Raw genomic sequence first — 115,343 nt, 5'->3', positions numbered from 1 at the left:
CATAGTAAGCGTTGTGTCAGTAGCTTTAATTATCATTGTGTGTTCATTAGCAGCTTTTTATATTGCACGTTTTAAATTTTCGTGGACTAATGCCATTTTCTTTATTTTCTTATTAGGGATGATGATACCGATTAAGTTAGGGATCGTACCATTATTTATTTTGATGAGAGATTTAGGATTAATTAATTCACTTTGGTCATTAATTTTTATGAATGTTGCAACAGGGATCCCGCTAACAATGCTTATTTTGACAGGCTTTTTCCGTACAATGCCTGTTGAATTGGAGGAAGCTGCTAGAATGGATGGTGCAGGAAATATACGCATACTCTGGCATGTGCTATTGCCAATTATGCGACCTGCTTTAGGAACTGTAATTATTATTAATTTTATATCTGCATGGAATGATTTTTTCTTCCCATTAATTTTCATTACTGAAAAGGCGAAAATGACAATCCCTATAGGAATGATGTCCTTATTTGGTGAACATTCAGCGGATTGGGGATCGCTATTTGCAGGGTTAACTTTAGCTTCATTACCGATGATTTTACTATTTTTCATTGCTTCAAAGCAGTTTATGGAAGGACTGACGGCAGGTGCAGTTAAATAAACGTTATTTTATTGGGATAGATGGCGGCGGTACTAAAACTCAAGCGGTGATTGGCAATAGCGATGGCGAGATTCTAGCTCTCGTAACTGGTAAAGGCTCGAATATAAAAGCTACTCCAAAAGAAAAGGTTAAAATCCAAATAGGCCTTCTATTAGATGCTTTGTTAGTAAAGTCCTCTATTCAAAAAGCGGAGGTCAAGGCTGTAATTGTATGTGCAGCCGGTGGTGATCGTGAGGAAGATTCAGTCTGCTGGAATGAATGGATACGAGAGTATTTTCAATCGTATCATTGTACAATTCGAGTTGCTAATGATGCCTTAGCTGCCTTAGTAAGTGGAACATTTAAATTGGATGGATTGGTTTTAATAGCGGGTACCGGTTCTATTGTTTATTTAGTACAAGAAGATGGTCGCAAAATTCGTCGAGCAGGGGGATGGGGCTATTTATTTGGCGATGAAGGTAGTGGTTATTATATTGGAACACAAGCATTAAGTCATATCTCAAAACTCTATGATTTAAATGAAGAGCTTGATGAATTTTCAGAAGAGGTTCTCAAATATCTTCAACTGAATAATACCGTGGACATCATCACGAAAATTTATGAACAGGAACAACCACGTTTGATAGTGTCATCTATTGCGAAGATTGTTTTGAAATTGGCAGAGCGAGGTAACGATGTAGCATGTCGAATTGTATTTGATGCTGTAGCTCAACTAGTGCACCTATTGGGAATTATATACTCAAGAGAGGAAAGTGCTAAGTCATTACCAATTGTTGTATGTGGTGGTTTATTTGAAAATGAGTATTTTTTAAATCAATTTGAGCAGTCTCTAAGCTTAGTCATGGGTGACAATGAATTAATTAAACCATTTGTATCACCAGTAGTTGGTGCATTTACTTTAGCACTTCTTGATATGGGCATTCCAATCACAAAGAAAATGCAAGTCGATCTGCTACAGACATGGATGAAAGTAGATCTTGAAAATAAGATTAGGAGGAATTGAAAATCTATGGAGCGAGAGGCTAAACTGCAAACAGAAGCGCATCATAGGGAAACGGGCAATTTAGATTTAATGTCTGTATCTGAAATTATAAAATTAATGAATCAGGATGACCTCAAAATTCCTCTAGCTATTGAAAAGGTACTACCAAAAATAGAAAAAACGATTAAGGTTGTATATCATTCTCTTGAAACAGGGGGGCGATTATTCTATGTGGGTGCTGGAACAAGTGGGAGAATTGGTTTGTTAGATGCAGTGGAATGTCCTCCTACATTTAGTACATCACCAGAAGTAGTACAGGCAATATTAGCAGGTGGAATCGATGCTGTTGTCTTAGCCGTAGAAGGAGCTGAAGACGATGAACAGTGGGGTCAATCAAGCCTAAAAGAACATGGTTTAACAGAACGTGATGTGGTGATTGGTATTGCGGCAAGCGGTAGTACTCCTTTCGTAAAAGGGGCTTTAGTTTATGCTCGTTCTGTCGGTGCTAAAACAATGAGTTTAACAAGTAATCTAAACTCAATTATTAGCGAGTGTGCTGATATTGCGATTGAGGTAGATACTGGTCCAGAAATCTTAACAGGATCTACACGATTAAAGGCGGCTTCAGCACATAAAATGGTATTAAACATGATCTCTACAGCTACTATGGTTCAATTAGGTAAAGTATATAAAAATTTAATGGTTGATGTACACGCGAGTAATAACAAATTAAAAGAACGTGCAAAAAGAATTGTTTGTGAGGCAACAGAAGTTACTTACGAACAAGCAGAGCAAGTGTTAGCTAAAACAGGTTACGAAGTGAAACCAGCGATAGTTATGCTTTTAACACAGTCAACTTTGGATGAATCAAAACAGCTTTTAGCAAATTCAAAAGGTCATGTTCGTGCAGCAATTCAACTTAAAAATATCTAGTTAAGGAAGAGAATATAGAAATCTTTCTTCAATATTAAACAAGGAAGCAGGGGGTTATGAGTATAGAAAAGATGAATTCGGGATTGCTTATACTTGCTGAAATGGAAGCTAGCTTGCCGCCTTCTGAGCGGAAAATTGCTCAATATATTTTAAAACACCCTGCTGAAGCAATTAAAATGACAGCAATCGACATTGGCAAACAAAGCCATACAAGCAGTGCGGCTGTCATTCGCCTTTGTAAATCATTGAATTTAAGTGGCATACAAGAATTGAAACTTAGAATAGCCGGAGATTTACAAAGTGAAAAGATTGATGTACGTGATATCGAACCGAATGAACCGTTAGAGTCAATTATTGATAAGATCACAAATCATAGTATGCAAATTTTACGTGAGACGGCAGATTTAATCGATCAAAAAGAACTAAAGCATGCTGTGGATGCAATCTTAAATGCTAAGAGAATCTTCTTTTTTGGTGTTGGTGCATCAGCAATAGCTGCAATGGATGCTTATCAAAAATTTGTACGCATTAATAAATACTGTATGTTTTTCACGGATACTCATTTAGGTGCCACCGCGGTTGTCAATGCTGAAGAAGGAGATGTAGTTGTTGGTATTTCCTTTTCAGGTGAAACACATGAGGTAGCAAAAGTTTTAGAGATAGCAAATGGCGTAAATGCTACAACGATTAGCCTTACAAGATACGGAAATTCGCTCATTGCCAGTTTGGCGGATATTTGTTTATATACTTCACCTAAAGTAGAGGCTACTTTTAGAAGTGGTGCTACTTCTTCGAGATTAGCACAGCTACATGTGCTAGATATACTATTTATGTGCGTAGCAACTAGTACATATGAAGAGACGATAGAGTATTTGGACAAAACGAGAACAGTAATTAAAACATTACATGAAAAAGTTGGAAAACGAAGAATCACCTATTCTTAAAAAGAAATATCAGCTCTTTATTTAGGGCAGATATTTTTTTTACTTTGTTCTCAGGAAAGTAAAGTAATCTAGAGAGAGAGGCGCAGTTGCGGCCTCTTTTTATTTAAGATAAAATGTATTTAATTATAAAAAAATATAAAATTTTACAAAGTGAGGGATTATTTGAGGGGATTTTTATTTTTAATAGTACTGACCATTGTATTAGCAGCCTGTGGACGGGAGATATCGGTTGAGCAAATACCAATTGATAAAGTGAAATCTGATATCAAAGAATATATCGAAATCAATGCAACTGAAAAGGGAATATATTTATTTCAGCATGAAAAGGATTTTCATATTTACGTGAATGGTGGAAGCGTTAATCCTAAACAGGTTGAAAATGTAGAAATTAAAACAGAAGATAATGTATTGAAGGTATATATTGATGATAAAGTAGCGAAAAAGAGTAATGAAGATAAGGGACTATATTTTATACAAACCGGAGATTTGGAGTATGATACGATGGTTGTCATTCAAAACGGTAAAGAAGTATCAATTAATATGATAGTAGGTATGTAATGAAAATAAAACGTAACCGACATGGCAACATTTTTAAGGTAAAAATATAAAAACCGCAACCATTTTTGGTTGCGGTTTAAACTATTACTTATTCAACTTTTTAATAAACACAACTTTTAAATAGTTGAACTCAGGGAAGTCACGGTTTGCGCGGAAATCCTTTGGTAGAGAAGATTGTTCAACAATTTTGTAGCGTGTGTTTGAATCTTTAAATGCTTTATCAATGAATGTCTTGAACTTTTTCATACCGAAGCTTGCATTGTTTGTAGAAGCAACAATAATACCGTTTTTCTCCGTAATAGCAATTGCGTCCATTAGCAATTTTGGATAATCTTTTGCAGTACTAAATGTCATTTTTTTCGAACGTGCAAAGCTAGGAGGATCAAGTACAACTAGATCATATTTCATGTTATGACGAACGGCATATTTGAAGTAATCAAATACATCCATTACTTTAATATTTTGCGCTTCATAATCGATACCATTGACACTAAATTGTTCAATCGTTTTCGCTAAGCTACGTTTTGCAAGATCTACACTCGTTGTTTCTTTAGCACCGCCAAGAGCAGCAGCAACTGAAAATGCACCAGTGTAAGAGAAAGTATTCAGCATATTCGTATCTTCTGCATAATAGTCACGGATTGTACGACGTACATCGCGTTGATCAAGGAAGATTCCAGTCATTGCACCATCATTTAAGTTAACAGCAAAATTCATACCATTTTCTTTAATAATGATAGGGAAATCACCAGGTTCACCCATTACGAAATCATCTTGCTCGATATATTGGCCTTTCGTATCAAAACGTTTTTTCTCATATATAGCTTTGAATTCAACTAATTCAGCAAGTGCATTATAGATATATTGTTTGAAGCTATATATTCCATCACTATACCAACTAACCATATAATAACCATCAAAATAGTCGATTGTTAGACCGCCAATGCCATCCCCTTCTCCGTTAAATACACGGAATGCCGTTGTCTGGCTATCTTCGAAAAAGTCAGCACGGTGATCTAGTGCATTTTTCAATTTAGTTTTGAAAAATGCCCCATCAATCTCTTCATGTTCTTTTGTCGTAAGGACCCAACCAATTCCTTTATTTTGATTACCATAATATCCAGTTGCTAAATAGCGATTAGCGCGGTCCACAAGACGAATAAGTTCGCCTTCTTCACGTAGCATATCTGTATTAACTACAGCCTCTTTTAAAATTAATGGATAGCCTCTTTTTAAATCTGCAAGAAAGCTTTGATCCACTCTAAGTGTTATCATTTTTGTCATCATGTCATCCTTAATATTCGTTTTCCTCATTATCGCATTTTTCGCCATAAATTGCGAAACTAATGGGGAAGTTTAATGTTGATTCAATAATAAAATAGTCGAATATATGAAACACAGCTATTAAAGGTATCTCTTCCAATATGTAAAGTCGAACAACAAACATGTACATTTCAGCAATATTCTCTATCACTCCCCAATATTCTAAAAATTCATAGTAATATATTTATAATGAGTATCAAGGGGGTAATGAAAATGCATTATGATGTGATAGTTATAGGAGCAGGTTCAATGGGAATGGCTGCAGGCTACTTCCTTTCACAAAGTGGAAAAAAGACTTTACTATTAGATGCCTTTAATCCGCCACATGATAAAGGAAGTCACCATGGTGAGACACGCATAATTCGTTATGCATATGGTGAAGGTGTAGAGTATGTTCCACTTGCATTACGTGCACGTAATTTATGGCAAGAGCTTGCACAACAAACAGGTAAGGAAATTTTCCTTCAAACAGGTGTCATAAATGTTGGGGATAAAAATATTCCATTTATCAAAAATGTGATTAAGAGTGCAGAGGAATTTGATCTACCTTTAGAAGTTATGACGGCATCTGAGGTGAACGAAAAATGGGATGGTATGCAGTTACCTGAAAATTTCCTTGGTTGTTTCGAACCTACTTCAGGCGTGTTAAAAGTAGAATCATGCGTTGAAGCTTATAGAGAATTAGCATTAAATACAGGAGCAACTATTCGTGCAAATAGCCGTGTTACTAAAGTCCATCCACAGTCTGGAAAAGTTACAATTTATACAGAAGATGGTGCAACATTTACAGCAGACTCGATAATTATTTCTGCAGGTGCTTGGTCTGGGGAATTATTAAAACAACTGGATTTAAAACTCCCACTAAATCCAATTCGAAAAACATTCGCTTGGTACGATGTAGACGAAAGATACTACAATCAAAACGATTTTCCGGCTTTCACATTCGAGCTTGCGGATAGTATATACTACGGTTTTCCAAGTATTGATGGCGCTGGATTAAAAGTTGGTCGGCATGATGGAGGAGATACCATTAATCCAGATGAAGTCAAACTTGCATTTGGTGATGTTGCCGGCGATGTAGAAAATCTAAATGGATTCCTAGATGAATTTATGCCACGTGAGCATGAGTTAAAATTGGGCAAAACATGTATGTACACAATGACGCCAGATGAAAATTTCGTAATAGATGTCCATCCAAAATACAATAATATTGCCATAGCTGCTGGTTTCTCAGGACATGGATTCAAGTTTGCTAGCGCTGTTGGAGAAGTACTAAGTGACCTGATTACAAAAGGATCTACTGATTTAGATATCAAACCGTTTTCTATTAAACGTTTTAGTACGGTAGGGGAAATATGATTACAGTAAGAAATGCAGAACAGTTTCTCAAAAACAAAATAGCAGAAAATGTAAGAAATGCTACAATTGTTTAGGAGATATTCAAGGAATCTTGTAGAAAACGGATTAGTTCTATCACTAAATAATAAAACTCCCTTAGCTTTCTTAGTTAAGGGGGTTTTTTACATTTAATATTCATGATTTTAATAAGTAGTTACTATTTTCAGTGAAAATTTCCTAATTAAAAAATGTAATAATGAAAGGTAATATTAAATGGAAAAATAATCGTTTTATATTTCCGTTGTATTAAAAATTGGATATAGTATAAGGATTTTGAGTTATTTGTAATAAAGTGTAATGACATTGTAAATGAAATGCCGTTGTTTCTCCAACTGACTTTCCTTAGTATTAATAGTGGAATTAATAAAAAAACGATATATACACCTATAAACATCGAAATATTATTATCTACTATAAAAGAAAAAATTGGAGGAACATTATTCATATGAACAAGCAAACAGTATTTAAAGCTATCACAGCAACTACTTTGACATTATCACTTGGACTTGGAGCATTAGTTAATAATCAACCTCAACAACCAACACAAACGAATGCAACAAATGTATTACAAGATTCTGCCAACAAAATTACAATGGTTTCAAGTTCAAAAGCAACTAAAATTTCAGGTAAATATAAAACAACAGCAGCATTGAATATGCGTAAAGGTGCATCTACAAGCAGCACGAAAATTACAACACTAAAAAAAGGTACGGTCGTAACAGCTACATATAAAAAGAAAGTAAGTGGTACAACATGGTACAAAGTAAAACACGGTGGAAAAACTGGTTGGGTATCTGGTTCATACTTAAAAAAATATAAATCAACAACATCTACTGCGAAAGCAACAAAAATTAGTGGTAAATATAAAACGAAATCAGTATTAAACATGCGTAAAAGTGCATCACTGAAAAGTGGGAAAATAACAACTCTAAAAAAGGGAGCTGTCGTGACAGCTTCATATAAAAAGACAGTAAGCGGAACAACTTGGTATAAAGTCAAACATAGTAGTAAGACAGGTTGGGTTTCAAGCTCATACTTAAAAAAATACAAAAAAACAACAACCGTTTCTAGCTCAAACTTAGCACTCCGTAACAAAGTAATAAGTGTTGGTAGTCAATATTTAGGTGTTCCTTATGTATGGGGTGGCATGTCGCCATCAGGTTTTGATTGCTCAGGTTTTACAGCTTATGCATATAAAAAAGCTGGATACGGAACATTACCACATAATAGTCGCTCTCAACGTGCTGTTACTAAAAAAGTAAGTAGTCCAGAAGTAGGCGATTTAATCTTCTTCACTGCAACGCCAGGCGGTAGCACGATTACACATGTTGGTTTATATGCAGGAAACAACAAAGTATTACATGCAGCAGGGGATAAAGTACAATATCAAAGTGTTGCAAAAGGAAGTTACTGGGAACCGCGTATCGTAAGCTACGGTTCATTAGATTAATGGTATAAATTTAAAAAGGCTCTAACTGGAGAATGACAACTTCAGTTTAGAGCCTTTCTTATTGAATAAAAGCTTAAGCTTGCGGTGCTTCAATGCGTGAAACAATTTCAGCTATAACGATTTGACTACCAAGCATTGGAGATTCTTTTGGAGCTTCACCTGGTTTTGCTTCTGGACGTTTGTGAGATGCTTTAAATGCATCACTTTCACGCCAAGCTTTGAAGCCATCAAGTGTTTCCCAGTACATATTAACGCTCATTTCATCGTATTCTTCAAAATCTTTGCATACAGCTACTTCAACTTTGACAAAGCCTTCAAATGATTGAAGTGCACCTGGACGAGTGAAATTAGGAGCCATTTTTTCAGCAAAGCCTTTTTTCGTTTTAATACGGTTAGTTACTACGAACATAAACAATCTCTCCTTTTTTTAAAACATTGGCATACTAGAAACTTATGCCTTTTAAGAAATCGTATACCATTTCGAAATGCCAATGCAAATAAGAACCTATATTTTATATGAAATAATTTTCAAAATGCCAATACCGAGCAAGCTAAGTAAAATTTTCTAATTTTACGAGATGTATTACATGTCCAAATGTTAATGTCCTATGGAGATTTTTGAGTAGTAGAGAATATGGATTTAATCTATTAACGTAATATTCACTATTTCAACGTTGATATTGGTAACTAATGGTATAATATAGTGTATATGTACTTATGTTAGGGGAATATTTTATTAATAGAGGTGAATAAAATGGCGAGAGAGAGAAAATTTACACATGATGAACTATTTACAACAACGCATTTACTTTTATTGAGGTATGGATATGAAGGTTTTACGTTTAGCTTACTAGCAGAGACTTTACAAGTTTCGAGGGCAGCAATTTATAAACAATATATGAACAAAGAAGAGCTTATTAGTAATTATATGGTATCGGCTTTGCAGAAGGTGCATGTTGAATTAAAGTCGATTGATCAACAGATACCTTTACTAGGGCAGTTAGATGAATTACTTACAAAAGTATATAAATACAAAAGTTTACAGCAATTTTTCGGGATTGGAAATCAAATTCAAGATAATGGGTCTGAATTGGTGATACTGAAAAAGAAAATTCTGATGCAATTGCAATTAGAGATGAGAGATATCATACAAGAGTTGATTGAACAAGGTAAAAATGAAAATATTTTAAATAAAGAAATACCTAGCGATTTAATACTTGGATTTATGCTTCAAAGTATAGCAACGCCAAATCGTGAGGGATTTGCACAGGAAGAATGGATTCGTTCTATTAAAGAACTAATTTTCTATGGAATTACTAAGGTAAAATAAGGGGATAGCTTGGCTAATATTTATATAACATATTCGACTTTTTATACATAAGTAGGCGCTTTAATGACAGGGGACAAGGAAATGGAATCAACCATACAATTTTATAAACGTAACGCTTTCCGATATAAATCAGTCTATTTCTTAATTGAAGTAGGCTATTTTTCTTTTTTATAGTAATCATTCGAGCAAAATTGAGCGTAGGAGCCTTACAAGGGGAGCCGTTGCTATAAGACTGGACGAAATCAGACAATGCTATTGAATAATTCTAATGCAGCTGAATCATGTTTTTCAGCAAGCTGAATTAGAAGTTCTAATGTAGGCTACACCAATGGAATACCCAGCATCTTTATTGAAAGTTAGCATAACGGGGCGTCTACCGCCACTTGATTCACCAGGACCTGTTTCGATTATAAATTCATAGTCAATTAGTTCGGCCATCAATGATGAAACGGTTGCTTTGATTAGACCGGAAGAGTGGGCAATATCTGCTCGTGAAATTGATGTTGAAAATCTAACTAAGTTTAGTACTAACTGCTTATTTTTCTGTTTCACTATTTGTTGATTCCAAGTATTAATGCGTATCTTAAATCCCTCCTCGTTATAAATCCATTATATAACAAAAACTTTGTTGAATAGACAAACTAAATTTCCTGTGTTAAGATAACATTTAATTTAGAATATTCTGGTAATTAAAAAAGAGGATAATGTACGAAGAAGTTCAGAGGATTACTGTTTTTTGTAGCTTATTTTTAGTAATCATATTTAACATTGGAGTGTGTTATAAATCTCTTAGTGAAAAAGATGGTCAAACAGTGAAATAGCTATGTTCAGAAAGTGAGTGGACCATATGAAACTTACCACAAAATACATAGGTGAAAAAAACGGCCAAATTATTTATGAATATAGTATTCAAAATAATCAAGGTCTAAAATTTTCTTGTACAAACTTTGGATGTATCATTACGAAATTAATTGTGCCAGACCGAGAAGGAAGATTAGAGAATATCGTATTAGGATTTGATACGGTTGAAGAATACGAGGACAATCCACATTTTATCGGTGCAGTTATTGGGCAACATGCTGGAAGAGTTGCAAAGGGGAAAATTTTAATCGATGGAAAAGTCATTCAATTACCATGTAATGAAGGAGGAAATCAATTACATGGTGGTAGAAATGGTTTTGACAAAAGCATTTGGAATACTACTATCATGGAGTCAAAAGATGAAATAGTATTACAATTTGAATATACCAGTGTTAATGGAGATAACGGATTTCCTGGCGCTGTAGCGGCAAAAGTGAAATACATTTTTAATAATGCTGATGAGTTGATTGTTGAATATCGTGGTACATGTGATCAAAAAACAGTATTGAATATGACAAATCATAGTTATTTTAATCTTAGTGGCAATTTAAGAAGAGATATTTCACAACATATTTTGAAAATTAATAGCAGCCACTTTTTGTCTTTAAATGATGAGTTATTGCCGACTGGTAGTTTAGAAGATGTAGAAGGAACAGTATTTGACTTTCGATCTGAACGAGTAATAGCAGATGGTATCCACTCTGCTAATGAACAAGTGATTATTGCTGGTCAAGGCTATGACCATCCTTTTAAATTATTAAAGAGTAGTGAATATGATGTTGTTTTGAAAGATGATAAAAGTGGTAGACAATTAAGCATAATAACTAATAATCCATATATCGTTTTATACACAGGTCAAAAACTAGGTGATGGTTATCTTTTTGGGGATATTGAATCTAAAAATTATTTAGGCCTATGTTTAGAAACGCAGTTACCACCGTATTCGATTGAATATGATGACTTAAGAGAATCTACTTTGGAAAAAGGTGATGAGTATTATAAGTATACAAAGTATATTTTTACGACTAATTAATAATGAAACTGCTTAGTGCCATCAAATACTAAGCGGTTTTTTGATTCCATTTTTTGTTTTAGTGTTTGCATGGAAATAAGTTGAAAAATCCCGAAAAAGGTATAGAAAATCCAAAAGTATTAATAAGAAAGGTAGATTATTGATTATATGTTTGGTGAATTGTGGGTCTTTAGGTACTAAAATAGAATTATATTTTGACGATACTATACAGTGTTATGATGGCGAAGATTCTGTTTTTCCCTATTCTAAAAAAGAGCTGAATAATGATTGAGACGTAGTATAATAGAGATTTTGAAACTTCCTAAAATTATTGATTTAATCGTCTTATATAGGCTGAACATATGTTAGAAATAACGTTTTTTTATATCCAATTATAAATTTAGCCATAAATAGTGTTCTATTTATGGCTGACTTTAAAGGATTATTTTTTTAGAATTAATAGTCTTAATGCGACAGTAATCGAGCATGGTTAGCGTCGTATTAGAATTTTTATCAATTTTAATGTATAATAGTAGTAGGAACGAAAGAAAATCATCGAAATAAGTATAGGAATTTCAAGAATGTCAGTACGAAGATTAAGGGGTTGATCGTATGTTGGACAGGTTATTGAGGTTTTTAGGTATTAAAATAGATGATGTAGATGAAGATTTTGACGATACTATACACTGTTTCGACAATGCAGATTCTATTTTCAACCACTCTAGAGATAAAGAATAGTAGGGTACTGCCTTACAAATAATTAACATTAATAACTAATAAATTTGGATAAATCGCTTTTAAGCTAAATGGCTTATTGGCGATTTTTTATTTTAAAAAGAGAATAAATTACTTAGAAAATAGTTAATTATTGTATTTTAAACAACTATGGTATGTTACTATTTTACTTGATGTATTATATCAAGTTATAGAAGGAAAATAGGTAGGGGTATATGAAGAAAATTAATCTAAAATTACACCATTTAATTATCAGTGTAGCTGTTTTGGCATTTCTTTTAACAATTGCTAGTAGTTTGTGGAGTAGTTATCATACGAATACGCAATCCTTACAAGAAAGTACGCTTGAAACGAATCATGCGTATGCTCAAAAACTAGCAATGACAGCAAATGATTATATGAAAGAGACATTACAAACCCTTAATATAAGTGCTGAAGAAATCACAGCTATTTTTGATGATGAAAATAAATTGTTACATGAAGCAGACCGGGTAAAGAATCAAACAAATACTTTTAATTCTGTGGCTATTGTAGACGCACAGGGAGAAGTACTTGCAACTTCCCCTCAATCTCTAGATTTAAAAGGAAAGACTCTTACTTCTAAAGCTATAAAAGAGGCGATAATACAAAAGAAACCATTAATATCAAAGCCTTATAAAGGAATTACAAATCGTTTGCTTATCTTCATTTCAGTTCCAATTTTTGCTGAAGAGGGCTCATATTTAGGGCTAATAGGTGGAACTATTTATTTGAAAGAAGATAATGTATTGAACGAGGTCCTCGGTGAGCATTTTTATAAAGACGGTTCTTACGTATATGTAGTGGATAACGATGGCCGCATAATTTATCATCAAGATAAATCACGCATTAATGATGTTGTATCTGACAATAAAGTTGTAAGTGAAATGCTTGAAAACCATAGTACAGGTGCAGCTCGTTTGATTAATTCTAAAGGTAAAGACATGCTTGCAGGATACTCGTATATTTCAATTGCCGATTGGGGAGTTGTGGCACAACGCTCAACTGAAATTGCTTTGGAACCTGCAACAAAAATGGTAAAGCAGATGCTGTATTTTGCATTACCACTATTGCTCGTTTCGCTAATTATCATCTTATGGGCTTCACTTAAAATTGCACGTCCATTACAGCAACTAGCGACACTAACGGAAAGTAGCATGAAAGCAAACGAAGAAAAGAATCTTGCTCAAGTACCCGGCTGGTATTATGAAGTTATACAACTAAAAAAAGCATTAATTCAGAGCCTAACTTTTCTCCATGGACAAGTAAGTTTCTTTATGGACCAATCAACGACAGATCCACTTACAGGATTGACGAATAGGCGAACATTAAATGAACGAATGCAAAAATGGACAAGTGGAAATACACCTTACTCAATTATTTTAATAGATATAGATCATTTCAAGTCGGTGAATGATACATACGGACACGGTGTTGGAGATGAAGTATTAAAATTCTTAGCTTTGAAAATGAAAAAAGCAACAAGAGTAAATGATTTATGTTGCCGTTATGGTGGAGAAGAATTTATCATCTTACTGCCAAATACATCTGCAACTGAGGCTAATTTAGTAGCAGAGCAGCTACGTACAGAAATAGAGCGAACTATAAGCCCAACTGGTAAAAACATTACAATTTCAGCGGGGATTGCAGAATATCCTTTAATGGCAAGTGAGCCTGAAACAATGATTAGATTAGCAGATCAATGCTTATATGAGGCGAAAGAACAAGGTAGAAATCGTGTTGTAATGGCAAAAGACATATCAATTGTTCTGTAATTCAACTTTTAATAGAAAATTCCCTTTTTGTATTCAATAGTATAAAATTACACTAAAAGAAACAAATAAGGGTGATAAATATGGATAAAGAAAAAATCATTAGTATCGTTACTGAGAAATTTAAGTTAGTACGTACGGAAAATAACTATACTCAAGATAAAATGGCTGAGGTACTAGGTATTTCAAAAAAAACACTTGTTCAAATCGAAAAACAACGAACACCATGTGGCTGGACAACAACAGTTGCACTATGTGCCCTATTTAGAGAAAGTTCAATTTTGCAAAATGCAATGGGCGGCGATCCAATGGAAGTAGTGGAACTAACAGCGCATGACGTGATTGCGCGTCCAAAAGAAAGAACTATGGGCGGACATGTTTGGTGGCGTACAATTCAAGAGGATAAAGGATATCGTTTGCAGCAAAATATTTTAAGTAACCATTATCGAATTTTAGACTCTGAATCATATCGTTGGTTTAGTACGTTGAATGAAGAAGCGGCATTGGAAGAATTTACTCGTATATTAGAAGAAAATCACTCTATTTAATTATCAGGCATCCATGCAATATGTGGATGTCTCTTTTTATTGATGAGCCACATAATACATATGTGAATATATGCAGTAATTCTTATACAGTTGCTATTAATTGTTAGTTTATTTCTAACATCTCTTAATAGTTCGACTTTAGCTTTAGAATATAATGTTGAACCTGAAGCAGCTGCTCAAACTGTCTTAGTAACAACACTAGCAAGTTGTATTACAGTGACTGTGGTAATATACATATCGGTCTTACTTTATATATAGGTACTACATATAAAATATGAAGTTAAATTATTTATTTGAGTATAAACAGCAACTCTTTTACATGAAGAGTTGTTTTTTTTGTGGATAACTTTTGGTAGGAAAATGATACTATCCACAGGTCAGACAAAGTTATACACTAATTCTGTTAATAAGTGCATAGAATATTCAAAATAATTAAGTAAATTGTGGATAAGTAGTTAAAAAATAAAAAAGCCTCGCTTAGCATGAGTAGCTAAACGAGGCTTCGTAATATTAGCGATATTGAATTTCTTTGTTAACATCAATGTCGTTGATATCGATACCCATTGCTTTGGCAACACCTGTACCATAAGCTGGATCTGCTTTGTAGCAGTGAATGATGTGACGTTCTTTAATGAAGAACTCAACACCTTCCATGTTACGAGCAGTATTTTCGAATAAACGTTGTTGCTCTTCTGGACTCATGATGTTGAACAATTTACCTGGTTGTTCGAAGTAATTGTCATCATCTTCGCGGAAGTCATAGATATCTGCTGGTCCATCAAGTGCTAATGCAGGGTCTTTATATGATGGTTGTTCTTGCCATTGACCATAGCTGTTTGGCTCATAGTGCAATGTACTTCCTAAGTTTCCATCTACACGCATTTGTCCATCGCGGTGGAAGTTGTGTACTGGGCATTTTGGTGCGTTAACAGGGATAGATGTATTGTTTACACCTAAACGGTAACGAGCAGCATCTGCATAAGCGAATAAACGAGCTTGTAACATACGGTCTGGTGAGAAGCTAATACCTGGAACTACGTTAGATGGTGCGAACGAAGCTTGTTCTACATCAGCGAAGTAGTTAGCTGGGTTACGGTTTAATTCGAATTCACCAACAGGAATTAAAGGGAATTCTGACTTGTACCATACTTTTGTTAAATCAAATGGATTGTAACGGTGGTTACGAGCTTGTTCTTCTGTCATCACTTGGATAGACATTTTCCATTTAGGGAAATCGCCTTTTTTGATTGATTCAAATAGGTCACGTTGTGAAGATTCACGGTCTTGTGCAACTACTTCAGCAGCTTCTTGGTCTGTGTAGTTTTTAATACCTTGTTGTGAAGTGAAGTGGAATTTCACATATACACGTTCGTTATCAGCGTTGATCATTGAATACGTATGTGAACCGAAACCGTGCATATGACGGTAATCAGTTGGGATACCACGGTCACCCATAACATAAGTTACTTGGTGTAAAGCTTCAGGTAAGTTTGTCCAAAAGTCCCAGTTGTTGTTAGCTGAGCGCATGTTAGTATGTGGGTCACGTTTAACAGCATGGTTCAAGTCAGGGAAGTGCATTGCATCACGGAAGAAGAATACTGGAGTGTTGTTACCAACTAAATCCCAGTTACCTTGTTCTGTGTAGAATTTTAATGCGAATCCGCGGATATCACGTTCAGCATCTGCAGCACCACGTTCACCAGCTACAGTAGAAAAACGAGCGAACATTTCTGTTTTTTTGCCTACTTCAGAGAAGATTGCGGCTTTTGTATATTTAGTAATATCGTGAGTTACTGTGAAAGTACCAAATGCACCTGAACCTTTAGCGTGCATACGACGTTCTGGAATAACTTCACGGTTAAAATTAGCTAATTTTTCGATCAACCATACATCTTGCAGTAAAAGGGGTCCACGTTTACCTGCAGACATAGAGTTAGTATTGCTAACGACTGGTGCGCCGGCAGCAGTTGTTAACTTTTTATTATTATCATTTGTCATAATGTTGTGCCTCCTATTTTTAACTCAATTGAACTCTTCAAAACTAATATAACAGATTGCTAGATGAAAGTAAATTATAATGATTCTCTTTAAGGAATCTGTATCTCTAAGTATGTTCTATAAATAATAGTGATTAAGTCAGTATATATAGTGTTTCAAAAAGTACAATTCACTTACTAAATAAATTATAAAAGGAACAAAAAGGGTAACGAAATAGCATGAATAGTGCTAAATGTATTAAAAAATCATTGAGAATATGAATTAGATAAAATAAAGATCTTTTAAACAACTTACTCATTAATTAAAGTCGATAATAAATTGTATATAAGAATAATTATTATTATCATTATGATAGTGTAAATAAGATTAATTGATAATATTTTAATGATATTTGAATCTTGTTTTCTACTTTAATGATCAGTAGATTGGCTTTAAGAAAGGCATGTCTGGAGTTTAAACTTTGCACAGCATTTTTACATTTAAATGTAATCTAAAGTGAATATTCTTTGAAATGATTTAACAATTTAAGCATCTTATGGATTATTCATTTACAATAGGTTTATACGAATTGAAAATAGAAATTGATTAATAAAAGAACTTTACATATTTGACCTAGCAAAGAGGTGTGTTATGAAGAGAAAGCTATTCATCGCTGTTTGTATCGGTATTTTTTTGTTCACAATTATAAGTAGTTTTAGCTACTTTAATATTTTCCAACCGAATGGGCCTGATGCAAAAAATGGTGTATTGGATTTGAGTAATTGGGATTTTGAAAGAGATGGAAATGTAAATTTAAATGGTGAATGGAAATTTTATGCGGGTGATTTGATAACGCCTGACAAAAAACCTCATACTTATGAAGAATATACTCAAAAGCTGACAACTATTAATGTTCCAGGAAATTGGAATAACCAATATACGGAACAATATGGTACATATCGGTTGCTTATCAAGTTACCAGATAACGAGAAGTACGGATTCAAAATTGATAAAATCCGATCTTCTAGCCGATTGTTTATAAATGGGGTAGAGGTTGGTGCAAAAGGCTACCCTTCAAAAAACATGGAAATAAATCAGTATAGTGATGAGAAGTATGTGGCGTATGGTACTGGTGAAGGCCTAGAAATAGAGGTCGTTATTCAAGTAGCCAATCTAAATTACCATGTTGCTGGCATTATTTCTCCACTGAAATTTGGGTCTGCAAAGGGCATTGAAATATCAAAAACAGTTGATGTGATGTTAGAAACGGCTCTTTTTGCAGGTTATTTCCTATTATTTATTATGTATTTAGTAACCTACTTGCAACGAAAAAGAAATTTATATGAATTGTACTTTAGCTTATTTTGCTTCTTTCAGGGATTTTATATTACTACGTTAAATGAGCAGTTATTTTTTATTAAATTGTCGAATTTATCTTGGCATGAAAGGTCGTATTTCCAATTTACATTTATTCATCTAGCTATTCTATTCTTTCTGTTATTTATATATGAATTTTTTAAACAATATACAAATAAAAAAGTTGTCATATTTTTATGTAGCTTATTAATTGTTGAGGTGTTTATAGAGGGAATACCAAATCCTATATTGTTGTTATTAGCTCCTCCTATTATTGTCGAGAAAATAGTAATGGTTTTCATTTTAGGGTTAAGCTATGGATACATCGTATATATATTACTGAAGGCTTTAATGAAAAAAGCAGAAGGTTCTGAGTATATATTAATGATAGTTACATCATTTGCGTGTTATGGAATTTTAATTGCATTAAACTTTTTATTTGAAATAAAAGTTAAATATGAGCCCGTTTTTCTGTTTTTAACAATGGTAATTGGCCTATCTTCTTTAATTGGATTCCGTCACCAGCGTGCTTTTATGGAAGTAGATCGTTTATCTAAGGAATTACTTCGTTTTGATGAATTTAAGGATGATTTTTTAGTGAAAAGCTCTCACGAATTACGGACACCATTACATGGTATTATTAATCTCTCTAAATCATTAATGGAAGGTAATAAAGGTGCACTAAAAAAAGAACAACAAGAAATCGCTGTTTTAATTCACACAGTTGGTAAACGGTTAGCGAAGTTAGTAGATGATTTATTATATGCTGGAAAGATTAAGCGTGGGGAAGTAAATATTTCACCAACTCCGGTCAATGTTCATATTGTTGAAGAGATTATAGCTGAGGTATTTTATCTAATACCGACTTCGAATAAGTTAAAATTAGTTAATATGTTTCCATCTAATCTACCATTAATCTATGTAGATGAATACAAGTTAAAACAGATTTTCTTTAATCTTATTTACAATGCTATTAAGTACACGAAATATGGCGAGATTACACTTTCTGCAAAAGTGCAGAATGGAGAAATGTTCATCTCAATTACAGATACAGGCATAGGCATTGAGGAAGATCATATTAATCAAATTTTCGACTCATTATATCAAGTAAAAGGAATTGAATCTGAAGGTCTTGGTCTAGGGTTAAGTATTACTAAGCAACTAGTGGAAGTGTCTGGTGGGCGCATTTGGGTTACTTCAGAAATCGGAAAAGGCTCGTGTTTTACTTTTACGATTCCTTTAGCGAACGAATCACAGCTTAAAGCGGTGGAGAACCCAGCATATTTTCCAGCTAAAAAAAATAGTATGCTTCTGGAAATAAAAGATAAAGAGGTTTCAAAAGCTTTCTTGGATGTACCGGTGAAAATTGAAGGGAAAAAGGGTTATACCATTTTAGTAGTAGATGATGATCATGATAATTTAAAGATATTGGTAAATTCTATACGATCTTTAGACTATACCGTGATTGCAGTTGAGAGCGGTGTAGATGCCCTTGAAATAATGAGGAATGAATCCGTGGATTTAATGTTATTAGATTTAATGATGCCAAATATGTCAGGTTTTGAAGTTTGTAAAATTGTGAGGGAAGAACATGGTTTACTCGAGCTTCCAATTGTCATCTTAACGGCAGCTGGTCAATTATCAGATTTGATAATTTCCTTGCAAGGAGGGGCGAATGACTTTTTACAAAAGCCAATTAATCTTGAAGAATTAAAAGTCCGTATAGAATCATTGTTATCAATGAAAGAATCTTCAAGGGAAGCAGTGAAAAATGAATTAGATTTCTTATCTGCACAAATTACACCACATTTTTTATACAATACATTTAATACGATTATTGGATTGAGTTATAAGGATGAAGAGAAAACGCGGGAGGCGCTACAATATTTGTCTACGTATTTCCGTGCAAAATTAGATTTTAATGGTCAAGATTGCTTAATCCCATTAGAAAATGAAATAGAATTAGTGAAAGCTTATCTATCCATTGAAAAGATGCGTTTTGGTAATAGATTAAATATTGAATATGAGATCGACGAAACGATAGAAGCACTTATCCCCTCAATGACCATTCAGCCACTTGTTGAAAATGCAGTTCAGCACGGCATCGCCAAAAAGTCTAATGGCGGGACAGTAAAAGTAACGATAGAAGAAACTACAGTAGGTGTCAAAATAGTGATTGAAGATGATGGAGTAGGAATCCCTATTCAAAAGCAAAATGAGTTAATGAATGAGCGGAGTACACGATTAGGCTTTTTAAACCCATATAGAAAGCTAAAACTTATCGAAAAATCATCATTCTTATTAGAAAGTAAAGAAAGTGAAGGAACGAAAATAACTATAATTGTACCTGGGGGTGAAAATGATGAGAGTTCTATTAATCGATGATGAAGAAATTGCTTTAGAAGTGCTTGAGATTATGACTAGTAATATAGAAGGAATTGAAATTGTTGGGAAATATACAAATCCGGTTCTTGCCTTGCAAGAATTAGCTAACATACAAGTGGATGTTATTTTTATAGATATGGAAATGCCGGGAATGCACGGAATTGAATTTGCTGAGATAGTAATGGAAAGGTACAGTAATATAGAGGTACTTTTTGTAACGGCGCACCCTCAATTTGCAATAGAGGCATTTGAAGTGAACGCGTCTGATTATTTGTTGAAACCTGTAAGTATGACGCGGTTAAGAAAGGCAATTAAAAAAGTTGAAGAAAGAATTACTTTATATAAATCTAGGGAAGGTCTTTCTGAGCAAACACACAAAGTTTTGTATGCTCGCTTCATGAGTAGCTTTGCACTACAAGATTATCAACAAAATGAAGTGAAATGGCGTACAAGAAAAGTAAAGGAATTATTCATTTTCTTATGGCACAATAGAGAAAATCCGATTCATAAGGCGAATGTTGTTGAGGCATTATGGCCAGAAATGGACGCTACAAAAGCTGTGACATTATTACATACAACTGTCTACCAATTGAGAAAAGCTATAAAAGATATTGGTGTGGAAAATTCCATTACATTAGTAAATGATCATTATAAACTGTCCGTGCCCCTCACAAGTGATGTCCTTGAACTAATGCAAATTGTACAAACAGAGGACATGCATCCTTTAAAAGTAGAAAGGTTACTCGAACTTTATAGTGGAGATTATTTGGAAGGAGACGTTTACCCATGGTCGATTCAATACCAACAATGGATAAAACAGGCCGTTCTACTATATCTCGAAAAATTTATAACGAGTACAGAAAGTAAAATAGATCAAAACGCATTAGTGGAAAAGTGTCTGGAAAAAATGCTGATTTTAGATATGTATAATGAAACGATTATGCACCAGTTGATGAAACATTATCAACAATTAAATAATACGCAAAAGATAAAAGTTCTTTATGAAACAATTACGAATAATCTTGTAGATGAATTAGGCATTAAAATACCTAGAGAAATTGTAGATTTATATAATGAATGTTTTTCTCATTAATAGGGGCTGTCTCACAAGTCATTTTTTGACTTTGAGGCAGCTCTTTTAATATTGCGAAGAATTAGTTGGACTTTATTTTCTGAGTTGTTAGAAATCTGTGGATTCATGATTTATAACTAAATAGATGCCTTTTTTTGCTTAGTTAAATTTGATAAAATATTAAAATTTTTTCGTTTAATCAATAATATATTATATTTAATATTAATTGTAGGATTTTAGTCCCGTTTATCTTTCAAGTTCAGAATTTGTTCAGAACAAGAGGTTATAATGGCATAGACCATTCCTAAATTAGAAAAATTTTACGAATTAGTCCCGAAAAGAAGTAGCTAATAATAAATAGAAAAGGAGAAAGGTGGATTAATCGGGAAATAGATAGTATAAATAGCTTGAAAAATAAGCTAAGTTAAATGCCATTGTATTATCAGGTGTACCCCTGACTCGTTCTTATTTAGTGAAAAAGGAATGTTAAACCCGAACAAAAAGTTAATTGAAACCTTAAGATTATAAGGTGATATCGGGAGAATTGAAATGGTGCAGAAAAATGATGAGGTTAAATAATAGGGAGGTAAGTATGAAAAAGATTGGTTTTATAACAATGATGATTCTATTACTCGTGAATAGTTTTTTAACTCCAATTGCTGCAAATGCAAATAGTAATAACGAGCAATTATTTATTTTAGGAACCCCAGAAATAATCAAAGGTTCGGAAGAAGAATCGACAGCGACGGTTAAGTATAATTGGCACTTTAATGCTGGTGATAAGAAAGAGGAAGCAGTATACGATTTCCAATTACCTGAAGGGGTTAAGATAGGTACATCTCAAACAAATAAATTACTAATTGATGGGACAGAAATCGGCTCGTATACAGTTTCGGGTAACCAAATTCAAGTGAAAATCTTACAGAATCAGACGAAAAGTGGTTCTGGTACGATAGAAATCGTTGGGGAACAGGAAATCACTGTTAACCAACCTGAAGCTGATTCAACAGTTACTGGCGATTCTACAGAAGAGGCAGTAGAGAATACAAAAGTTGAAAATGGAAAAAAGGTAGAATTACTTAAAGAAGTTGACGGAATCACTTCTGATGATGGAAAATCAACAACAGAAGAAAATGGTACAGATGATTCAAAAGGAAAAGAAGAAAATAATAAAACGACAAACAAAGATATAAAAGAGAATATCTTAACGAGTGCAAAATTAACCTTTGAAAATAAGGAAGGCCAGGAAATAGAAAGTGTCAATCGTGAATCCATTATTACGGTAGATTACGAATATGTACTTCCAAATAATCATGGCTACACAGATGGTGCGATATTCAAATTTAATTTGCCAGAAGAACTAATTGTTTATGAAGAAGTGAAAAATGCACCACTTAGGTTCGATGGAGAAGACATTGGGGTCTTTTCAGTTAGTATGGACGGGTTAGCTACTGTTACTTTTAATAAATTCATAGAAAACCATTCAGATATTAAAGGGACACTACAAGTTTTATCAAAAATAAGTGAAAAAGTAGTGATTACTGATGAAAAAATAGTTACAGTAACACCTATTACTGGTAAAGATTCTATTGATATTCCTATTAATTACAATCCAGATGGTACTTCAATTGATAAAAAAGGAACACCAGATAAAAACTACAATGCAAAAACTATTAATTGGACGATTGATTTTAATAAAAACCTTGATTCTATTGAAAATGCTGTGCTTAATGATCCTATTAAAGAAGGACAATTATTGCAAGCTGATTCTGTAAGGATATATAAACTAATAACGCATTTAGATGGAAGTGTTGAGCAAGGGGCAGAAGTTACCACTGAATATAACCTTGGAAAAACAGCGGAAGATAAAGATTTCCAAATAAATTTAGGGGACATCAAATCAGCTTATCGTGTAGTATACACAACGGATATCATAGATTCTGATGGAACGAAGTATCAAAACGAAGCAACATTATCAGGTGACAAGTTTAATGAATCGGCTAGTGCAACAGTAAGTGTTGGACGAGGGAAAACGTTAGAAAAAAAATCAAGAGGGTACGACCCAGCAACACAAACAATTACGTGGGAAATCAAGTACAACTACAATGAAAAAACAATTCCTGCAGAGAAAGCGATTCTAACAGACTTTTTTAACAATACACAGGGGTTTGTAGATGATTCTCTTAAAGTTGAAAAAGTGAAAATTGGTGAAGATGGTAATGAAAATGGATCAGAAGCAGTATCAACTGGTTATACATTCACACCAAAATCAACAGAAGGTAAAAATGGGTTTGAATTAAAGTTTAAACAAGAAATAAATGCTGCATATAAAATTGTCTATAAAACAAAAGCGAATAATCGTGTTTATGATGGCGAGGAAATCATAAATGAAGTGACATCTGGTAATGGTGGACAAGGAACAGGAAAAGAGACCATTTACCAACAAATACTAGAAAAATATTATGTAAGTTCAGATTATAAAAACAAAACAGCAACATGGATGATTTCCATAAACAAAGATAGTCATTCAATGAAAAACGTTAAACTTGTAGACTCATTTACAAATAAAGGGCTAACATTACTTCCGGACACACTTAAAATCACAACAGCTGGAAATGAACTTAAAAAAGGTGAAGATTACACATTAAAAGAAGATACAGATGGTAATGGCTTCACAATTGAATTTACAAAAGAAATTAATACACCACATGTAATTGAATATAAAACAAAATTTAATTATGAAAATCGTGAAAAAGAATCTTTAAATTATTTAGAAAACAACGTAAGTCTTACATGGACTGATAAAGATGGTAAAGATAAATCAAAAGAAGCAACGGCAAAATTTACGCCGGATGAATATACGCAATCTAACGGTTTTAAAAACGGCTCGTACAATGCTGTAGATAAAGAAATAACATGGAATATCGGTGTAAATTACAACCTTAAAACACTATCAAATGCATATGTAGAAGATTTCATTTTAGACAATCAAAAACTTGTTGAGGATTCATTAAAAGTATATAAAATGTCTTTAACGGGTGGAGCAAACGGCACAAATAAAGAAGCGTTAGTAGAAGGTCAGGATTATACAGTTGAGTGGAATCCTGGTGATAAACCAGGTTTTAAAGTGATTTTCAATAATGAAATTAATGAACCATATTTAATTTCATATAAAACAAGTTTGAAAGATTCACTTATTAAAAATAAATATAGTAACACTGCGACACTATATAATGACGGGAAAAAAGTAACTGATCTTTCTGCAAGTGTATCCGTGCAACATGGAGGCGAATATACTAAAAAATCAGGAGTACAGAAAGGTAAGATTATTAATTGGAAGGTTAATATTAACTTCGGGCAATCAAGCGTATCGAATGTGAAATTAACAGATAATCCAAGTGGTAACCAATCTATACTCGAAAACTCCTTCCATCTATACGCTACTACAGTTGATGAAAAAGGGAACGTTGCAAAAGGAAAAGAATTAGAACACGACCAATATAAAATTGAATTTAAAAAGGGAGAGGGCGATAAGGATTTCTTTGAGCTTACCTTTAAGAATTCAATTGACACTCCTTATATTCTAGAATATCAGTCACTTATTTTAGATAAAGTGGGAGCTAAGATTAATAACGATATTACATTGACAGGCGACCAAATTTTAGAGGAAACAACTGAATCTAAAGCCGTTGTTGAAGTTAAAAAAACAACAGGTTCAGGAACAGGGGAAGGTAAAGTTGGTAGTCTAGAAGTAAAGAAATTTGCTGCTGATGATAAAACAAAACCTCTTGAAGGAGCTGTATTCTCACTAATCGATGAGGACAGTGGTGTAGTCATCAAAACGTTGACTACAGGCGAAGATGGTACTGTGAAGTTTGAAAAATTGCTTTACGGAAACTATTTATTAAAAGAGGATCATGCCCCTAAAGGATATGTTGTAGGTATTAATGATACAAAAAAAATAGAGATTAGTGGCGCTAACGAAGAAATTATTTACAATAATAGAATCATTCAAGCTGTTGAGCTAATAAAAGTTGATAAGGAAAATTCCGCTACGACACTGCAAGGCGCGATATTTGACCTTCAACAAAAGCAAGATACTGAATATAAGACAATTAAAACAGCACTAACAACTGATGAAGATGGCAAAATTATTGTAAATAATCTTGAACCTGGTAAGTATCAGTTTGTTGAAACACAAGCACCTAAACATTATTTATTAGACGGAGAACCAGTTGGATTCACAATTGAGAAGGATCAAACTAAAGTAGAAGTAGTGAAAAAAGAAAATGTTAGAGGCAAAGGAAACCTATCAGTCATTAAAGTGGACGCGGCAGATGCTAGTAAAGTTTTAGAAGGTGCAATCTTTGAACTTTACGACAGTAAAAATTCTTTAGTCGATACAAAAATAACAAATGCAAAAGGTAAGATAGTATTTGAAAACTTACCTTATGATAATTACACATTAAAAGAAACCACTGCTCCAAATGGTTACGCAATTGATTCGAAGGATAGTAATGTGGTTGTTACTCTAGACAAATCAGATAAAGAAATAACAATTAAAAACAACAAAATTATCCGAGCATTTAAATTGAAAAAAGTAGATGCAAATAATTCTAAAATCGTATTAAAAGATGCAGAATTCAAATTGATGTATAAAAAGCTAGAGACAGATGAGTATACCGTTGTTAGTGGAAAAGAGAAACTAATAACAGATAAAAATGGTGAAATTTATGAAGAGAATCTTGATGAAGGATTCTATCAACTTATTGAAACAAAAGCTCCAGCTGGTTATATACTAGATAGCAAGCCGATAGAATTTGCTATCCAAAAAGAACAAATTGAAATACTGGACTTAACAAAAACAAATGAATACAAACATCCAGTTGATCCAGGCAAACCAGTTGATCCAGGCAAACCAGTTGATCCAGGCAAACCAGTTGATCCAGGCAAACCAGTTGATCCAGGCAAACCAGTTGATCCAGGCAAACCAGTTGACCCAGGTAAACCAGTTGATCCAGGCAAACCAGTTGACCCAGGTAAACCAGTTGACCCAGGCAAACCAGTTGACCCAGGTGAACCAGGAGAACCAGGCAAACCGAGCAAACCAGGAAATCCAAATAATCCTGGAGGGCCAAACAATTCGGGTAATCCTAACACACCAGGAAAACCGAGTGATACAGGTAAGCCGAATAATTCTGGGTATAATAAAAATGAGGATAAGCCAAATAATCTGGGAAGCGTAAAAGAAAGTAAATTACTTCCACAAACAGGTGTAGATTATCCAGCAGGTACCTTATTTATAGGGATTTTAGCTATCCTGTTTGGTTTATGGGTTTTATATAACAGAAGAAGTACAAAGGCATAGAAAAAGAGGACTATTTAGTGGGGATTTACCACTGATAGTCCTTTTTTTATTTTAGGAAACGAATAGATAATAAGGTAATTTTGTAGGTATTTAGTCTTAAAATTGAACATTTGTATTATCGTTATAGATACATATGTTCACTGCCGAATTACGTCAGATGGAGTCAATATAACTAATGTTGGATACTTATTTAGAACTATATTTAATATAATTAGAGAAAAGAAAAGGTTAGGAATGGTATAGATGAAACAGTTAATGAAGGTGATTCTAGGGATTATTTTAATAGCAAGCATCTTTCCTATGCAAACCTTTGCAAGGAGCACTATCTCAACAAAATCTTTGAGTAACGAAGAACAAAAGACATATAATAATATTCTCAAAAGCTTGCAAAATGTAGAAGCAAGTACATATTTTAATTCTAGCGAAGTAAGGCCTGAAGAAATTGGGTCAATCGTAAATAATGTAGTTGAGGATCATCCGGAAATTTTTTATTATAATGGAGCAACTACATTCTCAACTGGAACAATCAAATTTAAATATGATGGCAGTAAACAAAGTATTCTTAAAAAGAAGAACAAGATTGATGCCGAAGTAAAGCGTATAATAAATGTAAAAATAAAAAAAAATATGAGTGATATAGAAAAGATAAAAGCTATTCATGATTATCTAGTTTTATCGGTAAAATATGATTACAAAAACCATAGAAAAGATAAGGTTTCCAGAGATTCTTATGAAGTTTTTGGTGCTTTAGTGAATAAAGTTGCCGTTTGTGATGGGTATTCAAAGTCAATGCAACTACTTTTAAATAATGTAGGAGTGGAAACAATTGTTGTTACGGGAAGTAGTAAAGGCGAGAGCCACTCTTGGAACATGGTGAAGATTAATGGTGAGTACTATCATATCGATACGACTTGGGATGATCCAATTCCAAACAAAACTGGAGTTGTCAACTATCATTATTTTTTACTAAGTAATGCACAATTGAAAAAAGATCATAGCTGGAAAGAAAAAGAGTTTCCGAACGCAAATAGTGAAAAATACAGATATTTCCACAATATGGGGAACGTGATTGAAAAAAGTGGAACATATTATTTTTCAAATAACAAAAATGATCAATTATTTAAGATGGATAAAAAAAGTAATAAGCAATTAAAAGTTGTCAACGACAGAGTACCTTTCTTAGCCGTATATGGCCAATGGATTTACTATAGTAATTATTCTGATGGTGGTTATTTATATAAAGTGAAGTTAAATGGTCAAAATAAAACTAAAATAAAATCCACCCATGTCGTAGACTTGTATGTAAAAAGTAAAGTACTTTATTATAAAGAAAATGAATCAGGGGAAATTCACCAATTAGCTCTTAATGCTAAATGAAAATGTTAACTGTAAAATGCTGTTAAAAACCCTAACTTCTACAGAAGTTAGGGTTTTTAGTATTTCTGATTTAATATTTGGACAGTTGTTAATTACTAATAATGTAAATAATTGTACACACATCACATTTTGTTCAGAATTTGTTTAGAACTAATGGTTAGTATTACTAAATAAATGATCTAAATTAGTATTAAATCTAAGTAAAGAACTTATTATATAATTTATTAAAAAAAAACCGTTACCATTGACATAATTGTGTGCATCTATCTATGGTTATTTTAGGGGGATTAATACTATGAAACGTGTGTATTGTTAAGTTTAGGACTATGAATTAGGTTCGATCGAAGGTGAAATATTTTATAGCAGTGTTGGAATGTATTGAACAAAATAGGATTTCATAAGGGAATAATGCGAGCCGATTGATGGGAGTGGCCCCGATGAGGAAGGACCAAGACTCTAAACAAGAGCTTGTTTTTCGAAAAGAACGATTGTTGGATAATATGTCACGCATGTTGTTGATAACAAAAGTGTATGTGGTTGTTATTGTTTTGATTGGTATTGTTAATATTGGAATTACGTCTTTTTCAAGTTTTCATCCGAATTTTCCATTTCAATATATGGTGGTATATACGTCATTTTGTTTGTTTAATGTATATTGTTTTTACATTGTTAATAGACAAATGAAGGTATCCAATTGCTCTGTTAAACATATTGATAAATGGGAAAAAATTATTGTTGTCTATATTACCATTTCAATGACTTATGGAGCGATTATTTCTGTAATGGATCAAGTACAATATCAGGATTTTATGGTCTATACATTGTGTATGCTACTTTGTGCAGTACTATTTTATACATCAATAAACCAAATATTGTTGCCTATCATAATTGCAACTACAATTTTAGTGGTAGGAATTCCAATAGCTCATCATGATTTCTATCTATTCTATCTACAACTTTACTTTGTAGCGCTTATTGTTATCATAACTTTTATACTTTCAAGAGTAGTTTACAGAGATTATTTGAAGTCATATAAAACGAAGGAACAGTGGCTTGTAGAATTGAAACGAAATGCGATATTGACAGATCAGCTACAAAAAGCAAATAGGCAATTGTCATTAAAAGCCTATTATGATGAGTTGACGGGTATCTATAATCGACATGGCTTTCAACGAGATATACAAGATATATACAGAAATCGTGCTGGAAAATCTATAGATGTGACAATTATTTTAATTGATATCGATTACTTCAAAAATTATAATGACCATCATGGACACAATCGTGGCGATAATACACTGCGTTCTATCGCACAAGCAATTGCCGATACAGTACAAGAATACGATTGTATCCCAGTAAGGTGGGGTGGGGAAGAATTTGTCGTAGTTGGAAGGGATTTGACGGAAGAACAGGTCCACACACAATGCAAATTGATTGAAATGGCTATATCAAAATTGTTTATTCTTCACGAAAATTCACCTGTATCTAACATTGTGACGGTAAGTATTGGCGCTTGTACATTGCCTTGTTCTAACTCAACTGATGTAGAAACTGTAATCAAAAGCGCCGATAAAGCATTATATAAAGTAAAAAAAAGCGGTCGTAATAATTATTCGATTGTATGATTATTCGGTAATAAGTATATAATCTTGATTATAAGTAATGAATCGTGTTTACTCTCTGTGGAGAGTGGGATATCAATGTCAAAAAAATTTAATAAATAGACTTCTAATGGAATTAGAATATATTTTTCAACTAAATCCTTTCAGGGGCGTTTTTTATTTACACTTTAAGCTGAATTTTAAGAAGATGTTATTATATTGTTTATTCTAAAAATTCATTCAAATTAAATCGGTTTATGCCAAAATTAGAAGTTGCCACAAAATCACCACATTATTTAAGTCTTATGCCTTGTCTCATGGAAATCACTTCTTCTATGATGGTAGATAGGAAGTCGATTGGTGACAGGAGGAACTATGGCGATGTTGAATGAGGCTATTGATTTTATAAAGTTGTATTATTCGGAAACAGAGCGATCTGAAGAGGAATTAGTAAGACGCTTAGCTGAAGTAGAGCATGATATCCAAGAGAATGGATTTTATGAACATACAATAGATGAACTGAAATTTGGTGCACAAGTAGGTTGGCGTAATAGCAATAAATGTATTGGTCGTTTGTTTTGGCAAACGTTGCAAGTGCTTGATCGGCGCGAACTAACAAGTGAGCAAGACATTTTTCAAGGACTTCTAGAGCATATTGATTTTGCAACAAATGGTGGTCGAATCCGTCCGACGATTACAATTTTCTCTCAACGTAATGTACGTATTTGGAATCATCAATTAATCCGATATGCTGGTTATGAAACGGCAGATGGTATTGTGGGAGATCCGGATTCGGTAGAGTTTACGAAGAAATGTGAGCAACTTGGCTGGCAAGGACAAGGTGGGCGTTTCGATGTATTGCCACTTGTTATTCAAGTTCAAGAAAGAGAACCGCAATTATTCGATATTCCAGCAGAGTATATATTGGAAGTTCCAATCCGACACCCTGAGTTTGAGTGGTTTAAGGACCTTGGTCTGAAGTGGTATGCGGTACCGATGATTTCGAATATGAAATTAGAAGTTGGTGGTATTACATATGCAGCTGCTCCTTTTAATGGTTGGTATATGGGAACTGAAATTGGTGCACGTAATTTAGCGGATGACTATCGATATAATATGCTACCGACAATCGCAGAAAAGATGGGTTTAAATACAGTTTCAAATTCTTCTTTATGGAAAGACCGTGCGTTAGTTGAATTGAATGCGGCAGTTTTATATTCGTATAAAGAAGATGAAGTGAGCATTGTTGATCACCATACGGCAGCACAACAATTCAAACGCTTCGAATCTAATGAACAAAATGCAGGGCGTGACGTAACAGGGAATTGGACATGGCTTATTCCACCATTATCACCGGCTACAACGCATATATTCCATAAACCATATGACAATGAACGCAAAACACCAAATTATCTTTATCAGAAAGCGCCGTATTGATTTAGAAAAACGCAGGAAAATTATTGCAATTTTTAATAGATTAGCGTAACATGATTTTAATTACTACTAATTCAATAGGTTTTCTTATCAAGAGAGATGGAGGGACTGGCCCTGTGATATCTCAGCAACCGCTATTAAAGCAAGGTGCTACTTCCAGCAAGTTGATTAAAGACTTGATAGATGAGGATGGACTTACATACCAAGTCGATTTCTCTAAATGAAATAGAGAAATCGACTTTTTTATTATCATGAAATAAATTTGCAAAGCATATAATGAAAAGTTTCCTAAGAAAACAATTTAACTCTAATACAAAGTAAACCGATTTGAATTAAAAATATAAATCGAGGGAGGAATATTGAATGAGTGCGATAACGCAAAAAGAACTTTTAACTACAATTTATGAAGAAATAGATCAAGGTTTTGATGAAATTGTTGCGTGGAGGAGATATTTGCATGAGCATCCAGAGTTATCTTTTGAAGAATATGAAACTGCAAAATTTATTGCAGAAAAACTTGAGAGCTTCGGTTTAGAGGTAAAAAAAGGGATAGGTGGAAATGGTTTAATTGGTATTTTGAAAGGAGATCAAGCAGGTAAAACAATCGCTTTAAGAGCAGATTTTGATGCATTACCTATTACAGATTTAAAAGAAGTTGCATACAAATCTCAAAAAGATGGTGTCATGCATGCATGTGGTCATGATGGACATACGACCGCATTACTTGCGACAGCGAAAACGTTAAGCCATTACAGAGAGCATTTGCACGGTAATATCATTTTTATTTTCCAACATGCGGAGGAAAAACCTCCTGGTGGTGCGAAATTCATGATTGCAGAAGATGTATTAAAGGATGTCGATTATGTATTTGGTGCACATTTAGATTCAGGTTCACCCGTTGGAAAGGTATCTGTTGGGGATGGGTTTAAAATGGCTGCCGTTGATAAATTCGCGATTAAAATTCAAGGATTAGGAGGCCATGGTGCGAAACCACAGCAATCCATCGACTCAATTGTTGTAGGTAGTGAAATCGTTGGAGCGTTGCAGAAAATTGTCAGTCGTCGCTTAAATCCATTTGATGCAGCGGTAGTGACAGTTGGTGTATTCCACGCAGGAAGTGCCTTTAATATCATTGCAGATTCGGCAATAATTGAAGGAACAGTTCGCACAATGACGGATGAAGTTCGTAATAAGGTAAAAGAAGAAATCTACTCAATCGTCAAAGGAGTAACGGAATCAGCACATGCCACATATGAAATTGATTATTTACATGGCTACCCAGCCCTTTACAATCATCCAACTGAAACAGAGCTTGTGAAAGAATTATTTGAAGTGGAATTCGGTACAGAATCTGTAATTGAATTTGAACCGTCAATGGGTGGAGAGGATTTTGCGTATTTTTTAAATGAAAAACCAGGTACTTATTTTAAAGCAGGCTCACGCAATGACGACGAACGCACTCATTTTGCACATCATCATCCGAAATTCGATTTTGATGAAAGAGCGTTATTAACAATAGAGAAGGCATTTGTGAAAATCGTTTCACATTATTTATTTAAATAAGGGGATTTGAACATGACATTATCTTTTGATCACTTAGTACATTTTGTAGATGAACCAAAAGAAGTAATAATATTATTGGAAAATCAAGGAATTCACGCTGTTGAAGGTGGCGTTCATGAAGGGCGCGGAACGTACAATGTACTTAGCTACTTTGATCTAAGTTATATAGAGTACCTTGGTACATACGACAGAGAGCTAGTAACTGGAGTAGAGCATTTACATCACAGCCTTATTGAAACAGTAGTAAATAATGATTTCACAGAAGGTTTCGTAAGATTTGCAGTTCGCACAACGGACATTGAAGGTATAGCAGAGCGTTTGAAAGAGCAAGGTTTATCAGTAAATGGTCCAGTACCAATGAACAGAAAGCGCCCAGATGGCAGTATTATTAGCTGGCAATTACTTTACGCTGGAGAAGAAAATGACTCTCTTCAATTGCCATTTATTATTCAATGGGATGACAATGATGATAAGCGTAGACAGGAGCAAGTTGAAAAAGGAGTCATTGGAAAGCAACCAGAAAAGTTGGACTTTGCAGGAGTTACTTTTGCAGTAATAGATGCTGAAAAAACTGCTGAAAAATGGTCTCGATATTTAGGGTTAGAGGTTGCAGAAGCGTATGTCGATCCGGAGTTGAATTCTATTGTACAGGTTCTTACATTAGCTGGAGGAGACTTATACTTTGCTAGCCCTATTGGAGAGGGAGTTGTTGCAAAAGTATTAGCAGAACTAGGAGAATGTCCATTCCAAGTTAACTTCTCAGGAGCAAAAGAACCAGTTACATTTGAATTGTTTAACGGTCGCTATCATTTTGAAAAGTAATTTATAGAAATGATTGTATTTGTGTGGCTTAAATTGGAGAAAAAATATCAAGCTAGCAAGTATAACGACAATAAAAATTAAAAGCTATTATGTAGTGTTCGAAACTATCTAATAGCTTTTTTTCTATGGCTTGTTTTGTTGAGAGTGTTCAGTTGGGTATGCATAACTTGCTCCTAGTAATACAAAAAAATCCGAGCTATTATAAGCTCGGATTCAACTCTATTTTTCAGGTGTAACATAACCTTCTTTTGCAGCATGCATGCCAGCTGACACTAATAACACTACTGTAATAAGGAATAGGAAGTTAGCTGTTGTCCAACTATTTGAAATATCGTGAATATAACCGAATAGTACAGGGCCGACTGCCGCTAATAAATATCCGAATGATTGAGCAGTACCTGATAATTCGGCTGCTTCATCAGCTGTACGGGTACGAAGTGAGAAAAACATCATCGCTAAACTAAATGATGCACCACCTGCAAGTCCAAGCAAAATCATCCATAATACTGTCAATGAAGTCCATCCAGCTAAAATACCACCAAAACCTACTATATAAAGAGCGCCGTATACTGCAACAAGAGGACGTTGATCTTTTCTACGGCCTGCAATAATAGGAATGATAAATGTTGCAGGCAATTGTGAGAACTGCATAAAGGAGAACATCCATCCAGCTGTATTAGCACTCATACCTTGTGATTGCAACATTTCAGGAATCCAAGCAGCGGTTGTATAGAAGATAAGGGATTGGAGACCCATTGATAATGTTACGGTCCAAGTAAGAGGTGATTTCCAAAGTGGAACGTGTTCTTTCTTAGTTTGAGTGCCGCTGTTCAAATCTGATTTAGGTTTGCGGATTTGTGGTAGCCAAATAATAAAGGCGATAACCGCTAAAATGAACCAAATACCAAGTGCGATTTTCCAGCCAAACTCGCCACTAGCGAGCGGATAACTAATACCAGCAGCTATGCTAGCCGATATATTCATTGAGACTGTGAATAACCCTGTTAATAATCCAACTTGTAAAGGGAATTTCAGTTTAATCAAACTTGGTAATAGAACATTTCCAAAAGCAATTGCCACGCCGATAAGTGATGTACCTAATAATAGCATGGATGTCGTGCCTAATGACCGAGTGAGAATACCTACAGCTAGTAATGCTGTTGAGAATAGTAAAGTACGTTCTATGCCAAAGCGCTTTGAAAATTTTGGAGCTAAAGGTGATATAACAGCAAAAGCAAGTAAAGGAATCGTTGTGATAAATCCTGCTAATACATTTGAAATATGTAGACCATCACGAATAAATGAAATGATTGGACCTACAGATGTTAAAGGAGCACGTAATGTAGAAGAGATGAAAATAATCCCAATTACAAGCAACCAAACATTACGATTCCATTTTATCTTGTTGCCATTTTGAACAGCATGATTTGTTGCCAATTGTAACGCCTCCTATTATATATATTTATGAATCTTATAGTATTTTAAACCCACTAATTGACAAAGGTTAATTATATCAAAGAAAATGGATAATTATAATAAGATGGTTCAAAATAAAATTACCAATTTAATACGGGGGTATTTATGATGAGAACAGCGCAACAAATGATGGATTTAATCCTAGGTGTAGCGGGAAATGATGAACGCGTACGTGCAGTTTGTATGAATGGTTCAAGAACAAACATTAATGTGAAAAAGGATCCCTTTCAAGATTTTGATATCGTTTATATTGTGACGGATATTAAAGCATTTACTAATAATCCTCATTGGATAGATATTTTTGGAGAGAGAATCATTATGCAAACACCAGAAGATATGGTGTTGTTTCCGCCTGAACTTGGTGGGCGCTATACATATTTGATGCAATTTTCGGATGGGAACCGAATTGATTTAATGCTTATCCCGGTCGAAGAACAAGAAGCATATTGTAAAGAAGATAGTTTAACTACAATCTTGTTAGATAAAGATGATTCACTTCCTAAACTCCCTCCACCAACAGACGTCAATTATTGGGTACAATGTCCAACGGAAGAACATTATAAGGATTGTTGCAATGAATTTTGGTGGGTTTCTACATATATTGCGAAAGGTTTATGGAGAAAAGAAATGCTCTATGCACAAGCACATTTTAATAATACGCGTGAAATGCTGATTCAAATGCTTTCTTGGCAAGTCGGAGTGCAAACAGACTTTTCTAGAAGCGTTGGTAAAAATGGTAAGGACCTAGAGTACCTATTATCAAAAGAGGTGTGGGAGAAGTTACTCGCAACATACAACAATGCTAGTTATGATTCAGCATGGCAAGCACTATTTACTATGTGTGAATTATTCCAAAGTACAACAACAAATGTTGCTAGTATGCTTTCATTTCAAGGTTATGGAGAAAGTGCGAAAGTGCTCAATTACTTAAAACATATTCAAAAGCTACCGAGTGATGCAAAAATTATATTTTGAAGTCTTAACAAAAATCAACTTAAATTGTTCTAATATTCGAGAAAATTTACATCTTGAATATAGAACTCTCTTGTATTATAATGGGGACATATTAAATTAATATATTGCAATGCCTCATCCATTCGATGAGGTAGAGGTCGCGGTATTAAAAAGTAAAATGGATGAGACGAAAAGCGTCGGGGATTCTATTTGAAAGGGAATATCGCCGAAGTGATTATAAGCTTTTTCTTATAATCATTGGGGCTGTTGCCGAAAGGTGCAGAACTGTCACGTCTTAGCGGGCGTGTTGAGCTATCTTTATCAAGGTTGATGGGCATGTTTCGATACCATCGCATATTCCTTGTGATGGTATTTTTTATGACATCAAGTTAACCTTCTTGCAATGAAAAATGGAAAGAGGAGATTCTTAATGAGTAATAAAAATAATGGCCAAAGCGTAGAAACGCAAGGTCTTAATAGAGGATTGAAAAGTCGTCACGTGACGATGATTTCACTTGGAGGAACAATCGGTACAGGGCTGTTCTTAGCAAGTGGTGGAGCTATCCACGAAGCGGGTCCAGGTGGAGCGTTATTAGCATATTCTTTAATTGGTATTATGGTGTTCTTCTTAATGACAAGTTTAGGGGAAATGGCAGCATTTATGCCCGTCTCAGGTTCATTTAGTACTTACGCATCTAAATTCGTTGACCCAGCGCTTGGTTTTGCTCTTGGTTGGAACTACTGGTATAACTGGGCAATTACGATTGCAGCAGAAATTGCAGCGGTATCATTAATTATGAAATTTTGGTTCCCAGATGTATCATCATTTGTCTGGACAGCAGGATTTTTAGTAGTCATCTTCACTTTGAATGTCTTATCGATTAAAAGCTTTGGTGAAAGTGAATACTGGTTTTCACTAATTAAAGTCATTACAATTATTGTCTTTATCATCGTTAGTTTCTTGATGGTATTTGGTTTAATGGGTGGACAAGACCCAGTTGGATTCAAAAACTTCTTCATTGAAGATGGTCCATTCCATGGTGGTTTCTTCGCAATGTTCGGTATTTTCTTAGCAGCAGGTTTCTCATTCCAAGGAACAGAGCTACTTGGGATTACTGCGGGTGAAACAGATGATCCAGGAAAAAATATTCCGAAAGCTGTTCGTCAAGTTTTCTGGCGTATCCTTTTATTCTACATTTTAGCAATTTTAGCGATTGGCTTATTAATTCCATTTACTGATGAACGTTTAGCTAGTAGTGATATTACAGTTAGTCCGTTTACATTAGTATTTGAAAATGCAGGTATCGCATTTGCAGCTTCAGTTATGAATGCGATCATTTTAACGGCTATTTTATCTTCAGGTAACTCTGGTTTATACGCATCATCACGTATGCTTTGGGAGCTTGCTAAAGATGGTAAAGCACCAAAAATGTTTAGTAAACTAAACAAACGCGGAATTCCAATGGCTGCATTAGTAGCAACTTGTTTAGTTGCTTGTGTATCGTTTATCGCATCATTCTTTGGTGATGGTGTTGTCTACATTTGGTTGCTAAATGCTTCAGGTATGTGTGGATTTGTAGCTTGGCTAGGGATCGCGGTAAGTCATTACCGATTCCGTAAAGCATATATCATCCAAGGTCGCGATTTAAACGAATTACCTTATAAAGCAAAATGGTTCCCATTCGGTCCAATCTTTGCCTTTGTACTTTGTGCAATTGTTGTTGTTGGTCAAAACTATACGGCATTCACAGGTGACCATATCGATTGGTACGGTATCCTTGTTTCATATATCGGATTACCAATTTTCTTAGCCATTTGGTTTGGTTATAAAATTGTTCATAAAACGAAAATCGTCAAACTAGAAGATTGTGACTTTGATAGCCACCGTTAACTTAAAAAACTACGTAGCCTCTAGGCTGCGTAGTTTTTTTGTTTTATTTCTTCACACCCACCTAAGGGGAGTGAAGAAATAAATTATCTGAATGGCTTTTTATCAATAATAGAATAAGAAGAGTTATTGCAAATTCTTAGGCTCAGTGACGTACAGAGCTTCAATGTATCCACAATCGCTACAATACTCAGCAGATACAGGTGAAGATTTGCCTCTAGTATTGCTTGCTGGAACCATTTGAAGTATTAAAGCACCACTGTGAAGTACCCCTTTTTTCATTTCGTTTGCGTCACATTTAGGACATTTACTCATATCACATCTCCAACTCCTTGAAATTGTATTTTTTGTAAAATAACTTAAGGAGAATTATAGCATAAGTTCTAATTTGCATAGCTTAAATAAATGAGTTATTTAAATATATGGAACTAGTTAAATACCACATAGTTCCTTTTGTTTTAGTGCTTTAAAAACGTGAAAAAGATTGAATAGTCTTTCATTATTTGTAAGGATTGAAATTCAAAATTTCAGTGCTATAATAGGAACATTCTATAACGAAAATCTTAATAGCATTCACTCATATAAAAGCGAGAATAAGGCTCGCAAGTTTCTACCGGTTTGCCGTAAACAAACTGACTATGAGAGGCAATGATATAGAAAGTAAATGTCTAATGACATTATTTTTCTATACCCAACGAACTTTTAGCTCGGGGGACTTTGCTCCACTCATAGTATGAATGGATGCATGGTTTCTGAGTTTTTTTATTATATTCTAGTTAATATAGTACAAAATTTGGAGACTGCTAGGAAAAGAAGGGAGCGCCTAAACTTGAAGGCACTGCAGGACAAAATTGTACAAGATGGTAAAGTATTATCAGAAACAGTATTAAAAGTTGATTCTTTCTTGAATCACCAAATTGATCCGAAACTTATGCAAGAAATCGGTCAAGAGTTTGCGAATCGCTATAAAGATGCAGGTTTAACAAGAATTGTTACAATCGAATCTTCAGGTATTGCACCAGCTACTATGGCGGGTCTTATTTTAGGTATACCCGTAGTATTTGCTCGTAAACGTAAATCTTTAACTCTAGCAGGAAATTTATATTCTTCAAAAGTTCACTCGTTTACAAAGAATGAAACGAATGAAATTTCTGTATCAAAAGATTTCTTAAAATCAGATGATGTTGTACTAATTATTGATGATTTCTTAGCGAATGGAGAAGCTGTGAAAGGCTTACTTGATATCGTTGGACAAGCAGGCGCAACTGCTAGTGGCGTAGGTATTGTCATTGAAAAAGGTTTCCAAGATGGTGGTAAGCTACTTCGTGAAAAAGGTATTCGTATTGATTCTCTAGCAATCATTTCATCTTTGGAAGACGGTAAAGTAACATTTGCCGAAGGAGAATTGGCTCGATGAAAAACCTGAAATTAGTGACACTTGGGATTCAGCATTTATTAGCAATGTATGCAGGGGCTATTCTAGTTCCTTTAATCATTGGTAAATCTTTAGGTTTTGATTCAACGCAATTAACGTATTTAGTTTCCATTGATATTATGATGTGTGGTATTGCAACACTATTACAAGTGGTACGTGGTAAATTCTTTGGTATAGGTTTACCAATCGTTTTAGGCTGTACCTTTACGGCAGTAGCACCAATTATTGCAATTGGTAAAGGATATGGCTTATCCGCAATTTATGGCTCTGTCATTGCTTCAGGTCTAATTGTAGTATTGATTGCAAGCTTTTTTGGAAAGTTAGTACGTTTTTTCCCACCAGTTGTCACTGGTTCAGTTGTAACAATTATAGGAATCACTTTAATACCAGTTGCTATTAACAATATGGGTGGTGGCCAAGGAGCTAAGGATTTTGGTTCTGCTCCTAACATCGCGTTAGCATTTGGAACATTGATTACTATTGTTTTAATTTATCGATTCACCAAGGGATTTGCTCGTGCAATTTCTATTTTAATAGGATTAGTACTCGGAACAATTGCGGCAATCTTCATGGGTAAAGTTGACTTTACTCCAGTGATTGATGCTGACTTTTTGCAAATGGTTCAGCCATTCTATTTTGGTACACCAACATTCCATTGGGAACCAATTGTTACGATGACACTTGTAGCCTTAGTATCTTTAGTAGAGTCGACAGGTTCTTACTTTGCACTTAGTGATATATGCAAGCAACCTGTAACAGAAAAGGATTTAGCTCGTGGTTATCGTTCTGAAGGTTTAGCTTCTATTATCGGCGGTCTTTTCAACTCATTCCCATACACAGCATTTTCTCAAAATGTTGGGTTACTACAAATGACAGGCGTACGTACACGCAATGTTATTTTTGTCACAGGTGGGTTCCTAGTAACACTAGGTTTCTTGCCTAAAGTAGCAGCATTAACGACAATCATTCCAACGCCTGTACTAGGTGGGGCTATGATTGCAATGTTCGGGATGGTTATTGCTCAAGGTATTAAAATGTTAAGTACAACGATCAATCAATCTGAAGGTAATTCAATGATTATCGCTTGTGCAATCGGCATGGGCCTTGGTGTTACAGTTGTTCCAGATATCTTCAAAGTCTTACCTGATAGCGTTCAAATCCTAACAAGTAACGGTATCGTTGCAGGAAGTGTAACTGCTATCGTATTAAATATAATTTTTAATATGATCCCATGGAGAAGAGAAGAATCAAAGGAAGAATTAATAGATTAGAAAGTTTAATATTATTTTAAGGTACATCACTTCTTTATAGTGATGTATCTTTTTTTATTGCCGTAGATTACTAAAATACACCGTTTATAAACTAGACGATAAATTTAGTATGATAAATTAAAACCTCAAGCATATAATCTAATAATATTGTAAAGGAGGTAAGTAACATGCAGACGATTGAAAAGATCGGGAAATTTGTTGGCGATACTTTCGCCATATGGATCTTGGTAATTGCAGGTTTAGCATTATATGCACCAGAGCAATTTACGTGGATTGGGCCTCATATTTCATTATTATTAGGGATTGTTATGTTTGGTATGGGGATGACATTATCTATAGGAGATTTCAAATTGATATTGAAGCAGCCAAAAGGGGTTATAGTCGGTGTTTTATCGCAATTTATAGTCATGCCATTATTAGCATACATACTAGCTAAAGGTTTTAATTTATCCCCAGAAGTCGCAATAGGTGTCATCTTAGTTGGATCTTGCCCAGGTGGTACAGCTTCAAATGTTATGACGTTTTTAGCAAAAGGGAATACAGCATTATCTGTAACAGTCACTTCTATTACGACTTTACTTGCACCACTTTTGACACCAGCTATTGTGTATTTACTAGCAAGTGAGTGGTTAAAGGTATCCGCAAGTGATATGTTTATCTCTGTTGTTAAAATTGTGTTAATCCCGATTCTTTTAGGCATTGTTGTAAAATTAATATTCAAAAATAAAACGGATGCTGCAATTGGCGTTATGCCTTTGATTTCTGTTATTGCGATAGTGATGATTGTTGCTGCAGTTGTAGGTGGTAGCCGCGATAAAATTTTAGAAACAGGGCTATTAATATTCGCTGTTGTTATTTTACACAATGGTTTAGGGTTACTATTTGGATTCTTAATTGCAAAAGCACTGAAATTGAATTATGAAGATCAAAAAGCAATATCTATAGAAGTAGGAATGCAAAATTCCGGTCTAGGAGCAGCATTAGCAGTTGCCCATTTCAGTCCATTAGCTGCAGTTCCAAGTGCGATCTTCAGTGTATGGCACAATATTTCAGGGCCACTACTCGCAACTTATTGGAGCTGGAAGGCTAACAAAAAAACGTTAAAAGTATTAGATGGAAATAAAGAGTAGTAATTCAAGGCTATTCCACAGGTGTTAAACACTTCGTGGAATAGCTTTTTTATTTTGCTATCACTAATAGGAGTATCACGCTAGTTGTAGATTATAAAAACTTATACCTGATTTTTGGGATTAGGATAAGCTCTACGTTAATATCATATTGATTATGAAACTATTAATTACAGAAAATAGCGAATATATCGACAATGATATATGATTTACAAAATGAGCGAAATTTGCATGCAATTCGTTGCTCATTGTAGCCAATTTAGTTTTATTCATATAGGAGGTAGTAAGTAATGCAGAATCTATTGATAAAAAACGCTAAGTTAGAAACCGGTTTTAGCTATATAAATGGCCATATTGTCAATACACAAACTGAGATTTTTGATGTATTAATTATGAATGGACAAGTAACTGAAATCGGGAAAGATATACTGTCTTCAAATATTGAGGTTTTAGATGCTCAAGAATCTTTATTAATGCCTGCCTTTAGAGAAATGCATATTCACGTTGATAAAACATATTTTGGTGGTCCGTGGAAGGCTTGTAAGCCAGCTATGAAAGGTATTTTCACTAGAATAGAAGAGGAGGGGGAATTATTACCTGCTCAACTTCCTGTAGCACTTCAGCGTGCGGAAAATATGATCCAATTCTTACTTTCACAGGGTCATACACACATTAGATCACATTGTAATGTGGATCCACAAATCGGTACAAAGCATATAGAAATTACGAAAGAGGCATTTCAAAAATTTGAAGGACAAGTTACTTATGATATTGTAGCCTTTCCTCAGCACGGATTATTACGTTCGGGTGTTGAACCATTAATACGTGAAGCAATGAAAATGGGTGCCACATTAGTTGGTGGATTGGATCCTTCTGTCATAGATCGTGATATCGATAAATCATTGCATACAACTATGGATATAGCAGTGGAAGCAGGAACTGGTATTGATATGCATATTCATGACCCAAATACACTTGGTGCTTTTGAATTCTATCAATTGGCGAAATTAACGAAAGAAGCTAACAAAGTTGGACAAGTGACAATTAGTCATGCAATGGCTTTAGGTGATCTAGAAGGTAAAGAGTTAGAAGCATTAACGGCGACTTTAGCAGATGCTCAAATCGATGTCACTTCAACGGTACCAATTGGTCGAACAACTATTCCAATTCCATACTTATATGATAATGGGGTAAGAGTTTCGCTTGGACACGATAGTTTAACGGATCACTGGTCACCTTTTGGGACAGGGAATACTGTAGAAAAGCTAAATACATTTGTAGAAAGATTTAAATGCATTGATGAATACTCACTTAATCGTTGCTGGAAATATGCATCAGGTGGAATTACCCCACTAAATGATGTAGGTATGAGAGTTTGGCCTCAAGTGGGAGATTTAGCGAATATAGTATTACTTGATGCAGAGTGTTCAGCACATGCTGTAGCAAGAAGAAGACCAATTACACATGTTATTTCACAAGGTCAACTTATTTTCACAAATGAAGAACTAGTAGGACAGGAGGGGTAATAATGAGTAACGTACAGTGGCTTTCAAATGTGAAATTAGAAGTAGGAGAAAGAGTCTTACCAAATGGCACAGTTGAAACTGAAACAGCATTATTCCATATTCAAATAACTGAGGGTAAAATAACGAAATTAATTTCTACTTCTGAAAATATTCCTTTTAATGAAGATAGTATCGATATGAAAGAAAAACTTGCCGTTCCAACATTTAAAGAGATGCATAATCATCTTGATAAAACATATATGTCTTTAGGGTGGAGAGCTTGTACACCTGTGGCCAACTTAAAAGAACGATTGGCACATGAGGCAAGCGAACTACCTTTACTTGCTGATTCTACACAGCAAAGAGCGACAAAAATGATTGAAACAATTTTAGCAAATGGTGCGACGCATATTCGGACACACGTTAATATTGATCCTTATATCGGACTGAAAAATTTAGAGGGTGTTATTGCAGCACTTGATACATTTAAAGGTAAAGTAACTGCAGACATTATTGCTTTCCCACAACACGGTTTACTTCGAGATCATGTACCTGCTTTAATTAGAGAAGCGATGCGTAGTGGAGCAACAATGGTTGGGGGATTAGACCCAGCAGGAATTGATAATGCAATTGAAAAATCTTTATATGAAACTATGAATATAGCTACAGAATTTGATGCAGATGTTGATATTCACCTTCATGATGGCGGACATGTAGGCTATTATACAGTGGATAAATGGGTAGACATTATTGAGAATGCAAATTATTATGGACGTACAGCTTTAAGCCATTCTTTTTGTTTAGGTGATGTATCTATTCCTGAACAAGAGAAAATTGCAACACGTTTAGCAGAAAATAATGTTGCTATTATGTCCACAGTTCCTATTAACTTAAAGAGAGTTATTCCACCAATCGATTTACTAGATCGATACGGAGTAAAAGTGAATTTTGGTTGTGATGGATTCTTTGATTCTTGGAGTCCATATGGCTCTGGGGACGTTCTAGAAAAAGTTACTCGTTTTTGTGAGTTAACGCGTAAAATTGATGAGAAATCACTTAGAAATGCTTTGAAATGGATTACAGGAGGAATTACAGCTTTAGACCAGGGTGGTCGAAAAGTTTGGCCGAATGTTCAGGATGATGCAGACTTTGTATTCTTTGATGCCGCTTCTTCAGCAGAAGTAGTTGCTCGAAAGCCGCTTAAGCGAACTGTTATGGTGAATGGTCAATTTGTATAAATAATGAGAGGATAACCCGAAAGGAAACGGTGATTGTTGTATTTCCTAGAGGGTATCCTCTTAGCATTTTAGAAAAGCTGGAAAATTGAAGAAAGGTATTTTTATGAAAAATCAATTATTTACGTATTTCATTTTATTTTGTTGTGTTTTTGCTTGGGGTAGTAATTTTATTTTTGGTGCTATATTAGTAAATGTATTTGCTCCAAGTGTTATTGCGTTTATTCGATTAATTTTTATAGTGCTATTTTTATGGAGCATTACTTTTAGAGATGTAAGAAATTATAGGCTATCTAAAAAGGGTTTTCTAATATTAGTTATTGCGGGGCTTATTGGTATTACCCTCAATCAATGGAGTTTTTATGCCAGTTTACAATATTCAGAACCGGTTAAAGCTGCTCTTATTTTAGCGTTATCCCCTATAATGACGGCTATTTTATCTGTAGTCTTTTTTAAGGAGCGAAAGAAAAAAGTATTTTGGTTCGGCTCATTAGCTGCCTTACTTGGTGTTTGGCTAGTCATAACGAATGGTTCGTTTGTGACAATACACTTTGGTAAAGGCGAATTACTAATAACATTAACAATGCTATCCTTTTCTATTTTCCTCATTTTTGTTCAACAACTTTCAAAATCGATGCCACCCGGCGTTATAACTTTTTATAGTAATATTTTTGGTTTAATTGGGTTGCTACCATTTGTGCAGTGGAAGTATATGGAGCAAGCCCTTACAGTTCCATTATCATATTGGTTACTATTAATAGTTACAGCGATTATTATGCACGGTCTATGTACTTATCTTTGGAATAACTCGATTCAGAAAGTAGGAGCATCTAATGCCTCGTTGTTGATGAATTTGGAACCATTTATTGCGATGATTGTTGGTTTAATTGTACTGGGAACGCCAATTGACTTATTTCAATTATTAGGTGGAATTGTGATTGTGTGTGGAGTTACGATTTCATTGAGAACAAAAAAACTCTCCTCTAAAAACTAGTCCCATTCTTTCATCTGTTCTTCTTCAGCAACAACCTGTAAATCATAGGCGTTAATGTTGAGAGTCGTGTAATCATGCTTGTCGGCATACAGCTCGGCAAGCTTTTTTATATATTTAGGAGAGCCGTCGTTTTCTTCATCATAAATAATGAGAATACCATCTGAATTTTTTATGAGAAATTTATTTTTCTCGATAAATTGCCAAGGTGCTTCATATGGTCGCTTCGTTAAACTCGTCACAAAGTTTGCTTTTGCCGCAATCATATCGTATTTTTCTTGTTTTTGTTCATTCCAATTCTTTTGTTGATCCAGAAATGGCGTGATAATCGCATATTTTAACTCTGGATATTCAATTTGCAGTTCTTGTACAACTTCTGCTGCCCAAGTTTCTACACCAAGTTGACCACTTAAAATAACCCATTCTAATCCATCGTTAATTAAGGAAATCAATTGATTATGTAACGCCTTCTTTATAATCGGTATACCGGGGTGTTGATCATTAAAAATGCCTAGCTCATGTGCTTTGTAGCCAGTGATGACTAAACGTTTTAGCATAAAGTGCCTCCTCTGTAGATTTATAATGCTATAAAGTATTTTACATGCTTTGTGAAGGAATGGAAAAGTATATGCAAGTATTAAAATAGAGAAAAAAGAACCTATTTGAAAGTTAACCTCCCAAATAGGTTCCATAATTGTTTAATCGCTTCTAAATGGCATACTTAAATATTATTTAGTCCAAATCTACTGTATTTGTTAATACATTATTTCCAGAACCTAAACGAAGGCGAAGGTTTGCTATAAGCACCTCTACGCCAGCCATTCATGACTTCATTGGAGTCCCAACGATTTAAATTTCTGTCTGCATTGTAGTGGTCAGCGATAAAAAATACACCCCCACCTTGCTCTGCAAATGTAGCAATTGCTTCTTGCTCAGATTTCTTAAAAGGAATTTGAGCTTCTGGAATTACGAATACATCATAACCTTGTAAGTCTTGTAATGTTAAAGGGTTAGCACTACGATGTTCTTTAACATAATAATCTTCGGCAACTAGTGCATTAGCAAAATCTGAGAATGCTCCATTAATGACCCAATCTGCTTGACCGGCAGTTTGTCCATGACTATTATCAAACAATACTTTTTTTCAATTCGGTGTTGATGGAACTAATGCGGGTGCAGGATCAGAAGAATTCTCTGCAAAACTGATGTCCATATTGGCTACTAACGCAAGGAGAGCAATAAATGCAACAATACTTCGTAACAGGAATCTTTTCATTTCAGTTTCCGCCTAATGGTTGATTTTGAAAGAAGAGTTTAAACGATTCTTTTTCGAATCGAGCTAGAAATCATATCAATAATCGTGACCATCACAATAATGCCTAATAAAATAATACCAACTCTACTCCAGTTCCGTGATTGAATAGCGAATATTAACGGTGTTCCAATACCTCCTGCTCCAATAATACCTAACACACTGGCAGAGCGAAGGTTAATCTCAAAACGATACAATGTATAAGATATAAAGCCAGGAATGACTTGTGGTACAACGGCAAACCATAACATTTGGATTGGATTTGCTCCAGTAGCCTTTAATGCTTCAGTTGGTCCAAGGTCTATGTTTTCAATTTCTTCAGCAAATAATTTACCAAGCATCCCAATAGAGTGAAGCCCTAAAGCAAGTACACCTGCAAAAGAACCTGGTCCTACAACTTTGATGAATATTAATGCCATGACCAGCTCAGGAAATGTTCGGACGAAACTCAACATGAATTTTCCAGATTGAGTCAGTATTACGCCTTTGGATAAATTATTTGCAGCCCAAAATGCAAATGGGACACATAAGAATGCAGAGACGAAAGTTCCTAAAATCGCTATCGCTAATGTATCAAGTAACCCGCGTAGTAAATCTTCACCTTCAGGTAAATAAACATAATCCCAATCTGGAGAAAAAAGACCATTAATAATAGCTTTCGAAATTTGTCCAGCTGTTTCTTTAAATCCTTCTAAGGGAACGCCAGATAATGCCCACACATATATCAAGAACAACACAATATAGATTGACCAGAGTTTCCATCTCGAACGTTTTGGTTTTATAGGATAAGCGGCATTCTTCATAATAATTTCTCCCGTAGCTTCATACTTACGTAATCGATTGCCAAAACAACAAGTAATGTACAAATGATAATGGTACTTACTTTATCGTATTCTAAGAAACCGAGCGTTTTATCATAGTATTCTCCAATACCACCTGCACCTACTAGTCCTAAAATGGCTGCTGCTCTTACATTAATCTCAAGAGCATATAGTACAAAGGAAATGTAGTAGGGAGTTACTTGTGGTACTACTGAATAGGCAATCCACTGTATCTTATTCGCTCCAACAGCTGTCATGGCTTCTAGTGGACCGGGATCTATGCCTTCCGTAGCTTCATAAGTAAGTTTTGCAATAATGCCCATCGAGAAAATTCCTAGAGCAAATATTCCTGGTAATGGACCTAATCCAAGAATTGCGACAAAAATTGCTGCGAGTAAAAGTTCTGGGATGGTCCGGATAAGATTCAAGATGAAACGTATAGGATAATAGAGTGCTTTGTTTTTGAATACATTACTTGCTGAAAGCAGAGCGAATGGAATAGCTAGAATTGCCCCAATTGTAGTTCCTAATAAAGCCATGCGAATGGTATCTAGCATTGGTGGTACTACATTATCAAAATAAGCCCAATTCGGTGGTACCATTTGTATTAATAAATCAAACATATTCGAAAAACCATTAATGAAATCCAAAAGAGACGACTCAGTTTGCCATAAACTCCATGCAAATAGCAGTATTAGGAATAGAGCAGTCCATACATGTTTTTTCCTTCGCATACTCATACTTGAAAGTTCAGTGTGAGATGGGTAAGTTAACGCTTTCCTCATTATTCTTCACCTCAAACGGTTGGCCATAAATTTCTTTAAAGCGTTCATCTGTTGCCTGTTCTACAGGACCATCGAAAACTACACGCCCTTCTTGTAGCCCTATAATTCGTGTAGCATATTGTCTTGCTAATTCGATTGAATGTAAATTAACTACTAAAGTGATACCAAGCTCAACATTAATAGTTTTTAAATCTTCTAAAACTTGTACCGTAGTTAATGGATCTAATGAAGCGACAGGTTCGTCCGCTAGAATAATTTTTGCTTCTTGGGCTAGCGCGCGTGCAATAGAGACACGTTGTTGCTGACCTCCGGATAATTGGTCGGATCTTGAATACGCCTTATCGATAATATTGACCCGTTCTAGTGCACGCATTGCTAACTTTTTATCTTCTGGTGGGAATAGACCTAATAGGGTGCGCATTGTAGAATGATAACCGACACGCCCCGCGAGTACATTTCGGATGACAGTAGATCGTTTTACTAAATTGAAACTTTGAAAAATCATTCCTATATCCCGGCGAATTTTAAGGAGTTGTTTACCTTTTGCTTTTGTTATGGAAGTATTGTCTATGATAATCTCACCTGAAGTAATCTCGTGCAGGCGATTGATAGAACGAAGAAAAGTGGACTTACCAGCGCCGGATAAACCAACGATTACGACAAATTCACCCTTTTTAATCGTTAAATTAATATTATCAAGTCCGACAACGCCATTTGGATAAATTTTAGATACTTGTTTAAATTCAATCACGTAATTTCCACAACCTCCTTTATTCAATATCAATTGAATGATGAATAAGGGGGTATATTAAGTGGCTAAATACCATTAATACACCCCTATAATAATTACTCTGTTTTTACTTTCTCTGCATATTCACGAACAATATCAAACTTACTATCATCAGATTTTACATAACCTTCATGTGTGTAGATTTCTTTAATAATTTCATGACCTTTAGGATCTTTACCGATATTGATAAATGCATCGGTAATTTTTTCTGACCATTTTTCATTCATATCTGAACGAACAGCAATCGTATCATTTGGTATCATCTCAGTAAATTCGATTACTTTCGTATCCTTGAAAACAGTTGGATAATCTTTCATAACAGTATTACGTGCATCTTGGAATACAACGGCTGCATCTACATCCCCATTAAGAACAGAAATAATGCCTTGATCATGCCCTTTAACTGTAACGCCTGTAACATCTTTTAGTGGATCAATCCCATTTGCTAATAATGTTGCAGCTGGCCATACGTAACCAGCAGAAGAAGTAACATCTTGGAAGGCAATTTTTTTGCCTTTCAAATCTTTCACATTATTAATTTTAGAATCTGCTTTTACAACGAAAAGAGACTTATAGCCATCGACTAATTGGTCTGTTGGTTGACCTGTTGCATCATCAACTCCGTAACGTTGTGATTGTAAAATGACTTCTGCTGCTCCTTTTTCTTTTGCTAAAACATAAGCACTAGGAGGCAAAAATCCAACATCAACCTTTTTAGAGTCCATTGCTTCAATAATCGTGTTGTAGTTTGTTGAAACACTTACTTTAACTGGAATACCAAGTTCGTCACTTAGCAATTTTTCTAAAGGTTTTGCTTTTGCTTCAAGTGTATCTGCTGTTTGAGAAGGTACAAATTGAACCGATAATTCTTTTGGTACATAGCCGTCCTCTTTACTAGCACTATTTTCATCATCCTCGCTACACCCAACTAAAAGCCCTGTAATTATCGCTAACATAGCGGTAACTATACCTAATTTCTTAAACATAAAATGAAAACCTCCTAATGTAAGTTTATTGAATTAAATTACATTTGAAATATAACATTCTAATGTTAACTATATGTCAATATGATGTAAATATTACCAAAAGAAGACAGGGTAGTTTACAAGTTTTGTTAATATAAGAAGAGATGTAAAAATAGTAATGAAGATTTTTGGAGGAGGGCCCTTATGAAAGAAACAAAGATTCACCTGCTGATAACAAGTGATATTCACGGATATGTATACCCAACATTGTATCGAGATAAAACAGAAGCACCTATGGGATTAGCAAAAATAGCGACCATTATTCAACAAAGAAGAAGGATAGGACAAGTGTTATTGATAGATAATGGAGATTTAATACAAGGTAGTCCGCTAACATATTTCCATTCCAAATTTCACTCGGAAATGGATAATCCAATCATTCAAGTAGCAAATTATTTAAGCTATGATGCTGCTATTTTTGGCAATCACGAATTTAACTTTGGATTAAAAACATTATCAAATGTTGTTGAGAAATCTCAATTTCCGTGGTTAGGCGCGAATATTGTTCATCAAGATAGTGGAAATCCATATTTCGGGAAGCCATATATTATTAAAGAGATAGAAGGTATTAGACTCGCGATTCTCGGGGTTACGACACACTTTGTACCGTTATGGGAAGAGGCAGCTCATATAGAAGGTTTACGATTTGAAGATGCTTTGCAATCAACTGAATATTGGTGCAATCACATACATCAAGAAGAAAATGTAGATGTGTTAATCGTTGCGTATCATGGCGGATTCGAGCGCCATTTAGAAACAGGGGAATTTACAGAACAAGATACTGGGGAAAATCAAGGTTATGCTATTTGTGAAAAGATACCAAGCATTGACGTGCTTATTACAGGCCATCAACATCGCTTACTAGCTGATAAATTGAATGGAGTTTCTATCATACAACCAGGAACACAAGGACAGGCACTTGGAGAAATTATTCTTTCCATTTCTCACGATCTAAGCGGGAAGGTAGTAAGGGTAGAGCATGAATCAAAGCTCATTACAATTGATGAAAGTGTTCCAGCAAATGTGGCCACACTCGAGGCTATTGCGACAATTCAAGAGGAAACGGAGCAATGGCTGGATCAAAAAATTGGTGAGATTCAAGGGGATATGCAAATTGTTGATGCTTTTCAAACACGTTTGGCAGACCATCCTTATGTAGAGTTTATAAATAAACTTCAAATGAAAGTTACAGGAGCAATGATTTCGAATACAGCATTATTTAATAACGAGGCAAACGGATTTAGCAATTCTGTCACAATGCGTGATATTGTTTCAAATTATATTTATCCAAATACATTAAAAGTACTGCAATTGACAGGGCAAGATATAAAAGATGCACTAGAGCAATGTGGGACTTATTTTAGTGAGAATAATGGAGAACTCATTGTAAATCCAATGTTTGCTGAACCTAAAGCTCAGCATTTTAACTACGATATGTGGGAGGGAATTGAATACGAATTGAAGATTTCCAATCCTATTGGTGCACGAGTTACAAAACTTTTATACGAAGATTCACCAATAGATATGGATAGACAATTTACAGTGGTGATGAATAGCTATCGTGCAAGCGGGGCAGGTAATTTTGAAATGTTCAAAGGGAGACCTATTTTAAAAGAAATTCAAACAGATATGACCGAACTTATTGCAAATGAGTTACTAGAAATGAAGGAGATTACAGCGACATGTAATAATAATTGGCGGGTAGTTTTGTAACGTATATTCTCTATTTAATATATTTATAATTTAACAAACGCATGTATATTTACATGCGTTTTATTATTCCTTTTATTTCTTATTTATCTGCAGTTTCATAAAGAAAAATACTCATTATAGAAGTAGGAAATATATTTTAACTAAAAATTTACATTTATCGAAATGTAAAATAAAATAAATATATCGTATACGATATATTTTAATGGAGAGAGTAATGTGAATAAATCATTTAAATTAGACAATCAGCTTTGTTTTGAAGTTTATAAGGCAGCAAATCAATTTGCAAAATTATATCGCCGAATTTTAGAACCTTTTGATTTAACATATCCACAATATTTGGTGCTTTTAGCTCTTTGGGAGAAGGATCAATTATTGGTGAAACAGCTTAGTGAAAAGGTGTGTTTAGGCATAGGCACACTAAATCCCATAATAAATAAGTTGGTTGATAAAGGGTGGGTAACAAAGAAAGTTTCTACTCAAGATAAGCGAGCTATCATTGTGTCGCTTACAGAAAAAGCGCAGCTACAAGAAACTTTAATTACCAAAGAGATTCTCAATAAAGTATCGGAATGTGAAACATTAATAGTGCAAGACGGAGCATTGAAATCACGGTTAAATGAATTAAACGAGTTATTAACACAACTAAATGAAATGGAGGGGAAAGATGAGTATTTATGATATTGAAGTGAGATAGGCTGATAGGCACTATAGTTTTGAAGAGGAAATTCTAAAACGTTTATAGAATATAATATTTACACAATTGGACTATTTAGTAGGATACAGAATCATTACATAATTTTAGATATATAACAGCACTGTCATATTGGAACGAGAATAAAAATTAATTCAAACAAATTAGATACATTTTTATAGAAAAATTTAAGAGAAATACGTTGAGTAATAATGAAATGAATATTCAAATAAGAGGGGTTGGTTAATATGAATGTGTTAGAAAACCAGGTGACAGACGAGCTTGTAGTGAAAGCCATTGAAAAAAATTTAGCTATTATACGATTTGATTTAAATAGAAAAGTAGCATACGTAAATAATCTTTTTGCTCAAACTTTAGGGTATAGTGTGGAAGAAATGTACGGGAAGAATCATAAAGAATTTTGCTTGCCATCCTTCGTAAATAGTGTGTCCTATGACCGATTTTGGAGAAGTTTACTATCAGGGAAGAGCTTTCAAGATAAAATTGAACGAATGGATGCAACGGGAAATCGAATATGGCTAGAAGCCACCTATATGCCTATCTATGCTGAAAATAGTAATAAAATAGTAGGCGTTTCGAAAATAGCTACTAATATAACAGAGCGCCAGAATATGATTATGGAAGTAGCCGACGATTTAAAAGGCATGTCCAAACAGCTACATAATCGTTCCGAAGCCGGAATAATGAGAAGTCAAGAATTGCGTGAGACGATTAATCGTATTGCAAGAGAATCAGAGGAAAATACAGTTAATTTAGTAAGTTTACAAAGTCAAGCTGATTCTATTAAAGGGATCGTGAAAACCATTCGTGAAATTGCTTCCCAAACAAATTTATTAGCATTGAATGCGGCAATTGAAGCTGCTAGGGCAGGAGAGCATGGTCGAGGTTTTGATGTTGTTGCAAAGGAAGTAAGAAAACTGTCTGAAAAGGTAGCCCATTCAATTTCCGAAGTGAGAGATAATGTTGAAGGAATTACTTTGGAAATTGAAAAAGTAACAGGAAGTATAAACCGAGTATCCCAAAGCGTGGAGCAGACGCATGGCCAAATCAATGTAGCAATTCAAGACTTTGCAGAAATATCAACTTCTGCTGAAGCATTGGATGAAAAGGCGCAGAATTTTACGGAAGTTATTTGAAGATAAAGAAAAATGTTTATGAATGTATACACCGTAGACAAATATGATTTTTTGCTTTATAATGAATCTGCATTTTTTCTCTTGAAGAAAAATGATAATATTGAATACAATTAATGGAGGTCATTTAATGACACAAGGTACAGTAAAATGGTTTAATGCAGAAAAAGGTTTTGGTTTTATCGAAGTAGAAGGCGGAAACGATGTATTCGCTCACTTCTCAGCTATCCAAGGTGATGGTTTCAAATCACTTGAAGAAGGTCAAAAAGTTGAATTCTCAATAGAAGAAGGCCAACGTGGACCACAAGCTACAAACATCGTAAAACTTTAATTTTTAATGATGCAACCATAAAAAAAGAGGTATCCTTTCATTAGGATGCCTCTTTTTTATAAAAATTTTAGGCTGTTTTTTAAAAGATGGTTCTATTCAATTAACGGCGTAGCTTGAGTGAAGAAAAGTATTTATGGTTGGCTATCTCTTCGTTGAATTTGTTTAACAACTCTTAAAGTAGTTCCTAAAAAATATCTTCTTCTCTCGCATCTAGTTTTTTGCCAAATAACTGCATCATGCCATACCTCATTGTTCCAAAGTGCTAAATATCCCAGAGAATACGCATGTTCTCGGAAGTTACATCTACTTTACTAATTAAGGTGTTAACCACTCGTTTCTGGTCTTCATACCGCATTTTCGATACCAACTCCACAGATAAGACTTCTTTGAATCGATTTAGAGTTTTATGCCTATCTTATCTTTAAGTTTGAATTCTATAGCTTGTTTGTCTTTTTGCAACGCTTCAACTTTCGCTTTCATGTCCTCAATCGAAATCATGTCATTCATATACAAGTCGCTCAATTTTTCAATTTTCTTAGAGATTGATTGATGTTACTTTTCGAGTGCTGCGAGTGAGTTGCCAGAAGTACTCGAAGAATTAATTCTCGGAGAATAATAACCAAAAAGACGTCAACCAATTACTGGGCGACGTCAATTTTTTTGTTTCATTTAGAAGAATACATATAAGACAAAAATCAAACACCATATTGGCGCAAGCCAACGCAGCAATTCTCGTTATATTTACTTGCGTCATATTCCTACACAGTCGAATTGGTACGGCAAACTGTCTATTTACGCCTAACATTCATTTCACCACCTTAGAAAAGTTCATATTTTATAAGTTACAACCCCGAAAGATACACTTTGTTGTTTTATTCTCATGAAACTCTAATCTTTTTCACCTTACTTTCTAATTTTGGATTGTTAGTATAAAGCCATAAGCAAAACGAAAACAAAACATAATCAAAGCCGTTCAAGGAATATTAAAAATCCAACTAAAGAAGGAGATTTTCATTATGTTACAAAATTTTGAGGTAATTAAACCGTTGTGTGAAGGTCAAGTTAACGAACGTTTTCAATTTAAAATAAACATTGAGGGGAACGACTATCGAGGGATCTTTCATGATAGGGAAGTTCAATGGTTTCACCCACAACCACATAGTAAAATTGAAAAAGATGAGTTTAACTTCGTGGAAGCTAAAGTTCACAATTTGATGATTTACGGTTTACTACATTAACAATTGGATGTTTTGCGACAGGCAATTAATGACATCATACTAACTATACTAGGTGCATTTGGCTTCACAACTAATACTATATGAATTATAAAGAATAATGCCCACCAGATATTATAGGTGGGCATTATATGTTGTTTAATATTTATATTCATATGTAATTAATGATTTCACTTTTTCTTCTTTATTAGTTAGCTAACCAATCCATAATTACTGGGTGATAGAATAAAATGCGTCCTCGAACCCTTTTACAATTAAAAGATAAAGTTTAAACGTTTGTCCTTAGAGCGTTATAAAATAATAAATTTTATCATTGTTTCTTTTCCTTTATATTGTATTCTGCATTTTAGAAACTTCGCTAATCTAGGGATGCTTTGACTTTTTGGAACACTTTTCAAGTGATGGGAATTCATCAATAATGGGGTTATATTCTCCTTTCGTATATTACATAAAAGTAATTTAAAAATTTGCACCATCGGAGAAATATGCACAAAAAAGCACCTACCAAAAGGTAAGTGCTTAAACGTTAAAAAACGTTGATATAATGCAATTTAATAAGCCGCGTATGCCGTAATTTTTTAATATTGAAAGTTTTAAACCACCACTCCTCAAAGTGGGTGTTCGCAGAGGGTTTCATGTTTGTCCGCATTAACAATGGAATGCGGCATGCCAGTCCGTCCTCAATTAAAACTCCCTTTTACAGCTTAAAGGTTAAAACTTAATATGATTACGAACAATGCAGCTTGTATTCATATAATACTGCAAAATTGCTGCGACTGCAAGAACGATGATTGCATAGTATTTACTTTCTTTTTCAAGTACACTAAAGACTGAAAAATGGAATAATAAAGGGAGGTAAATAGATGAATATTGATCATTTAGAAGCCTTTATGTATGTCGTGCATTTGCAGAGCTTTCATAAAGCATCGAAGGCGTTATTCTTATCACAGCCTACAGTTACAGCGCGAATTAAAACATTGGAACGTGAATTGAATACGGAGTTATTTGAAAGGCAAGGAAGAGGAGTAATACTAACTCAGCAAGGGAAGGATTTTATTCCATATGCTCAGCAAATCATTCAAACATTTAATGATGGAAAACAGCAAATGAAACATCGAGAGAATCAGCATGAAATTGTAATTGGGGCAAATATAATAACTTCTCAATACTTTATTCCATTTGCTTTGCCTTTTTGGAAAACGCAAAATCCTGAGTTGCGGTTTAAATTTGTATCAGCTACAAATGATGTGCTATTAGAAAAGTTGTTGAATAAGCAAATTGATATGGCTTTTATGAAACAGTTAACAAGTGAAGGTATTCAACAAGATAGTATACTTGATAATTCCGTGAGATTAATTGTTAGTCCTGGACATTCTTTATTAGGTAAGCAAATGATTGACGCAAAAGTACTTGCAGAGGAACCAATGGTGTTTTTTGAGTGTGGAGCCTTTGATTGGAATTTGATTTATAAATTGTTTGAGGTAGAGAAGGTAGAACCTCGTATTGAATTTAAAGTAGATCATTTAGAAGTAGCAAAATCACTCATAAAAAATAAACACTGCATTGGATTCTTACCTTATTTAAGTGTGAAGGATGAGCTTGCAAGAGGTGAACTAGTAGAAATAGATACTTCTCATTTGTTGTTGATAAAGCAACATGTCTATTTAACATATTTTCAAAGTGAAGCGGTGGAACTACTTCGTAAAGATATAAATCGCTCTATAAATGCATTTCTACAATGAAAAATAGATTGATAGAAATTTTTAATCAATTATTAATTTTTCCTATCATTATTACTCTTGTCAGCCCTATAAGAAAAATGTTAGTATTATCCACAATTAGAAAACGTATAATTCTTATAAGTTAACTTGTAATTAAAAATTATACGGAATTGAAAATGGGAGGTATTAGTATGGCTGGAAAGCGACAAATCAAATTCGGTGCGATTATTCATGGTGTTGGTGGTAATATTTCAGGGTGGCGTCATCCAAAAGTGTTAACAAATTCAAGTGTAAATTTAAATTTTTATACGCAACAGGCACAAAAGGCAGAGGAAGGAAAATTTGATTTAGTATTTATAGCAGATGGTCTATTCATAAATGAGAAATCAATTCCACATTTCTTGAATCGTTTTGAGCCGATAACTATTTTGTCAGCGTTAGCTGCGCTTACTTCAAAAATAGGTCTTGTTGGAACAGTCTCTACTTCTTATAGCGAACCTTTTACAATTGCACGTCAATTTGCCTCACTTGATCATATTAGTAATGGTCGTGCAGGTTGGAATGTCGTAACAACCCCATTAGAAAATACAGCATTAAATTACAATAAAACTGTGGATGAACATCCTGATCATGCAAAACGTTATCGAATTGCGGAAGAGTATTTAGAGGTTGCAACAGGTCTTTGGGATTCTTGGGATGATGATGCATTTGTTGGGGATAAAGAAAATGACCAATTTTTTGACCCGTCTAAGTTACACCAACTTAATCATCAAGGAGAATTCTTCTCTGTGCAAGGACCGCTGAATATTGGTCGCACAAAGCAAGGGCAGCCAGTTATTTTCCAAGCAGGTTCTTCAGAAGCAGGAAAACGCTTAGCAGCTAAAGATGCCGATGCCATTTTCACAATGGCTAAAACTTTGCAGGAAGCACAAGGGTTTTACCAGGATGTTAAAGAACAAGTTAAAACTTTTGGTCGCAATCCTGATGAAGTTGTTATTTTGCCAGGAATATCTCCAATTATTGGTGATACTGAAGAGGAAGCAGAAAGAAAATATGAAGAATTAGCAAATTTAGTGTCTATTGAACGAGCGCTAGCATACTTGGGGCGCTACTTTGATCATCACGACTTTTCTCAATATCCACTAGATGAAGCATTCCCTGATTTAGGAGATATAGGAGCAAATAGCTTCCGTAGTCATACAGATCGTATAAAAAGAGAAGCAATTGAGCAGAAATTAACATTACGTCAAATTGCGTTACGAGAAGCAACACCACGTACACAATTTATCGGTACACCTGACAAAATTGCAGATTTAGTACAGCTATGGTTTGAGGAGCGTGGAGCAGATGGTTTTATTATAGCAGCTACATTGCCAGACGCATTGGATAATTTTGTTGATAAAGTTGTACCAATTTTACAACAGCGTGGTATTTATCGAGAGGACTATGAAGCTGATACTTTAAGAGGGAATTTAGGATTGCCATTCAAACAAAGCCGCTATATAAAGCAAACAGTTTAAATTTATAGATTAAAACCTAGTTATTCAATTTGAATAGTAATGATTTCTAAAAAAAGTATTGAGAGGAGGTATTAGATGATTGATATTAAAGAGTTACGTAAAAGTTTTGGACATAATGAAGTGCTAAAAGGAATTAATATCAAGGTTGATAAGGGCGAGATTATTTCAATTTTAGGACCAAGTGGATCTGGAAAGACAACACTTTTAAGGTGTCTAAATTATTTAGAAAGTCCAGATGGAGGCACTGTAACAATCGGTGATATTTCTATTAATTCCGGTAAGGTAAATAAAAAGGAAATTATAAGTTTGCGAAAAAAATCTGCAATGGTTTTTCAAAGCTATAACTTATTTCAGCATAAAACAGCACTGCAAAATGTAATGGAAGGTTTGCTTGTTGTACAAAAAAGAAATGCAAAGGAATCGAAAGAAATTGCATTAGAAGTGTTACAAAAAGTAGGGCTAAAAAATAAAATAGATTCCTATCCTAGTCAATTATCAGGAGGGCAGCAACAACGTGTAGGGATTGCTAGGGCACTTGCTTTAAATCCCGATGTTATTTTATTTGATGAGCCTACATCGGCCTTAGACCCAGAATTAGTCGGAGAGGTATTAGAAGTAATCGCTAAAATTGCTAAAGAAGGAAAAACGATGATTATCGTAACTCATGAAATGAACTTTGCTAGAGAAATATCTGACAGAATTATTTTTATGGATAACGGTGTTGTAGTAGAAGAAGGGACACCAAAAAATATATTCGTTGAACAGAAAGAAGAACGTACAAGACAATTCTTAAAAAGGATGACTCCTGAGTTGGATTATTCTATTTAAGGAGAAAAGAGGAGAGTTAAAACGATGGCGTATAAAATTGGAATTCTTGATCAAAGTCCAGTCATTGAAGGATCTTCTAATCATGATGTTTTACAACAGTCAGTAAAATTAGCACAGCTTGCAGAAGAGTGGGGATATGAGCGATTTTGGGTATCGGAACATCATAATTCAGTTGATGTTGCAGGTTCATCCCCTGAAGTATTGGTATCTTACTTATTAGCTAAAACAAAAAGAATTAGAATTGGTTCTGGAGGTGTGATGCTTCAACATTATAGTCCTTATAAAGTAGCGGAAAACTTTCATGTGTTGTCTACTCTAGAACCGGGGCGTGTAGACTTAGGGATTGGCAAAGCACCAGGTGGGTTACCATTATCTACGAAAGCTCTACAATATGGAACAGTTAATAATGGTGAAGATTTTGATGAACGTTTAATATTCTTACAGCAATTAATAGATAACAAAGTTCCCGAAACGCACCCTTTAGCAGGAATTCAGGCTACTCCCATACCACCTAGTAAACAGGAATTATATTTGTTAGGTGCTAGTCCAAACAGTGCAAAATTAGCCAGGGAATTAGGAATAACATTTGTATTTGCACGCTTTATCAATAGTGATGATAGCATTATTGCTGAGGCATCGAAAGTGTATAAAGAAAATAATAAGAATGGAAAGTTCATCGTAGCTGTAGCAACAATTGCAGCACCAACTTCACAAGAAGCAATAATTTTAGCTGAGAACCAAAAGATTGTAAAAGTACATTTAGCAAGTGGACGTAGTTTGACTTTAAATTCGCATGAAGCGGCGGACAAATTCGGCCAAGAGTCCGGTGAGGATTATGAGGTGAAGGAATATGCCGCGAATATAATTGCTGGTACAGCTACTGAAGTGAAGAGTACGCTAGACCAACTGCATCAGTTATACAGTATAGATGAGTTTATTTTACATACACCTATACCTAAAAGTGAAGAGCGTTTAAAGTCTTTTGAATTATTAAGTCCAAAATCTTTAGCAACAATGGTACGCAAAGAAGTATCAATATAATAGCTATTAAAAAAATATTATATTCCGGGGGTAGATAGCATGTCAGAAAATATATCTATTATAATTTGGTCAAAAGAAGGCTGTAGCTATTGTGATGATGTAAAAAAATATTTAGTTGAGAAAGAGTTAGCTTATAAAACAGTGGATGTCACTAATAATGATCATTTAAGAGATATTTTAGATGTAAAATACGGTGTACGTCACGTACCTGTTGTAGAAATTGGTCAAGGAAATGTATATCGTGGAGTAACGGAAGTAGGAATAGAGCATTTGCAAGAAGCATTAGATGAAGTATTAGTTTTGGATTAAAACCAAGTAAACAAATAAACATTTAGACATTTAGTTATTTAGGTGGGAGGGAAAATAATGAAGAAACTATGGTTTTGGGGTCTTTTATTTGTAATTGCTTTATTGAGTGCTTGCTCATCAGAGGCAGAGTCAGTGGATGATAAAGAAGGAAGTTCAACAAAGGTTCAGAAAATCATTGTTGGTACGGGAACTCAATTTCCAAATATTTGTTTTATAAATGATGAAGGAAAGTTGACGGGGTACGATATCGAGATTGTAAAAGCGATAGATGAAAAGCTACCGGAATATGAATTCGAATTTAAGACGATGGAGTTTTCAAATTTGTTATTAAGTTTAGAAACTAAAAAAATTGACCTTATTGCGCATCAAATGGAAGTGAATAAAGAAAGAGAAGAAAAGTTTTTATTTAATAAAGAACCGTATAATGTTTTTCCGTTAAAGGTGACCATTCATCAAGGCAATAAGGATATTAAATCGATTAATGATTTAGCAGGGAAAAAAATTAGTGTTACTCCAACTAGTAATTCAGCCGTTTTCATTGAAGAATACAATAAAAAACATAATTTAGGAGCGACGATTAATTACGGAACTAACACAACTGATATTATCAATCAACTTAAAACAAATCGTATAGATGCTATTATTTCAACACCATTTGCAGCTAAATTTTATAATGAGCAAGCAGATGCAGAGCAAGAGGTAGTTGGGGAAACATTACTAAATTCTAAAGTGTATTTCTTACTCAATAAGGATGAAACAACACTTTCAAATAGAGTGGATGAGGCACTTAGAGAGTTAAAGAAGGAGGGAGTTGTTAGCAAATTGAGCGAGAAATGGCTAGGAGCAGATTATTCTGTTGAGTTTTAAATAATAGTTTGGAAGGAAGCGAGTGGATGGGGAAAGTATTTGATCCGGCATTAATTATTGAATTTATTCCTACATTAACAAAATACTTGGGTATTACTCTAGAAATTTTAATTTATTCTACAATACTTGGAATTTTAATTGGTATAGTTGCGGCTATACCAAAGTTGTTTCATATTCCAATATTAAAGCAAATGATTACTTTATATATATCATTTATTAGAGGTACACCTATACTTATTCAGTTATTCCTTGTCTACTATGGGCTACCTGCAGTTTTGATGTTATGGAATATAGATATTACAAGAATGGATGCACTCTACTTCGTTATTATTACTTATTCACTTAGTAATGGAGCAATTTTTGCAGAGATATTTCGTAGTGCCATCTCAGCTATCAATTATGGTCAAACGGAAGCTGCATATTCAATTGGAATGACTCGTTTTCAAAATTTCTACAGAATAATATTTCCACAAGCAATTAGAATCGCATTTCCTAATATCTCAAATTCTATAATCGGTTCATTAAAAGATACTTCTTTAGCTTTCACAATTGGTGTAATGGACATGATGGGAAGGGGCGAGACATTAATTGCTTCAACAGCACATGCTTTAGAAGTGTATATTTCGTTAGCAATCGTTTACTACATTGTTGTAGTAATTTTAGAGAAAGTATTTAAAATTTCCGAGAGATATTTAAATCGTTATCAACCAAATGGAACAGCTACAATCTGAGAAAGGGTGCAAAGTAGTATGACAATTGACTTTCTTTTTATCTGGATTGCTTTCAAGGAACTATTAAAAGCTGCCCCGTTAACTCTAATACTCACATTTATACCAATTATTTTTGGGTTTCTTATCGGAGTCTCTGTTGCAATGATTAGAGCATATAATTTGAAATTGTTAAGCCCAATAGCTAATGCTTATGTTTCTTTTTTTAGGGGCACTCCTGCAATTATGCATATTATGTTAATTTATTTTGGGATACCGTTACTGCTAGATATATTAATTAAATATTTACATTTACCTATTCAATCTAACTCTATTCCTATTGTCTTGTTTGTCATAACCGCTTTATCTTTAACAGCGGGGTCCTACTTATCTGAGATTATTCGATCAGGGATATCTAGTGTATCACAGGGGCAAATAGAGGCAGCGTATGCAATAGGGATGAATACATTTCAAGTACTGGAAAGAATTATTTTACCTCAAGCATTAGCTCAGTCTATACCTAATTTTACAAACCTAATAATCGGCTTTTTACATACCACATCAATTGCTTTTCTAGTATCTCAAAAGGAAATTACAGGTGCTGCAAATATAATCGCTTCCAAAAATCTAAAGTTTTTGGAAGCTTTCATAGCAGCCGGTTTTTTATACTGGATTATTACAGCAATTATAGAATGGGTATCTTATGCCGTAGAGAAAAAGGCGAAATCCTATACAAATAGTGCAATTTAAATGTACCTAGAAAGGGGTCAGGTATGATGGGGAGTATTATCGCGATAGATGTCTTGTTAGAACAAGAAAAGGATGCAACACGTGAAGTTTTAGTGAAAAGCTATGAACAATATAAAGATAGTTATGAAAATGAGGAAGTTTGGAATACGTATATTGGGGAGATTAGAACTTCATTAGACAATCCTAATTTGGACCGCGTTTTAGTAGCGAAAAGCAACGATTCTATTCTGGGAACATTACAAATTTTTTCTTCATCAAAGGAGGCATATGGTTTGCCTGAGTTAGAAATCCATACTCCTATTGTACGTTTGTTGGCAGTACACCCTTCTGCTAGAGGGAAAGGCGTGGCTAAAGAACTGTTAAAAGTAAGTATAGAGTATGCTAAACAAAAAGGAGCAGAGTCTCTTTATTTGCATACTACAGATAAAATGTCAGATGCAATTAGATTGTATGAATGGCTTGGTTTTCAAAGAGATCAAACCAAAGAGTTTTATAAATTTGATACATTAGTGAAATGTTACAGATTTGATATAACAGAGTAGGAGGGAGACTCTTAAAATGTCAGGTGATTTTTATTCAGCGATAGAAGAAAGACGATCCTTTTATAGTATTACAGATGAATTTGTTATTTCTGACGAACGTATTGAGGAGGTTGTCCAATTAGCTGTAGCAAACACTCCAACAGCTTTTAATTCTCAAACAGGTCGACTCGTTGTCCTACTTGGAAATAGTAATAAAGATTTTTGGCAAGTTATATTTGAATCTATAAAAGAAGGATTAGCGGAAGAACACATAGAAAAAAACAAGAGAAAGTTTAATGCATTTGCAAGTGGCTATGGGACAGTATTGTTTTTTGAGGATTATGAAGTAGTTGCATCAATGCAGAATAAGTTCCCATTATTTCATGAACAATTTACTGAATGGTCGCATCAAGCGTCAGGAATATTGCAATACTTAGTATGGACTTCATTGGAGTACGAAGGATTTGGCGCTAGTTTGCAGCACTATACTCCAACGTTTTCATCTGCAATCTGCAAGCAGTGGGGAATTCAAAAAGGATGGAAACTGATTGCGCAATTACCATTTGGAAAGCCAACTGTTGCGCCAAAGGAGAAAGAAATACAATCGCTCGATCAAAGAGTTGTTATTGTAAAATAACTTATAATTAAAGAAATTCTACGTCATACTCTTGACCGAACCCTTTAGTTAAAAATAAACATATGATAGAGATATCATAATAAAAAGGAATTGAAAAATAGGAGTGAATAATATGTCAGAGCAACAGCAAGCGTTTAAAAAAGCTTTAGGTAACTACCCAACAGGAGTTACAGTGGTGACAACATTCAATGAAAACCATGAACCTCTTGGATTAACGGTCAATTCATTTGCATCGGTTTCTCTAGATCCTTTACTCATTTTATGGTCAATCGATAAAAAATCAAAATCATATAATGAATTTATGAAAACGAAAAAATTTGCCGTTAATATTTTAGCAAGCGAACAACAAGAACTGTGTAACCTATTTTCGAGTAAAATTGAAGATCGTTTCAGTCAATGTAAGTGGCAAGAGTCTGAACAAAGATTACCTATTTTGAATGATACATTATCGGTGCTAGAGTGTGAAACAATCCAGCAAATTGATGCAGGTGATCATACTATTTTAATCGGGCATGTCTTCAATATTGAAAATACTGAGAAAGAGCCATTGCTTTATCATCGACGTAATGTTGGGCCAATTCCTGAAGAGTTTTATAAAATAGAAGCAAAGTAAAGGGCAAACTGTGAATTCCTAAGGCGTCTTGGGATTTGCAGTTTTTTTATGAAATTAGGTAAAATAAAAAAGCTCTTCGCCTTTTTATTTCCAAGGCTTAGGCTTTATTGATAATTTCATGGGTTAATGAGTAAATATCGATTTGCGTTTCTTCTGCGATAACGTCTGCTAACATAACTTCTTTGAAGTATGCGACACTCGTTGGCAGTGGGATACGTAACAACTTTTCTAAAGCAGTTTGATACATATATACAAATTCTAAATCAGTATTCCCTCGTTTTAGCTCTGCAAATGCTTCGTAGAATTGGTCGAGTTTGTCTGCGAATTCGAGTAAACGGCCTTCTGTAGTGGCATCTTTACCTTCTTTCATACGGTCAAAGAAGATGCCTTGGAATTCTTCTGGAATTTCTGAGACGATGAATTTTTCCATCATTTTCTCTTCGACATGTGCCAGCATTTGTTTTAACTCGGGCGATGCATGTTTAACTGGTGTCTTGATATCACCAATGAAAACTTCTGCGAAATCATGGTTAATCGTTTTTTCATATAATGATTTCCAGTCAATCGTTGTGCCATTCATTTCCTCTAAGGTGCCGAAGAACATGGCGTATTGTGATACTTTCCAAGAGTGAGCTGCTACATTATGCTCTTCGAATTTGAAGCGTCCGGGACAGCGAATAATTCGCTCTAAGTCGTTTAAGCTTGTAAAAAATTTGTGAATACCTATAAAAATCCTCTCCTCTATCTTAAGTATATTCTAAAGTGCAACCTTTTATGTGATGGTTTCACCTATATCTGCATTGTACTACAGAAATTTAAAAAACCTGTCCAATTTACGATTTTTTAATAAGTAATTTACATTAGGTTAACACTAATTTAAGTGTATATGATTAAACCATGAAAATGCTACTTTTTTGCTTATGACTGTGGAATAAAACAACATAGTTTTTTGTTCATAATTCAGACATTGCACTCTATTACCTTTTCAATTATCGTGAATATAGAAGGAATATCAAAAAAATAAATACCACTTAAAGGGTTCGATCAAATGATATATTCGATAATCGTTTTTATACATGTAATAAGTGCCATTTTGTCGATTGGACCATTCTTTGTATTGCTACCGATGCTAAAGAAAATGCGTACAACGGAAAATCACCATGCATTAGAGGCGTATGTGGGGACATTTTCGACTGCCATTCGTATTGTGAAGCATGCGGGCCATGTTCTCGTCACTACTGGATTGCTTGCTATGTGGCTCGGTGGTTGGAACTTAATGACGTCATGGATTGTCATGACTTTTGCTGTAATGATTAGCTCAATTGTCTTTTTGGCAAGTGCTTTTAAACCAACGATTCGTACATTTAATACACCTGAATTCGATCAGCAGCAGTTTATCAATAAGTTAGTGAAATCTGTTTGGATTTATATTGTGTTGCTGTCAATTATGCTATGGTTTATGGTTGCAAAGCCGACATTATGGTAATAAAAATACGAAAGCTATCTATTCATCAAATTTGATGAGTAGATAGCTTTTTATTTTTTAGAATTTACGTTTAAACGTATTATTATAATAGAAGGAAATTATGAGATATGACAATGTTATTTATTTTAGTTTTATAAATTGATTGCTAACATAATTATTATTTGTATTATATTTGTAACAGTATATTAGGTTAAAAAAGCCATTTCATCGAGTAGCTGAAATGGCTTTTTTTGCGTTTAGATCTAAGCGGATTCACTAAGTAATCTAATTGTTATTCTAATAAACATAAAAATTTTCTCTTTAAAGCAGAAAAGTTGTTAAAAAGAAAAGGTTTAAGAAGGAGGGTGTCGAATTGTATAGTAGTTGGATTATTTTGCAATAAGGGGGATGAATGTGCATGAATAAGGTAGAAAAAATAGCTATTCAGGATGAATATCCGGATGAGTTTGCTTGGTGCTACGGTTGTGGAAGACTGAATACTGAAGGTCATCATATTCGCACGGTTTGGGAAGGTGAAGAAACCGTTACTTATTATGAATCAGGAGATAAATTCACTGCTATACCAGGATTCGTATATGGTGGCTTTATAGCTTCACTTGTTGATTGTCATGGTACGGGATCAGCAGCATTGGCACTCCATAGAAAAAATGGTCATGAGCCAGGTGATAGTGTGGAGCCGCCAAGATTCGTTACCGCGTCATTACATGTGGATTACTTGAAACCTACGCCACAAGGGGTACAGCTAAAAGCTGTTGGCAAAGTAGAAGAAATTCACCCAAAGAAATTCAAAGTTCACGTGAAATTATATGCTGGGGATGAGCATGTAGTTAATGGAGAAGTAGTAGCGGCTTTTATGCCAGCTAGTTTTGTTAAATAACAATTTTATATAGTTAAAAAATATTAGTTATCAAAGTTAGTTTTCAGCGCTAAATTTAAATAGTGTAAATATGAAAGCTTAATAATAGAAGTAACTTAAAGACCCACAAATGAAAATACATTAAAAGGAGTGAGAAAAATGTTTGACGCGCAAGCTTTTGGAATGAAGTTGAAGGAGTTACGAGAGTTAAATGATTATTCAATGTTGTCATTAGGAAGAAAAATTGGCACGTCCGCAAGCCGTATTAAAAGTTGGGAGATGGGAGAGAGTGTCCCATCAGCAAGCTGGATTGTAAAGTTAAGTGGAGTGCTACAAGTTTCGGCAGATGAATTACTATTGAATGTAATGGACGAATCAGCTGAGCAAAAAGAAGATAAAGACAAATTTAAAAAACGTAAAGTATTACTAAGAGATATTCATTTACTATTGCCTGAACTTAACAAACAGGACTTATTAGAACTTTATACTTTGGCCGAATTAAAGGCGATGCAAAAAGAAGTTATTTCTTAAATAATAAAATGTTTGTAATTATTCATGGTCAGATTAAATATACTCAACACCTTCCTAAATGATAAAGGAAGGTGTTTTTTTGTTAAGAAAATATCTGTTTTATAATGAATTTTTGTTTTATAAGTAAATATTGATTGAATATTTTACTGGAAAATAAAATGAAAAACATTCTTTTACTGTATATTTTACCTAAAAATAGGTATAAACTTTTGTAATATTTGACCGATAAAACCTCTATTTTAACCCTCAAATTTAGCGAAATAACATCTTTTTTTCAAGAAAACAAAAAAAATTAGACAATTTCTTAGTGTTTTTTTGTGTATAAAGTGCTTCAGAAATAAGTAATTGGAGGTATATTCCAATGTCCGTTTTAATAGTTATGACAACGATTTAGAACACTTTGAAAAAATTTTTTTACAGAAAAATGTATAAAATGACAGAATATTGATAACTATTGTAACAGGATTGATACCCCCCCTACATCATTTAGAAATATTCATGACATGTGGGGATGTTAGAGTTATCCGTGTTAGTGAAAAGGAGGTCGTTTTTAACGATGAGAAAACAATTGATTGCACTAGCGGCAGGTTTTTTGATATTAGGATCTGCAACAATGACAGCGCAAGCTGCATCTGTTAGTTATACTGTTGAAAAAGGTGATACACTTTGGGCTATTGCACAGGCCAATGACATTTCAGTCGAAGACTTGCAAGCATCTAATCTGCTAGATACTTCTTTAATCTTCCCAGAACAACAACTAGAATTAGAATCTAAATCTGATAAAAAATCAGATGACACATATACTATTAAAAAAGGTGATACACTTACAAAAATCGCCGATGAAAAGGAGGTTACTATAGCAGATTTGATGGATTGGAATAATTTATCAAGCGATTTAATCTTTGCAGGAGATACACTCGCATTATCGGCTAAGGCAACTTCAAATATTACAAAAGTTCAACAAACACAAGCACCACAAGCAAAACAAGCCCAATCAACATCTACACAAACAACAACATCAGCACCTCAACAAGGCGGCAAAACGATGACTGTACGTGCTACAGCATATACAGCCTATTGTACAGGGTGTTCAGGTATCACAGCTACTGGTTATGATTTACGTGCAAATCCAGGAGCAAAAGTTATTGCAGTCGACCCTTCTGTTATCCCATTAGGCTCAAGAGTATGGGTAGAAGGTTATGGGGAGGCAATCGCTTCTGATACGGGTGGAGCTATTAAAGGGAACCGTATTGATGTATTTATCCCAGATAATAACAAAGTTTATCAATGGGGCGTACGTAATGTCACAATCAAAGTATTAAACTAATATGCAATATAAAATGTTCCTCTCATGTCGAAAATATTTCGTTGTGAGGGGATTTTTTTTTATCGCTTTTTTAAAAGAGAGTGATTTAGCATTTCTCATACATAATTTTCAACATTTTAGCCATCCTTTTATAAAAGGAGTGGTGCTCAATGAGAGTAAAAAAATCACAATGGATGTTACTAAGTATGACATTATTGCTTGGTGCTTGTTCGTCTAATAAAGAAGCTTATAAGGAAGTAACAGCAATTCCAGCTGAATCTGCACATGCAATGTTTATTAATAGTGAAGGTAAATCTATTGGTGAAGCAGTTTTAACTGAAACAGAAGAAGGTGTTAACATCGGACTTGCTTTACAAGGGTTAGAACCTGGCGAAAGGGCGATTCATATTCATGCAGTCGGAAAATGTGAAGCACCTACATTCGAGTCGGCCGGTATGCACTTTAATCCAACAGAAAAGCAACATGGATATTTAAATCCGAAGGGATACCATTTAGGTGATTTGCCAAATTTACAAATAGATAAAGATGGTACAGTTGATTTGGAATTTTCAACTAAAGCATTTACTTTAAAACAAGGAGATAGTCGTTCTATTCTAGATGGAGATGGTAGTGCTTTTGTTATACATGAATCTTCAGACGATTATAAAACAGATCCATCAGGGAATTCTGGTAAGCGAATAGCGTGCGGAGTTATTAAAAAATAGTCGATTTGTGAAAAAATTAAGAATTTAAGCAACGAATTCAGCATTTTTCGCGTCACAACTGTATAGTAGTAGTATAAGAAGTTGACGTAAATGGGTGGTTGCGAATGAAACTAAACAGATCGACAATTTTTCAATGGCTGAAAATCATTGTTCCGGTATTATTAATGATTTTTGCTATCCATGAAATAGGTAAGATACTTGGGAATGTTAATGGGCAAGAAATTGTTCGAGAGCTAGAGAATTTAGATGTTCGTACTTTAGTATTAATGGCAGCTGTCCCTTTAGTACTTGTATTTCCAATGTTTTTTTATGACTATTTTATTGTGAAAAAATTAAAGCTTAAAAGACCTTTAAGACGGTTGATGAAAGAATCATTAATTATTAACTCTTTCTCTAATTTAATTGGTTTTGGCGGCTTAATTGGTGTGTTGTTACGAACACATTATTTTAAGAAAAAAGAAGTAGATAGTGGTGCATTTTTCAAAACAATTGCTTCAGTAACTTTATTTTATTTAGCTGGGCTTTCATTATTTGCATGGGTGTTACCAATCTTCTATTGGGATTTCCCATTATTTAATGAACGGAAAATTTTAGTTATCGCTGTATCAATTATTGGTTTATATGTGCCATTTTTAATTATCAAAGCTATTGTACAATTAGCTAAAAAAACAACAACACTCCGCCATGTATTAGGTGATGTGGGATTACTAGGTGTGTCAGTCTTAGAATGGTTAGGTGCATTTGCATTTATATACTTAATCAGTTATATGCTAGAAGTACCAATTGGATTTGAAAATTTGCTGCCAATTTTCATTGTTGCTTCATGTGCTGGTATTGTAAGTATGATTCCTGGTGGTCTCGGATCTTTTGATTTAGTGTTCATCTGGGGAACTCAAAGCTTAAATGTTCCTGAAGAGTCTGTATTATTAATGCTGTTATTTTACCGCGTTGGTTATTATATTATTCCTTTTTTTGCGGGGCTTGCTTTGTTCCTTCGAGAGCTATGGGGTAAATTAAATGCAGGTTTTAATAGTGTTCCGAATATTATTTTAGAACGCGCTAGTCATATCACCGCTACGGTTCTTGTGTTTTTATCAGGGCTCTTACTGTTGCTATCTTCCGCTGCTCCTGGAGCCATTGAAAGAATTAAGTATGCAAAAGATGTATTATCTTTGCCAATAGTCAATGTTTCTCATCAGGTAGCTGTAGCGACAGGATTTATATTGCTAGCGTTATCGAATGGTATTTCATACAAGGATCGACGTTCATACAAAATAACATTATTTGTATTATTGTTTGCTGCAGCATTATTTATTTTAAAAGGTATTCAATATGAACAGGCACTATTTATGATTTTTGTAGCTGGGCTATTATTTGTATCTAGAGACCGTTTCTATCGTGAAAGTTATATTGTTACGTGGGGTCGTTCAATTATAAATGTATCTATTATTTTGATTATTACAGCATTGTATGTTGGTATTGGTATTTGGGCGAAGCCATCTGCAAGATATCCAATTCCAGAAAGCATGAGACCATACTTTATTACGGATTCGAGCGATCTATTTCGGAGCGCTTTTATCGCGTTAATTGTTGTAACCATTGTTGTATTAATAGAAGTTTGGGTAAGGAAAGTGACACAATTTAAGAAAATATCTTCATTCCAGCATGAGAAAGAGATATTTTTACATCTCAATAAATATGGTGGTAAAGAGCTATCACACCTCATTTTTTTGCATGATAAATATATTTTTTGGAATAAGAAAAAAACTGTTTTATTCCCTTATCAGGAAAGTGCCGATAAGCTAGTTGTTCTTGGAGACTTGGTTGGAGAAAAGGCAGATTTTGCGGAAGCAATTGAGGAGTTTGTTGCGCATGCTGATTATTACGGTTATACGCCAGTCTTTTATGAAGTAAGCGATCAGTTTGTACCTTATCTACATGGTTATGGCTACAATTTCTTTAAATTAGGAGAAGAGGGCTATATAGATATAGAGAAACTTGTATATTCAAACGATGATGCAAAGTCCGTTAGTAAGTTAACAAATAGTTTAGAGCAGGAAGGTTATTCTTTTGAAATTATACAACCGCCATTTCAAAAGGATCTGATGAAAGAATTGCGCACCTTATCAGATGAATGGCTAGATAATCGAAAAGAAAAAGGATTCTCACTTGGCTATTTCAATGAAGATTATTTGCAATTTGCTCCACTCGCTGTTGTGAAAAATGGTGAAAATCAAGTTGTGGCATTCTCAAATATCATTCCATTATATGATGAAGAGCAGACTATCTCGATTGACTTAATGCGTTCGAAAAAAACGGATCTTCCAACAGGTATAATAGATTATTTATTCCTTAATATCTTCATCTGGGCTAAGAGTGAGAATTTCAAACTTTTAAATGTTGGTATGACACCACTTTCACATATTGGTGTTTCCAAGTATGCTACATTAACAGAGAAAATTGCTGCAGAAATTATATTTAATGGGCAAGAATATTATAATTTCCAAGATGTACAACACTTTAAAGAGAAATTCGCAAATACATGGAAGCCTAAGTATTTGGCTTATAGAAAACGAGCTTATTTACCTTTTACAATGTTACAAATTATGATATTAATAGGTGACAATAAATACGCTACTATGAGAGAGCAAGTATCTGAAATTAAAAACTCTCGTAAACGATAAAATAACCATAAAACCTTAGAGTCATTTATACGATTCTAAGGTTTTATTATAATTAAAGAAAAAAGAAAATTCTTATAAAGGAGTGTTTTTGTTGATAGGTGAACCCATTTTACGATTACAAAATATTGAGATGTCGTTTGGTAATAAACAAGTCTTAAATGGTATTAATCTAGAAGTAGGTAAGGGGCAAATTATTGGTTATATAGGGCCGAATGGAGCAGGTAAAAGTACAACGGTAAAATTGATGCTAGGGTTAATTGAGGGCTATTCAGGGAAAATTGAAATTTTCGGTAAGGATATTGCTGATGGGGATTATACATATAAAAAAAGGATTGGCTATGTGCCTGAAACAGCAGAGCTATATGATCATTTAACAGCCGCAGAGTATTTAACCTTTACCGGAGAAATGTATGGTTTAGAGCGCGAAGAAGCTGAGAAAAAAGCGTATCAATTAATGTTTCAGTTTGGGTTAGAGCATGCTTTTCATCAACGCTTAACCTCTTTTTCAAAGGGGATGCGTCAGAAGGTACTAATCATTTCTAGCGTATTACATAATCCAGATCTATTGTTTTTTGATGAACCTTTAAGTGGATTAGACGCAAATAGTGTACTCGTTGTGAAAGAGATTTTAGCAAAGCTTGCTGAAGAGGGAAAGACTGTTTTTTATTCTTCTCATATCATGGAAGTTGTTGAGAAGATTAGTGATAGAATTGTGCTTTTAGTTAATGGTTTAGTAGTAGCAGATGGTAGTTTCGAAGAGTTACAACAGCAAGGTAAGGAGGGGACACTAGAGGAAATATTCAATCAGATGACAGGATTTAATCAACAGGTGGAGATCGCCGAGCGTTTTGTTGAGATTGTGAAAGAAGGTCGAGTACATGAATGATTTTAAGTCGTTAAGAGTACTCGACGCGTTCCGATGGATTTTTGAGAAATTTGATATCGATTATCCAATTATGAGGAAACTTATTCAATTGAAACTAACCATGGATAGTCGTCGAATACCGGCTATTTTCAATGGACAAAAGCAGAAAAAAGAAGGCAATCAATTTATTAAATCCCTCTGGCTATATCTTTTTTACGGACTCTTATTGTTAACCCCTTTTCTGTTTTTGAGAAATCAATATATGTTCGCGTCGAGCATTTTATTTACTGTGTTAATGTTCATTACAATTACGACGATGGTGTCTGATTTCTCAGCAGTATTGTTAGATGTGCGTGACAAAAATATATTACAGCCAAAACCTGTCAGTAATCGTACACTGAATGCAGCTAAATTAATGCACATTGTAATTTATTTAGCATTGCTGGAAGGTTCATTTGTCATTATTCCACTTGCTGTTGGGATATATCGATTTGGCATTTTTTACGGGCTCATTTTCATCGTTAGTATTGTTTTTGTTAGTTGTTTTGTAGTTGTCATTACGGCCTTAACATATTTATTTATTCTACGTTTCTTTAGTGGTGAAAAATTGAAGGATATTATCAATTATGTGCAAATATTTTTAGCAGTTGCAGTTATGGTTAGCTATCAAGTAATGGCACATTCATTTGAGTTAACTCAAATGAATTTACAGTATACGTTTACGTGGTGGCACGTTTTTTTACCTCCTCTTTGGTATAGTGCCTTCTTTGAAGTATTGTTAAACCAAGATTATTCGATAAATATGCTTATATTAATGGCATGTGGTATTGTTATTCCCTTGCTGATGCTAAGGATATATATTAAGTTGATGCCAACATTTGAGAGAAGCTTATCAAAACTGATGAGTGATACGGTACGTACTAAAGGTAAGTCACATTTCTTTGAAGATTGGACTTCGAAAATCTTGTGTCGTAATGCTCAGGAGCGTACATTTTATCGATTTGCTTCACTAATGATTCGGCAGGAACGAGAATTTAAATTGAAGGCGTATCCACAAATAGGTTTTGCAATTGTTATTCCATTTGTCATGTTTTTTAATGAAGTACGAATCGATTCTTTAAAAGAAGCTATGGCAAATGAAAATGTGTATCCTTTGTATTTTAGTGCGCTCATGATTCCGACGGTTGTTCATTTATTGAAGTTTTCAGGGGCATATAAAGGTAACTGGATTTTTAGAGCAACACCGATTAGCAATTCTAAAATGTTTTATAGTAGTACACTCAAAGCAGCAATTGTGAAGTTGTTCCTCCCGACTTTTGCTCTGCTAAGTATTGTGTTCATTGCCATGTTCTCATGGGCAATAATTCCGGATTTACTTATTATTTTATTAGTTGCAATTATGATGACATTGCTTTCATATGTACTTTTGAATGGAGAAGTATATCCTTTTTCAAATTCTCATGAACTAACGCAAGATAATAATACGTTAAAGGTTTTAGTAGCAATGGTTGTCATTGGTGCATTTGCTTTAGTCCATTATCTAATCGCTATGATTCCATATGCTAAGTTGATATATATGCTGATATTAATAATTGCGGTTATTGTCGGATGGCGTCTTGTTTTTGGAGAAAAGAAAAATCACGGTCACTCTTAGAGCGACCGTGATTTTATTTTGTTTCTTTAAAAGAGATTGGAGTAGGTTCTATATTTAAGTCTGGTTGAATAGGCTTAAATTCTAACAATGTATCTTTGGATAGTGAAGATGATGAACGAACTTGTTCAATTTCTAAACGAAGCTTTTCTGTTTCAGCTATAAAACTTTGTTGTTTCAGTTTTTCGAGCTCAATTTCATCTTTTAGTATAGAATGTTTAATTTTCAAGCGATCATTGAAAGCTTTTGATGAGATGGCGACAATTGGAATTAATAATGCGAAAATTGGGATTAAAAAAGGGCTCATAAACAATCTCCTTTAGTTAAATTATATTGCCTTTATTATACTGTAAAATGTTGGATTTTGTTTAATTTTTATGAAATAACAGAAAATTTAAATTAATTAGGTTATAACTATTGATTTAACGTACGTAAAATTGTAATATTAAAAGCACTAAAATTATTTTTAAGGGGGAATGCTAATGAAAGCATCAAGATTTGAAACGTATTTAGTAGATCAGGATTTTGAAGTTCAAAAAGAAGAGGAAAAACGTGAGGAAATTTGCCATGAGAATAATGGTGAGCAATATCCTGAAGGTTTTTTTACCGAGTTATAGCTATTGAACAGCCGTATAAGGGCTGTTTTTTTTATGAAAAGGGATTATTTTTACATAATTTAGTGTATGTTCATCGGAACTTTAATTCGTTTTCTAGTAAAAATATCAACAAGAAATTAAAGTAGGACAGAAATGCTTAGATGGAAATCTATTTATTTTTGCAGTATGATGTGATTCAGATGGGGTGTTAAACATGACAATTGATGAACAAATAGTAAATTGGTTTGAGTATTTTCATGCGAATCCTGAAATTAGCTGGGAAGAACATGAAACAACAAAAAAAATTGCGTCTATATTAGATGAATTAAACATTTCTTATAGACTACTTGGTGATGTACCAGGTTTACTAGCAGAAATTGGTGAAGGTGAAGATGTAGTAGCAGTACGTGCCGATATAGATGCTTTGTGGCAAGAGGTTGATGGTGAATGGCGTGCAAACCATTCATGTGGTCATGATGCCAATATATCGATGGTGTTGGGCGCGCTATTACATTTAAAAGATCTAGAGTTAAATCATCGTATTCGTTTTATCTTCCAACCGGCTGAAGAAAAGGGGAATGGTGCTGTTGCTGCCTTTGAAAGAGGGGCAGTTAAGGATGTAACCCATTTATTTGGTGTGCATTTACGTCCTGTTGAGGAACTTAAATTAGGGCAAGTATCTCCAGCTATCCACCATGGAGCTGCAGTATTTTTAGAGGGCAGTATCCATGGAACAGATGCCCATGGCGCACGACCACATCAAGGGCAAAATGCTATTGATGTTGTAGTAGCTATACAACAAATGGCGAAGAATATTTATATATCTCCATTTGAACCACATTCAGTGAAATTAACGAAAATTGTAGCAGATGGCGGGAGTATCAATATTATTCCAGGTGGAGCAAGCTTTACTATGGATGTACGCGCGCAGAAAAACGTTATATTAAAAGAGATGCAATCTAAGGTTGAACATGGCTTAGAAGGAATCAAGCAACAATTTAAAATGGATATTCAATGGAGGTGGGTGGATTTAACACCAGGTGCAGAAGTATCTTCAGATGCTGCAAAAATGGCGGAAGAGGCGATTGTTGAAGTGTTAGGTAAAGAGCATTTAGCACCAGCAGTTGTAACACCAGGTAGTGATGATTTCCACTTCTACACAGTATTAAAACCAGAATTAAAAGCGACAATGATCGGTATTGGCGCCAATTTAGCACCAGGTTTACATCATCCAAAAATGACTTTTGAAAAAGAAGCTTTACTAGATGCTGCTAAAGTATTAGCGAAAGTACTTTCAAAAACTCTAGTGAAATAATATAAGAACCTATGCGAAGAAAATCTTTGCATAGGTTTTTTATTTTTTAGTAATATCAGTTTGTTGAATTTTGCTTGTTGACGCACCAAAATTGATAGCGTTTTCAAAAAAGGTTTGACTCAAAAAGAAGTGGCTATTACTATTATTATAATAGTGAGTATTTATAGACTATTCTAAAATATTTATATTTTCGCAAAGGGGTTGTGAGAAATGAAAAAGGAGATTAGTGCAGGATGGGCTGGTTTAACATTTTTGATTATGATTATCACAATGTTTGTATCAGTCGTGAAATTTGGTCAAAGTCCACATGTGCCATTAATTGTGGGGACAATTGTAGCAGCGATTGTTACTTGGAAGCATGGCTATAAATGGACAGAGATTGAAGGCATGATGTATAAGGGGATACGTCTTGCATTACCAGCAATTGTGATAATTATGTTAGTTGGGCTAACTATTGGCGCGTGGATTGGTGGCGGAGTTGTAGCGACAATGATTTTCTACGGTTTGAAAATTATTTCACCAGCATGGTTTTTAGTAACGATTTTGCTTATTTGTTCAATTGTGTCACTAGCTATCGGAAGTTCATGGTCTACAATGGCTACAATTGGCGTAGCTGGAATGGGGATTGGCTTAAGTATGGGTATTCCTGCTGCGATGATTGCAGGGGCTGTTATTTCTGGTTCTTATTTTGGTGACAAAATGTCGCCACTTTCTGATACTACGAATTTAGCTGCGGGTTTAACAGATACAAATTTGTTTGATCATATTAAGCATATGTTTTATACAACAATTCCTGCGTTACTTATTTCGTTAGTTGTATTTGGTATACTTGGTAGACAGTTTTCATCTTCTTCTATGGATATCGAAAAAATTGAAGGAACATTAAGTGTTTTACAAGAAAGCTTTGTTATTACTCCTTGGTTACTATTAGTACCGGTTATTGTAATAGTATTGGTAGCGAAAAAAGTTCCTGCTATCCCTGCTTTAATTGTTGGGATTTTACTAGGTTTTATGGCTCAAATTTTAGTGCAAGGCGGTGCACCAGCAAATGCATTGAATGCTTTGCAAGAAGGATTTAAACTAGAAACTGACAATGAAATGGTCTATGAATTGTTTAATCGTGGTGGGCTAGATTCGATGATGTTCACTGTATCAATGACTCTTGTTGCGATGACTTTCGGAGGTATATTGGAGTATTCTGGTATGCTTCAATCAATGATGAATATTATTGTGAAAGCAGCAAAATCAACAGGTAGCTTAGTTGCTGCAACAATTGCCTCTTGTATTACAACAAATGCAACTTGTTCTGAGCAATACATATCTATCGTTGTACCTTCACGTATGTTCGTTAATGTTTATAAAGATAGAGGACTGCACTCTAAAAACTTATCACGTACTTTAGAGGATGGCGGTACACTAACTTCTGTGTTTTTCCCATGGAATACGTGTGGTGTATTTATATTAGCGACATTAGGTGTAAGTGCTTTTGAATATGCGCCATATGCGATATTGAACTTTACTGTACCCATTCTTTCCATTATTTATGGATATATAGGTTTTTCTATCGTTAAATTAACGCCAGAAGAGCAGGCATTAATAAAGAGTAATGAAGCGAAGTTAAAAGAGAAAGAAGATTTAAATAGTGTACCTGCACTAGATTAATAGGCAAAAGCCTTCTAGAATTTATGTTTTCTAGAAGGCTCTTTTAATGATATGTGGAGAAATTCAGCTCATATAAACTGCGTGGTCGACCTTGTTGATATGTCATCTCTTCTCCAACAATTTTAGCGTAATTATGTTCAACAAGTTTTTTTAGAATACGCTCTGAAGTTCGCCGTGTTACTTGTAAATGCTCGGATAAATCATGAGCTGTAAATTGTAACGATTGTCTCGATTTACTAAAGGTCATAATTTTAGAGATGTTGAGTGGGCTAAGTTTTGTTTCCTTTGCCATAAGGACAATATAAGGGTCTTTAGCTTGTAATGATAATGTTGTGGTGGTATTTGGAAATGGTCCTTGTAATTCTTTATTTTCAGTTAAGATATAAATAGCATTAGGTAAAGCATATTTTAAAGCTTGTTGTGCATTGCTTTGAGCTTCTAGTATAGATTCACCATAACCAAAGACGAGCTTCGCAGACTTTTCTGAAACAGTAAAGAAAGACTCAAGTTTGTTTTGGGTAAGTGCATTTTGTAAATGTCCATATGTCGTAAATAATTCAAAACGGCATGTGTCTACTTGTTGATAAGAAGCATGGATGATAGTGGCTAATTGTTCTACCATTTGTAATGGATTATGTGTAGTTTTATGGAATTCTATAATTCCGGCAACTGCTTTTGCTGATTCAAACTTTGTTAATTGTGATAAAGATATAGATTCATTTAGACGACGTATAATTGAACTTTTTGGATCAAGCATACGTATGACAGGTATACCCAATGCCGTTAAGTCATCATAAATAGCATGGATACTCGTTATGACTAAGTCAATTTGCTTTGACTGCCAAAGTGCAATATGATTTGTAAGTAATTGCTTAGTTGGAGTCGATAATTCAATTTCTTGCATGTATGGTAATGGACCTTCAAACTGGATATCTTGTAAGACATTTTGTATAAAAGTAGAGCTCATTACATCAATAGATAGGCGGTCAATTGTGACATTATGTTTTGCTATTGCAGAAAGAATAGTTGCTGATATCATCGTTTCATCTTGTTTTATATATGTCCAAGGTATTGGCCATTGACGTAATAAGTGTTTAGCATACAAATAAGGCAATGTACCTGCCAACAGTAGAACATCACAAGGTTTTACTTGTTTCATTAAGTTAGGTGTTTCTTCTGGTGAATTGTAAATATAAAAATCTAATTGTATATGTGGTACTTCATGTGAGATAATATTGAGACGATTCATAAATGCTTTTGAACAAATGACTGCTATTTTTGTTGACATAGAATATGACTCCTTTGTTATATTTTTTTACTAATTAGCGACTATTTAACGACAACTATAACAGCTCGTATTTAAAAAGAAAAGAGTGAATATAAATGAAAATTACTGAAATTGAAATTTTTGCTATCGAACTACCTTTAATTGAACCATTCATTATTAGCTATGACACATATCCATCAATGCCCTCTATAATCGTGAAAATGACTACAGATGAAGGAATTGTAGGTTTCGGTGAGTCTGTCCCGGATGAACATGTAACAGGGGAGACTTGGGAAAGTACTTATGCTGTATTGAAAAACCAACTTGCTCCATTGATGATTGGTCAAGATCCAATGGCATTTGAAAAGATTCACGCATTAATGGATAAGGCAGTTTATCAAGTACCTGCAGCAAAAGCAGCTATTGATATTGCTTGTTTCGATATAGCAGGAAAAAAATTAGATGTACCAGTCTACCAACTAATTGGTGGTCGTTATCATGAGAAGTTTCCAATAACACATGTACTAAGCATTGGTACACCTGAAAAAATGGCAAATGAAGCAGAAGAGCGTGTGAGACAAGGCTACCGCTCATTCAAAATGAAAGTTGGAACAGAAGTCATGAAGGACGTAGAACGTATTCAAGCAGTACGTGAGCGTGTTGGCTTTGATATCGCAATCCGAGTAGATGTCAATCAAGGATGGGAAAATAGTTCCACAACTTTACGCGGATTAAGAGCGTTACGTGACGTTGATTTAGATTGGTTAGAGCAACCTGTTGTTGCAGACGACATTGATGCGATGGTAGAAATAAAATCTAAAACAGACATTCCTTTAATGATTGATGAAGGTTTACATGGCGTAAAAGAAATGCGTGAAATTATTGCTAAACGTGCTGCTGATAAGGTCAATATTAAACTGATGAAATGCGGTGGTATATACCCAGCGATGAAATTAGCAACAATGGCTGAAATGGCAGGGATTGAATGCCAAATCGGATCGATGGTAGAATCATCAGTCGGTTCTGCTGCTGGATTCCATGTTGCATTCTCAAAAAAAATTATGACAAGCGTCGAGTTAACAGGACCATTAAAATTCTCAAAAGATGTGGGTAACTTAAAATATGATGTACCATTTATTTGTTTAAATGAGCGTCCTGGATTAGGCATTGATGTAGATGAGGCTGTCCTACAAGAACTTTGCCACTACTCGCATGTAGTGAAATAACAGTTGGAGGAGGACTTGAATGAACAGTTTATATAAAGGTCATTTAGGTGAAACACCATTTGATATACGCTTATTAGCAATGGAACATTTACCTATCATACAACAGTTACAAACTATTGTTTATAATGCATTACCAGATCAATCCGTGTTACAGCCTCTATCACAAGAGGAATTTGAATATATTCTTCATGGCAACGGCTTAATGATTGGAGCATTTGTAGGGGAAGAGCTAATTGCATTCCGTGCACTTCTTGAGCCTGAAATTGATGATGAGCATCTTGGACGTGATTGTGGAGTAGAAGAATCTCAATTATCACGTGTCTTATACCAAGAAATTTCGAATGTTTCTCCTGATTATCGTGGCTTTGGTCTTCAAAAGACATTGGCTAAAGTTATTATGGAGCAAGTAGATGTGGAACGTTTTGATTATATTTGTGCTACAGTAAAGCCGTTCAATATCCCAAGCTTAAAAGATAAATTTTCTCAAGGTATGAAGGTTGCAGCTTTAAAATTAAAATATGATGGTAAGCTTCGTTATGTATTTTTCAAAAAAACAACTGAAGAAGTTTTATCTTTCAGTGAATCTTGTAAAGTATTAATGAGTGATACCACTATGCAGCAACGTCTATTAAAAGAAGGCTGGCTTGGTGTACAAATATTCCTGGAAAATGAGGAATGGTTTGTAGAGTATAAAAGAATGAAATGAGTATGAGCCACTTTCGATAAGGAAAGTGGCCTTTAATATAAATAAATAGATAATTAAAAATAAGAACATGAGATGTTGGTGATACAAGCTTCAAAAAAGGTTACAATACTTATTGAAGTAAATATAGTGCTACTAAAATAATAGTAGTAATTGTATTGAGGAGTGAATCTATTGAATAAGATCCCTGTAATATTAGACTGTGATCCTGGTATTGACGACACAATGATGCTAACACTTGCTTTTGCGAGACCTGAGTTAGATATCCGTTTAGTAACAACTGAAGCTGGAAACGTATCGCAAGATAAAACAACGTATAATGCACTTAGTTTCTTAACGTATATTAAACAAGATGTTGAAGTTGCTAGAGGTCTCGATGCTCCTATGTTCCGTACATTAGAAGTGGCTGAAGAGATTCATGGTGAAGGTGGATTAGGCAATGTGAAATGGGCGGAACCAACTTTACAAACGAGTGAACGCTCAGCTGTTAATGCAATGCGTGAAACGCTTTTAGCTAGTGATGAGCCTGTAATCATTGTAGCAACCGGCCCATTAACAAATGTAGCAGCGTTATTATTAGCACACCCGGAAGTAAAACCGAAAATTAAAATGATTTCATGGATGGGTGGATCAGCAGTAGGTGGTAATATGTCAACAACTGCTGAATTTAATGCTTATGTTGATCCACATGCGGTAGAATTAGTTTTCCGTTCAGGTTTACCGATTGTTATGAGTGGCTTAGATGTAACGCATAAAGCCTATATAACCCTTGATGAAATGGAACGATTAAGCAAGTCAGGAACCTCATTTGCTGAAAAAGTTGCTGAGATGATGAAATTTTATACATTTACACAATCACAAACGCCATTTCACGCTCCAAATTTCGAAAACCAAATTCGTGTACATGATGTTTGTGCAGTTGCTTATCTTGTTGCACCGGAGCTATTCCAAGGTGGAGACTACTTTGTAGAAGTAGAGTTAGAAGGCCGTTTAACAGCAGGTTCAACAATTGTTGATTATGTAGGTAAAACAGGTAAAGCTCATAATGTTAAAGTACTACATACAGTTAATCGTGAAGGATTTATTGAATTATTCTTTAATGCTGTGGATACGATTGGTAAACAACTAGCTTAAGGAAGAAGTATTTAAAAACTATTTGATATCTATTTAGATATCAAATAGTTTTTTTGTTTTTAATAGTAGTATTTATTAGCACTCATAAATATATTAAGTAAAACAGTGATTGAAAAATAGTATTGGACCCCATATTTAAGAATTTTGATTGAGTTTAATGTCACCAAAAACATGTTTCCATCATTAGATGAAATAGGAGGAGACAATGCAATTAATAATGGTTTCTATATGAAGAAAGGAAATAAAAAAATGTATTCGCTTACACAACTGTCGTGTGGGTTTATATGCATGATAATTAGAAACATCGAGGGAGTTGACTGCTATGTGAACAATATGATTGGTATATGAAGATTCACTTATTGAACGGTTACTTTGAGGATGAAAATAGTCGAAGGAGGATGACGAGATGAAACGTAGCTTTAAAGATGATTTTAATATGTTAGCAATGCTTTTAATTCCAATAGGTGTTGCGGTTAACTTAGTAGGGTTCCAGGTTGCCAATGTATTAAAATTACCTATCTTTTTAGATACTATTGGCACAATTTTAATTGGTGTAGTGGCAGGACCTTGGGTAGCTCTTTTAGCAGGACTTATTACAAATTTAATTAATGCTATTTTTAATCCTATTTATTTACCGTATGCATTAACATCAATAGCGATAGGGCTTGGTGCAGGTTATTTATCTAAGTTTGGTATGTTCAAACAAATTGGTAAAGTTATTATTTCAGGTATTATTATCACATTTATTGCTGTCATTGTATCTGCACCAATAACCGTTTTAGTTTTTGGTGGCGCTACTGGTAATACATCAGCAATTATTACAGCGACATTTTTAGCAGCTGGCCAAGAATTATGGACAGCAGTATTCTCTTCTTCATTTATTACTGAAGTAGCTGATAAAGTAGTCTCAGTATTAATTGTATACTTCATTGTTAAAAGTATGTCAGATCGTTATTTATCCAAAATGAATTATGGAGAACTTTATATGAAACGTAAACAACGTTAATACTATTAAGCTCTTTCTATTTTCGTTGTTAGTTTATCAATGGAAAGGAAAGGGCTTTTTTCTCTATGATTTAGATTTTAAGACATATTTTTAAGGAGATGCCAATAATGAAACTAAATCCAATTTTAAATTTACATCCATTGACGAAATTGTATTTTTCTTTATTTGTAACAATCTCAGTAATTATTATACCTAGTTATATATTTGCGTTTACATGGTTTCCTATATTACTCGTGATAGCTATCATTGCGGGAGTAGGCAAACAATATTTAGACATTGTTGTGAAAGCGTTAGTGTTGTTATTGGGGATCGTTTTTATAATGCAACTTTTTTTCTATCCAGGAGATCAAGTTATAGGTGAATGGTGGATCTTTGAGGCAACTAAAGAAGGATTGCAGTACGGACTTGTACTAACTTCACGTGTGTTAGCAATGGGTTCAGCTTTCATCCTTTTTTTCAGAATTACAGAAATACGTGATTTCGTAAAAGCGTTGGAAGATTTGGGTATGCCACCAATGGGTGCGTATATTGTATTATCAACGTTACAAATAATTCCTGAAATGCGACGTCAAGCACATACTATTATGGAAGCGCAAAAGACTCGAGGAGTGGAAACAGAAGGCTCACTTTTGATACGTGCGAAGGCATTTATACCAATATTAACGCCTCTGATTTTATCTTCTATTGCAAGTACAGAAGAACGTGCTATCACGCTTGAATCACGTGCATTTTCTGCCCCGACTAAAAAAACGAGCCTACATAAGTTAAAGAGAAGTAACTCTGATAGGACAATACCGATTGTATTACTTATTTTGATGATCAGTCTTATTATTTGGAGGTTTTTCTTATGAAAAATATCATTGAAATAAAAAACATGTCATATCGTTACCCTGTTAGCGATGATTTTTGTTTGAAAAATATTACATTCTCAATTCAAAAAGGGGCGTTTACAGCAATTGTCGGAAATAATGGAGCTGGAAAAACAACGCTGTGCAATGCGATACGTGGTTTTGTTCCACATTTTTATAAAGGTGAATTAGCAGGTGAAGTTATTGTAGATGGCAAGCAAATTGTAGATTATCAACTTGGACAACTAGGCGAGAAAATTGGCTATGTTTTTCAAAATCCTTTCAGTCAAATTTCTGGTGTGAAAGATTCTGTTTTTAATGAAGTTGCATATGGTTTAGAAAACTTAGGTGTACCAGTAGATGAGATAATACAAAAAGTTGAAGATGTATTAAAACTAGTGAACATTGAGCATTTAAGAGGAAAAAATCCATTTGAATTATCTGGTGGGCAAAGGCAACGTGTTGCGTTAGCCGCAATTATTGTAATGGATCCAGATATTTTAGTAATCGATGAACCGACATCTCAGTTAGATCCCATAGGAACTGAAGACATATTTGATGTTATTCGTCTAATGAAAGAACGAGGGAAAACGGTATTACTTGTAGAGCACAAAATGGATTTAATAGCAGAGTATGCCGATAATATTTTAGTACTCCATGAAGGTGCACTTGTTATGCAGGGCCCTGTAAGAGAGGTTTTTTCAGATCCCAAGTATGCAACATTTAATATTCAATATCCACATGTTACTGAAGTGGCTTTAAATCTTATAGATATAGGAGTTCCACTAAAATTTATTCCCATTCGAAATGAAGAACTACCAAAAGCTTTAAAGATGGAATGGGAGGAGAATAATGACTAATTTAAATATACGAAATGTAAGTTATTCTTATCCAGATGGAACACTAGCTTTAGAGGATTTCTGTTTGTCTATCTCAAGTGGAGAGCGTATTGCTATTATTGGACAAAATGGCGCAGGTAAAACGACAGCTGTTAAATTAATGAATGGATTATTAAAGCCAACTAAAGGAAATATATTAGTTGGTGATATGGACACAAAAGAATACACAACAGCGCAAATTTCTAGAAAAGTAGGTTATGTTTTTCAAAATCCTGATGATCAAATTTTTCATAATAATATAGAATCTGAAGTACGTTTTGGGCCTAAAAATATGGGGTTTAATGAAGAACAAGTAGACAAACTAACGAATTGGGCCATGGATTTATGCGGTGTAAAAAATTATAATGATGAGAATCCGTATAATTTACCTTATTCTATCCGCAAGTTTGTAACAATTGCATCTGTTTTAGCAATGGATTCAGATGTTATTATTTTAGATGAGCCCACTGCAGGTCAAGATAAGGTTGGTTTAGAACGTTTGGTACACATTTTAAAAGTACTTGAAGAAAAGCGGAAAACGGTTATTACAATTACACATGATATGGAGTTTGTAACTGAATATTTTGATAGAATTGTTGTTATGGCGAATCGTAAAATAGTTGTAGACGATAATGTAGATCAAATTTTTTATAACCATGAAGTTCTAGAAATGAGTATGTTAAAGCCTCCTGCCGTAACAAAAATGGCTAAATTATTATCCCTATCGGATGGTATAACTACGCAGGCCCAGCTTCTAGCTGCTATTTCTGAAAAAGTTAAGCAATAAAGGAGTAAGTTAAATGGAAACTAAAAATATTATAGTAGCAGGTAGTATTAATATTGACCTTGTATATGAAGTACCTCATATAGTTAAAGAAGGTGAAACTATACACAGTACGAAACATGATCTGTATTTTGGAGGAAAAGGAGCTAACCAGGCAGTCACTGCAGGACAGCTAGGTGCAGACGTTCAATTTATCGGGAGCGTTGGAGCCGATGACCATGGCATTCGTGCGAAAGAGAATATGGAGAGAAAAGGCGTTAAAACTGAAGCAATTTCTTCTAAAGGCGTAACTGGCCAAGCAATTATTCAGCTTTCTGATGTTGGCGAAAATTCGATTGTTCTATTCCCAGGAGCCAATTTTCTTGTAACACCTGAGCAAATCCAAGAATCGGAAGCTGCTTTTGAAACAAGTGATATATTGTTATTACAGTTGGAGATACCTATTGAAGCAGTAGAAAAGGCTGCAGAACTTGCATATGCAAATGGAGTGAAAATCATTTTAAATCCAGCACCTGCATGTGATATTCCAGACTCACTGTTACAGAAGGTATCAATATTAACACCTAATGAAACAGAACTTGAATTGTTAACAGGAATTTCAGCAGATTCAGAAGATAACTTGCAAAAGGCATGTTCGATTATGCTTGCAAAAGGTGTGCAAGCAGTAGTCGTAACGCTAGGGAGTAAGGGGGCATTTTATATGACTTCCGAAGAAAGTGGATTCGTAACAGCTGAAATGGCAAAAGCAGTTGATACAACAGGAGCAGGGGATTCTTTTAATGGAGCATTGGCCGTAGCATTATGCCATGGCGATTTACTTACAGACGCTATTACATACGCTTCAAAAGTAGCGGCATTTGTAGTAACTGAAATGGGTGCTCAACCAGATATCCCAGCAGAATTCATTAGATAATTTATCTTTTATAAATAAGGTTTATTTAAATGTCATTTCATCAGAATTTTAATTCTATGAAATGGCTTTTTTAATTACAATTAGTAAAAATGGTAATAGTTGACATTATGTTAACTATACATTACATTATGTATATAATAATTAACGTTTAGGAGTTTGTTATATGCTACGGAATCGAGTGAAAGAATTACGAGCACGACATGGATTTTCACAAACTGAGCTTGGATCTCGTACTGGAGTTACAAGACAAACAATTGGTTTTATTGAAAAAGGAGAGTTTTCTCCTTCAATAACACTTTCATTACGGTTGGCAAAACATTTACAAGTCTCTGTTGACGATTTATTTTGGTTAGAGGAGGATGAAATATGAAAAAAAGTGACCTACGCGTTCAATATCCACTTTGGAATATTACTCTAATAATTATTTTAATGATAATAAGTTATGGTGCTGTTCGTTGTTCTGATATTTTATTTCCAATGATACGATCATTAATTGATAATGATGGTGGTGTAGTAGTAGCTAAAATAGATATGACATCAATCTTTACGGTAATTGTGGGTTTAGTATTGTTAGTACCTTTTTATAGCGCCTATTTCCAAAAGTTGTCCAAACATAACAAACAGTATCCAAATGACAAAATATCTTTATTTTCATTTCATCCACCTGAATACATTGAAGAAGATGAAATGTTCCGACAAGTAACGCAAAAAGCAACGAAAAAAGTATATAGTTTTTACACAATGGCAATACCACTGACAATTGCAATTATGCTTTTTCCACTTAATCGTTATTTTTTCATTGTTATTCTTTGGTTAATTTTTATAATTCAAAATTTGTTGTACTACAAAGAAATCCGCAAATACATTGTAGAGATATAAAATATCATTATTTTAAATGCCGCTAAAACCTAAAGAAGCTGTGCATAAAAGTATTTATGAATACTTTATGCACAGCTTCTCTTATTTGCAATATAGCCATTTTAAGCTTCCATATCCTCTACGGACCGTGAGTATTTCCGTTTTGTAGAAGAGGTTGATTTTGTTCCATGATGATTGTCTTCATCTTTCACTTTATCATTTAGCTCTTCAACAGGAATGGCATCAACGGTTTGCATATCTTCATGCAAATCGAACAGGCTAATGGAATCGGTAGCAACAACATCAGGATTATCTAAATATGGCAAATCAGCGAAAATCTTTTTATCAGCTGGAATTTCAGGTCTCTCCATTTAATCACACTCCCTTGTAAATAGAAGTGTGCTCGAACTGGTTTATGATTATGCACCGAATGCCATTTGATAAAGTAAATATAAATTTAAGAAAATTACGATTGCAGCAACTATCCAGCCAACAATTGTAGTGATTTTATAATTTACGAGCTCGCCCATGATTGTTTTGTTACTTGTAAAGATGATTAGGGGAACGAGTGCAAATGCGATACCAAATGATAAAATGACTTGGCTTAATACCAATGCATAAGTTGCGTTAACACCAAATGCAATAATAGCAAGTGGAGGCAACATTGTAATAGCTCGTCGTAAATAAATTGGGATTTTTTTTCGAATAAACCCTTGCATTACGATATCACCAGCCATCGTACCTACTGAAGAACTCGCTAAACCAGCAATCAATAATCCGAGACCAAAAGAAATACCAGCCATCGGTCCGATATATTGTGTTAAACCTTCAAATGCAACGTCTAAATCTTCAACAGCAATACCTTTGTTAAAGAACACTGCAGCTGCAACAATTAACATACTCATATTAATTGCTCCTGCAATAATCATAGCAATGACAATATCAATTAACTCAAAATGGAAAATTTTTCTTTTTTCTTCATTGGTACGGCCAATAACACGACTTTGTGTTAGTGAAGAATGTAAATAAATTGCATGAGGCATAACAGTTGCTCCTAAAATACCTGTTGCAAGTAAGATGGAATCTATACCCTCAAATTGTGGTGTGAAAATACCTAAAATGACACCACCGACATCTGGTTTCGCCATAAATGTTTGAAAGGCAAATGCTGCAACGACGATTAAAACCATTCCAGAAATGCCTGCTTCAAATGCACGATATCCACGACGTTGTAATTCCAAAATAGCAAATGAACCAGCTGCTGTAATAAGTGCTGCAGGTAACATTGGAATACCGAATATTAAGTACAGTCCTAGAGCAGCACCTATAAATTCAGCTAAATCGGTTGCCATAATGACGAGTTCAGCTTGTATCCATAAAAATATTGATGTTTTTTTAGAAAAGTTTTCACGAGCAACTTCCGGTAAATTTTTTCCTGTAGCAATCCCTAACTTCGCAGAAAGAGATTGGATGAGAACAGCCATTAAGTTAGAAACTGCGATTACCCATAATAGTAAATAGCCATATTCAGAGCCTGCAGTAATATTCGTTGCAAAGTTTCCTGGGTCTATATAAGCGACTGCAGCGATAAAGGCTGGACCTAGAAAAGGTAAAATGCGTCTGAAACCCTTCACATCACCTCTCAATACATCCTCAGCGGTAGGGCCTCGGAAGCGTTTATAGACAGTCTTTTCTCTAGCTTGCGTCATAGTTTCCCTCACTCTCAAAAATGTTGTATACACAATAAAGTTTCCTTTAGGAAACTTTTGATGTTTACAGTATAATCCTCAATTTGGAAATTGTAAAGAAAAATTTATGATTATTCTAATCAAAACATCATTTAATTTCCGGGGTTCTTATAGATAGGAAAAAAACTCCTTATTTTAAAGGGCAGAAGCCACATTGTAACCATCCTGGTACGTCTTTTGAGAAACAACATGTTTTACGAACAGGTCTATTGATTAGTTTGGATGGATGTTGGCCACCAGTATATTTTGCAAACTGGGAGTGCTTTAAGAACTTAGACCATACGTTATCATCCTCTAAAATGTCTAAATCAATACGTGCCTGATCTTCAGTTCCAGGATTAGAAAGGAGGGTATGAAAATGCCAAAGCATATACCCGAAAATGTTTTCCCACAGCATTAATGGAGAAACAGATGTAATTTTGCGTAACTGTTGAATGATTTCATGACATTGTGTAAGCAAAATACGTGCAATTACTTCTTCACGTTCTGAATCATCAACAACACGCCAATCATCTTCTTTTATATATGTGCAAAGTGCTGTTCTACCAAATTCTTGACGTGCTCCGAAATGGATTGAGGAAACATCGCTATCCCAAACTTCGTCATATGTACTAAGCATGTAAAACTGCATAGCGATGAACATGCCATAACGTTTTGTGAAATATGAAATCGCAGTTGTTTCCGATGTTACACCACTTATTGCGTACATAACGTTCATAAAATCAGGAAGAAATGAATCATCATGCAATTGATCTAGTCGGAAGAGTATCGTTGACGGCTCGTCCGTATATACACTGTATGCGTTTAGTTGTTGTCTTTGATCTTTAGATAAAGTACCCATTTAATCACCTCTTATAAACTACTATACAATAAAATTTTAAAGACTTATTGGATAAATATTTATACTTTTATAGAAAAGAGAGAGTAACAATTTTCAAAGTATAAAATATAAGTGAATTTTCTATAAAATGCTTGACTATTTATATGATAATGATTATCATTATCATATAAAGAAAAAACCTCCTTTACAACATAGCAAGTAGAGCAGGATTTTTATTAGCTACTTTTCTCCAAAGAATAGCTAAACACTACAATGTGTTCTTAAACCCCCCTCAAAAGTTTAAGAATATATCGATAAAACTGGAACGGTAAGCCTTTAAAAGCTTACCGTTTTTTGTTGTTCTTAACATTTTCATTTAGTTAAAAGAATCGAAAATAAAAAAGCTTTAAAAGCCAGTATAGAGAATTTATTTGAATACATTATTAATAGCTTAAAATTAAAACATACGCTTACTGAGTTTCCTTAAACATCTTCTTTTTTTTTACATATTTAATATTTAACTAATTATTAAATATATGGTTTAAAATGTATATTGCAAGTGAGGTGAATTAATATTAGAGAATATTTATTACTATATTTAAGGAGGTAATGTCTATTAAAGTACAAAATGACATGATGGAAAAGTTATTTAAAATAGGAGGTCTTAATGGGGTACTCAGAGATTTTAGTAATGCTTTTAGTTTATAGTGGACTCATTGTATTTTTTTTAGTCCCTTTTCAAAGTGGATTGAATTTAATGAATCAGGAACAAAGGCAAATAAATTTCATAACAGTTTTTAAAGATAGTTTAATTAAAATAGTTTTTCATAAGAAATCTATATTTGCTCTTATCTTACTAATTTTCACCCTATTTACTATATATTTAGGATACGAAGGAGCAGAAGATCATTTTAATGCTCACAGTGGTTATCCCCCAATAAGTACAGATTTAAAAGCTATCTACTCTATGAGCGGTGTACTTGTATATACAGTTGTTCTTTATTTACTTATAGCATTTGTGAGAGCGTTAAAAATAGCAAAAAACACAAGTTAGATCATATAAGAAAATATATCTCTTCTTCGACTAACGGGGCAGGTTAGTTCAATAAGCAGGAATGAACTTTTGTTGTAAAGATCGAATTGAAGGGTGAGGTTCTATATAAGTGGTAATGAGAAGTATAGTAATGGACAATTACTAGATAGTTGGAGCTAAGGAGTTTTAGATAAGGGATTCTGTACACTAGAAACGAATTTTTTCTAAAAGGGGGAATTGTAGGGATGAAATCATTTAAAACGTTGGAATCAGCAAAAAGAGGGAGTGGAAGCTTATGATAATATGGTTTCGTCATTTACCGCAAATAAGTATGGATTTGGTAGAATGGATCCCTTTTATAAAGAATAATTGGTTTCGAAAGCACTTTATGAAGTTTGTTTATTTGCTCCAGATCACCATTTTTCTGATGTCCCTTTTCTTCGATGCATGGTCCGTTCCTATCAATACATTTGCTCTCATCTTAATAGGTATCTTTGTCTTCATCATTCACGAATCCCTTCACATTGTTGTGATAAACAAAAAAGGTGATATTAGCTTAACATTTCGCGGAACCTTTTTTTGGCTACATACAAATGCAGTCTTATCCAAAACGAGATTTTGGATCTTTATGAGCCTGCCCCTCATTGGATTATCCGTAGTGCCTGCCATTGTCTCATTCTATGTATCAGGGAATATTAAATCAATTTTATTATTTGTAAGTTGGATAAACTTATGGATTTCTTCCTCTGATATCATAAATTCATTTTTAATTGTCATTAAACCGAAGAACTCAGTATTTTGCAGAGGTTATTACCGAGTGGAAAAGAATTAATAGCATTTCTACGAGAAAGGTATACCGTATCAGAGATTATGTTATTAAATTACATATACTCCTCTAGAGGTTTGGGCAGATTAGTTGAATAATAAATGCTGTAATTTGGATATAGCCAAAAAGAAAGGAGGGAAAGATATGAAAGTTAGAAACTCAGTAAAGGCAATTATTTTAGATGGGGAAAAAATATTATTAACTAAAAATCAAGATGACGAGGGTTATTTTTTTCTTTGTCCTGGTGGAGGTCAAAATCATGGTGAAACATTCTATACCACTTTAAAAAGAGAGTGTATTGAAGAAATTGGACTTAATATAGATATCCAAGAATTATTACATATCAGGGAGTATATAGGGAAACATCATGAATATGCTGAAATTGATTTTGATGTTCATCAAATAGAATATTATTTTTTGTGTCAGCTAAGCAGAACTGAAAATCCAATAAAACCAACAAATCCTGATAATCATCAGGTAGGTATTGAGTGGGTTCGTATTGAGGATCTATTAAATTTCAGGCTATACCCTAAGGAGTTAAGAAAATATATAATTGGATATTTAAATGGTGAAAATTCTCCAGTTTATCTTGGAGATATAAATTAACTTTTACTAACAAGGGCTTTAGTAGAAGATCTTTGAGCTGTAGGTTTGAAATAGAGTTGCGACGTTTGTAAAAGTTGCGATACTTTTTCCCTTTGGATATGGTTATCTAAAGGGGCTTTTTTATAATGAAGGGAAAGAACATCTGAATAAAAGGTGGATTAATGAATTGTTAATTGAAAATAAATTGTTCCGTTAAGAGGAAAAGTTATTAAGCAATCGAGAAGAAATCTTTAGGAGACATATGTGATGAAATTAGGAAAAAGGTGGTATGAGATATGAAAATCCATAGAATAGATCATGTGGGTATAATAGTCAATGATCTTCCTGCCGCGAAAGCGTTTTTTCTTGACTTTGGCCTTGAAATGCTTGGGGAAGGAAAAGTGGAAGGCGAGTGGGTGGAGCGGATGGAGCGGTTAATGGGGCTTCAAGACGTTAAAGAGGAAGTTGAAATGTTACGAACGCCAGAAGATGACGCAAATATAGAATTAGTAGTGTTGCGAACGCCAGAAGGTGACGCAAATATAGAACTAGTAAAATTTCACACGCCATCAGATGAAAATAGCATACAGCGTCCTTTAGCAAATACTCTGGGTATCCGGCATATTGCCTTTGCTGTTGAAGATATTGAAGCCCTTGTTACCAAATTGACAAAGATAGGCGCAGAACTTATTGGTGAGATACAAAACTACGAAAACGCTTATAAATTATGCTACGTTCGTGGGCCAGAAGGAATTATTTTGGAGCTGGCTGAGGAAATCAAATAAAATATCCAATCTTAATTATCAAAACAGCAATTATACCGTTTTATAAAAGTTGAATGTTTATTCAGCCGACTATTCAAACCGTTTTTTGAAGGAATTCTATGAGTTTTACTCAAACTTTTTATAAAAACACAATCTGCATTCACAAATGAAGAATCCATTTTGATCAATCTTTTTTCAAAATGGATTCTTTGTATTTGCAGAAAATGTGGATTCACAGGATTTCTGTTTTCTTTGTTTATTGAAATGGTGCAGTTTTCTATGCCTATGGGGCGTTCCGTGGATGTAGATGATGTAATATTAAATACTATTGGAACATTTTTAGGGTTCATAACTTGGAAACTTCTCAATTCTAAATTGCGAGGTATTCCCTCTTCTAAGGAAGCGTCAAATGGACATATTTAATACCTATCTTATTGCACTAACGGGGTGCTTTACTTGAAGATCATTGAGTTGCGTTTGCAGCTCTTTTTTCTTTATTGAACTAACGGGGCAGTTTAGTTGAAGATGAGAATGGGAGTTTTTATGTCGCATTTGACACATAAAGCGAAACATAAGATTGAAAACATTTATATAACAGAAAAAACAACCAAAGATTGGCTGTTTTGTCGATGTTTTAAATAAGAAGAAGATTCCATATGTATTTAATTCCATCCCATAAAAACACCTCCATAAAAGTTGTTATCTATTTATTTACGAAAGAGAGTTATAAAAGTTTCATATCAAAAATTTATTTTGAACACAGTAAGTTCCTTCGCAGTTCGACCATAATGTGTTAAAAGGAAGGTGCTTATTCAACTAACGGGTGCTTTAGTTGAATAATATCAAGTAGTTTACTTTCTATTTAAAAAAACCACCAATGTAATTGATGGTTTTAGTTTATTTATAAGGATTGAAGTACTTATGATAACTATTTCCACCCATAAGTTCGACTTTCGTTTCGGCGTCTATAACAACAAATTTATGGAACTCTTCTGTTTCATTTTGGTGAAAAGATGCAAAAAAATACACTTGCCGATTAGGGTCTACATGAGTCTGTTTTTGCAGATTCATTTTTTTATATGCATTACGAGTTTTCTGATTAAATACTTCTTCAATATCTGGCAAATCCTTAAAAGTGATTTTTTGACGCATACTAAATGCTGCATTGATATACTCTTCATAAATATTTTTATCTAAGGTGCTATAAAATTCATCTTCACTAATAAAAGATTTACCATGATTATCAGGATAAATTAACTTTGGATTTACGTTTTCATAAATTGATGTCGAGCTGTTCGCTGCTTTAATTGATGAAGTTGGTAATAGTAGTAAGTTAGATAAGACAATGATTGTTAGTAGTAAAATCTTCATTATTTCACCTCCGATTTTTAAAGTTAACTAAAGATTCCCCTGATTTTTGTTATGTATACTTAGATGGTCAACAAATTTGATTGTTAAGCTAACGAGGTGCTTTAGTAGAAGACCTTTGAGCTGTTCAGAAGGCTCTTTTTTCTTTATTGAACTAACGGGGCAGGTTAGTTCAATAACAGAATGCTGTTGTAGTTAAAAGGAAAAAGGATGTCTTTAGGCGAAGTATTACAAAAGGACTTTGTATGAAGTGGGGAACTGACTATGTTAAATACATAATTGATTTACCTGAAGATAAAAGAATTGCAGGTGTACATTGTATTCCAATAACGGAAAACGGAACAATTGTTATGGCATGGGATAAAGAAGAAAAGCTCTTAACGACTATTGGTGGAAGAATTGAAGAGAACGAAAGCATTGATGAAGCACTTGAACGTGAAGCTATGGAGGAAGTAGGCATGATACTTAATTCTAAGAGGATTCCATTTGCATCGTGGTATTGGCAAGCATCTGATACATATACAGTGTGGTTTTTAGTAAAGGCTGTAAAATTTCTACCTTATACATTCGATTTTGAAAAATCAGGGTATGTAATCTCTAATTTTGAAACTGCTAAACAAATAATCTCTAAAGTAGAATTAGGAAATGAGTCTAGGATACAGATTCTAGATATTGCTAAAGAGCGAGCGATAGAATTGGATTGGTTAAGATAAAAATTGTATTCCTTGCTCAACTACCATGAAATAACTACTTAGGTGGCTTTTTTTCTTATTGAACTAAAGAGGCAGGTTAGTACAATAAGGGGTAATATTAAAGTGATACTAAAAAATAATTGAGGAGTCAAAAAACTTGAGAACAGATATAGATAATTGGTCACCATTATCCGTTATTGAAATTAAAGAAGTGTTCGCTCATATTCCATCTATGTGGGGCATTGCGGGAGGATGGGCATTGGATTTACATTTAGGTAAAAAGAGTAGAGAACACAGTGATATAGATGTAGTTATTTTTCGAGAAGAGCAACAAGTTGTGTACCAATCTCTAAAGGTAGATTGGATTTTATACAAAGCAGAGGCTGGCAAACTCAAACCTTGGAAAGATGGAGAGTATTTAGAGTCAACAAATGATATATGGGTTAGTAAAAATGAGGATTCACCCTGGACATTTCAAATTATGCTAATTGACAGTGAAAATAATGATTGGATATATAGAAGAGAAAAGTCTATTAAAAAAGGAAAGAACGAAATATTCCAATGGACAAATAATGGTACACCTTATATAAAACCAGAAGTCCAGCTTCTTTATAAGGCTGGCTCAAAACAAGTGAGGGAAAAGGATTTTAAGGACTTTCAAACTATCCTCCCATTGCTATTACCAAAAGAAATGGAATGGCTTAAACTATCTTTAAAAAAACAATTCCCAGAAGGACATAGTTGGATTGGCTTCCTTTAAATGATACATAGGATTTATTCACCTTCTTAAAATAAAGGGGTGCTTTAGTACAAGTTCGTCGGTTGTCCAGACAGCTCCTTTTTCTTCTTCAACTAAAGGGGCAGTATTATTAAAGAATCAAAATGTTTTTTTTGCTTGTATTAATGGTTTGATGAATAGTCTATAATTCTTTCTATATAAGAAGTAGTTAGAAAGAGGTTTATATGTTTCAAAATTTTTTTGAGAGAATGTTTATTGTAATATTACATATAATAAAATGGTTATTTATATTAGTATTGTGCTGTGCTGGTATTATTATTGGTGCTGCAATATTAGCTATTATGGGAATTGAAGTACCTAATGTGGAACTAATTGTAAATATAGCATCGGTACCTATTATGTTATTCGGTGTGCTATTCGACAATAAAATTGTCCAAGTAATAATACACATATTCGTCATTATTATTTTAGTTTTACTAATATTTTTAATTAAGAAAAATGAAAAAATAACACGAGGTTAAGCTAACAAGTTAAAAAATTATCTTGTTGAACTAACGGGGTGCTTTAGTTGAATAAGCAAGTTAGAAAAAACATCTTATCTAAGATGTTTTTTTATTTTTAAACATATGAAAATAGATAGAAACGAACATTTGAAGTAAAAGATCGATTCCTTAAAGGATTCGATCTTTTTTGTTTATGTAGGAGTGGGTTACTGTACAAAGCTAAACGAGTGCTTTGGTCTAAGTAAGATTAACGCTTTATTTTATTGGGGTGCCAGCCCATTAGGTATTCCGAAGGGATATTCGTAATGTAAAAGTTGATTAAAATCGTCATACTAATTAAATATAAAATCTTCATTTATTATAGAACGCAATAGGTTGTGTTCTTTTTTTTGTAAAGTGAATTAAAGTAGTTGCATCTGACGTAACGGTAGATATTATACTTAAGAAAAGGGAGATGAAAATATGTATTCAATTGGTCAATTTGCGAAAAAGACGGGGCTAACGGTACGAGCGTTACGATTTTATAGTGAAAAGGGATTGCTAGAACCGTGCTTTATTTCAGATGCGGGTCATCGTTATTACAATGACGCTAGCATTGAAACCATTCAAAAAATAGTGACATTAAAATATTTAGATTACTCGTTGGAGGAGATTGAGGAGGTTTTACGTAATGAGGAACAGCAGCTAATAGAATCATTAAGGTTTCAAAAACTACAACTAGAGAAGAAGCGTAACCAAATTGATCGTGTTATTGCTAGCTTGGATCAGGCGATTGAAATAGGAAAACGAAGTGAAGTAATCGATACAACCATTTTTTTATCGGTGATTTTTAACTTACTAAAAGAGGATGAACAAATGGACTATTTGAAAAGTATAGTACCTGATGAGTTAGTTGAGCGCATATATGACTTTTATGGAATGAATATTATTGAATCAAATCAAAAATACATAGATTTAGCAAATCGGTTGAAGCAAGCATACATTCAACCAATTCAAGATGAAAATTTGAAATCGTTAATCGAACAGTTATTCTCACTAATTCCACAAGATATGGTAGTAGAGTTGGCAGAAGTATTAAAGGATTATAATGATATTCAATTTGATGAATGGTTATTTCCTACACCCTTTACAAAGGAAGAGGAAGAGTGGTTGATGTCCCAGGTTGAAAGATTTGGGGTGTACGGAGGTGTGGATGATGAATAACTCTGTAAGAGGAATTTGGCAGCTTGTTAATAGTAATCGATTATCGAAGCAGCTCACGATAGGCACTCTTTTACTAAGTATCATTGAAACACTTATCGGATTGGCTGTTCCCTTAGTTACGATGAGAATGATTAATGATTTTTCAACGATTGGCTTTTCGTTGCAGTCGATATTATTAGTAGGTGCATTTCTAATTTCCCAAGCTGTACTGAGTGGAATAACGTTTTATATGATGAGTAAGCTTGGGGAAAGAATTGTGGCTAATTTGCGCAATACGGTATGGGCACATGTTTTAAGGCTACGTATTCCGTACTTTGATGCACATGAATCTGGTGAAACAATGAGCAGAATTACGCAAGATTCTAATGTTATTAAGGAGCTTATTACAGATCATTTGATTAGTTTTATTTCGGGCTTATTTGCTATTGTTGGAGCAGTAATAATATTAATCATTATTGATTGGAAAATGACACTACTAATGCTAATAGCAGTTCCAGTAGCGATTTTATTGACACTACCTCTTGGACAACGTATGCATAAAATCGCGAAAGCAAATCAAGACGAGCTTGCTAGTTTTACTGGACAGTTGGGGCGTGTATTAACGAATATTCGACTCGTGAAAACTTCGCAAACAGAAAATTTTGAGCAGCAAAATGGAGAAGAAAAAATTCATCATTTGTATCAATTTGGGTTGAAGGAAGCAAAAATTTTAGCGATTTTATCACCGATTATGACGTTCATTATGATGGTTGTGCTCATTTTATTATTTGGCTATGGTGGCGCAAAAGTAGCAACAGGTACGATTTCAGCAGGTGAACTTGTGGCGATTATGATTTACCTCGTGCAAATTATTATTCCATTTACGCAAATGGCAACATTTTTCACTGCACTTCAAAAAGCGATGGGGGCAACAGAACGATTACAAGAAATTTTGAACGAACCAATCGAAGGGAATAGGATGAATGCTATCTCGTCTTCCAATGAGTCGATTGCTTTTGACAATGTTGCGTTTCAATACAATGATACCCCTCTTTTAAAAGGCATTTCCTTTACGATTCCAGCAGGAAAAACAACCGCATTGGTTAGTTCCAGTGGGGGAGGAAAGACTACAATGTTTTCGTTAATAGAACGATTTTATGATGTAACAGATGGTACTATTCGCTTTGGAAAACGGCCTATTGAAAGTATCGATTTAAAGCAGTGGCGCAGTTTATTTGGGTATGTATCGCAAGAAGCACCACTCATGAATGGAACAATTCGAGATAATGTAACTTATGGCGAAAGTGACGTTTTAGAAGCAGATATTATAAGAGCATTAAAAAACGCTTATGCATGGGATTTTGTCCAACAATTTGAAAAAGGGTTAGATACTGAAGTAGGGGAGGGAGGAATTAAATTATCAGGTGGGCAAAGGCAGCGGATTGCGATAGCCCGTGCACTATTCCGAAATCCAGCGATACTATTATTAGATGAAGCAACATCTAACCTTGATAATGACTCAGAGAGAGAAGTACAGAAAGCATTTGAGCATGTAATGAAAGAACGTACAACGGTTATTATTGCACATCGCTTATCGACAATTACCCATGCGGATCAAATTCTAGTGTTTGAGGAAGGTCGGCTTACTGGTTCTGGAAAACATGAAGAACTTCAAGAAAACCATACTTACTATAAACAGCTAATTAAATTTATGACGATAGAAGCTATATAATGGATGATTATCGAGATTGAATAAAGTAGTAAAGTTGCTAGATTGGTCAGTAAATAGTGCGATTTTTCATTATGAGAGAACGCTTTTTCTATTGCAGCTAACGGGGCAGCATTCCTTTAATAATTGAACTAATCTGCTTAGTAAACCATTTAAGTTTGTGAATATATGTACTTAAACTAACGGGTGCTTTATTTGAAGATCATTGAGTTGCATATGCAACTCTTTTTTTCTTTATTGAACTAACGGGGCAGGTTAGTTGAAGAGCGTTATTTAACTTGTGTTCAACAATCGGGCTATTTAATTGAATAACACCTTTGATAAAATTAATGAATTTATGTTAAAATTTAGGTTAAATTATAAACTGATGTACATAAACTAATGACGCAATTTAGTGGAGGAGGGATTATATGTATGAGTGAAATATCTTTTAATGAGTTAGAGAAGAAAGTGAAGAAGATTAAAATTGAAGGTTTTGTCATTTATAAAGGAAATACACGGATCTTTGAATATTTAAAGAATAAAAAAGTCGTAGAAAATCCGACAAAGGTTTATTCCATTACAAAGAGTATTGTGTCTATATTAATTGGAATTATGGTCGATAAAGGGCTAATAAAAAACATTCATGAACCTATTTATAACTACTTTCCGGAAATATTAGAGTTCAATGACCCAATGAAGGAGGAAATCACATTATTTCATTTGCTGACTATGACTTCGGGGTTACAAGTAGGAAAATTCCAAAGTTCAAAAAACTGGGTTAAATTCATACTAGAACAACCAGTTATAGATAGACCAGGTTCAACCTTTGAATATAATAGTGGAAACTCTCATTTACTAAGCGCGATCATCCAAAAAGTTTCTGGAGGTTCTACCGCCTCATTTGCTGAAGAATTTCTATTCCATCCATTAGGGATAAAAAAATACATATGGGTAAAGGACCCGCAAGGAATTCACGAGGGTGGCTTTAGTATTTCATTAAATTTAGAGGACATGGTGAAGTTTGGATTTTTATTACTAAACGAAGGGCAATGTAAATCAAATCAAGTGGTTTCATCTAACTGGATCCACGAGGCAAAAAAACCATATAAACAATTTGAAGCAGAAGAAGACAGAACAGCTGGATATGGTTATCAGCTATGGACTTGTGAAATTACTAATAGTAACACCAAAATTGAATATTACTATGCGAATGGCTTATACGGACAATATATATTTATTGTTCCGAAGTTAAATATTATGGCTGTGGCAAAAAGTTATCTACAAGATGACCAGTCCTCTGCGCCGAAACTCTTTTTCGAAGAACTTTTACATAGTTGGAAGGATGAATGAGACATTTAAACAAATGAAAAGGGGTTTTTCTCCTCTTCCGAGATCATAAAAGTATCTTGTAAAAAGGAGAAATCACTATCTTGATATTCAACAATCGGGCGCGATTGTTGAATATGCGTCTCTTTTTTCTTCTTCAACTAATGGGTGCTATAGTAGAAGATCGTTGAGCTGTTCAGACATTTCTTTTTTTACTGAGCTAACGGGGCAGGTTAGTTGAAGAGTATTGTTGAATTGTTATAGGTAAACAGATAATTGTGTGCGTTATACAAGGGGGTTTTGAGGTGAATGTAATTGCGTGGCTGATCGTTGCTTGTGAAATAGGGTTTTGGGTTATTATCGCTTTAGGTCTATTCACACGATATATTCTAAAAAGAAATAAATTAGGATTATTTTTCCTAGCTTTAACACCTGTTATTGATTTAATTTTATTAGTTGCCACGGGTATTGACTTGTATCGTGGTGCGACTGCTACCCAAGTGCATGCAATTTCTGCTGTATATATTGGAATCTCAATCGCATTCGGTAGGAGTATGATTGAATGGGCTGATATACGTTTTCAATATTATGTGATGAAACAAGGAGCGAAACCATTTAAGAGATTTGGCATCGATTATGCGAAACACTATTTTAAAAGCTGGGGACAACATGTGCTTGCTTTTCTAATAGGTGCCGGGGTTTTATTCACCTTAATCTATTTAATTAACGATTCAGCTCGAACAGAAGTGTTGGCTGGATTTTTAAAAATATGGACACTTGTGTTAGGTATCGATTTTTTGATTGCCATAAGCAATTTTATTTGGCCGAAAAGGGCAAAGGGATAACAATATTATAATACCGCAATCGGGCGCGATTGTTTAATAAGCGTCGCTGTTCTAATTCAACTAACGGGGTGCTTTACTTCAATAAGGAGTAGAGCCTTTTTCTTAGTTTACTAACGGGGCAGGTTAGTTGAAGAGTGTTGTTTATCTTGTATTCAACAATCAGGCCATTTTGTTGAAGAATGTTCTCAAAGAAAAAGAACCCTTTTTACATAGGATTCCTGCATTTAGGTATAAAATGATTAGCTTTATTTTGGAGAAATATTCTTCACCTTTTATGTTTGCTGAAACCGATAAAGATGCGGTGGATTTTTATAAAAATTATGGATTTAAGATAGTGAGTTTGGGTGAAAAATATCTGGGTGTGGAACGATTTCAATGTATTTTAAAAAGTTAATAGGACTAAGTCTTGGAAAATGGTTGTCAGGTAATTGATGATAATCATGTTTTATCAAAAAACACCCCTATGGTTGGAAGAACGTAGGGGTGTTTTTTTGTTGATTTGAAGTAATTATTGATCTAAAAACTATAATATAGACGGATATTTATATTAATGCATTTTATGTAAGTAATTGTAGTAAAGAGTTGAATAAGCACTTACATATTTGAGCTAAATATTTACGTATATTAAGTGAAAATAGCATGATCTATTCTTAATAATTAATCAAATTTATTTTTACGATGCTGCTCCATCTTATCCAAAACCCTTTGACTATCTGTGTTAGCCATGTTGGTATATAGGGAAGTCGTTTTAATATCATTATGACCGAGTTAATCACGAAGAAGAATATTAACTTGATATTTTTAATTGAAGATAATGCGTCTAAACTCATGTATATCAAGGGTTTAGACGCTTTTTATTTTTTTGTAATGACACTGAACGTGTTATTAACAAAACTACAATCATAATTTCAGGTGTTGACCTTGGCAAAATTAGATATGTAAGTAAATCACGATAAAGATTGTGAAAAAATGTACTTAAACTAACGGGGCAGTTTAGTTGAAGAAGAAGGTTTTTTTGCGATTGTGTTGAATAAGTTAATATATGTAAATTAATCTGCAGAAGGGGTCCTTTACTACAAGTCTAGGGGGCACTTTTTTCTTGAACTAACGGGGCAGGATTATTAAAGAATCAAAATGTTTATTTTTCTTGTATTAATGGTTTGATGAATAGTCTATAATTCTTTCTATATAAGAAGTAGTTAGAAAGAGGTTTATATGTTTCAAAATTTTTTTGAGAGAATGTTTATTGTAATATTACATATAATAAAATGGTTATTTATATTAGTATTGTGCTGTGCTGGTATTATTATTGGTGCTGTAATATTAGCTATTATGGGAATTGAAGTACCTAATGTGGAACTAATTGTAAATATAGCATCGGTACCTATTATGTTATTCGGTGTGTTATTCGACAATAAAGTTGTCCAAGTAATAATACACATATTCATCATTATTATTTTAGTTTTACTAGCATTTTTAATTAAGAAAAATGAAAAAATAACACGAGGTTAAGCTAACAAGTTAAAAAATTATCTTGTTGAACTAATGGGGGCTTTACTTGAAGATCATTGAGTTGCATATGCAACTCTTTTTTTCTTTATTGAACTAACGGGGCAGTTTAGTTGAATAAGAAGGTTACTTTAAACAGATATACCAAAGTGGAATTTTATTTTCCATCACTATATTGAATGAATATCTGAAAGAAATTGCGAAACAAAGGAAGGGAAAAACGAACACCGTAAGATGCTCGTAAAAGAGTTATTGTTTTTCAGTTGCTGTATTCCCCATTGCAATTGAAATTCTATTCCAATTGTTGATTTGATTGATGATTAGAACAAGGTCAACATACTGTTTCTCGTCATAGTATTCACATACTCGCTTATATAGGTCATCTGGAACTCTTTTAGTAGGAATTAAGGTTATATGCTCAGATAATTCTAGAGCAACTTTCTCTTCAAGTGTATAAAAAGTACATTCATTCCAAGCATTTAAACAATAAATACGCTGTTCAGTTTCACCCATCTTACGAGCATCTGATGTATGCATGTCTATGCAGAACGCACACCCATTAATTTGAGAGACTCTAATTTTGATAAGTTCCCTTGTTGCTCGCTTAATTGTTGACTTCTTAGTGTATTTTTCCATATCCATCATAATTTTCATACCATCAGGTGCAACATCATAGTAGGCAACTCTTTGATTCATATGGCAAGACTCCTTTTGTATTTAAGATAAGATAATTATAATTATATACGAACATTTGTGCCAGTTTTTAGCACTATAATATTATAATTAAATGGAATTTAAGAAAGATTTTATACAGGGAGGAAGGGAATGACGATGGAAGTAATATCATTTGCTCAAATAGAGCGATCGCTTCTTGTGCTAGCGGAGGCTTTACTTGAAGATCATTGAGTTGCATAGGCAGCTCTTTTTTCTTTATTGACTAACGAAGCAGGTTAGTGAAGGAAGTTTGACGTACGGGAACGAGTGTTCTATGATGTGTATCCAGTAATAAAATAATAAATAATTCATTCATTCATTGAATGGATTTAGGAGGAATTATATATGTATGTAACGATTTCAGATTTTATCAAAGAATGGAATAAGGAATCTATGCTAACTCAAAAAGTTTTGGATGGTTTGACAGATGATTCATTAGATCAATTAGTTTATCCAGAAGGCCGTACTTTAGGAAGAATCGCTTGGCATTTAACAACAAATATTCCGGAATACTTAGCTAATTTTGGGTTACAAATCAATGTGGTAGAAAATGCAGATAACGTTCCAACATCAGCAAAAGAAATTGCGGAGACATTTAGAAATGTAAGTTCATATTCAGCAAAAATGATTGAAGAACAATGGACGGATGAAACTCTTAAGCAAGTGCAAAATGCATTTGGGAGAGAAGAAACAAATGCTATGATTATTATGGGACTAATTAAACACATCGTTCATCATCGCGGACAAGTTACAATTCTTATGCGTCAAGCGGGAATAAAACCATTTGGGGTTTATGGTCCTCCAAAAGAGGATTGGATTCGTTTAGGTGTGGAAAATCCGCCGCTATAATAACATTGTGCTAACGGGGGCTTTAGTAGAAAATCTTTGAGCTGTTCAGACAGCTCTTTTTTCTTTAATTAACGGAGCAGGTTAGTTGAACAATAAAGTGTTAAAGTTTATTTTGAAACAACTAATATTTGAAGCGGATTAAGGGATTGAATTCTTATGAATCAAAAATGGATATGGTATAATATGTATTAAGTGTAAAACGGAATTGTATTAAAAGAAAAAAGAAACAGAACAAATTTTTGAAATAAGCCAATGTGGTTTTATGCCGCACTGGCTTATTTTCTTTTATGAAATAAGTATGAGGTTTTTTCAAGTAATGTAAGTCAGATATAATCTAATCAACTCTTATAAAAGGTAAGAGGAACAAGTTAATTGTTTTTGGAGACCCAGACGTAATTTATCTAGATTAATGAACTGAAGTGGAAGTATGTATTGGGCGGACATTGATACTTAAGGAATTTTTTTGTGCAAAATGAATATTAGCAAAGGAATTGGGGGATAGATATGAACAATTTATTTACAATAGATTGTGGTGATATTTTACTGAGGGAATTTAGAATTGAAGACGCTGATGCTATTTATGAGCTTACTTCACAACCTGAAGTTTATTTTTTTTTGCCAGATTGGCGTTCAACAAAAGAACAACGATTAAACTGGGTTACGAATTATGAAATACCAGACAATAAAAAATTTTTGTTAGCTGTACCTAATATTAGTGGAGCTAATTATTTGAAGTTGGGAATTATATTGAAAGAAACTGGAGAATTTATTGGTTTCTGCAATACAGGTATTAAAGAAGAGCTAAGTGAACCAAACCGAGAAGTTGTTTATGCAATTTCAAAGCAATACAGCAGTCGTGGATACACAACAAAAGCAGTAAAAGGATTGATAAAATATTTGTTTGAGAATACAGAGGTAGAGCTGCTTAATACAGTTGTTCTACCTCACAATTTAGGCTCAAATAAAGTTATTCAAAAATGCGGATTTCGTATTAATGGAGAAATTGAAATTGAAGACCAAACCCATTATCATTACACTCTTAACAAAGAGGATTGGAAAGGGAAAAATAATCACTAAGGCTATTGAAATATTCAACTAGTGGGAGTGTTTCAACAATAATGTAGACGTTTTCTTACTAACCAAGCAGCGTTCCTGTAATAAGTGGACGGAATGTTCTTAGTAAAAAATTTGAGTTAGTGAATAAATGTACTTACGGGGGCTTTACTTCTATAAGGAGTGGAGCCTTTTTTCATTCAACTAAAGGGGCAGGTTATCCCACGGTAACCACACACAAACTTAACCTTGTAGCGCTATACAGTGTTGGCAGGTCACCTGGCAAGTTCTTCAACCTCTTTAGGTCTTCCCGTTTTCATAGTGTCCGCATTTGTCCGCACTTACAGTTGTTGGTACAGCATAATCAATATTTATTCAGGAGGAGGATATCGGATTGTTGCCGATGCTGTAACCTAATGCGCAACAAAGTTCTATTTAAGTGACTAATGTTTATAATCTAACGATTTTGAAACACATAAAGTAGATTAAATAGAAACTCTTCAGTGCTGCAAATGGGATATTTTATAAAATGTTGATGGCTATTACTAACATTCTTCACAAATAAGTTCCTGCTGACGATTCAAGTGTACAGTGTCGACGAAAGTTTTATTAATCACTGCAGTAATTATATTCATAGATATATTTTGGAAGTGTTTTTTTCATACATTTTTTTGTCCATTAAGTAGAAGTTTTGTCGAAAACATCCTGCTATTTATCAAATGTAGTATGATTTAAAAAATTAGAATAGTATATGTGTTTTCAGACTTTTTCGTTAAAAGGAGTTTCCTCATGCTAAAGAAAATGAGAATCTATATCTCATCAACATGCTTAATAGAAAAGTTAACGGATCAAGCGATATTTTCCTAATGGGCAAAGTAATACACAAAATTATATATAAATACGCAAAAAAACAAACAGTAAATGAGGTAGTGTATGGGCTTTTTCAAAAAGAAAAGTAACTCTAAAATACATTCCAATTCTATTTCAGCTAGTCAAATGATGACGACAAGTTCAACAAACGAATTAAAAGCAAATCTTCAAGAAAATATACAAATAATAAAAGATTCCATTGGAAAAAGCTCGGATATTATAATTCGAGAAATTCGAATTGGAAAAGAAGGAACTATTAAAGCCGGTATTATCTATACAGATGGATTAACCGATACAACCGCATTACAAAATTTCATTTTGGAAACGCTTATGCTAGATATCAAAGAGACCGAATTACAGGAAAAGCTATCTCCTGAACAAAATCTTATTACCGTATTAAAAGATTTTGCCATGACAGTAGGAGAAATTAAAGAACTAACTAATTTTGAAGTGCTTTTTACTGGACTTTTATCGGGGGATACAATTATTTTAATCGATGGATATGCCCAAGGTTTAATCATTTCCAATAGGCATTGGGTTGAGCGTGGAGTAACGGAAGCAGCAGCCCAGGTGATAGTAAGAGGACCCCGCGAAGGATTCTCCGAAAATTTGCGTGTAAATACCGCCTTAGTTCGTAGAAGACTGAAAGACCCAAATCTCTGGATGGAAACAAAAGTTATTGGAAAACGTACGAAAACGAATGTTGCCATGATGTATATTAACGGAATTGCAAATGACAAAATAGTGAAAGAAGTCCGTTTACGTTTGGATAAAATAGATATTGACGGAATTCTTGAAAGTGGAAATATCGAGGAATTAATTAAGGATGGACCATATTCACCTTTTCCAACCATACTTAATACGGAACGTTCGGATGTAGTAGCTGCAGAATTATTGGAAGGAAAAATAGCTATTTTTGTAGATGGAACACCATTTGTCCTAATTGTTCCAGCAATATTCGTTCAATTTTTTCAATCTTCAGAAGACTATTATCAAAGTGCGGATATTGCAAGTCTTATTCGGCTCCTTCGTTTTTTTGCATTTGCGATTGCAATGCTTGCACCTGCATTATTTATTGCGGTCACAACTTTTAATCATGTAATGCTACCTCCTTCACTTCTTATTAGTCTGGCAGCTCAACGAGAAGGTGCTCCATTTCCGGCATTTGTTGAAGCAATCATAATGGAAGTCACCTTTGAAATCTTGCGTGAAGCAGGCTTACGAATGCCACGAAGCATCGGTTCAGCCATGTCTATTGTAGGGGCATTTGTAATTGGAACAGCAGCGGTTGAAGCAGGCATAATCTCTGCTGCGATGGTAATCGTGGTTTCAATAACCGCCATTTCTAGTTTCGTTTCTCCAACTTACAACTTAGCTATCTCTGGAAGGATTCTACGCTTTGGGTTTATGGCAATAGCTGCTTCTTTTGGTTTATTAGGAATAACGATTGGTTTAATCGCTCTACTTCTGCATTTATGCAGTTTGCGTTCTTTTGGAGTGCCTTATATGTCTTCACTAGCTCCTTTTAATCTTTCCGACCAAAAGGATACGTTTATTCGCTTGCCTATTTGGGATTTTTTTACTCGACCTCGTCTAATCAATCAACAAAATATCTTTAGGCAACAAGATTCAGCCTCTGCAAAACCAGAACCACCAAAAAATAAGGAGTCTGAAGGGGGATAAACGATGAAAAAGTGCATGTTTGTTCTCCTGATTCTTAGCTCCATTCTTACGGGGTGTTGGGACAAGAGGGAATTAAATGAGCTTGGCATTATGTTGGCAATAGGAATCGATAAAGTAGAAGACGAATACAGAGTAACTGCTCAAGTGGTTGTACCTTCGGAAGTATCCACGAAAACAAGTACTGGGCGTTCACCAGTCATCCTGTATCAGGAGAACGGTGGAACGGTATATGAAGCCTTACAAAAAATTACAAAGGAATCGCCTCGGGAAATGTATACTGGACATCTTCGAATGCTTGTGCTTGGTGAGGATTTAGCTGAAGAAGGCATAGCCAAATCCATAGAGTTACTGTCAAGATATTGGGAAATTCGATCTGATTTCTATGTTGCTATTGCTAAGGATATGACCGCAGAGGAATTGCTGAATGTCAGAACAACGATTGAAAATTTACCCGCCAATGAAATGTTTAACACGCTTAAAACGCCAGAAGCTACCTCGACTTCAACAAACGGCTTTACATTAGATGAGTTGATAGCCAATCTTACAAGTGATGGAAAGGAAGCCGTATTAACAGGGATTCTAGTAAAAGGAGAACTAGAAATGGGATCAAACAAACAGAATGTGGAATCGATTACTCCTGCTGCGCAAATTAAATATGATGATTTAGCGGTGTTTAAAAAAGATAAACTGGTGGGCTGGTTAACTGAACGAGACAGCAGAGGGTATAAAGCCATCCTCAACAATGTGCATAATTCTGTAACTGCTATATCTTGTCCTAAAGGGGGGAAAGCCACTTTAGAGATTATTCAATCGGATTCTAAAATAAAAGGCAAAATAAACAAAGGTAAGCCTGAAGTGGATGTCAATATTAAAGTAAAAGGAAATGTTGAGGAAGTAGAGTGTCAAATTAATCTTAATGACCAAGAAACAATTGTTGAGCTAGAGAAGAATACTGAAAAACAGTTAGAAAAGACCATTAACCTGACCATTGAAACGGCACAAAAACAATATAAGTCAGACATATTTGGATTTGGTGAAGCCATTCATCGATCTAATCCGAAAGAATGGAAAAAGATCAAAGAGCAGTGGGATGAGGAATTCTCTGAGATGACAGCGAATGTTAAAGTAGACGTAAAACTTGTGCACACGGGTACAGAAGGTAATTCCTTCTTAAAAAAAATAGAGGTTAAATAATCATGATAAAAACTATAGGAATATTTCTGATTGCTGCAGTTATTCTGTGGATTGAAGTTCCACCTCTCTTGGAAAAAAAATATAAAAAAGAGTTACTTGTATTTTTAATTTTTCTTGCAATTGGGGTAGGTCTAAGTATTACACTTTTTGGATTTGAAAAATCTATTCCAAATCCATTTGATTTACTCACTTTTATTTTTAAACCGCTTAATGACTTTATTTCTCTTTTGTTGAAATAAAAGAACAGTGTAGAGGGAAAGGTATGATATGAAATGATGCAAGACGTTAAAATAAATTCGTACCAATTTCTGGTTTTAGTAATTTTATTTACAATTGGGACAAGTATCTTAACTGTACCATCAGCATTAGCAACCGACGCAAAGCAAGACGCATGGATTGCTACTATAATTGGTACGGGAATCGGTTTATTAGTCATATGGCTATTCATCACTATAGCAAATTGGTTCCCTCACCTCACCTATGTCCAAATCATTGAAAAACTATTTGGAAGATGGATAGGTAAAGCCCTTTCTGCTTTTTTTGTATTTATATCTCTTCTTTATGCTTCAGAACTTTTGTATTATTTTGGGATATTCCTGAATATCCATATGCTTCCAAATACTCCGATGGTAGTCCTTAATATTCTTATGGCGGGTATTGTGGTGATGGGAGTCCGTCTTGGATTGGAAACCTTCGCTCGTACTGCAGAAATCCTAGTTGTCGTGTTCTTCGTCTTTTTTTTCATTTTAGTTGTGTGTATTTCACCTGAAATAAAGTTTGAAAACATACAGCCTGTATATGAGATGGGGACAAAAAAGATCCTTCAATCATCTATTTTTTATGTTATAGTATCTTCAGTAAATGCCGTTGTTCTCTTAATGATTTTTCCTTCTTGTGTTAATAAAATGAAACAAGGTAAAAAAACTTTCTTAATTGGAAATTTAATAGGCGGCATCGTCATCATCGTTATTACATTTTTATGTCTTACAGTATTAGGTGTTGAGAAAACTGCAGGAGAGATTTATCCAAGCTATGAATTGACCAAAAAGATAAATATCGGGAATTTTATACAGCGTATTGAGGGATTAATGGCATCACTTTGGATTATCACTCTCTTTTTTAAGACGACCCTTTATTTTTACGTTTCCGTTTTAGGGATGGCACAAATTCTGAATTTGAAAGATTACCGCCCTTTAACATTACCGTTAGGCATGATTACTGTTGTCCTTTCTCTCGTGATTTATCCTAATATCATCTACCAAAAACATTTTGACGAAACAACGGGTAATTCTTTAACATTATCAATCGGACTTTTTTTACCTCTTTTGTTGGTATTCGTATATGCAATTCGAAAAAGAACGGAATAGAAATAAACAAATAGAAGATTATCTCATTGGAAATCATGAATACTAAGTAATACATTCATTTTTAAATGGATAAACAAAGAGCAGCCACTTCATTTTGAACTGCACCCCAATTGTTAGACACAGTCTAATAATCTGGAGGTGCAGTTTTTTATATGCCAAAATTCACGGTAGAAGATAAATTAGGAGCTGTAAATCGCTATCAGCTGGGTATAGAAAGTATTAACTCGATTGCAAAATCAGTCGGTACAGCACGATCAAACCTTTTAAACTGGATTAAGCAATACGAAACTAATGGAATTGAGGCGTTTGTAAAGTCCTATACAAGTTATTCTTTAGAGTTTAAACTAGACGTACTCAATTATATGAACGAAACAGGTACATCTTCGATTAACACAGCTGCACTATTTAACATTTCATCTCCTGGCATGATTCGAAATTGGAAAATGAAGTTTGAGGTTGGTGGTTATGATGCCCTTATTTCTAAGAAAAAGGGGCGTCCATCCATGGATAAATGAAACAAAAAGAACAACAATACCAACACCAACCGAAGGATCTGTCGAGGCATTGGAGGCACGTATCAAACAATTAGAAATGGAAAATGCGTACTTAAAAAAGTTGAATACTTTAGTTCAAATGCAAGAAAAATTACAAATATACCTCAATAGGTTATATAGTATATTATAGTTCGAGTGGCTTTTTTAGTGCAGCGCCTGGTGTACTTTTAATGGGGTTTGCTGTAACGTTTGCAAATACAGGGTATTTGACTTTCTACCAAAATCATGTTCCTGTGAGGATGATGGGAAGATTCGGAAGCATCTTTAGTGTCATTGATGCAGGTTTCATTGTTGCTTTAACGATTTTAATAGGTTTAGCTGCTGAATTAACTTCGATCCGTCCTGTGGGGTTAATAGGTTCATTTGCCTTCTTCTTATTAGGGGTATTGGCATTGAAAACTGTATCAGGTGAAAAACGGCAGGAATATTTTAAAAAAGGTGCTTCTTCTTTAAACAGTTAATTATAAAAAGGCTTGACCGATAAAACAATCGGCAAGCCTTTTACTGTTCCAGATTTATAGTTAGTGTACTAACCAGCTAATAGTTTGTGAAGAAATGTACTTAAACTAACGGGGGCTTTACTCGAAGATCATTGAGTTGCATATGCGATTACCAACTTTCAATGTAATGGAAATTAGCCAATTCCAGACTTCGATCTAAAATTACAATTTTAAAAAAATTGATAAAACAAAAACTTTTTTTCTTTTTAAAACGTTTTATAAATACTAACTATTAAATTTATTATGAAAGTAGTTGATATTTTATAGTGTTATAGATAATTGTTGAATAAAGATAGGTATAGAAGTATAATTGTATCCAATTTTTAACTTTATTGTATACAATATGAAACATCCGTAAAATAAGTAAGAGGACTCTTTATTAAACTTTAAAAGGTGGAATTTCAATGAATTATTTAAGTAAAACAAAAAATCTGTTAATCGCTACAACAGTTTCTGTAGCACTGTTAAATGGAGTAAGTGATGTAAGTTTTGCAGCTAATGTTGATAATAAAACTATTGATTCTAATCAACAGACTAAAGCAACTAAACAAGCAGCTAGTTTAAAACAAGTAATGAAACTTGCAAAAGAAGGCAAAAACAAAAACGATAAAGCTGTACATGCAATTCGTTTGAATACTGTAAAAGAGACTTTAGGAAAACCTGCAAAAGAAATTGAATATAAAGGATCACATCTTGTTATATATAAAGCTGGAAACTATGAATTGACGTTTGAATTCCTTAGTATATACAATGATGCAAATGATAAAAATCCAAAAGTAGTTAGTTACAATGTTTATCAGACTAAAGCAACTAAACAAGCACCTAGTTTAAAACAAGTAATGAAACTTGCGAAAGAAGGCGAAAACAAAAACGATAAAGCTGTACATGCAATTCGTTTGAATACTGTAAAAGAGACTTTAGGAAAACCTGCAAAAGAAATTGAATATAAAGGATCACATCTTGTTACATATAAAGCTGGAAACTATGAATTGACGTTTGAATTCCTGAGTATATACAATGATGCAAATGATAAAAATCCAAAAGTAGTTAGTTACAATGTTTATCAGACTAAAGCATCTAAACAAGCAGCTAGTTTAAAACAAGTAATGAAACTTGCAAAAGAAGGCGAAAACAAAAACGATAAAGCTGTACATGCAATTCGTTTGAATACTGTAAAAGAGACTTTAGGAAAACCTGCAAAAGAAATTGAATATAAAGGATCACATCTTGTTACATATAAAGCTGGAAACTATGAATTGACGTTTGAATTCCTGAGTATATACAATGATGCAAATGATAAAAATCCAAAAGTAGTTAGTTACAATGTTTATCAGACTAAAGCAACTAAACAAGCAGCTAGTTTAAAACAAGTAATGAAACTTGCGAAAGAAGGCGACAACAAAAACGATAAAGCTGTACATGCAATTCGTTTGAATACTGTAAAAGAGACTTTAGGAAAACCTGCAAAAGAAATTGAATATAAAGGATCACATCTTGTTATATATAAAGCTGGAAACTATGAATTGACGTTTGAATTCCTTAGTGTATACAATGATGCAAATGATAAAAATCCAAAAGTAGTTAGTTACAATGTTTATCAGACTAAAGCAACTAAACAAGCAGCTAGTTTAAAACAAGTAATGAAACTTGCGAAAGAAGGCGACAACAAAAACGATAAAGCTGTACATGCAATTCGTTTGAATACTGTAAAAGAGACTTTAGGAAAACCTGCAAAAGAAATTGAATATAAGGGATCACATCTTGTTACATATAAAGCTGGAAACTATGAATTAACGTTTGAATTCCTTAGTGTATACAATGATGCAAATGATAAAAACCCAAAAGTAGTTAATTACAATGTTTATAAGTATTAATTTTTAATGTCGCTGTGTAATAAAATTATGATGTTTATTCCCCCTTTAAATAATTTTATCTAAAGGGGCTTTTTATTTTTAATAGAAAAAGAATATCTGAAATCACTTTAAAAGAAAAATATAGGTATATATTATCTGGAAATGTGTAGCCTACTCTTTAACCCATCCATTACTATGAAAGTGGCTAAAGAGGGTGAACTGTTTAGTTGTCGTGATTAAATCCTCCCACGGGTGCTTCCAGTCTACCCGGTCACTATCAATCTATAAATTGAAAAAAAAATAGGCAAAGATTTCTCTGGCTGACCTTATGATACGAACAGGTGCTATAGTAGATGAGCTAAGAGCTGTTTAGACAGCTCTTTTTTTCTTCTTCAACTAAAGGGGCAGGTTAGTTGAACAAGGAATAATGATTGAATCAACAACAAACAAGATTTAAAATGGATTAAAACCGAAAATAAAGGCTGTGAAGATATGATTATTTCACTTATTGTAGCTATGGACAACAATAGGGTTATTGGTAAAGACAATAAGCTACCGTGGAAATTGCCAAAAGAATTGCAGTATGTAAAGAAAACTACTTTAGGACATTCGCTTATCATTGGAAGAAAAAACTTTGAATCTATTGGAAGAGCATTACCTAGAAGAAGAAACATTATTTTAACAAGAGATAAGAACTATTCGATTGAAGGCTGCGAAATTGCTCATTCTACTGATGATGTATTTAAAATGTGTGAAAATGAAGAAGAAATTTTCATTTTTGGTGGTGAACAGATTTATAAATTATTCTTGCCATATGCTAATAAACTGTACGTTACAAAAATTGATTTTGAATTTGAAGGGGATACATTCTTTCCTGAATTAGACTATGAAAAATGGAATGAAATTTATGTACAAAAAGGGATTACTGATGAAGAAAATCCATACCCTTATTATTTTCACATTTATGAAAAAGATGAGTAATTGTTATTGAACTAACGGGGCAGTTTAGTTGAAGAAGGAGATTTAAAATAATCATACTCTTCTTAAAAGAAGAACCAAAGAAGTATTTCATACATAAAAAT

Annotated in this window: 109 protein-coding genes, 1 other RNA gene, 2 pseudogenes and 3 riboswitches (1 of these 115 running past the window's edge); of the genes and pseudogenes, 90 read left to right on the top strand and 22 right to left on the bottom strand. The window is 34.1% G+C overall.

The genetic code is table 11. The annotated features are described in order from the left end of the window. The 5 genes from AMD00_RS16870 to AMD00_RS16850 form a co-directional block, all read left to right on the top strand. Positions 1 to 607, top strand: the 3' portion of a protein-coding gene (locus AMD00_RS16870; protein ID WP_053418152.1) for a carbohydrate ABC transporter permease. The gene continues 221 nt to the left of window position 1, outside the view; the window shows 607 of its 828 coding nt (coding positions 222-828); its start codon lies off the left edge, out of view; its stop codon occupies positions 605 to 607. Next, positions 594 to 1,610: an N-acetylglucosamine kinase gene (locus AMD00_RS16865; protein WP_053418151.1), complete on the top strand. Its 1,017-nt coding sequence runs from the start codon at positions 594 to 596 to the stop codon at positions 1,608 to 1,610. Before AMD00_RS16870 ends, AMD00_RS16865 begins: the two co-directional genes overlap by 14 nt. Positions 1,611 to 1,616: 6 nt before the next feature. Next, on the top strand, positions 1,617 to 2,522 hold the full coding sequence (gene murQ, locus AMD00_RS16860) for an N-acetylmuramic acid 6-phosphate etherase (RefSeq protein WP_053418150.1): 906 nt from the start codon (positions 1,617 to 1,619) through the stop codon (positions 2,520 to 2,522). 62 nt (positions 2,523 to 2,584) lie between these two features. Continuing rightward, positions 2,585 to 3,466: a MurR/RpiR family transcriptional regulator gene (locus AMD00_RS16855; RefSeq protein WP_245639558.1), complete on the top strand. Its 882-nt coding sequence runs from the start codon at positions 2,585 to 2,587 to the stop codon at positions 3,464 to 3,466. A gap of 162 nt (positions 3,467 to 3,628) precedes the next feature. Continuing rightward, the gene (locus tag AMD00_RS16850; protein WP_053418148.1) at positions 3,629 to 4,024 is read left to right on the top strand and encodes a hypothetical protein; all 396 of its coding nucleotides are present in this window, start codon (positions 3,629 to 3,631) and stop codon (positions 4,022 to 4,024) included. An 84-nt stretch (positions 4,025 to 4,108) separates the two neighbouring features. On the opposite strand, the gene AMD00_RS16845 is transcribed toward AMD00_RS16850, so the two are convergent. After that, on the bottom strand, positions 4,109 to 5,308 hold the full coding sequence (locus AMD00_RS16845; protein WP_053418147.1) for a class I SAM-dependent rRNA methyltransferase: 1,200 nt from the start codon (positions 5,306 to 5,308) through the stop codon (positions 4,109 to 4,111). 252 nt (positions 5,309 to 5,560) lie between these two features. On the opposite strand from AMD00_RS16845, the gene solA reads away from it, so the two are divergent. Both solA and AMD00_RS16835 read left to right on the top strand, forming a co-directional pair. Continuing rightward, a complete protein-coding gene (solA, locus tag AMD00_RS16840; protein WP_053418146.1) occupies positions 5,561 to 6,706 on the top strand; it encodes an N-methyl-L-tryptophan oxidase in 1,146 nt (381 codons plus the stop codon). 484 nt (positions 6,707 to 7,190) lie between these two features. Next, positions 7,191 to 8,195: a C40 family peptidase gene (locus AMD00_RS16835; RefSeq protein ID WP_053418145.1), complete on the top strand. Its 1,005-nt coding sequence runs from the start codon at positions 7,191 to 7,193 to the stop codon at positions 8,193 to 8,195. Positions 8,196 to 8,268: 73 nt separating this feature from the next. Here AMD00_RS16835 and AMD00_RS16830 read toward each other — a convergent pair whose 3' ends face one another. Beyond that, positions 8,269 to 8,604 (bottom strand): heme oxygenase, encoded by a 336-nt coding sequence (locus AMD00_RS16830; RefSeq protein WP_053418144.1) that lies wholly within the window; start codon positions 8,602 to 8,604, stop codon positions 8,269 to 8,271. A 345-nt stretch (positions 8,605 to 8,949) separates the two neighbouring features. Between AMD00_RS16830 and AMD00_RS16825 the strand changes: the two genes are divergently transcribed. Then, positions 8,950 to 9,525, top strand: a complete 576-nt coding sequence (locus AMD00_RS16825) for a TetR/AcrR family transcriptional regulator (protein ID WP_053418143.1) — start codon at positions 8,950 to 8,952, stop codon at positions 9,523 to 9,525. Between the two features lie 288 nt (positions 9,526 to 9,813). Here the strand turns inward: AMD00_RS16825 and AMD00_RS16820 are convergent, their stop codons facing one another. Beyond that, positions 9,814 to 10,077, bottom strand: a complete 264-nt coding sequence (locus AMD00_RS16820) for a helix-turn-helix domain-containing protein (RefSeq protein WP_053418142.1) — start codon at positions 10,075 to 10,077, stop codon at positions 9,814 to 9,816. Between the two features lie 295 nt (positions 10,078 to 10,372). On the opposite strand from AMD00_RS16820, the gene AMD00_RS16815 reads away from it, so the two are divergent. The 4 genes from AMD00_RS16815 (at position 10,373) to AMD00_RS16805 (ending at position 14,471) form a co-directional block, all read left to right on the top strand. Then, a complete protein-coding gene (locus AMD00_RS16815) occupies positions 10,373 to 11,419 on the top strand; it encodes an aldose epimerase family protein (RefSeq protein ID WP_053418141.1) in 1,047 nt (348 codons plus the stop codon). Between the two features lie 591 nt (positions 11,420 to 12,010). Further along, a complete protein-coding gene (locus AMD00_RS24190) occupies positions 12,011 to 12,136 on the top strand; it encodes a hypothetical protein (protein WP_281173079.1) in 126 nt (41 codons plus the stop codon). A gap of 212 nt (positions 12,137 to 12,348) precedes the next feature. Beyond that, the gene (locus tag AMD00_RS16810) at positions 12,349 to 13,926 is read left to right on the top strand and encodes a sensor domain-containing diguanylate cyclase (RefSeq protein ID WP_053418140.1); all 1,578 of its coding nucleotides are present in this window, start codon (positions 12,349 to 12,351) and stop codon (positions 13,924 to 13,926) included. Between the two features lie 80 nt (positions 13,927 to 14,006). Continuing rightward, the gene (locus AMD00_RS16805; RefSeq protein WP_053418139.1) at positions 14,007 to 14,471 is read left to right on the top strand and encodes a helix-turn-helix transcriptional regulator; all 465 of its coding nucleotides are present in this window, start codon (positions 14,007 to 14,009) and stop codon (positions 14,469 to 14,471) included. A 510-nt stretch (positions 14,472 to 14,981) separates the two neighbouring features. Here the strand turns inward: AMD00_RS16805 and AMD00_RS16800 are convergent. Then, positions 14,982 to 16,469 carry a catalase gene (locus AMD00_RS16800; RefSeq protein ID WP_053418138.1) on the bottom strand — a complete coding sequence of 496 codons (1,488 nt, stop codon included), beginning with the start codon at positions 16,467 to 16,469 and terminating at the stop codon, positions 14,982 to 14,984. Between the two features lie 630 nt (positions 16,470 to 17,099). On the opposite strand from AMD00_RS16800, the gene AMD00_RS16795 reads away from it, so the two are divergent. The 8 genes from AMD00_RS16795 (at position 17,100) to AMD00_RS16760 (ending at position 33,426) form a co-directional block, all read left to right on the top strand. Further along, positions 17,100 to 20,189: an ATP-binding protein gene (locus tag AMD00_RS16795; RefSeq protein ID WP_053418137.1), complete on the top strand. Its 3,090-nt coding sequence runs from the start codon at positions 17,100 to 17,102 to the stop codon at positions 20,187 to 20,189. Then, positions 20,164 to 21,282, top strand: coding sequence for a response regulator (locus tag AMD00_RS16790; protein ID WP_083446264.1), 1,119 nt, complete (start codon positions 20,164 to 20,166; stop codon positions 21,280 to 21,282). Before AMD00_RS16795 ends, AMD00_RS16790 begins: the two co-directional genes overlap by 26 nt. Positions 21,283 to 21,853: 571 nt before the next feature. Continuing rightward, positions 21,854 to 26,629, top strand: a complete 4,776-nt coding sequence (locus AMD00_RS16785) for a collagen binding domain-containing protein (protein ID WP_053418135.1) — start codon at positions 21,854 to 21,856, stop codon at positions 26,627 to 26,629. Between the two features lie 243 nt (positions 26,630 to 26,872). After that, a complete protein-coding gene (locus tag AMD00_RS16780) occupies positions 26,873 to 28,006 on the top strand; it encodes a DUF5050 domain-containing protein (protein WP_053418134.1) in 1,134 nt (377 codons plus the stop codon). Between the two features lie 437 nt (positions 28,007 to 28,443). Next, complete coding sequence (locus AMD00_RS16775; RefSeq protein WP_053418133.1) at positions 28,444 to 29,631, top strand: GGDEF domain-containing protein; 1,188 nt, start codon at positions 28,444 to 28,446, stop codon at positions 29,629 to 29,631. Positions 29,632 to 29,982: 351 nt separating this feature from the next. Then, a complete protein-coding gene (locus tag AMD00_RS16770) occupies positions 29,983 to 31,044 on the top strand; it encodes a nitric oxide synthase oxygenase (RefSeq protein WP_053418132.1) in 1,062 nt (353 codons plus the stop codon). Between the two features lie 81 nt (positions 31,045 to 31,125). Continuing rightward, positions 31,126 to 31,231, top strand: a riboswitch (SAM riboswitch). 173 nt (positions 31,232 to 31,404) lie between these two features. Then, on the top strand, positions 31,405 to 32,604 hold the full coding sequence (locus AMD00_RS16765; protein WP_053418131.1) for a M20 metallopeptidase family protein: 1,200 nt from the start codon (positions 31,405 to 31,407) through the stop codon (positions 32,602 to 32,604). A gap of 12 nt (positions 32,605 to 32,616) precedes the next feature. Then, positions 32,617 to 33,426, top strand: coding sequence for a VOC family protein (locus tag AMD00_RS16760; protein ID WP_053418130.1), 810 nt, complete (start codon positions 32,617 to 32,619; stop codon positions 33,424 to 33,426). Between the two features lie 219 nt (positions 33,427 to 33,645). Here AMD00_RS16760 and AMD00_RS16755 read toward each other — a convergent pair whose 3' ends face one another. Continuing rightward, positions 33,646 to 34,863: a CynX/NimT family MFS transporter gene (locus AMD00_RS16755; RefSeq protein ID WP_053418129.1), complete on the bottom strand. Its 1,218-nt coding sequence runs from the start codon at positions 34,861 to 34,863 to the stop codon at positions 33,646 to 33,648. Positions 34,864 to 35,010: 147 nt separating this feature from the next. On the opposite strand from AMD00_RS16755, the gene AMD00_RS16750 reads away from it, so the two are divergent. Further along, complete coding sequence (locus AMD00_RS16750; RefSeq protein ID WP_053418128.1) at positions 35,011 to 35,877, top strand: aminoglycoside 6-adenylyltransferase; 867 nt, start codon at positions 35,011 to 35,013, stop codon at positions 35,875 to 35,877. A gap of 123 nt (positions 35,878 to 36,000) precedes the next feature. Further along, positions 36,001 to 36,179, top strand: a riboswitch (Lysine riboswitch). Between the two features lie 107 nt (positions 36,180 to 36,286). Further along, the gene (locus AMD00_RS16745; RefSeq protein WP_053418127.1) at positions 36,287 to 37,747 is read left to right on the top strand and encodes an amino acid permease; all 1,461 of its coding nucleotides are present in this window, start codon (positions 36,287 to 36,289) and stop codon (positions 37,745 to 37,747) included. A 123-nt stretch (positions 37,748 to 37,870) separates the two neighbouring features. Here AMD00_RS16745 and AMD00_RS16740 read toward each other — a convergent pair whose 3' ends face one another. Continuing rightward, a complete protein-coding gene (locus tag AMD00_RS16740) occupies positions 37,871 to 38,059 on the bottom strand; it encodes a hypothetical protein (protein WP_053418126.1) in 189 nt (62 codons plus the stop codon). A gap of 242 nt (positions 38,060 to 38,301) precedes the next feature. Further along, positions 38,302 to 38,403, top strand: a riboswitch (purine riboswitch). A gap of 170 nt (positions 38,404 to 38,573) precedes the next feature. Between AMD00_RS16740 and AMD00_RS16735 the strand changes: the two genes are divergently transcribed. From AMD00_RS16735 to AMD00_RS16710, 6 genes are all read left to right on the top strand, one after another. Next, a complete protein-coding gene (locus AMD00_RS16735) occupies positions 38,574 to 39,161 on the top strand; it encodes a xanthine phosphoribosyltransferase (protein WP_053418125.1) in 588 nt (195 codons plus the stop codon). Then, a complete protein-coding gene (locus AMD00_RS16730) occupies positions 39,158 to 40,450 on the top strand; it encodes a nucleobase:cation symporter-2 family protein (RefSeq protein ID WP_157059277.1) in 1,293 nt (430 codons plus the stop codon). Before AMD00_RS16735 ends, AMD00_RS16730 begins: the two co-directional genes overlap by 4 nt. 167 nt (positions 40,451 to 40,617) lie before the next feature. After that, positions 40,618 to 41,580: a bile acid:sodium symporter family protein gene (locus tag AMD00_RS16725; protein WP_053418124.1), complete on the top strand. Its 963-nt coding sequence runs from the start codon at positions 40,618 to 40,620 to the stop codon at positions 41,578 to 41,580. A 287-nt stretch (positions 41,581 to 41,867) separates the two neighbouring features. Then, on the top strand, positions 41,868 to 43,103 hold the full coding sequence (locus AMD00_RS16720) for an amidohydrolase (protein WP_053418123.1): 1,236 nt from the start codon (positions 41,868 to 41,870) through the stop codon (positions 43,101 to 43,103). A gap of 2 nt (positions 43,104 to 43,105) precedes the next feature. Then, positions 43,106 to 44,320, top strand: coding sequence for an amidohydrolase (locus AMD00_RS16715; protein ID WP_053418122.1), 1,215 nt, complete (start codon positions 43,106 to 43,108; stop codon positions 44,318 to 44,320). 103 nt (positions 44,321 to 44,423) lie between these two features. Further along, a complete protein-coding gene (locus AMD00_RS16710) occupies positions 44,424 to 45,311 on the top strand; it encodes a DMT family transporter (RefSeq protein WP_157059276.1) in 888 nt (295 codons plus the stop codon). Here AMD00_RS16710 and AMD00_RS16705 read toward each other — a convergent pair. From AMD00_RS16705 to AMD00_RS16680, 7 genes are all read right to left on the bottom strand, one after another. Further along, positions 45,308 to 45,865: an SLOG family protein gene (locus AMD00_RS16705; RefSeq protein ID WP_053418120.1), complete on the bottom strand. Its 558-nt coding sequence runs from the start codon at positions 45,863 to 45,865 to the stop codon at positions 45,308 to 45,310. The two genes, AMD00_RS16710 and AMD00_RS16705, sit on opposite strands and share 4 nt — an antisense overlap. 206 nt (positions 45,866 to 46,071) lie before the next feature. After that, the gene (locus AMD00_RS16700; RefSeq protein ID WP_053418119.1) at positions 46,072 to 46,443 is read right to left on the bottom strand and encodes a hypothetical protein; all 372 of its coding nucleotides are present in this window, start codon (positions 46,441 to 46,443) and stop codon (positions 46,072 to 46,074) included. A 9-nt stretch (positions 46,444 to 46,452) separates the two neighbouring features. Continuing rightward, the gene (locus AMD00_RS24340) at positions 46,453 to 46,584 is read right to left on the bottom strand and encodes a hypothetical protein (RefSeq protein ID WP_407701124.1); all 132 of its coding nucleotides are present in this window, start codon (positions 46,582 to 46,584) and stop codon (positions 46,453 to 46,455) included. A gap of 38 nt (positions 46,585 to 46,622) precedes the next feature. Next, positions 46,623 to 47,426, bottom strand: a complete 804-nt coding sequence (gene phnE, locus AMD00_RS16695) for a phosphonate ABC transporter, permease protein PhnE (protein WP_407701128.1) — start codon at positions 47,424 to 47,426, stop codon at positions 46,623 to 46,625. Continuing rightward, positions 47,420 to 48,181 (bottom strand): phosphonate ABC transporter, permease protein PhnE, encoded by a 762-nt coding sequence (phnE, locus tag AMD00_RS16690; protein WP_053418335.1) that lies wholly within the window; start codon positions 48,179 to 48,181, stop codon positions 47,420 to 47,422. The genes phnE (AMD00_RS16695) and phnE (AMD00_RS16690) overlap by 7 nt, the downstream gene beginning before the upstream one ends. A 10-nt stretch (positions 48,182 to 48,191) precedes the next feature. Further along, entirely contained in the window at positions 48,192 to 48,977 is a 786-nt protein-coding gene (phnC, locus tag AMD00_RS16685) for a phosphonate ABC transporter ATP-binding protein (RefSeq protein WP_053418117.1), read from the bottom strand. Between the two features lie 95 nt (positions 48,978 to 49,072). Next, a complete protein-coding gene (locus tag AMD00_RS16680; RefSeq protein WP_053418116.1) occupies positions 49,073 to 50,002 on the bottom strand; it encodes a phosphate/phosphite/phosphonate ABC transporter substrate-binding protein in 930 nt (309 codons plus the stop codon). Between the two features lie 183 nt (positions 50,003 to 50,185). Here AMD00_RS16680 and AMD00_RS16675 point away from each other — a divergent pair, with 183 nt between their 5' ends. The 5 genes from AMD00_RS16675 (at position 50,186) to AMD00_RS16650 (ending at position 55,168) form a co-directional block, all read left to right on the top strand. Beyond that, a complete protein-coding gene (locus AMD00_RS16675; protein WP_053418115.1) occupies positions 50,186 to 51,754 on the top strand; it encodes a bifunctional metallophosphatase/5'-nucleotidase in 1,569 nt (522 codons plus the stop codon). 216 nt (positions 51,755 to 51,970) lie between these two features. Continuing rightward, entirely contained in the window at positions 51,971 to 52,432 is a 462-nt protein-coding gene (locus AMD00_RS16670) for a MarR family winged helix-turn-helix transcriptional regulator (protein ID WP_053418114.1), read from the top strand. Positions 52,433 to 52,693: 261 nt separating this feature from the next. Then, complete coding sequence (locus AMD00_RS16665; RefSeq protein WP_053418113.1) at positions 52,694 to 53,602, top strand: methyl-accepting chemotaxis protein; 909 nt, start codon at positions 52,694 to 52,696, stop codon at positions 53,600 to 53,602. 127 nt (positions 53,603 to 53,729) lie between these two features. Next, positions 53,730 to 53,930 carry a cold-shock protein gene (locus AMD00_RS16660; RefSeq protein ID WP_053418112.1) on the top strand — a complete coding sequence of 67 codons (201 nt, stop codon included), beginning with the start codon at positions 53,730 to 53,732 and terminating at the stop codon, positions 53,928 to 53,930. A 1,016-nt stretch (positions 53,931 to 54,946) separates the two neighbouring features. Continuing rightward, entirely contained in the window at positions 54,947 to 55,168 is a 222-nt protein-coding gene (locus AMD00_RS16650; RefSeq protein ID WP_053418110.1) for a DUF5342 family protein, read from the top strand. A 549-nt stretch (positions 55,169 to 55,717) separates the two neighbouring features. On the opposite strand, the gene ssrS is transcribed toward AMD00_RS16650, so the two are convergent. Further along, positions 55,718 to 55,913: non-coding RNA, 6S RNA (gene ssrS / locus AMD00_RS22940), on the bottom strand. A 115-nt stretch (positions 55,914 to 56,028) separates the two neighbouring features. Here ssrS and AMD00_RS16645 point away from each other — a divergent pair. The 11 genes from AMD00_RS16645 (at position 56,029) to AMD00_RS16595 (ending at position 64,679) form a co-directional block, all read left to right on the top strand. Further along, entirely contained in the window at positions 56,029 to 56,907 is an 879-nt protein-coding gene (locus tag AMD00_RS16645) for a LysR family transcriptional regulator (RefSeq protein WP_053418109.1), read from the top strand. A 170-nt stretch (positions 56,908 to 57,077) separates the two neighbouring features. Further along, positions 57,078 to 58,406: an LLM class flavin-dependent oxidoreductase gene (locus AMD00_RS16640; RefSeq protein ID WP_053418108.1), complete on the top strand. Its 1,329-nt coding sequence runs from the start codon at positions 57,078 to 57,080 to the stop codon at positions 58,404 to 58,406. Positions 58,407 to 58,481: 75 nt separating this feature from the next. Next, entirely contained in the window at positions 58,482 to 59,234 is a 753-nt protein-coding gene (locus AMD00_RS16635; RefSeq protein WP_053418107.1) for an amino acid ABC transporter ATP-binding protein, read from the top strand. A 24-nt stretch (positions 59,235 to 59,258) separates the two neighbouring features. Then, positions 59,259 to 60,275 carry an LLM class flavin-dependent oxidoreductase gene (locus AMD00_RS16630; RefSeq protein ID WP_053418106.1) on the top strand — a complete coding sequence of 339 codons (1,017 nt, stop codon included), beginning with the start codon at positions 59,259 to 59,261 and terminating at the stop codon, positions 60,273 to 60,275. A 39-nt stretch (positions 60,276 to 60,314) separates the two neighbouring features. After that, the gene (locus AMD00_RS16625; protein ID WP_053418105.1) at positions 60,315 to 60,584 is read left to right on the top strand and encodes a glutaredoxin family protein; all 270 of its coding nucleotides are present in this window, start codon (positions 60,315 to 60,317) and stop codon (positions 60,582 to 60,584) included. A 57-nt stretch (positions 60,585 to 60,641) separates the two neighbouring features. Then, positions 60,642 to 61,451 carry a transporter substrate-binding domain-containing protein gene (locus AMD00_RS16620; RefSeq protein ID WP_053418104.1) on the top strand — a complete coding sequence of 270 codons (810 nt, stop codon included), beginning with the start codon at positions 60,642 to 60,644 and terminating at the stop codon, positions 61,449 to 61,451. Positions 61,452 to 61,477: 26 nt separating this feature from the next. Continuing rightward, positions 61,478 to 62,182 carry an amino acid ABC transporter permease gene (locus tag AMD00_RS16615; RefSeq protein ID WP_053418103.1) on the top strand — a complete coding sequence of 235 codons (705 nt, stop codon included), beginning with the start codon at positions 61,478 to 61,480 and terminating at the stop codon, positions 62,180 to 62,182. 18 nt (positions 62,183 to 62,200) lie between these two features. After that, complete coding sequence (locus AMD00_RS16610; protein ID WP_053418102.1) at positions 62,201 to 62,908, top strand: amino acid ABC transporter permease; 708 nt, start codon at positions 62,201 to 62,203, stop codon at positions 62,906 to 62,908. Positions 62,909 to 62,931: 23 nt separating this feature from the next. Beyond that, complete coding sequence (locus AMD00_RS16605; protein WP_053418101.1) at positions 62,932 to 63,450, top strand: GNAT family N-acetyltransferase; 519 nt, start codon at positions 62,932 to 62,934, stop codon at positions 63,448 to 63,450. Between the two features lie 16 nt (positions 63,451 to 63,466). Continuing rightward, positions 63,467 to 64,066, top strand: coding sequence for a nitroreductase family protein (locus AMD00_RS16600; RefSeq protein ID WP_053418100.1), 600 nt, complete (start codon positions 63,467 to 63,469; stop codon positions 64,064 to 64,066). Between the two features lie 112 nt (positions 64,067 to 64,178). Beyond that, entirely contained in the window at positions 64,179 to 64,679 is a 501-nt protein-coding gene (locus AMD00_RS16595) for a flavin reductase family protein (RefSeq protein WP_053418099.1), read from the top strand. Positions 64,680 to 64,776: 97 nt separating this feature from the next. Here the strand turns inward: AMD00_RS16595 and AMD00_RS16590 are convergent, their stop codons facing one another. Next, positions 64,777 to 65,406: a YfbR-like 5'-deoxynucleotidase gene (locus tag AMD00_RS16590; protein WP_053418098.1), complete on the bottom strand. Its 630-nt coding sequence runs from the start codon at positions 65,404 to 65,406 to the stop codon at positions 64,777 to 64,779. 321 nt (positions 65,407 to 65,727) lie between these two features. Here AMD00_RS16590 and AMD00_RS16585 point away from each other — a divergent pair, with 321 nt between their 5' ends. The 8 genes from AMD00_RS16585 (at position 65,728) to AMD00_RS16550 (ending at position 74,786) form a co-directional block, all read left to right on the top strand. Next, complete coding sequence (locus AMD00_RS16585) at positions 65,728 to 66,165, top strand: hypothetical protein (RefSeq protein ID WP_053418097.1); 438 nt, start codon at positions 65,728 to 65,730, stop codon at positions 66,163 to 66,165. 397 nt (positions 66,166 to 66,562) lie between these two features. Beyond that, positions 66,563 to 67,042 carry a PaaI family thioesterase gene (locus AMD00_RS16580; RefSeq protein WP_053418096.1) on the top strand — a complete coding sequence of 160 codons (480 nt, stop codon included), beginning with the start codon at positions 66,563 to 66,565 and terminating at the stop codon, positions 67,040 to 67,042. 138 nt (positions 67,043 to 67,180) lie between these two features. After that, on the top strand, positions 67,181 to 67,552 hold the full coding sequence (locus AMD00_RS16575) for a helix-turn-helix domain-containing protein (RefSeq protein ID WP_053418095.1): 372 nt from the start codon (positions 67,181 to 67,183) through the stop codon (positions 67,550 to 67,552). Positions 67,553 to 68,108: 556 nt separating this feature from the next. Further along, complete coding sequence (locus AMD00_RS16570) at positions 68,109 to 68,879, top strand: LysM peptidoglycan-binding and 3D domain-containing protein (protein WP_053418094.1); 771 nt, start codon at positions 68,109 to 68,111, stop codon at positions 68,877 to 68,879. Positions 68,880 to 69,028: 149 nt separating this feature from the next. Continuing rightward, positions 69,029 to 69,583: a superoxide dismutase family protein gene (locus AMD00_RS16565; protein WP_053418093.1), complete on the top strand. Its 555-nt coding sequence runs from the start codon at positions 69,029 to 69,031 to the stop codon at positions 69,581 to 69,583. Between the two features lie 104 nt (positions 69,584 to 69,687). Beyond that, the gene (gene mprF / locus AMD00_RS16560; RefSeq protein WP_053418092.1) at positions 69,688 to 72,267 is read left to right on the top strand and encodes a bifunctional lysylphosphatidylglycerol flippase/synthetase MprF; all 2,580 of its coding nucleotides are present in this window, start codon (positions 69,688 to 69,690) and stop codon (positions 72,265 to 72,267) included. A gap of 130 nt (positions 72,268 to 72,397) precedes the next feature. Further along, complete coding sequence (locus AMD00_RS16555; RefSeq protein ID WP_053418334.1) at positions 72,398 to 73,153, top strand: ABC transporter ATP-binding protein; 756 nt, start codon at positions 72,398 to 72,400, stop codon at positions 73,151 to 73,153. Then, positions 73,146 to 74,786 carry a hypothetical protein gene (locus AMD00_RS16550; protein WP_053418091.1) on the top strand — a complete coding sequence of 547 codons (1,641 nt, stop codon included), beginning with the start codon at positions 73,146 to 73,148 and terminating at the stop codon, positions 74,784 to 74,786. The genes AMD00_RS16555 and AMD00_RS16550 overlap by 8 nt, the downstream gene beginning before the upstream one ends. 13 nt (positions 74,787 to 74,799) lie before the next feature. Here AMD00_RS16550 and AMD00_RS24220 read toward each other — a convergent pair whose 3' ends face one another. After that, a complete protein-coding gene (locus AMD00_RS24220; RefSeq protein ID WP_211258655.1) occupies positions 74,800 to 75,090 on the bottom strand; it encodes a hypothetical protein in 291 nt (96 codons plus the stop codon). Between the two features lie 175 nt (positions 75,091 to 75,265). Between AMD00_RS24220 and AMD00_RS24185 the strand changes: the two genes are divergently transcribed. The 3 genes from AMD00_RS24185 (at position 75,266) to nhaC (ending at position 78,356) form a co-directional block, all read left to right on the top strand. Continuing rightward, entirely contained in the window at positions 75,266 to 75,400 is a 135-nt protein-coding gene (locus AMD00_RS24185) for a hypothetical protein (protein WP_255511505.1), read from the top strand. Between the two features lie 193 nt (positions 75,401 to 75,593). Further along, positions 75,594 to 76,694 carry an amidohydrolase gene (locus tag AMD00_RS16540; RefSeq protein WP_053418090.1) on the top strand — a complete coding sequence of 367 codons (1,101 nt, stop codon included), beginning with the start codon at positions 75,594 to 75,596 and terminating at the stop codon, positions 76,692 to 76,694. Between the two features lie 210 nt (positions 76,695 to 76,904). After that, on the top strand, positions 76,905 to 78,356 hold the full coding sequence (gene nhaC / locus AMD00_RS16535) for a Na+/H+ antiporter NhaC (RefSeq protein ID WP_053418089.1): 1,452 nt from the start codon (positions 76,905 to 76,907) through the stop codon (positions 78,354 to 78,356). A gap of 43 nt (positions 78,357 to 78,399) precedes the next feature. Here the strand turns inward: nhaC and AMD00_RS16530 are convergent, their stop codons facing one another. Then, positions 78,400 to 79,644, bottom strand: coding sequence for a hypothetical protein (locus AMD00_RS16530; RefSeq protein ID WP_053418088.1), 1,245 nt, complete (start codon positions 79,642 to 79,644; stop codon positions 78,400 to 78,402). Between the two features lie 95 nt (positions 79,645 to 79,739). Between AMD00_RS16530 and AMD00_RS16525 the strand changes: the two genes are divergently transcribed. The 10 genes from AMD00_RS16525 (at position 79,740) to AMD00_RS16480 (ending at position 87,994) form a co-directional block, all read left to right on the top strand. Next, positions 79,740 to 80,849: a mandelate racemase/muconate lactonizing enzyme family protein gene (locus AMD00_RS16525; protein WP_053418087.1), complete on the top strand. Its 1,110-nt coding sequence runs from the start codon at positions 79,740 to 79,742 to the stop codon at positions 80,847 to 80,849. Between the two features lie 19 nt (positions 80,850 to 80,868). Next, entirely contained in the window at positions 80,869 to 81,555 is a 687-nt protein-coding gene (locus AMD00_RS16520; protein ID WP_053418086.1) for a hypothetical protein, read from the top strand. 171 nt (positions 81,556 to 81,726) lie between these two features. Next, complete coding sequence (locus AMD00_RS16515; RefSeq protein WP_053418085.1) at positions 81,727 to 82,686, top strand: nucleoside hydrolase; 960 nt, start codon at positions 81,727 to 81,729, stop codon at positions 82,684 to 82,686. Positions 82,687 to 83,092: 406 nt separating this feature from the next. Continuing rightward, positions 83,093 to 83,692 carry an ECF transporter S component gene (locus AMD00_RS16510; protein WP_053418084.1) on the top strand — a complete coding sequence of 200 codons (600 nt, stop codon included), beginning with the start codon at positions 83,093 to 83,095 and terminating at the stop codon, positions 83,690 to 83,692. A gap of 107 nt (positions 83,693 to 83,799) precedes the next feature. Continuing rightward, complete coding sequence (locus tag AMD00_RS16505) at positions 83,800 to 84,543, top strand: energy-coupling factor transporter transmembrane component T (RefSeq protein WP_053418083.1); 744 nt, start codon at positions 83,800 to 83,802, stop codon at positions 84,541 to 84,543. Continuing rightward, entirely contained in the window at positions 84,540 to 85,400 is an 861-nt protein-coding gene (locus tag AMD00_RS16500; RefSeq protein WP_053418082.1) for an energy-coupling factor ABC transporter ATP-binding protein, read from the top strand. The genes AMD00_RS16505 and AMD00_RS16500 overlap by 4 nt, the downstream gene beginning before the upstream one ends. After that, positions 85,393 to 86,205, top strand: coding sequence for an energy-coupling factor ABC transporter ATP-binding protein (locus AMD00_RS16495; protein ID WP_053418081.1), 813 nt, complete (start codon positions 85,393 to 85,395; stop codon positions 86,203 to 86,205). Before AMD00_RS16500 ends, AMD00_RS16495 begins: the two co-directional genes overlap by 8 nt. A 13-nt stretch (positions 86,206 to 86,218) precedes the next feature. Then, a complete protein-coding gene (rbsK, locus tag AMD00_RS16490; RefSeq protein WP_053418080.1) occupies positions 86,219 to 87,115 on the top strand; it encodes a ribokinase in 897 nt (298 codons plus the stop codon). Between the two features lie 163 nt (positions 87,116 to 87,278). Beyond that, on the top strand, positions 87,279 to 87,485 hold the full coding sequence (locus AMD00_RS16485; RefSeq protein WP_053418079.1) for a helix-turn-helix transcriptional regulator: 207 nt from the start codon (positions 87,279 to 87,281) through the stop codon (positions 87,483 to 87,485). Further along, positions 87,482 to 87,994 carry a hypothetical protein gene (locus tag AMD00_RS16480; RefSeq protein WP_053418078.1) on the top strand — a complete coding sequence of 171 codons (513 nt, stop codon included), beginning with the start codon at positions 87,482 to 87,484 and terminating at the stop codon, positions 87,992 to 87,994. The genes AMD00_RS16485 and AMD00_RS16480 overlap by 4 nt, the downstream gene beginning before the upstream one ends. A gap of 101 nt (positions 87,995 to 88,095) precedes the next feature. Here AMD00_RS16480 and AMD00_RS16475 read toward each other — a convergent pair whose 3' ends face one another. From AMD00_RS16475 to AMD00_RS16465, 3 genes are all read right to left on the bottom strand, one after another. Beyond that, positions 88,096 to 88,344 (bottom strand): hypothetical protein, encoded by a 249-nt coding sequence (locus AMD00_RS16475; protein ID WP_053418077.1) that lies wholly within the window; start codon positions 88,342 to 88,344, stop codon positions 88,096 to 88,098. 48 nt (positions 88,345 to 88,392) lie between these two features. Further along, positions 88,393 to 89,682, bottom strand: coding sequence for an Nramp family divalent metal transporter (locus AMD00_RS16470; RefSeq protein WP_053418076.1), 1,290 nt, complete (start codon positions 89,680 to 89,682; stop codon positions 88,393 to 88,395). 169 nt (positions 89,683 to 89,851) lie between these two features. Next, on the bottom strand, positions 89,852 to 90,562 hold the full coding sequence (locus AMD00_RS16465; protein ID WP_053418075.1) for a Fe-S oxidoreductase: 711 nt from the start codon (positions 90,560 to 90,562) through the stop codon (positions 89,852 to 89,854). A 646-nt stretch (positions 90,563 to 91,208) separates the two neighbouring features. On the opposite strand from AMD00_RS16465, the gene AMD00_RS16460 reads away from it, so the two are divergent. The 5 genes from AMD00_RS16460 to AMD00_RS22935 all read left to right on the top strand — a co-directional run bounded on the left by AMD00_RS16460 (position 91,209) and on the right by AMD00_RS22935 (position 94,172). Next, positions 91,209 to 91,595: a hypothetical protein gene (locus AMD00_RS16460; protein WP_157059275.1), complete on the top strand. Its 387-nt coding sequence runs from the start codon at positions 91,209 to 91,211 to the stop codon at positions 91,593 to 91,595. A 274-nt stretch (positions 91,596 to 91,869) separates the two neighbouring features. Continuing rightward, positions 91,870 to 92,406, top strand: a complete 537-nt coding sequence (locus tag AMD00_RS16455; RefSeq protein WP_407701123.1) for a DUF3267 domain-containing protein — start codon at positions 91,870 to 91,872, stop codon at positions 92,404 to 92,406. A gap of 138 nt (positions 92,407 to 92,544) precedes the next feature. Beyond that, positions 92,545 to 93,006, top strand: a complete 462-nt coding sequence (locus tag AMD00_RS16450; protein WP_053418073.1) for an NUDIX domain-containing protein — start codon at positions 92,545 to 92,547, stop codon at positions 93,004 to 93,006. A 275-nt stretch (positions 93,007 to 93,281) separates the two neighbouring features. Then, positions 93,282 to 93,770 carry a VOC family protein gene (locus AMD00_RS16445; protein WP_053418072.1) on the top strand — a complete coding sequence of 163 codons (489 nt, stop codon included), beginning with the start codon at positions 93,282 to 93,284 and terminating at the stop codon, positions 93,768 to 93,770. Positions 93,771 to 93,929: 159 nt separating this feature from the next. After that, positions 93,930 to 94,172, top strand: a complete 243-nt coding sequence (locus tag AMD00_RS22935; protein ID WP_245639544.1) for a VanZ family protein — start codon at positions 93,930 to 93,932, stop codon at positions 94,170 to 94,172. Positions 94,173 to 94,646: 474 nt separating this feature from the next. Here the strand turns inward: AMD00_RS22935 and AMD00_RS16435 are convergent, their stop codons facing one another. Continuing rightward, positions 94,647 to 95,120 carry a hypothetical protein gene (locus AMD00_RS16435; RefSeq protein WP_157059274.1) on the bottom strand — a complete coding sequence of 158 codons (474 nt, stop codon included), beginning with the start codon at positions 95,118 to 95,120 and terminating at the stop codon, positions 94,647 to 94,649. 242 nt (positions 95,121 to 95,362) lie between these two features. Here AMD00_RS16435 and AMD00_RS16430 point away from each other — a divergent pair, with 242 nt between their 5' ends. From AMD00_RS16430 to AMD00_RS16390, 9 genes and pseudogenes are all read left to right on the top strand, one after another. After that, on the top strand, positions 95,363 to 95,830 hold the full coding sequence (locus tag AMD00_RS16430; RefSeq protein ID WP_053418070.1) for an NUDIX hydrolase: 468 nt from the start codon (positions 95,363 to 95,365) through the stop codon (positions 95,828 to 95,830). Between the two features lie 136 nt (positions 95,831 to 95,966). After that, positions 95,967 to 96,569 carry a nucleotidyltransferase domain-containing protein gene (locus AMD00_RS16425; protein ID WP_053418069.1) on the top strand — a complete coding sequence of 201 codons (603 nt, stop codon included), beginning with the start codon at positions 95,967 to 95,969 and terminating at the stop codon, positions 96,567 to 96,569. Between the two features lie 227 nt (positions 96,570 to 96,796). Beyond that, the gene (locus AMD00_RS16420; protein ID WP_245639543.1) at positions 96,797 to 97,069 is read left to right on the top strand and encodes a hypothetical protein; all 273 of its coding nucleotides are present in this window, start codon (positions 96,797 to 96,799) and stop codon (positions 97,067 to 97,069) included. A gap of 444 nt (positions 97,070 to 97,513) precedes the next feature. Next, positions 97,514 to 98,254, top strand: coding sequence for a MerR family transcriptional regulator (locus AMD00_RS16415; RefSeq protein ID WP_053418067.1), 741 nt, complete (start codon positions 97,514 to 97,516; stop codon positions 98,252 to 98,254). Continuing rightward, a complete protein-coding gene (locus AMD00_RS16410; protein WP_053418066.1) occupies positions 98,247 to 99,965 on the top strand; it encodes an ABC transporter ATP-binding protein in 1,719 nt (572 codons plus the stop codon). Before AMD00_RS16415 ends, AMD00_RS16410 begins: the two co-directional genes overlap by 8 nt. 411 nt (positions 99,966 to 100,376) lie before the next feature. Continuing rightward, on the top strand, positions 100,377 to 101,294 hold the full coding sequence (locus tag AMD00_RS16405; protein ID WP_053418065.1) for a serine hydrolase domain-containing protein: 918 nt from the start codon (positions 100,377 to 100,379) through the stop codon (positions 101,292 to 101,294). A gap of 281 nt (positions 101,295 to 101,575) precedes the next feature. Then, positions 101,576 to 102,115: a hypothetical protein gene (locus AMD00_RS16400; RefSeq protein ID WP_053418064.1), complete on the top strand. Its 540-nt coding sequence runs from the start codon at positions 101,576 to 101,578 to the stop codon at positions 102,113 to 102,115. Between the two features lie 277 nt (positions 102,116 to 102,392). Continuing rightward, positions 102,393 to 102,509 (top strand): annotated as a pseudogene (locus AMD00_RS24335) (GNAT family N-acetyltransferase); the annotation flags it as partial. Between the two features lie 845 nt (positions 102,510 to 103,354). Beyond that, positions 103,355 to 103,627: a hypothetical protein gene (locus AMD00_RS16390; RefSeq protein WP_245639541.1), complete on the top strand. Its 273-nt coding sequence runs from the start codon at positions 103,355 to 103,357 to the stop codon at positions 103,625 to 103,627. A gap of 246 nt (positions 103,628 to 103,873) precedes the next feature. Here the strand turns inward: AMD00_RS16390 and AMD00_RS16385 are convergent, their stop codons facing one another. Further along, positions 103,874 to 104,320 carry a carboxymuconolactone decarboxylase family protein gene (locus tag AMD00_RS16385; RefSeq protein WP_053418061.1) on the bottom strand — a complete coding sequence of 149 codons (447 nt, stop codon included), beginning with the start codon at positions 104,318 to 104,320 and terminating at the stop codon, positions 103,874 to 103,876. A gap of 363 nt (positions 104,321 to 104,683) precedes the next feature. On the opposite strand from AMD00_RS16385, the gene AMD00_RS16380 reads away from it, so the two are divergent. From AMD00_RS16380 to AMD00_RS16335, 11 genes and pseudogenes are all read left to right on the top strand, one after another. Next, on the top strand, positions 104,684 to 105,187 hold the full coding sequence (locus AMD00_RS16380) for a DinB family protein (protein ID WP_053418060.1): 504 nt from the start codon (positions 104,684 to 104,686) through the stop codon (positions 105,185 to 105,187). Positions 105,188 to 105,691: 504 nt separating this feature from the next. Continuing rightward, complete coding sequence (locus AMD00_RS16375; protein WP_053418059.1) at positions 105,692 to 106,264, top strand: GNAT family N-acetyltransferase; 573 nt, start codon at positions 105,692 to 105,694, stop codon at positions 106,262 to 106,264. Positions 106,265 to 106,564: 300 nt separating this feature from the next. Next, positions 106,565 to 106,654: pseudogene (locus AMD00_RS24330) on the top strand (SDR family NAD(P)-dependent oxidoreductase); the annotation flags it as partial. A 519-nt stretch (positions 106,655 to 107,173) separates the two neighbouring features. Next, positions 107,174 to 108,793 carry a spore germination protein gene (locus AMD00_RS16370; RefSeq protein ID WP_053418058.1) on the top strand — a complete coding sequence of 540 codons (1,620 nt, stop codon included), beginning with the start codon at positions 107,174 to 107,176 and terminating at the stop codon, positions 108,791 to 108,793. A gap of 3 nt (positions 108,794 to 108,796) precedes the next feature. Next, positions 108,797 to 109,987, top strand: coding sequence for a Ger(x)C family spore germination protein (locus AMD00_RS16365; RefSeq protein WP_053418057.1), 1,191 nt, complete (start codon positions 108,797 to 108,799; stop codon positions 109,985 to 109,987). 2 nt (positions 109,988 to 109,989) lie between these two features. Beyond that, positions 109,990 to 110,226 carry a hypothetical protein gene (locus tag AMD00_RS16360; protein ID WP_053418056.1) on the top strand — a complete coding sequence of 79 codons (237 nt, stop codon included), beginning with the start codon at positions 109,990 to 109,992 and terminating at the stop codon, positions 110,224 to 110,226. Positions 110,227 to 110,259: 33 nt separating this feature from the next. After that, a complete protein-coding gene (locus tag AMD00_RS16355) occupies positions 110,260 to 111,354 on the top strand; it encodes a GerAB/ArcD/ProY family transporter (protein WP_053418055.1) in 1,095 nt (364 codons plus the stop codon). Positions 111,355 to 111,506: 152 nt separating this feature from the next. Beyond that, the gene (locus AMD00_RS16350; protein WP_157059272.1) at positions 111,507 to 111,869 is read left to right on the top strand and encodes a helix-turn-helix domain-containing protein; all 363 of its coding nucleotides are present in this window, start codon (positions 111,507 to 111,509) and stop codon (positions 111,867 to 111,869) included. Positions 111,870 to 112,078: 209 nt separating this feature from the next. Beyond that, positions 112,079 to 112,369, top strand: a complete 291-nt coding sequence (locus AMD00_RS16345; protein ID WP_053418054.1) for a hypothetical protein — start codon at positions 112,079 to 112,081, stop codon at positions 112,367 to 112,369. Between the two features lie 443 nt (positions 112,370 to 112,812). Next, a complete protein-coding gene (locus AMD00_RS16340) occupies positions 112,813 to 114,282 on the top strand; it encodes a DUF4309 domain-containing protein (RefSeq protein ID WP_053418053.1) in 1,470 nt (489 codons plus the stop codon). Between the two features lie 471 nt (positions 114,283 to 114,753). After that, positions 114,754 to 115,242 carry a dihydrofolate reductase gene (locus tag AMD00_RS16335; protein WP_053418052.1) on the top strand — a complete coding sequence of 163 codons (489 nt, stop codon included), beginning with the start codon at positions 114,754 to 114,756 and terminating at the stop codon, positions 115,240 to 115,242. The last annotated feature ends 101 nt before the right edge of the window (positions 115,243 to 115,343 follow it).

Origin of the sequence: Viridibacillus arvi (assembly GCF_001274945.1) — a bacterium.
Taxonomy (GTDB): domain Bacteria; phylum Bacillota; class Bacilli; order Bacillales_A; family Planococcaceae; genus Viridibacillus; species Viridibacillus arvi.
This window is presented reverse-complemented; position numbering and strand designations above follow the sequence as displayed.

What these genes read in the sequence shown, in the direction of transcription:
- murQ (WP_053418150.1), top strand. Translation starts at nt 1,617, where the DNA reads ATGGAGCGAGAGGCTAAACTGCAAACAGAAGCGCATCATAGGGAAACG.
- AMD00_RS16845 (WP_053418147.1), bottom strand. Translation starts at nt 5,308, where the DNA reads ATGACAAAAATGATAACACTTAGAGTGGATCAAAGCTTTCTTGCAGAT.
- solA (WP_053418146.1), top strand. Translation starts at nt 5,561, where the DNA reads ATGCATTATGATGTGATAGTTATAGGAGCAGGTTCAATGGGAATGGCT.
- AMD00_RS16835 (WP_053418145.1), top strand. Translation starts at nt 7,191, where the DNA reads ATGAACAAGCAAACAGTATTTAAAGCTATCACAGCAACTACTTTGACA.
- AMD00_RS16830 (WP_053418144.1), bottom strand. Translation starts at nt 8,604, where the DNA reads ATGTTCGTAGTAACTAACCGTATTAAAACGAAAAAAGGCTTTGCTGAA.
- AMD00_RS16825 (WP_053418143.1), top strand. Translation starts at nt 8,950, where the DNA reads ATGGCGAGAGAGAGAAAATTTACACATGATGAACTATTTACAACAACG.
- AMD00_RS16815 (WP_053418141.1), top strand. Translation starts at nt 10,373, where the DNA reads ATGAAACTTACCACAAAATACATAGGTGAAAAAAACGGCCAAATTATT.
- AMD00_RS24190 (WP_281173079.1), top strand. Translation starts at nt 12,011, where the DNA reads ATGTTGGACAGGTTATTGAGGTTTTTAGGTATTAAAATAGATGATGTA.
- AMD00_RS16810 (WP_053418140.1), top strand. Translation starts at nt 12,349, where the DNA reads ATGAAGAAAATTAATCTAAAATTACACCATTTAATTATCAGTGTAGCT.
- AMD00_RS16805 (WP_053418139.1), top strand. Translation starts at nt 14,007, where the DNA reads ATGGATAAAGAAAAAATCATTAGTATCGTTACTGAGAAATTTAAGTTA.
- AMD00_RS16800 (WP_053418138.1), bottom strand. Translation starts at nt 16,469, where the DNA reads ATGACAAATGATAATAATAAAAAGTTAACAACTGCTGCCGGCGCACCA.
- AMD00_RS16795 (WP_053418137.1), top strand. Translation starts at nt 17,100, where the DNA reads ATGAAGAGAAAGCTATTCATCGCTGTTTGTATCGGTATTTTTTTGTTC.
- AMD00_RS16790 (WP_083446264.1), top strand. Translation starts at nt 20,164, where the DNA reads ATGATGAGAGTTCTATTAATCGATGATGAAGAAATTGCTTTAGAAGTG.
- AMD00_RS16785 (WP_053418135.1), top strand. Translation starts at nt 21,854, where the DNA reads ATGAAAAAGATTGGTTTTATAACAATGATGATTCTATTACTCGTGAAT.
- AMD00_RS16780 (WP_053418134.1), top strand. Translation starts at nt 26,873, where the DNA reads ATGAAACAGTTAATGAAGGTGATTCTAGGGATTATTTTAATAGCAAGC.
- AMD00_RS16775 (WP_053418133.1), top strand. Translation starts at nt 28,444, where the DNA reads ATGAGGAAGGACCAAGACTCTAAACAAGAGCTTGTTTTTCGAAAAGAA.
- AMD00_RS16770 (WP_053418132.1), top strand. Translation starts at nt 29,983, where the DNA reads ATGGCGATGTTGAATGAGGCTATTGATTTTATAAAGTTGTATTATTCG.
- AMD00_RS16765 (WP_053418131.1), top strand. Translation starts at nt 31,405, where the DNA reads ATGAGTGCGATAACGCAAAAAGAACTTTTAACTACAATTTATGAAGAA.
- AMD00_RS16760 (WP_053418130.1), top strand. Translation starts at nt 32,617, where the DNA reads ATGACATTATCTTTTGATCACTTAGTACATTTTGTAGATGAACCAAAA.
- AMD00_RS16750 (WP_053418128.1), top strand. Translation starts at nt 35,011, where the DNA reads ATGAGAACAGCGCAACAAATGATGGATTTAATCCTAGGTGTAGCGGGA.
- AMD00_RS16745 (WP_053418127.1), top strand. Translation starts at nt 36,287, where the DNA reads ATGAGTAATAAAAATAATGGCCAAAGCGTAGAAACGCAAGGTCTTAAT.
- AMD00_RS16740 (WP_053418126.1), bottom strand. Translation starts at nt 38,059, where the DNA reads ATGAGTAAATGTCCTAAATGTGACGCAAACGAAATGAAAAAAGGGGTA.
- AMD00_RS16730 (WP_157059277.1), top strand. Translation starts at nt 39,158, where the DNA reads ATGAAAAACCTGAAATTAGTGACACTTGGGATTCAGCATTTATTAGCA.
- AMD00_RS16725 (WP_053418124.1), top strand. Translation starts at nt 40,618, where the DNA reads ATGCAGACGATTGAAAAGATCGGGAAATTTGTTGGCGATACTTTCGCC.
- AMD00_RS16720 (WP_053418123.1), top strand. Translation starts at nt 41,868, where the DNA reads ATGCAGAATCTATTGATAAAAAACGCTAAGTTAGAAACCGGTTTTAGC.
- AMD00_RS16715 (WP_053418122.1), top strand. Translation starts at nt 43,106, where the DNA reads ATGAGTAACGTACAGTGGCTTTCAAATGTGAAATTAGAAGTAGGAGAA.
- AMD00_RS16710 (WP_157059276.1), top strand. Translation starts at nt 44,424, where the DNA reads ATGAAAAATCAATTATTTACGTATTTCATTTTATTTTGTTGTGTTTTT.
- AMD00_RS16705 (WP_053418120.1), bottom strand. Translation starts at nt 45,865, where the DNA reads ATGCTAAAACGTTTAGTCATCACTGGCTACAAAGCACATGAGCTAGGC.
- AMD00_RS24340 (WP_407701124.1), bottom strand. Translation starts at nt 46,584, where the DNA reads ATGAAAAGATTCCTGTTACGAAGTATTGTTGCATTTATTGCTCTCCTT.
- phnE (WP_053418335.1), bottom strand. Translation starts at nt 48,181, where the DNA reads ATGAGTATGCGAAGGAAAAAACATGTATGGACTGCTCTATTCCTAATA.
- AMD00_RS16680 (WP_053418116.1), bottom strand. Translation starts at nt 50,002, where the DNA reads ATGTTTAAGAAATTAGGTATAGTTACCGCTATGTTAGCGATAATTACA.
- AMD00_RS16675 (WP_053418115.1), top strand. Translation starts at nt 50,186, where the DNA reads ATGAAAGAAACAAAGATTCACCTGCTGATAACAAGTGATATTCACGGA.
- AMD00_RS16665 (WP_053418113.1), top strand. Translation starts at nt 52,694, where the DNA reads ATGAATGTGTTAGAAAACCAGGTGACAGACGAGCTTGTAGTGAAAGCC.
- AMD00_RS16660 (WP_053418112.1), top strand. Translation starts at nt 53,730, where the DNA reads ATGACACAAGGTACAGTAAAATGGTTTAATGCAGAAAAAGGTTTTGGT.
- AMD00_RS16650 (WP_053418110.1), top strand. Translation starts at nt 54,947, where the DNA reads ATGTTACAAAATTTTGAGGTAATTAAACCGTTGTGTGAAGGTCAAGTT.
- AMD00_RS16645 (WP_053418109.1), top strand. Translation starts at nt 56,029, where the DNA reads ATGAATATTGATCATTTAGAAGCCTTTATGTATGTCGTGCATTTGCAG.
- AMD00_RS16640 (WP_053418108.1), top strand. Translation starts at nt 57,078, where the DNA reads ATGGCTGGAAAGCGACAAATCAAATTCGGTGCGATTATTCATGGTGTT.
- AMD00_RS16635 (WP_053418107.1), top strand. Translation starts at nt 58,482, where the DNA reads ATGATTGATATTAAAGAGTTACGTAAAAGTTTTGGACATAATGAAGTG.
- AMD00_RS16630 (WP_053418106.1), top strand. Translation starts at nt 59,259, where the DNA reads ATGGCGTATAAAATTGGAATTCTTGATCAAAGTCCAGTCATTGAAGGA.
- AMD00_RS16625 (WP_053418105.1), top strand. Translation starts at nt 60,315, where the DNA reads ATGTCAGAAAATATATCTATTATAATTTGGTCAAAAGAAGGCTGTAGC.
- AMD00_RS16620 (WP_053418104.1), top strand. Translation starts at nt 60,642, where the DNA reads ATGAAGAAACTATGGTTTTGGGGTCTTTTATTTGTAATTGCTTTATTG.
- AMD00_RS16615 (WP_053418103.1), top strand. Translation starts at nt 61,478, where the DNA reads ATGGGGAAAGTATTTGATCCGGCATTAATTATTGAATTTATTCCTACA.
- AMD00_RS16610 (WP_053418102.1), top strand. Translation starts at nt 62,201, where the DNA reads ATGACAATTGACTTTCTTTTTATCTGGATTGCTTTCAAGGAACTATTA.
- AMD00_RS16605 (WP_053418101.1), top strand. Translation starts at nt 62,932, where the DNA reads ATGATGGGGAGTATTATCGCGATAGATGTCTTGTTAGAACAAGAAAAG.
- AMD00_RS16600 (WP_053418100.1), top strand. Translation starts at nt 63,467, where the DNA reads ATGTCAGGTGATTTTTATTCAGCGATAGAAGAAAGACGATCCTTTTAT.
- AMD00_RS16595 (WP_053418099.1), top strand. Translation starts at nt 64,179, where the DNA reads ATGTCAGAGCAACAGCAAGCGTTTAAAAAAGCTTTAGGTAACTACCCA.
- AMD00_RS16585 (WP_053418097.1), top strand. Translation starts at nt 65,728, where the DNA reads ATGATATATTCGATAATCGTTTTTATACATGTAATAAGTGCCATTTTG.
- AMD00_RS16580 (WP_053418096.1), top strand. Translation starts at nt 66,563, where the DNA reads ATGAATAAGGTAGAAAAAATAGCTATTCAGGATGAATATCCGGATGAG.
- AMD00_RS16575 (WP_053418095.1), top strand. Translation starts at nt 67,181, where the DNA reads ATGTTTGACGCGCAAGCTTTTGGAATGAAGTTGAAGGAGTTACGAGAG.
- AMD00_RS16570 (WP_053418094.1), top strand. Translation starts at nt 68,109, where the DNA reads ATGAGAAAACAATTGATTGCACTAGCGGCAGGTTTTTTGATATTAGGA.
- AMD00_RS16565 (WP_053418093.1), top strand. Translation starts at nt 69,029, where the DNA reads ATGAGAGTAAAAAAATCACAATGGATGTTACTAAGTATGACATTATTG.
- mprF (WP_053418092.1), top strand. Translation starts at nt 69,688, where the DNA reads ATGAAACTAAACAGATCGACAATTTTTCAATGGCTGAAAATCATTGTT.
- AMD00_RS16555 (WP_053418334.1), top strand. Translation starts at nt 72,398, where the DNA reads ATGTCGTTTGGTAATAAACAAGTCTTAAATGGTATTAATCTAGAAGTA.
- AMD00_RS16550 (WP_053418091.1), top strand. Translation starts at nt 73,146, where the DNA reads ATGAATGATTTTAAGTCGTTAAGAGTACTCGACGCGTTCCGATGGATT.
- AMD00_RS24220 (WP_211258655.1), bottom strand. Translation starts at nt 75,090, where the DNA reads ATGAGCCCTTTTTTAATCCCAATTTTCGCATTATTAATTCCAATTGTC.
- AMD00_RS24185 (WP_255511505.1), top strand. Translation starts at nt 75,266, where the DNA reads ATGAAAGCATCAAGATTTGAAACGTATTTAGTAGATCAGGATTTTGAA.
- AMD00_RS16540 (WP_053418090.1), top strand. Translation starts at nt 75,594, where the DNA reads ATGACAATTGATGAACAAATAGTAAATTGGTTTGAGTATTTTCATGCG.
- nhaC (WP_053418089.1), top strand. Translation starts at nt 76,905, where the DNA reads ATGAAAAAGGAGATTAGTGCAGGATGGGCTGGTTTAACATTTTTGATT.
- AMD00_RS16530 (WP_053418088.1), bottom strand. Translation starts at nt 79,644, where the DNA reads ATGTCAACAAAAATAGCAGTCATTTGTTCAAAAGCATTTATGAATCGT.
- AMD00_RS16525 (WP_053418087.1), top strand. Translation starts at nt 79,740, where the DNA reads ATGAAAATTACTGAAATTGAAATTTTTGCTATCGAACTACCTTTAATT.
- AMD00_RS16520 (WP_053418086.1), top strand. Translation starts at nt 80,869, where the DNA reads ATGAACAGTTTATATAAAGGTCATTTAGGTGAAACACCATTTGATATA.
- AMD00_RS16510 (WP_053418084.1), top strand. Translation starts at nt 83,093, where the DNA reads ATGAAACGTAGCTTTAAAGATGATTTTAATATGTTAGCAATGCTTTTA.
- AMD00_RS16505 (WP_053418083.1), top strand. Translation starts at nt 83,800, where the DNA reads ATGAAACTAAATCCAATTTTAAATTTACATCCATTGACGAAATTGTAT.
- AMD00_RS16500 (WP_053418082.1), top strand. Translation starts at nt 84,540, where the DNA reads ATGAAAAATATCATTGAAATAAAAAACATGTCATATCGTTACCCTGTT.
- AMD00_RS16495 (WP_053418081.1), top strand. Translation starts at nt 85,393, where the DNA reads ATGACTAATTTAAATATACGAAATGTAAGTTATTCTTATCCAGATGGA.
- rbsK (WP_053418080.1), top strand. Translation starts at nt 86,219, where the DNA reads ATGGAAACTAAAAATATTATAGTAGCAGGTAGTATTAATATTGACCTT.
- AMD00_RS16485 (WP_053418079.1), top strand. Translation starts at nt 87,279, where the DNA reads ATGCTACGGAATCGAGTGAAAGAATTACGAGCACGACATGGATTTTCA.
- AMD00_RS16480 (WP_053418078.1), top strand. Translation starts at nt 87,482, where the DNA reads ATGAAAAAAAGTGACCTACGCGTTCAATATCCACTTTGGAATATTACT.
- AMD00_RS16475 (WP_053418077.1), bottom strand. Translation starts at nt 88,344, where the DNA reads ATGGAGAGACCTGAAATTCCAGCTGATAAAAAGATTTTCGCTGATTTG.
- AMD00_RS16470 (WP_053418076.1), bottom strand. Translation starts at nt 89,682, where the DNA reads ATGACGCAAGCTAGAGAAAAGACTGTCTATAAACGCTTCCGAGGCCCT.
- AMD00_RS16465 (WP_053418075.1), bottom strand. Translation starts at nt 90,562, where the DNA reads ATGGGTACTTTATCTAAAGATCAAAGACAACAACTAAACGCATACAGT.
- AMD00_RS16460 (WP_157059275.1), top strand. Translation starts at nt 91,209, where the DNA reads ATGGGGTACTCAGAGATTTTAGTAATGCTTTTAGTTTATAGTGGACTC.
- AMD00_RS16455 (WP_407701123.1), top strand. Translation starts at nt 91,870, where the DNA reads ATGATAATATGGTTTCGTCATTTACCGCAAATAAGTATGGATTTGGTA.
- AMD00_RS16450 (WP_053418073.1), top strand. Translation starts at nt 92,545, where the DNA reads ATGAAAGTTAGAAACTCAGTAAAGGCAATTATTTTAGATGGGGAAAAA.
- AMD00_RS16445 (WP_053418072.1), top strand. Translation starts at nt 93,282, where the DNA reads ATGAAAATCCATAGAATAGATCATGTGGGTATAATAGTCAATGATCTT.
- AMD00_RS16435 (WP_157059274.1), bottom strand. Translation starts at nt 95,120, where the DNA reads ATGAAGATTTTACTACTAACAATCATTGTCTTATCTAACTTACTACTA.
- AMD00_RS16430 (WP_053418070.1), top strand. Translation starts at nt 95,363, where the DNA reads ATGAAGTGGGGAACTGACTATGTTAAATACATAATTGATTTACCTGAA.
- AMD00_RS16420 (WP_245639543.1), top strand. Translation starts at nt 96,797, where the DNA reads ATGTTTATTGTAATATTACATATAATAAAATGGTTATTTATATTAGTA.
- AMD00_RS16415 (WP_053418067.1), top strand. Translation starts at nt 97,514, where the DNA reads ATGTATTCAATTGGTCAATTTGCGAAAAAGACGGGGCTAACGGTACGA.
- AMD00_RS16410 (WP_053418066.1), top strand. Translation starts at nt 98,247, where the DNA reads ATGAATAACTCTGTAAGAGGAATTTGGCAGCTTGTTAATAGTAATCGA.
- AMD00_RS16405 (WP_053418065.1), top strand. Translation starts at nt 100,377, where the DNA reads ATGAGTGAAATATCTTTTAATGAGTTAGAGAAGAAAGTGAAGAAGATT.
- AMD00_RS16390 (WP_245639541.1), top strand. Translation starts at nt 103,355, where the DNA reads ATGTTTATTGTAATATTACATATAATAAAATGGTTATTTATATTAGTA.
- AMD00_RS16385 (WP_053418061.1), bottom strand. Translation starts at nt 104,320, where the DNA reads ATGAATCAAAGAGTTGCCTACTATGATGTTGCACCTGATGGTATGAAA.
- AMD00_RS16380 (WP_053418060.1), top strand. Translation starts at nt 104,684, where the DNA reads ATGTATGTAACGATTTCAGATTTTATCAAAGAATGGAATAAGGAATCT.
- AMD00_RS16375 (WP_053418059.1), top strand. Translation starts at nt 105,692, where the DNA reads ATGAACAATTTATTTACAATAGATTGTGGTGATATTTTACTGAGGGAA.
- AMD00_RS16370 (WP_053418058.1), top strand. Translation starts at nt 107,174, where the DNA reads ATGGGCTTTTTCAAAAAGAAAAGTAACTCTAAAATACATTCCAATTCT.
- AMD00_RS16365 (WP_053418057.1), top strand. Translation starts at nt 108,797, where the DNA reads ATGAAAAAGTGCATGTTTGTTCTCCTGATTCTTAGCTCCATTCTTACG.
- AMD00_RS16360 (WP_053418056.1), top strand. Translation starts at nt 109,990, where the DNA reads ATGATAAAAACTATAGGAATATTTCTGATTGCTGCAGTTATTCTGTGG.
- AMD00_RS16355 (WP_053418055.1), top strand. Translation starts at nt 110,260, where the DNA reads ATGATGCAAGACGTTAAAATAAATTCGTACCAATTTCTGGTTTTAGTA.
- AMD00_RS16350 (WP_157059272.1), top strand. Translation starts at nt 111,507, where the DNA reads ATGCCAAAATTCACGGTAGAAGATAAATTAGGAGCTGTAAATCGCTAT.
- AMD00_RS16345 (WP_053418054.1), top strand. Translation starts at nt 112,079, where the DNA reads ATGGGGTTTGCTGTAACGTTTGCAAATACAGGGTATTTGACTTTCTAC.
- AMD00_RS16340 (WP_053418053.1), top strand. Translation starts at nt 112,813, where the DNA reads ATGAATTATTTAAGTAAAACAAAAAATCTGTTAATCGCTACAACAGTT.
- AMD00_RS16335 (WP_053418052.1), top strand. Translation starts at nt 114,754, where the DNA reads ATGATTATTTCACTTATTGTAGCTATGGACAACAATAGGGTTATTGGT.